The 113195-nt window shown below is 62.2% G+C and carries 115 protein-coding genes and 2 tRNA genes (2 of these 117 cut by a window edge); 54 read left to right on the top strand and 63 right to left on the bottom strand.

Annotated features, from left to right (window positions below; all coding sequences use genetic code 11):
• On the top strand, positions 1 to 642 hold the 3' portion of the coding sequence (locus AB7783_RS23975; RefSeq protein ID WP_441278964.1) for an HpcH/HpaI aldolase/citrate lyase family protein. 237 nt of this gene lie to the left of the window's left edge; 642 of the gene's 879 nt are visible here — the last part of the coding sequence; the start codon falls outside the window, past its left edge; it ends in the stop codon at positions 640 to 642.
• Between the two features lie 174 nt (positions 643 to 816).
• Here the strand turns inward: AB7783_RS23975 and AB7783_RS23970 are convergent, their stop codons facing one another.
• The 3 genes from AB7783_RS23970 to AB7783_RS23960 form a co-directional block, all read right to left on the bottom strand.
• Positions 817 to 1608, bottom strand: a complete 792-nt coding sequence (locus AB7783_RS23970; RefSeq protein WP_441278963.1) for a hypothetical protein — start codon at positions 1606 to 1608, stop codon at positions 817 to 819.
• Positions 1609 to 1629: 21 nt separating this feature from the next.
• The gene (gene leuD / locus AB7783_RS23965; protein WP_089266479.1) at positions 1630 to 2235 is read right to left on the bottom strand and encodes a 3-isopropylmalate dehydratase small subunit; all 606 of its coding nucleotides are present in this window, start codon (positions 2233 to 2235) and stop codon (positions 1630 to 1632) included.
• Between the two features lie 71 nt (positions 2236 to 2306).
• On the bottom strand, positions 2307 to 2708 hold the full coding sequence (locus AB7783_RS23960; RefSeq protein ID WP_089266478.1) for a metallopeptidase family protein: 402 nt from the start codon (positions 2706 to 2708) through the stop codon (positions 2307 to 2309).
• Between the two features lie 205 nt (positions 2709 to 2913).
• Here AB7783_RS23960 and AB7783_RS23955 point away from each other — a divergent pair, with 205 nt between their 5' ends.
• Positions 2914 to 3201 (top strand): hypothetical protein, encoded by a 288-nt coding sequence (locus tag AB7783_RS23955; protein ID WP_439088556.1) that lies wholly within the window; start codon positions 2914 to 2916, stop codon positions 3199 to 3201.
• 1 nt (position 3202) lies between these two features.
• Here the strand turns inward: AB7783_RS23955 and AB7783_RS23950 are convergent, their stop codons facing one another.
• Complete coding sequence (locus AB7783_RS23950) at positions 3203 to 3418, bottom strand: hypothetical protein (protein ID WP_139285806.1); 216 nt, start codon at positions 3416 to 3418, stop codon at positions 3203 to 3205.
• 245 nt (positions 3419 to 3663) lie between these two features.
• On the opposite strand from AB7783_RS23950, the gene AB7783_RS23945 reads away from it, so the two are divergent.
• From AB7783_RS23945 to AB7783_RS23935, 3 genes are all read left to right on the top strand, one after another.
• Entirely contained in the window at positions 3664 to 3954 is a 291-nt protein-coding gene (locus AB7783_RS23945) for a hypothetical protein (RefSeq protein ID WP_441278962.1), read from the top strand.
• A 164-nt stretch (positions 3955 to 4118) separates the two neighbouring features.
• Complete coding sequence (locus tag AB7783_RS23940; protein WP_441278961.1) at positions 4119 to 4565, top strand: hypothetical protein; 447 nt, start codon at positions 4119 to 4121, stop codon at positions 4563 to 4565.
• Positions 4566 to 4876: 311 nt separating this feature from the next.
• Positions 4877 to 5443, top strand: coding sequence for a hypothetical protein (locus AB7783_RS23935; protein WP_441278960.1), 567 nt, complete (start codon positions 4877 to 4879; stop codon positions 5441 to 5443).
• Between the two features lie 85 nt (positions 5444 to 5528).
• On the opposite strand, the gene AB7783_RS23930 is transcribed toward AB7783_RS23935, so the two are convergent.
• The 4 genes from AB7783_RS23930 to trmD all read right to left on the bottom strand — a co-directional run bounded on the left by AB7783_RS23930 (position 5529) and on the right by trmD (position 9836).
• Positions 5529 to 6698 carry a winged helix-turn-helix domain-containing protein gene (locus AB7783_RS23930; RefSeq protein WP_441278959.1) on the bottom strand — a complete coding sequence of 390 codons (1170 nt, stop codon included), beginning with the start codon at positions 6696 to 6698 and terminating at the stop codon, positions 5529 to 5531.
• 88 nt (positions 6699 to 6786) lie between these two features.
• Positions 6787 to 8202: a 3-isopropylmalate dehydratase large subunit gene (gene leuC / locus AB7783_RS23925; RefSeq protein ID WP_093757912.1), complete on the bottom strand. Its 1416-nt coding sequence runs from the start codon at positions 8200 to 8202 to the stop codon at positions 6787 to 6789.
• A gap of 354 nt (positions 8203 to 8556) precedes the next feature.
• Complete coding sequence (gene rplS / locus AB7783_RS23920) at positions 8557 to 8955, bottom strand: 50S ribosomal protein L19 (RefSeq protein WP_441228331.1); 399 nt, start codon at positions 8953 to 8955, stop codon at positions 8557 to 8559.
• Positions 8956 to 9077: 122 nt separating this feature from the next.
• Entirely contained in the window at positions 9078 to 9836 is a 759-nt protein-coding gene (trmD, locus tag AB7783_RS23915; RefSeq protein WP_441278958.1) for a tRNA (guanosine(37)-N1)-methyltransferase TrmD, read from the bottom strand.
• On the opposite strand from trmD, the gene AB7783_RS23910 reads away from it, so the two are divergent.
• On the top strand, positions 9835 to 10266 hold the full coding sequence (locus tag AB7783_RS23910) for a hypothetical protein (protein ID WP_441278957.1): 432 nt from the start codon (positions 9835 to 9837) through the stop codon (positions 10264 to 10266). The two genes, trmD and AB7783_RS23910, sit on opposite strands and share 2 nt — an antisense overlap.
• Before the next feature lie 3 nt (positions 10267 to 10269).
• Here AB7783_RS23910 and rimM read toward each other — a convergent pair whose 3' ends face one another.
• From rimM to AB7783_RS23890, 4 genes are all read right to left on the bottom strand, one after another.
• Positions 10270 to 10794 (bottom strand): ribosome maturation factor RimM, encoded by a 525-nt coding sequence (gene rimM, locus AB7783_RS23905; RefSeq protein WP_441278956.1) that lies wholly within the window; start codon positions 10792 to 10794, stop codon positions 10270 to 10272.
• Positions 10795 to 10800: 6 nt separating this feature from the next.
• Positions 10801 to 11133, bottom strand: a complete 333-nt coding sequence (gene rpsP / locus AB7783_RS23900; RefSeq protein WP_089266465.1) for a 30S ribosomal protein S16 — start codon at positions 11131 to 11133, stop codon at positions 10801 to 10803.
• 49 nt (positions 11134 to 11182) lie between these two features.
• The gene (gene ffh / locus AB7783_RS23895) at positions 11183 to 12700 is read right to left on the bottom strand and encodes a signal recognition particle protein (RefSeq protein WP_439065497.1); all 1518 of its coding nucleotides are present in this window, start codon (positions 12698 to 12700) and stop codon (positions 11183 to 11185) included.
• Between the two features lie 199 nt (positions 12701 to 12899).
• Positions 12900 to 13310 carry a winged helix-turn-helix transcriptional regulator gene (locus AB7783_RS23890; protein WP_089266461.1) on the bottom strand — a complete coding sequence of 137 codons (411 nt, stop codon included), beginning with the start codon at positions 13308 to 13310 and terminating at the stop codon, positions 12900 to 12902.
• A gap of 105 nt (positions 13311 to 13415) precedes the next feature.
• Here AB7783_RS23890 and AB7783_RS23885 point away from each other — a divergent pair, with 105 nt between their 5' ends.
• Positions 13416 to 14024, top strand: coding sequence for an NAD(P)-dependent oxidoreductase (locus tag AB7783_RS23885; RefSeq protein ID WP_441278955.1), 609 nt, complete (start codon positions 13416 to 13418; stop codon positions 14022 to 14024).
• Between the two features lie 109 nt (positions 14025 to 14133).
• Positions 14134 to 15198 carry an MBL fold metallo-hydrolase gene (locus tag AB7783_RS23880; protein ID WP_441278954.1) on the top strand — a complete coding sequence of 355 codons (1065 nt, stop codon included), beginning with the start codon at positions 14134 to 14136 and terminating at the stop codon, positions 15196 to 15198.
• An 83-nt stretch (positions 15199 to 15281) separates the two neighbouring features.
• On the opposite strand, the gene AB7783_RS23875 is transcribed toward AB7783_RS23880, so the two are convergent.
• Together AB7783_RS23875 and AB7783_RS23870 are read right to left on the bottom strand one after the other, a co-directional pair.
• Positions 15282 to 15995, bottom strand: coding sequence for an SIMPL domain-containing protein (locus AB7783_RS23875; RefSeq protein WP_093757907.1), 714 nt, complete (start codon positions 15993 to 15995; stop codon positions 15282 to 15284).
• A 66-nt stretch (positions 15996 to 16061) separates the two neighbouring features.
• Positions 16062 to 16802 (bottom strand): GyrI-like domain-containing protein, encoded by a 741-nt coding sequence (locus AB7783_RS23870; protein ID WP_441278953.1) that lies wholly within the window; start codon positions 16800 to 16802, stop codon positions 16062 to 16064.
• A gap of 194 nt (positions 16803 to 16996) precedes the next feature.
• Here AB7783_RS23870 and dapF point away from each other — a divergent pair, with 194 nt between their 5' ends.
• Entirely contained in the window at positions 16997 to 17869 is an 873-nt protein-coding gene (gene dapF, locus AB7783_RS23865; RefSeq protein ID WP_441278952.1) for a diaminopimelate epimerase, read from the top strand.
• Positions 17870 to 17872: 3 nt separating this feature from the next.
• Here dapF and AB7783_RS23860 read toward each other — a convergent pair whose 3' ends face one another.
• A complete protein-coding gene (locus AB7783_RS23860; protein ID WP_439062696.1) occupies positions 17873 to 18508 on the bottom strand; it encodes an RluA family pseudouridine synthase in 636 nt (211 codons plus the stop codon).
• A 163-nt stretch (positions 18509 to 18671) separates the two neighbouring features.
• Here AB7783_RS23860 and ftsY point away from each other — a divergent pair, with 163 nt between their 5' ends.
• Complete coding sequence (gene ftsY, locus AB7783_RS23855; RefSeq protein WP_120287755.1) at positions 18672 to 19616, top strand: signal recognition particle-docking protein FtsY; 945 nt, start codon at positions 18672 to 18674, stop codon at positions 19614 to 19616.
• A gap of 13 nt (positions 19617 to 19629) precedes the next feature.
• Positions 19630 to 20229: a septation protein A gene (locus tag AB7783_RS23850; protein ID WP_120288098.1), complete on the top strand. Its 600-nt coding sequence runs from the start codon at positions 19630 to 19632 to the stop codon at positions 20227 to 20229.
• Between the two features lie 180 nt (positions 20230 to 20409).
• On the opposite strand, the gene AB7783_RS23845 is transcribed toward AB7783_RS23850, so the two are convergent.
• From AB7783_RS23845 to rimP, 9 genes are all read right to left on the bottom strand, one after another.
• Positions 20410 to 21165 (bottom strand): superoxide dismutase, encoded by a 756-nt coding sequence (locus AB7783_RS23845; RefSeq protein WP_441278951.1) that lies wholly within the window; start codon positions 21163 to 21165, stop codon positions 20410 to 20412.
• Between the two features lie 260 nt (positions 21166 to 21425).
• Complete coding sequence (pnp, locus tag AB7783_RS23840) at positions 21426 to 23573, bottom strand: polyribonucleotide nucleotidyltransferase (protein ID WP_089266441.1); 2148 nt, start codon at positions 23571 to 23573, stop codon at positions 21426 to 21428.
• A 323-nt stretch (positions 23574 to 23896) separates the two neighbouring features.
• The gene (rpsO, locus tag AB7783_RS23835) at positions 23897 to 24166 is read right to left on the bottom strand and encodes a 30S ribosomal protein S15 (RefSeq protein WP_068734145.1); all 270 of its coding nucleotides are present in this window, start codon (positions 24164 to 24166) and stop codon (positions 23897 to 23899) included.
• Positions 24167 to 24168: 2 nt separating this feature from the next.
• Positions 24169 to 25329, bottom strand: a complete 1161-nt coding sequence (truB, locus tag AB7783_RS23830; RefSeq protein ID WP_093757901.1) for a tRNA pseudouridine(55) synthase TruB — start codon at positions 25327 to 25329, stop codon at positions 24169 to 24171.
• The gene (gene rbfA, locus AB7783_RS23825) at positions 25326 to 25742 is read right to left on the bottom strand and encodes a 30S ribosome-binding factor RbfA (protein ID WP_068734171.1); all 417 of its coding nucleotides are present in this window, start codon (positions 25740 to 25742) and stop codon (positions 25326 to 25328) included. Before rbfA ends, truB begins: the two co-directional genes overlap by 4 nt.
• Before the next feature lie 169 nt (positions 25743 to 25911).
• The gene (infB, locus tag AB7783_RS23820) at positions 25912 to 28695 is read right to left on the bottom strand and encodes a translation initiation factor IF-2 (RefSeq protein WP_089266436.1); all 2784 of its coding nucleotides are present in this window, start codon (positions 28693 to 28695) and stop codon (positions 25912 to 25914) included.
• Between the two features lie 9 nt (positions 28696 to 28704).
• Positions 28705 to 29493 (bottom strand): RNA-binding protein, encoded by a 789-nt coding sequence (locus AB7783_RS23815; protein ID WP_441278950.1) that lies wholly within the window; start codon positions 29491 to 29493, stop codon positions 28705 to 28707.
• A 16-nt stretch (positions 29494 to 29509) separates the two neighbouring features.
• Entirely contained in the window at positions 29510 to 31114 is a 1605-nt protein-coding gene (gene nusA / locus AB7783_RS23810) for a transcription termination factor NusA (protein WP_068734140.1), read from the bottom strand.
• A gap of 3 nt (positions 31115 to 31117) precedes the next feature.
• Positions 31118 to 31897 (bottom strand): ribosome maturation factor RimP, encoded by a 780-nt coding sequence (gene rimP / locus AB7783_RS23805; protein WP_120287753.1) that lies wholly within the window; start codon positions 31895 to 31897, stop codon positions 31118 to 31120.
• Between the two features lie 360 nt (positions 31898 to 32257).
• On the opposite strand from rimP, the gene AB7783_RS23800 reads away from it, so the two are divergent.
• Positions 32258 to 33361 (top strand): DUF2336 domain-containing protein, encoded by a 1104-nt coding sequence (locus tag AB7783_RS23800; protein ID WP_441278949.1) that lies wholly within the window; start codon positions 32258 to 32260, stop codon positions 33359 to 33361.
• Here the strand turns inward: AB7783_RS23800 and AB7783_RS23795 are convergent.
• The gene (locus AB7783_RS23795; protein WP_441278948.1) at positions 33338 to 34291 is read right to left on the bottom strand and encodes a LysR family transcriptional regulator; all 954 of its coding nucleotides are present in this window, start codon (positions 34289 to 34291) and stop codon (positions 33338 to 33340) included. The genes AB7783_RS23800 and AB7783_RS23795 overlap by 24 nt on opposite strands.
• A 118-nt stretch (positions 34292 to 34409) precedes the next feature.
• Between AB7783_RS23795 and AB7783_RS23790 the strand changes: the two genes are divergently transcribed.
• Entirely contained in the window at positions 34410 to 35411 is a 1002-nt protein-coding gene (locus AB7783_RS23790) for an aldo/keto reductase (RefSeq protein WP_441278947.1), read from the top strand.
• 59 nt (positions 35412 to 35470) lie between these two features.
• Here AB7783_RS23790 and AB7783_RS23785 read toward each other — a convergent pair whose 3' ends face one another.
• Complete coding sequence (locus tag AB7783_RS23785) at positions 35471 to 36271, bottom strand: HesA/MoeB/ThiF family protein (RefSeq protein WP_441278946.1); 801 nt, start codon at positions 36269 to 36271, stop codon at positions 35471 to 35473.
• 234 nt (positions 36272 to 36505) lie between these two features.
• Here AB7783_RS23785 and AB7783_RS23780 point away from each other — a divergent pair, with 234 nt between their 5' ends.
• The 3 genes from AB7783_RS23780 to AB7783_RS23770 are packed head-to-tail and all read left to right on the top strand — an operon-like array spanning position 36506 to position 38571.
• Positions 36506 to 37867 (top strand): serine protease, encoded by a 1362-nt coding sequence (locus AB7783_RS23780; protein WP_441278945.1) that lies wholly within the window; start codon positions 36506 to 36508, stop codon positions 37865 to 37867.
• A 60-nt stretch (positions 37868 to 37927) separates the two neighbouring features.
• Complete coding sequence (locus AB7783_RS23775; RefSeq protein ID WP_175369421.1) at positions 37928 to 38167, top strand: antitoxin; 240 nt, start codon at positions 37928 to 37930, stop codon at positions 38165 to 38167.
• A gap of 14 nt (positions 38168 to 38181) precedes the next feature.
• Positions 38182 to 38571, top strand: coding sequence for a type II toxin-antitoxin system VapC family toxin (locus tag AB7783_RS23770; RefSeq protein ID WP_441278944.1), 390 nt, complete (start codon positions 38182 to 38184; stop codon positions 38569 to 38571).
• A gap of 20 nt (positions 38572 to 38591) precedes the next feature.
• On the opposite strand, the gene AB7783_RS23765 is transcribed toward AB7783_RS23770, so the two are convergent.
• A complete protein-coding gene (locus AB7783_RS23765) occupies positions 38592 to 39269 on the bottom strand; it encodes a PilZ domain-containing protein (protein ID WP_309941303.1) in 678 nt (225 codons plus the stop codon).
• Between the two features lie 165 nt (positions 39270 to 39434).
• A complete protein-coding gene (locus AB7783_RS23760; RefSeq protein ID WP_089266425.1) occupies positions 39435 to 40232 on the bottom strand; it encodes a class I SAM-dependent methyltransferase in 798 nt (265 codons plus the stop codon).
• A gap of 182 nt (positions 40233 to 40414) precedes the next feature.
• On the opposite strand from AB7783_RS23760, the gene rutA reads away from it, so the two are divergent.
• Positions 40415 to 41515, top strand: coding sequence for a pyrimidine utilization protein A (gene rutA, locus AB7783_RS23755; RefSeq protein WP_441278943.1), 1101 nt, complete (start codon positions 40415 to 40417; stop codon positions 41513 to 41515).
• Positions 41516 to 41563: 48 nt separating this feature from the next.
• Here the strand turns inward: rutA and mutM are convergent, their stop codons facing one another.
• Positions 41564 to 42454 carry a bifunctional DNA-formamidopyrimidine glycosylase/DNA-(apurinic or apyrimidinic site) lyase gene (mutM, locus tag AB7783_RS23750; RefSeq protein ID WP_441278942.1) on the bottom strand — a complete coding sequence of 297 codons (891 nt, stop codon included), beginning with the start codon at positions 42452 to 42454 and terminating at the stop codon, positions 41564 to 41566.
• Between the two features lie 94 nt (positions 42455 to 42548).
• Between mutM and ubiE the strand changes: the two genes are divergently transcribed.
• The 11 genes from ubiE to trxA all read left to right on the top strand — a co-directional run bounded on the left by ubiE (position 42549) and on the right by trxA (position 59735).
• Positions 42549 to 43310 (top strand): bifunctional demethylmenaquinone methyltransferase/2-methoxy-6-polyprenyl-1,4-benzoquinol methylase UbiE, encoded by a 762-nt coding sequence (gene ubiE, locus AB7783_RS23745; protein WP_441279756.1) that lies wholly within the window; start codon positions 42549 to 42551, stop codon positions 43308 to 43310.
• The gene (ubiB, locus tag AB7783_RS23740; protein ID WP_093757889.1) at positions 43307 to 44875 is read left to right on the top strand and encodes a 2-polyprenylphenol 6-hydroxylase; all 1569 of its coding nucleotides are present in this window, start codon (positions 43307 to 43309) and stop codon (positions 44873 to 44875) included. Before ubiE ends, ubiB begins: the two co-directional genes overlap by 4 nt.
• 60 nt (positions 44876 to 44935) lie before the next feature.
• Positions 44936 to 46396 carry a bifunctional phosphopantothenoylcysteine decarboxylase/phosphopantothenate--cysteine ligase CoaBC gene (gene coaBC, locus AB7783_RS23735; protein WP_441278941.1) on the top strand — a complete coding sequence of 487 codons (1461 nt, stop codon included), beginning with the start codon at positions 44936 to 44938 and terminating at the stop codon, positions 46394 to 46396.
• The gene (dut, locus tag AB7783_RS23730) at positions 46393 to 46857 is read left to right on the top strand and encodes a dUTP diphosphatase (RefSeq protein WP_120287740.1); all 465 of its coding nucleotides are present in this window, start codon (positions 46393 to 46395) and stop codon (positions 46855 to 46857) included. Before coaBC ends, dut begins: the two co-directional genes overlap by 4 nt.
• Positions 46858 to 47030: 173 nt before the next feature.
• Positions 47031 to 49553, top strand: coding sequence for an ATP-binding protein (locus tag AB7783_RS23725; protein ID WP_439078881.1), 2523 nt, complete (start codon positions 47031 to 47033; stop codon positions 49551 to 49553).
• Between the two features lie 11 nt (positions 49554 to 49564).
• Complete coding sequence (tsaE, locus tag AB7783_RS23720; RefSeq protein WP_441279755.1) at positions 49565 to 51088, top strand: tRNA (adenosine(37)-N6)-threonylcarbamoyltransferase complex ATPase subunit type 1 TsaE; 1524 nt, start codon at positions 49565 to 49567, stop codon at positions 51086 to 51088.
• 274 nt (positions 51089 to 51362) lie between these two features.
• A complete protein-coding gene (locus AB7783_RS23715) occupies positions 51363 to 51680 on the top strand; it encodes a PilZ domain-containing protein (RefSeq protein WP_068734110.1) in 318 nt (105 codons plus the stop codon).
• Positions 51681 to 51839: 159 nt separating this feature from the next.
• Complete coding sequence (locus AB7783_RS23710) at positions 51840 to 52562, top strand: nucleotidyltransferase family protein (RefSeq protein WP_089266886.1); 723 nt, start codon at positions 51840 to 51842, stop codon at positions 52560 to 52562.
• A gap of 68 nt (positions 52563 to 52630) precedes the next feature.
• Positions 52631 to 55822: a double-strand break repair protein AddB gene (gene addB / locus AB7783_RS23705; RefSeq protein WP_441278940.1), complete on the top strand. Its 3192-nt coding sequence runs from the start codon at positions 52631 to 52633 to the stop codon at positions 55820 to 55822.
• Positions 55819 to 59313: a double-strand break repair helicase AddA gene (gene addA / locus AB7783_RS23700; protein ID WP_441278939.1), complete on the top strand. Its 3495-nt coding sequence runs from the start codon at positions 55819 to 55821 to the stop codon at positions 59311 to 59313. The genes addB and addA overlap by 4 nt, the downstream gene beginning before the upstream one ends.
• A gap of 101 nt (positions 59314 to 59414) precedes the next feature.
• Positions 59415 to 59735 carry a thioredoxin gene (gene trxA / locus AB7783_RS23695; RefSeq protein WP_068734104.1) on the top strand — a complete coding sequence of 107 codons (321 nt, stop codon included), beginning with the start codon at positions 59415 to 59417 and terminating at the stop codon, positions 59733 to 59735.
• Positions 59736 to 59854: 119 nt separating this feature from the next.
• Here trxA and AB7783_RS23690 read toward each other — a convergent pair whose 3' ends face one another.
• From AB7783_RS23690 to aroA, 12 genes are all read right to left on the bottom strand, one after another.
• Positions 59855 to 60595, bottom strand: a complete 741-nt coding sequence (locus AB7783_RS23690) for a metallophosphoesterase family protein (RefSeq protein WP_441278938.1) — start codon at positions 60593 to 60595, stop codon at positions 59855 to 59857.
• Between the two features lie 51 nt (positions 60596 to 60646).
• On the bottom strand, positions 60647 to 61978 hold the full coding sequence (locus AB7783_RS23685) for a bifunctional folylpolyglutamate synthase/dihydrofolate synthase (protein WP_441278937.1): 1332 nt from the start codon (positions 61976 to 61978) through the stop codon (positions 60647 to 60649).
• Complete coding sequence (accD, locus tag AB7783_RS23680) at positions 61975 to 62904, bottom strand: acetyl-CoA carboxylase, carboxyltransferase subunit beta (protein ID WP_315840009.1); 930 nt, start codon at positions 62902 to 62904, stop codon at positions 61975 to 61977. Before accD ends, AB7783_RS23685 begins: the two co-directional genes overlap by 4 nt.
• 105 nt (positions 62905 to 63009) lie before the next feature.
• Entirely contained in the window at positions 63010 to 63846 is an 837-nt protein-coding gene (trpA, locus tag AB7783_RS23675) for a tryptophan synthase subunit alpha (protein ID WP_441278936.1), read from the bottom strand.
• The gene (trpB, locus tag AB7783_RS23670) at positions 63843 to 65060 is read right to left on the bottom strand and encodes a tryptophan synthase subunit beta (protein ID WP_089266405.1); all 1218 of its coding nucleotides are present in this window, start codon (positions 65058 to 65060) and stop codon (positions 63843 to 63845) included. The genes trpA and trpB overlap by 4 nt, the downstream gene beginning before the upstream one ends.
• Positions 65060 to 65716 carry a phosphoribosylanthranilate isomerase gene (locus tag AB7783_RS23665; RefSeq protein ID WP_441278935.1) on the bottom strand — a complete coding sequence of 219 codons (657 nt, stop codon included), beginning with the start codon at positions 65714 to 65716 and terminating at the stop codon, positions 65060 to 65062. Before AB7783_RS23665 ends, trpB begins: the two co-directional genes overlap by 1 nt.
• 57 nt (positions 65717 to 65773) lie before the next feature.
• Entirely contained in the window at positions 65774 to 66163 is a 390-nt protein-coding gene (locus AB7783_RS23660) for a LapA family protein (protein ID WP_176454679.1), read from the bottom strand.
• Positions 66164 to 66250: 87 nt separating this feature from the next.
• On the bottom strand, positions 66251 to 66562 hold the full coding sequence (locus tag AB7783_RS23655) for an integration host factor subunit beta (protein ID WP_089266402.1): 312 nt from the start codon (positions 66560 to 66562) through the stop codon (positions 66251 to 66253).
• 161 nt (positions 66563 to 66723) lie between these two features.
• A complete protein-coding gene (gene sppA, locus AB7783_RS23650) occupies positions 66724 to 67704 on the bottom strand; it encodes a signal peptide peptidase SppA (protein ID WP_089266400.1) in 981 nt (326 codons plus the stop codon).
• A 200-nt stretch (positions 67705 to 67904) separates the two neighbouring features.
• Positions 67905 to 69608 (bottom strand): 30S ribosomal protein S1, encoded by a 1704-nt coding sequence (gene rpsA, locus AB7783_RS23645; RefSeq protein ID WP_068730324.1) that lies wholly within the window; start codon positions 69606 to 69608, stop codon positions 67905 to 67907.
• Positions 69609 to 69870: 262 nt separating this feature from the next.
• Positions 69871 to 70509, bottom strand: a complete 639-nt coding sequence (gene cmk, locus AB7783_RS23640; protein ID WP_093757876.1) for a (d)CMP kinase — start codon at positions 70507 to 70509, stop codon at positions 69871 to 69873.
• A 110-nt stretch (positions 70510 to 70619) separates the two neighbouring features.
• Positions 70620 to 71969, bottom strand: a complete 1350-nt coding sequence (gene aroA, locus AB7783_RS23635; RefSeq protein WP_441278934.1) for a 3-phosphoshikimate 1-carboxyvinyltransferase — start codon at positions 71967 to 71969, stop codon at positions 70620 to 70622.
• Between the two features lie 147 nt (positions 71970 to 72116).
• Here aroA and AB7783_RS23630 point away from each other — a divergent pair, with 147 nt between their 5' ends.
• From AB7783_RS23630 to AB7783_RS23620, 3 genes are all read left to right on the top strand, one after another.
• On the top strand, positions 72117 to 72530 hold the full coding sequence (locus AB7783_RS23630) for a TIGR02300 family protein (RefSeq protein ID WP_068730321.1): 414 nt from the start codon (positions 72117 to 72119) through the stop codon (positions 72528 to 72530).
• An 81-nt stretch (positions 72531 to 72611) separates the two neighbouring features.
• Positions 72612 to 72687 (top strand) — tRNA-Ala (locus AB7783_RS23625).
• Between the two features lie 202 nt (positions 72688 to 72889).
• Positions 72890 to 73126 carry a GIY-YIG nuclease family protein gene (locus AB7783_RS23620; protein WP_089266885.1) on the top strand — a complete coding sequence of 79 codons (237 nt, stop codon included), beginning with the start codon at positions 72890 to 72892 and terminating at the stop codon, positions 73124 to 73126.
• A 23-nt stretch (positions 73127 to 73149) separates the two neighbouring features.
• Here the strand turns inward: AB7783_RS23620 and AB7783_RS23615 are convergent, their stop codons facing one another.
• Positions 73150 to 73608, bottom strand: a complete 459-nt coding sequence (locus tag AB7783_RS23615) for a MarR family winged helix-turn-helix transcriptional regulator (RefSeq protein ID WP_441278933.1) — start codon at positions 73606 to 73608, stop codon at positions 73150 to 73152.
• Positions 73609 to 73769: 161 nt separating this feature from the next.
• On the opposite strand from AB7783_RS23615, the gene AB7783_RS23610 reads away from it, so the two are divergent.
• The 10 genes from AB7783_RS23610 to AB7783_RS23565 all read left to right on the top strand — a co-directional run bounded on the left by AB7783_RS23610 (position 73770) and on the right by AB7783_RS23565 (position 82503).
• A complete protein-coding gene (locus AB7783_RS23610; protein ID WP_089266392.1) occupies positions 73770 to 74195 on the top strand; it encodes an organic hydroperoxide resistance protein in 426 nt (141 codons plus the stop codon).
• Positions 74196 to 74417: 222 nt separating this feature from the next.
• The gene (locus AB7783_RS23605; protein ID WP_441278932.1) at positions 74418 to 75626 is read left to right on the top strand and encodes a CaiB/BaiF CoA transferase family protein; all 1209 of its coding nucleotides are present in this window, start codon (positions 74418 to 74420) and stop codon (positions 75624 to 75626) included.
• Positions 75627 to 75793: 167 nt separating this feature from the next.
• On the top strand, positions 75794 to 77107 hold the full coding sequence (gene ugpB / locus AB7783_RS23600) for a sn-glycerol-3-phosphate ABC transporter substrate-binding protein UgpB (RefSeq protein WP_441278931.1): 1314 nt from the start codon (positions 75794 to 75796) through the stop codon (positions 77105 to 77107).
• Between the two features lie 105 nt (positions 77108 to 77212).
• Positions 77213 to 78094, top strand: a complete 882-nt coding sequence (gene ugpA / locus AB7783_RS23595; protein ID WP_089266387.1) for a sn-glycerol-3-phosphate ABC transporter permease UgpA — start codon at positions 77213 to 77215, stop codon at positions 78092 to 78094.
• A complete protein-coding gene (ugpE, locus tag AB7783_RS23590; RefSeq protein WP_089266386.1) occupies positions 78094 to 78942 on the top strand; it encodes a sn-glycerol-3-phosphate ABC transporter permease UgpE in 849 nt (282 codons plus the stop codon). Before ugpA ends, ugpE begins: the two co-directional genes overlap by 1 nt.
• 6 nt (positions 78943 to 78948) lie before the next feature.
• Entirely contained in the window at positions 78949 to 80046 is a 1098-nt protein-coding gene (locus tag AB7783_RS23585; RefSeq protein ID WP_441278930.1) for a sn-glycerol-3-phosphate import ATP-binding protein UgpC, read from the top strand.
• A gap of 158 nt (positions 80047 to 80204) precedes the next feature.
• Positions 80205 to 80630, top strand: a complete 426-nt coding sequence (locus AB7783_RS23580) for an Hsp20 family protein (RefSeq protein WP_068730313.1) — start codon at positions 80205 to 80207, stop codon at positions 80628 to 80630.
• 106 nt (positions 80631 to 80736) lie between these two features.
• The gene (locus tag AB7783_RS23575; protein WP_089266380.1) at positions 80737 to 81003 is read left to right on the top strand and encodes a DUF1150 family protein; all 267 of its coding nucleotides are present in this window, start codon (positions 80737 to 80739) and stop codon (positions 81001 to 81003) included.
• Between the two features lie 336 nt (positions 81004 to 81339).
• Positions 81340 to 81948, top strand: a complete 609-nt coding sequence (locus AB7783_RS23570; RefSeq protein ID WP_441278929.1) for a hypothetical protein — start codon at positions 81340 to 81342, stop codon at positions 81946 to 81948.
• Positions 81949 to 81975: 27 nt separating this feature from the next.
• Positions 81976 to 82503 carry a hypothetical protein gene (locus tag AB7783_RS23565; RefSeq protein WP_309941369.1) on the top strand — a complete coding sequence of 176 codons (528 nt, stop codon included), beginning with the start codon at positions 81976 to 81978 and terminating at the stop codon, positions 82501 to 82503.
• A gap of 112 nt (positions 82504 to 82615) precedes the next feature.
• Here the strand turns inward: AB7783_RS23565 and ptsN are convergent, their stop codons facing one another.
• The 7 genes from ptsN to AB7783_RS23530 all read right to left on the bottom strand — a co-directional run bounded on the left by ptsN (position 82616) and on the right by AB7783_RS23530 (position 89164).
• The gene (gene ptsN / locus AB7783_RS23560) at positions 82616 to 83077 is read right to left on the bottom strand and encodes a PTS IIA-like nitrogen regulatory protein PtsN (RefSeq protein ID WP_089266376.1); all 462 of its coding nucleotides are present in this window, start codon (positions 83075 to 83077) and stop codon (positions 82616 to 82618) included.
• Positions 83078 to 83301: 224 nt separating this feature from the next.
• Positions 83302 to 83907 (bottom strand): ribosome hibernation-promoting factor, HPF/YfiA family, encoded by a 606-nt coding sequence (hpf, locus tag AB7783_RS23555; RefSeq protein WP_089266375.1) that lies wholly within the window; start codon positions 83905 to 83907, stop codon positions 83302 to 83304.
• A gap of 59 nt (positions 83908 to 83966) precedes the next feature.
• Positions 83967 to 85643 (bottom strand): RNA polymerase factor sigma-54, encoded by a 1677-nt coding sequence (gene rpoN / locus AB7783_RS23550; RefSeq protein ID WP_441231129.1) that lies wholly within the window; start codon positions 85641 to 85643, stop codon positions 83967 to 83969.
• 90 nt (positions 85644 to 85733) lie between these two features.
• Complete coding sequence (gene lptB / locus AB7783_RS23545) at positions 85734 to 86750, bottom strand: LPS export ABC transporter ATP-binding protein (protein WP_439078869.1); 1017 nt, start codon at positions 86748 to 86750, stop codon at positions 85734 to 85736.
• Between the two features lie 197 nt (positions 86751 to 86947).
• Positions 86948 to 87619 carry an LptA/OstA family protein gene (locus AB7783_RS23540; protein ID WP_374725584.1) on the bottom strand — a complete coding sequence of 224 codons (672 nt, stop codon included), beginning with the start codon at positions 87617 to 87619 and terminating at the stop codon, positions 86948 to 86950.
• 5 nt (positions 87620 to 87624) lie between these two features.
• Positions 87625 to 88374 (bottom strand): LPS export ABC transporter periplasmic protein LptC, encoded by a 750-nt coding sequence (gene lptC, locus AB7783_RS23535; protein ID WP_231078596.1) that lies wholly within the window; start codon positions 88372 to 88374, stop codon positions 87625 to 87627.
• A gap of 175 nt (positions 88375 to 88549) precedes the next feature.
• Positions 88550 to 89164: a ribonuclease D gene (locus tag AB7783_RS23530; RefSeq protein WP_441231127.1), complete on the bottom strand. Its 615-nt coding sequence runs from the start codon at positions 89162 to 89164 to the stop codon at positions 88550 to 88552.
• Between the two features lie 162 nt (positions 89165 to 89326).
• Between AB7783_RS23530 and AB7783_RS23525 the strand changes: the two genes are divergently transcribed.
• Complete coding sequence (locus AB7783_RS23525) at positions 89327 to 90163, top strand: NYN domain-containing protein (RefSeq protein ID WP_441278928.1); 837 nt, start codon at positions 89327 to 89329, stop codon at positions 90161 to 90163.
• Here AB7783_RS23525 and AB7783_RS23520 read toward each other — a convergent pair.
• From AB7783_RS23520 to AB7783_RS23510, 3 genes are read right to left on the bottom strand one after another with little or no spacing between them, the layout of a single operon-like run.
• The gene (locus tag AB7783_RS23520) at positions 90145 to 90525 is read right to left on the bottom strand and encodes a cupin (RefSeq protein WP_089266367.1); all 381 of its coding nucleotides are present in this window, start codon (positions 90523 to 90525) and stop codon (positions 90145 to 90147) included. The genes AB7783_RS23525 and AB7783_RS23520 overlap by 19 nt on opposite strands.
• Before the next feature lie 24 nt (positions 90526 to 90549).
• Positions 90550 to 92049, bottom strand: coding sequence for a 4-hydroxyphenylacetate 3-hydroxylase family protein (locus tag AB7783_RS23515; RefSeq protein ID WP_441278927.1), 1500 nt, complete (start codon positions 92047 to 92049; stop codon positions 90550 to 90552).
• Between the two features lie 51 nt (positions 92050 to 92100).
• The gene (locus AB7783_RS23510) at positions 92101 to 92631 is read right to left on the bottom strand and encodes a flavin reductase family protein (RefSeq protein WP_441278926.1); all 531 of its coding nucleotides are present in this window, start codon (positions 92629 to 92631) and stop codon (positions 92101 to 92103) included.
• A gap of 202 nt (positions 92632 to 92833) precedes the next feature.
• Between AB7783_RS23510 and AB7783_RS23505 the strand changes: the two genes are divergently transcribed.
• Positions 92834 to 93373 (top strand): MarR family winged helix-turn-helix transcriptional regulator, encoded by a 540-nt coding sequence (locus AB7783_RS23505; RefSeq protein WP_158596735.1) that lies wholly within the window; start codon positions 92834 to 92836, stop codon positions 93371 to 93373.
• A 27-nt stretch (positions 93374 to 93400) separates the two neighbouring features.
• On the opposite strand, the gene AB7783_RS23500 is transcribed toward AB7783_RS23505, so the two are convergent.
• From AB7783_RS23500 to AB7783_RS23475, 6 genes are read right to left on the bottom strand one after another with little or no spacing between them, the layout of a single operon-like run.
• The gene (locus AB7783_RS23500; protein ID WP_184512556.1) at positions 93401 to 94090 is read right to left on the bottom strand and encodes a response regulator; all 690 of its coding nucleotides are present in this window, start codon (positions 94088 to 94090) and stop codon (positions 93401 to 93403) included.
• Positions 94087 to 96807, bottom strand: coding sequence for a DUF4118 domain-containing protein (locus tag AB7783_RS23495; RefSeq protein ID WP_441278925.1), 2721 nt, complete (start codon positions 96805 to 96807; stop codon positions 94087 to 94089). The genes AB7783_RS23500 and AB7783_RS23495 overlap by 4 nt, the downstream gene beginning before the upstream one ends.
• A 40-nt stretch (positions 96808 to 96847) precedes the next feature.
• Positions 96848 to 97453 carry a K(+)-transporting ATPase subunit C gene (locus AB7783_RS23490; protein ID WP_184512553.1) on the bottom strand — a complete coding sequence of 202 codons (606 nt, stop codon included), beginning with the start codon at positions 97451 to 97453 and terminating at the stop codon, positions 96848 to 96850.
• A gap of 11 nt (positions 97454 to 97464) precedes the next feature.
• Positions 97465 to 99588: a potassium-transporting ATPase subunit KdpB gene (gene kdpB, locus AB7783_RS23485; protein ID WP_441278924.1), complete on the bottom strand. Its 2124-nt coding sequence runs from the start codon at positions 99586 to 99588 to the stop codon at positions 97465 to 97467.
• Between the two features lie 20 nt (positions 99589 to 99608).
• Positions 99609 to 101312 carry a potassium-transporting ATPase subunit KdpA gene (gene kdpA / locus AB7783_RS23480; RefSeq protein WP_441278923.1) on the bottom strand — a complete coding sequence of 568 codons (1704 nt, stop codon included), beginning with the start codon at positions 101310 to 101312 and terminating at the stop codon, positions 99609 to 99611.
• A gap of 28 nt (positions 101313 to 101340) precedes the next feature.
• Positions 101341 to 101430 (bottom strand): K(+)-transporting ATPase subunit F, encoded by a 90-nt coding sequence (locus AB7783_RS23475; protein ID WP_081421711.1) that lies wholly within the window; start codon positions 101428 to 101430, stop codon positions 101341 to 101343.
• Between the two features lie 380 nt (positions 101431 to 101810).
• Here AB7783_RS23475 and AB7783_RS23470 point away from each other — a divergent pair, with 380 nt between their 5' ends.
• From AB7783_RS23470 to AB7783_RS23460, 3 genes are all read left to right on the top strand, one after another.
• Positions 101811 to 102269, top strand: coding sequence for a hypothetical protein (locus AB7783_RS23470; protein ID WP_441278922.1), 459 nt, complete (start codon positions 101811 to 101813; stop codon positions 102267 to 102269).
• A gap of 114 nt (positions 102270 to 102383) precedes the next feature.
• The gene (locus tag AB7783_RS23465) at positions 102384 to 103307 is read left to right on the top strand and encodes a 2-dehydro-3-deoxygalactonokinase (RefSeq protein WP_441278921.1); all 924 of its coding nucleotides are present in this window, start codon (positions 102384 to 102386) and stop codon (positions 103305 to 103307) included.
• On the top strand, positions 103304 to 103939 hold the full coding sequence (locus AB7783_RS23460) for a 2-dehydro-3-deoxy-6-phosphogalactonate aldolase (protein WP_441278920.1): 636 nt from the start codon (positions 103304 to 103306) through the stop codon (positions 103937 to 103939). Before AB7783_RS23465 ends, AB7783_RS23460 begins: the two co-directional genes overlap by 4 nt.
• Positions 103940 to 104090: 151 nt before the next feature.
• On the opposite strand, the gene AB7783_RS23455 is transcribed toward AB7783_RS23460, so the two are convergent.
• Positions 104091 to 104177 (bottom strand) — tRNA-Leu (locus tag AB7783_RS23455).
• Positions 104178 to 104340: 163 nt separating this feature from the next.
• On the opposite strand from AB7783_RS23455, the gene AB7783_RS23450 reads away from it, so the two are divergent.
• The gene (locus AB7783_RS23450) at positions 104341 to 105309 is read left to right on the top strand and encodes a complex I NDUFA9 subunit family protein (RefSeq protein ID WP_439078861.1); all 969 of its coding nucleotides are present in this window, start codon (positions 104341 to 104343) and stop codon (positions 105307 to 105309) included.
• A 74-nt stretch (positions 105310 to 105383) separates the two neighbouring features.
• Here the strand turns inward: AB7783_RS23450 and AB7783_RS23445 are convergent, their stop codons facing one another.
• On the bottom strand, positions 105384 to 106193 hold the full coding sequence (locus tag AB7783_RS23445; protein WP_170849629.1) for an undecaprenyl-diphosphate phosphatase: 810 nt from the start codon (positions 106191 to 106193) through the stop codon (positions 105384 to 105386).
• A 205-nt stretch (positions 106194 to 106398) separates the two neighbouring features.
• Here AB7783_RS23445 and AB7783_RS23440 point away from each other — a divergent pair, with 205 nt between their 5' ends.
• Both AB7783_RS23440 and queG read left to right on the top strand, forming a co-directional pair.
• On the top strand, positions 106399 to 107091 hold the full coding sequence (locus AB7783_RS23440) for a glutathione S-transferase family protein (RefSeq protein WP_068730287.1): 693 nt from the start codon (positions 106399 to 106401) through the stop codon (positions 107089 to 107091).
• Entirely contained in the window at positions 107040 to 108275 is a 1236-nt protein-coding gene (gene queG, locus AB7783_RS23435; protein WP_441278919.1) for a tRNA epoxyqueuosine(34) reductase QueG, read from the top strand. The genes AB7783_RS23440 and queG overlap by 52 nt, the downstream gene beginning before the upstream one ends.
• On the opposite strand, the gene AB7783_RS23430 is transcribed toward queG, so the two are convergent.
• A complete protein-coding gene (locus AB7783_RS23430) occupies positions 108235 to 108705 on the bottom strand; it encodes a nuclear transport factor 2 family protein (protein WP_441278918.1) in 471 nt (156 codons plus the stop codon). The genes queG and AB7783_RS23430 overlap by 41 nt on opposite strands.
• 66 nt (positions 108706 to 108771) lie before the next feature.
• Entirely contained in the window at positions 108772 to 109554 is a 783-nt protein-coding gene (locus AB7783_RS23425; RefSeq protein ID WP_441278917.1) for an alpha/beta hydrolase, read from the bottom strand.
• A 322-nt stretch (positions 109555 to 109876) separates the two neighbouring features.
• Here AB7783_RS23425 and infC point away from each other — a divergent pair, with 322 nt between their 5' ends.
• Positions 109877 to 110416 (top strand): translation initiation factor IF-3, encoded by a 540-nt coding sequence (infC, locus tag AB7783_RS23420; protein WP_086936983.1) that lies wholly within the window; start codon positions 109877 to 109879, stop codon positions 110414 to 110416.
• A 113-nt stretch (positions 110417 to 110529) separates the two neighbouring features.
• On the opposite strand, the gene AB7783_RS23415 is transcribed toward infC, so the two are convergent.
• Entirely contained in the window at positions 110530 to 110676 is a 147-nt protein-coding gene (locus AB7783_RS23415) for a hypothetical protein (protein ID WP_176454502.1), read from the bottom strand.
• Positions 110677 to 110969: 293 nt separating this feature from the next.
• Here AB7783_RS23415 and rpmI point away from each other — a divergent pair, with 293 nt between their 5' ends.
• The 4 genes from rpmI to pheT all read left to right on the top strand — a co-directional run.
• The gene (gene rpmI / locus AB7783_RS23410) at positions 110970 to 111170 is read left to right on the top strand and encodes a 50S ribosomal protein L35 (RefSeq protein ID WP_068730283.1); all 201 of its coding nucleotides are present in this window, start codon (positions 110970 to 110972) and stop codon (positions 111168 to 111170) included.
• 68 nt (positions 111171 to 111238) lie between these two features.
• Entirely contained in the window at positions 111239 to 111598 is a 360-nt protein-coding gene (gene rplT / locus AB7783_RS23405) for a 50S ribosomal protein L20 (protein WP_068730282.1), read from the top strand.
• 206 nt (positions 111599 to 111804) lie between these two features.
• A complete protein-coding gene (pheS, locus tag AB7783_RS23400) occupies positions 111805 to 112887 on the top strand; it encodes a phenylalanine--tRNA ligase subunit alpha (RefSeq protein ID WP_441278916.1) in 1083 nt (360 codons plus the stop codon).
• A protein-coding gene (pheT, locus tag AB7783_RS23395) for a phenylalanine--tRNA ligase subunit beta (RefSeq protein WP_441278915.1) crosses the window boundary here: on the top strand, positions 112884 to 113195 show its 5' end (the start). 2094 nt of this gene lie beyond the right edge of the window; only the first 312 of its 2406 coding nucleotides appear in the window; its start codon is at positions 112884 to 112886; the stop codon falls past the right edge of the window. Before pheS ends, pheT begins: the two co-directional genes overlap by 4 nt.

Here is a 113195-nt window from a genome sequence, read left to right as displayed (position 1 = left end):
GTGACCATGGCCGGCAAGGCCAAGCCCGATGGCATCCTGGTGCCGAAGATTTCCAGCGTCGAGGATCTCTCAGCCGTTGCTGATCGCCTGAGTGACATTGGCGCCGACATGTCGATCAAGGTCTGGGCCATGATCGAGACCTCGCGCGCCATCCTGCATGCGGAAGAACTCGCGGCCGCCTCGCGCGATTCCGAAAATCGCCTGGCCGGCTTCGTGTTCGGCCCCAACGACATCGCCCGCGAGACCCGCATCCGCATGATGCCCGGTCGCGCGGCAATGCTGCCGATGATCACACATTGCGTGCTGGCGACGCGGTTGCATGGTCTCGAAATTCTCGATGGTCCCTACAGCAATTTCAGCGATACCGAGGGTTTCATCGCCGAAGCCGAACAGGGCCGCGACATCGGCTTCGACGGCAAGACGCTGATCCATCCGAGCCAGATCGAGGCCTGCAACAAGGTCTTCACGCCGCCGGACGACGAAGTCGCCCAGGCCCGCCGCATCATCGCCGCCTTCGAACAGCCGGAAAACGCCAAGCGCGGTGCGATCCAGCTCGACGGGAAGATGGTCGAGCGCCTGCATGCGGACATGGCCAAGCGCACGATCGCGATTTCGGACGCGATCGCGGCGATGGGGAACTAGTACCAGTCAGCAACGACGCGCTTTCTTCACCCTCCCCCTTGCGGGGAGGGTGGCACCCCCACCCCGGCCTCCACCTGAACGATGCTTCGCATCGTCAGGTTCGGCCGACCCTCCCCGCAAGGGGGAGGGATACCGCGGGCCGTTGCGCGAAATTTGTAGATTCAAAGGCTGATACTAACGTGCGCCAACCCGCTCCGTCGCCCACGCGTAAAAACTTCCTGGCATCGGCGCGTCTTTGCCGCGCCCCTTCGGCGAGATGTGAAAGCCCAATATCCCGGGATCGCCAATCAGCCCCTTAAAATTCGACGGCTCGAAGAACAGCGTCGGCTCCGCGTGAATCGCATAATACGACTTCCGCGGCAGCGCGTGATGCTGGGAGCCATGGCGCTTCGCAAGCGCCGTCAACGATGCCGGGCCAAAGATCGCGACGCGGACATCACTGGCGCGCTTCGACCTATCGCGCCATTTGCGCCATGCGAAAGCGAGGCGATGGCGCAATGACATCCAGTCTGGCGTCAACTCGTCCTGCTTGATCAGCGCCTCGAACGCCGCGACGATCGGATCGTCGGGCGGCAGATACAGCACCGAATTGCCGAGCTGACGTCGCTTCTCCCAGGCGAAATAGGGTTTTGCGGAATCGATCTCGATGGGCTTCAGCAGCAGCACATCCGCATCGAGCCAGAGGCCGAGACCTTCGGCCATCAGCCGGATGCGAAAGAAATCGCTGAACTGCAGTGGGGTCCAGCCAACCCACGCGCCATTGGGAGCTGACGGGCGCAGCCGTTCGGCGAAAGCCCGCGGCAACACGGCTTCCGCATCGGCATTGCTCACACCATCCGGCAGATCGGTGATCGGTGCAAAACTGTAGAGCGTGACGCGGTGGCCGGCCTCGACCTGCGATCTCAGGCACAGCCTGCGCAGCGCATCGAGCGGGCCCTCCCAAAAGGTGACGACGTCAGGAATCACGCGTCACCTTCCGAAGTGAGATCAGGCCCAGGCGCGTGCGGTCTTGAGCTTCTCTTCGTAGCTGTCGATGGAGGCCTTCTTCTCCATCGTCAGGCCGATATCGTCGAGACCGTTGAGCAGGCAGTGCTTGCGGAACGGATCGATCTCGAATTTCACCGTGCCGCCATCAGGGCCACGGATTTCCTGGTTCGGCAGGTCGATGGTGATCGTCGCATTGGCGCCGCGCTCGGCATCGTCGAACAACGCGTCGAGATCCTTCTGCGAGACGCGGATCGGCAGCACGCCGTTCTTGAAGCAATTGTTGTAGAAGATGTCGCCGAACGAGGTCGAAATCACGCAGCGGATGCCGAAATCCAGCAGCGCCCAGGGCGCGTGTTCGCGCGACGAGCCGCAGCCGAAATTATCGCCGGCCACCATGATCTTGGCGTTGCGATAGGCCGGCTTGTTGAGCACGAAATCCGGGTTCTCGCTGCCGTCATCGAGGTAGCGCGCTTCCGAGAACAGGCCCTTGCCGAGACCGGTACGTTTGATGGTCTTCAGATACTGCTTCGGGATGATCATGTCGGTATCGACATTGATGATCTTCAGCGGTGCCGCGACGCCTTCCAGCGTGGTGAACTTGTCCATGAACGTATCCTCGGATTGAGCGGCCGTTCTAGCCCGATCGGGCGGCCCGTCCAAGGGTGATTTATGCAGGACTAATCGGCGACGCCAGCCTCGATGGCCTCCATATCGGCGTCCGAGAGCCCGAAATGGTGGCCGATCTCGTGGATCAGCACGTGGCGGACGATATGGCCGAGGGTTTCGTCATGTTCGGCCCAGTAATCCAGGATCGGCCGGCGATATAGCCAGATCATGTTGGGCAACTGCCCGGTATTGTCCTGGCTCTGGAACGGCAGGCCGACACCCTGGAACAGGCCGAGCAGATCGAATTCGGTCTCGGCCTGCATCTCCTCCAGCACCTCATCCGTCGGGAAATCGTCGACCCGGATGATCACGCCCGCGCAGAGCTTGCGGAAATCCTCCGGCAGGAGGGCGAGCATGGCATGGGCCATGTCTTCCATTTCCGCGAGATCGGGAGCTTTTGCCTGGTGCCACATGTTTCCCTGTCTAGCCAATTCCCATGACATGGCAATGCGCCGGCACAGGGCCGTCCCGGCGGTTGACGGGCGGGCGTCAATCGGAGACTTTGCGGCATTCTTTTGAAGCATGATCTCTCGACAAACGAACCCGTTTGTCGGTGAAAACCGGCATCCACTTTTCGGGATCATGCTTATGGCAGTTTGGGGCGTGACAATGCGGATCATGATGGCGGCACTGGGATTGGCGGTTGCGCTCGGCGCGTTGCCGATGGTTGGCGTCGCACAGGCACAGACGGCCACGCAGGTCGCCCAATCCGACGACAGCGTTCAACCTCGCCGTGCCCGTCCGCGCGTTCGCATCTATCGCACACCGGACGAACGCGGTGTCTATCCCAGCTACAATCCCGGCCCGAATGCCGTGCGCGATTGCACCGCCAATCTGGTGCAGGAATATCGCCCGAGCGGCACCGTGATCGTGCCGCGCATGAACTGCTACTGGCGCCGCGGCTAATCTAGCGGCGCTGCCGCGCGGCACCGATCAGACCCGCTGCAATCACCATCGCCGAACCGCCATAGACGATAATCGCCATGGCGAGTTGTGTTGCTGCGCCTGCGGTGCCGGGTATCACGCCCGGGCCTTGCGACGCCTGCGCCTGTTCGATCCACAGATCCAGGCCCGTGGAGACGAATGCGAGCGTGACACCAATCGTCGAGATCAAACGCATCATGACGGCCTCCATCATTGCATGATCGAGATACGCGTCGTGCAGCGATTTGGTTTTACAACCGTGCTTCACATTGGCGCGATGACGCGCATTCGTTCCGCGGCTGCGACAGTCCGCCACCGCGTCATATCGCTCACGCACCATTCACATCGCATTCACCTCTCGAACCCTAGCGTCATCAGCATGGGCGATGATCCATTCGTGAGGCTGCATCTCGACCTGAATGCAGCAGACCCAGGAGAGAACACGTGAACGTAAAGCAATTTTTCGGCCTTGCCGCCATCGCAGGATTGCTGTTCGTCGCAGCGCCGACGCAGCAGGCAAATGCAGTCTCGCTGAACAGCCCGGGCATCGCATCGTCCGTACAAGGCGGTGAGAAGCTGACGACTGAGGTGCAGTATCGTCATCACCACAATCGCGGCTATCGCGGGCATCACGGCATGCGGCGTCACCACGGTTGGCATCGTCCGCATCACATCCGCCGCCATCACGGCTGGCACCGGCCGCATCACGTGCGTCGTCACGGCTGGCGCTACTAAGACTCTCTCTAAAAGTCCAAACAGGCGTGCGCAAGCGCGCCTGTTTTCTTTGACGAGATGTTGACCGCGTCGGTCTGTCGCGGGAAATCATTGCAGCTATATGCGTTATGGGGTGAAGGCGACGAAAGACGATCGATGGAAAGCGATCGAGGCAAGGAAAAATCATGAAGAACTGGGTAGGCGCAGCCATGCTGGCTGCAACACTTTCACTTGGTGGCGCATTGACCAGCGCCCCCGCAATGGCTGACGCACAGACGCCTCAAAATGCTGCGGCAGACAATAAGGCAAAGGCCACGGACTTCAGCGCGCAGCGGCGCCATCGTCACTTTCACCACCGCCATCATCACTTCGGCCACCGGCACTACGGATATCGCGGCTATTACGGCCCGCGCTATGGCTACGGATACGGCTATCGCCCGTACCGCTCCTATTACGGCCCCGCCTATTACGGACGCCCCTATGCCTATCGCCCTGCTTACTACGGCGGATACGGCTACCGGCCCTACGGCTATTACGGCGGCTATCGTCCCTACGGCGCCTATGGTTACGGCCCGGGCGTCGGCTTCGGCGGAGGCCCTCTCAGCGTCGGCTTCAGCTTCGGCCGCTGGTAATTTCCGACATTATTAAACGACGTCGACAGGCGCCCTTTGCGGCGCCTGTCTTTTTGTGCGCGCCGCGCGGCTTCCGCCTGCGTCATTCATGACGCGTTCAGATCGACATCCTTAATTTTCGGTCAAGGCGCGACAAGTCACATGACACGACCAAGCGCAAACGCACCGCTGGCGCAAGCGAGAACCTGTGCCGTCAGGTTTGTGCGATCGATGTCCCATGCGCCAATCGAGGGAGGATGTTTCCGATGAGAGATGTTCAGAATCGACAACCTGTCTTGAATGCCGAACGAGGTTTTGCGATCAGACAATTCATGACGCGCTCACTCGGCATGGCTGCCGCCGCAGCGATGATGATATCGCTGACGCCATCGGCACGGGCAGTCTCGCTGATCAATCCCGGCGCGGCACCCGCAGCCAAGCAGGCGAGCGACGCGCTACTCACGCAGGTCCAGCATCGTGGTGGACGCGGCGGCGGTGGCGGTGGCGGTTTCCGCGGTGGTGGTGGCGGCGGTCACGCCTTTCATGGCGGAGGCGGTTTCCGTCCGGGGCCGGCCTTTGTCGGCGGCGGCTTCCGGCGTGGCCCCGCATTTCATGGCGGCGGCTATCGCTACGCCGCGCCATTGATCGCCCGGCGCCCCTATTATGCGCCGGCACGTTACTACGGCGCGCGCCATTACGGCTATCGCCGCCATTTCCGGCCGCATTATTACGGCTATGCGCCGAGCTACTATTACGGCCCGCGCTACTACCAGCCGCGACGCTTCTGCCGCGTCGTCTGGACCTATTACGGCCCACGTAAGATCTGCCGTTATCGCCCCTGGCATCACCGCCACTGGCACCACCGGCGCCATTACCATCGCTTCAACATTTATTGGTGAGATGGGTCGGGTTGACTGAAGCGACTCTCCACACACTCCGTCATGGCCGGGCCTTCCCCGGTCATGACAACTGAGTGTTAGTCGCTCACTCCCCCAACTGAAACGCCTCGAACCGCCCGAGCTCTTCCTCGCTGCGGCGCTTCCATTCCTTGCGCGGTGTTTTCGGCTTGGTGCCCTCACCGACCCAGCTCCATTGCTGCATCAGCAATTTGCGCTTCTGCCGATCGGTCTTGAGATCGACCGCTGCAACGATCTGATCATCCACCAGCACCGGCAGTGCGAAGTAGCCGAGCTGGCGTTTTTCTTTCGGCACATAGGCCTCGAAGCGATGGTCATGCCCGAAGAACAAATTGGTCCGCTTGCGCTGGATCACCAGGGGATCGAATGGCGACAGCACATGCACCAGCCCCGCCTCGCCGGGGCTGGTGTCCTCGATCGCCGCGGGCGTCGTCCAGTGCTCCTGCTTGCCGGCGCCATCGAGCGCGACGGCCATCAGCTCGCCCTTGCGCACACGGGCCTCGATCAGCTTGCGTATGCCGGCCTTGCTCGGTGCATCCAGGTGGCAGATCGAGTCCAGACTGACGATGCCCTGCGACCGCAGCGCGCGGTTCAGCAGATAGGCGTATTTCTCCGTAGCACTCGCGGCTTTCGGCAGCGTCTCCCAGCCGAAATGCCGCAGCAGAAGATCGTAGGTCTTCAGCATGCCCTGCCGTTCGGAGATCGTGAGATGCCCCTCATAAAACGCCAGCTGCAGCGCCCGCTTTGACGGCTTGCGGCTGGCCCATTCGTGATCCTTCTGGCGCAGCACATCGTCATCGATATCGCGGATCGACAGCGGGCCCGCCTTGGCCAGCCGCATCACCTTGCGCTTGTCCGCCGGTGTCACGGACGCGAACCAGCCGTGGCCCTCACGGCGATAATATTTCATGTCCGGCACGAAGAAGCCGATGTCATCGGTCGGCACATAGGCTAGCGCGTGGGTCCAGTATTCGAACACGCTCTTGTCGTGCGTCTGCGCCTGCCTGAGATCGGCGCGTTTGTAGTTGGGGATGCGCGAGAACAGGATGTGATGGTGACTGCGCTCGATCACATTGATGGTGTCGATCTGCACATAGCCGAGATGCTGCACCGCGGCCTTCACGGCCTCCGCGCCATCACCGAACGGCGCCCGCGCATCGAGCCGTTGCGCGCGCAGCCAGATGCGGCGGGCCGTCGTGTTGGTCAGTGCGATCGGTTTGACGGGTGCGCGAGGCATGCGTGACAAATTGCGAAGCTCATAGAAAGACGACCTGCATCAGCAGGCCGTCGATCTTACCGAGGATGCGTCGCCCCGTGCAGCTAAATTAATGCCACTCTCTGATATCGACGAAGTGCCCCGCGATCGCAGCCGCGGCCGCCATCGCCGGCGACACCAGATGGGTGCGGCCCTTGTGGCCCTGACGGCCCTCGAAGTTGCGGTTCGAGGTGGCAGCGCAGCGTTCTTCCGGCGCCAGCTTGTCGGGATTCATCGCCAGGCACATGGAGCAACCCGGCTCACGCCATTCGAAACCGGCCTTCAGGAAGATCTTGTCGAGGCCTTCAGCTTCCGCCTGCTCCTTCACCAGACCCGAGCCCGGCACGATCATCGCCGAGACATGGCCGTTGACGGTCTTGCCGTCGACAACCTTGGCCGCGGCGCGCAGATCCTCGATACGACCATTGGTGCAGGAACCGATGAAGACGCGGTCGAGCTTGATATCAGTGATCTTGGTGCCCGCGGTCAAACCCATATAGGCCAGCGCACGCTCCTTGGAGAGGCGCTTGGCCTCATCGGCGATGTCAGCGGGATTCGGCACCTTGCCGGAGATCGAGATAACGTCTTCGGGCGACGTGCCCCAGGTGACGATCGGCGGCAGCTTCGCCGCATCGAGACGGATCTCGTGATCGAAATGCGCGCCTTCGTCGGAGCGCAGTGTTTCCCAATAGCGCACGGCCTGTTCCCACATCTCGCCTTTCGGCGACATTGGACGACCTTTCAGGAATTCATAGGCCTTCTCGTCGGGCGCGATCAGGCCGGCCCGGGCGCCGCCCTCGATGGACATGTTGCAGACCGTCATGCGGCCTTCCATCGACAGAGCGCGGATCGCCTCGCCGGCATATTCCAGCACATAGCCGGTGCCGCCGGCGGTACCGATTTCGCCGATGATGGCCAGGATGATGTCCTTGCCGGTGACGCCGTCGGGCAATTTGCCGTCGACGGTAGCGCGCATGTTCTTCGCCTTCTTCTGGATCAGCGTCTGCGTCGCCAGCACGTGCTCGACTTCCGACGTGCCAATGCCATGCGCCAGCGCGCCGAATGCGCCGTGCGTCGAGGTGTGGCTGTCGCCGCAAACGATCGTCGTTCCCGGCAGGGTAAAGCCCTGCTCGGGGCCGATGACGTGAACGATGCCCTGACGCTTGTCGAACTCGTTGTAATATTCGATGCCGAATTCGCGCACGTTCTCGGCCAAAGTCGCGATCTGCTCGGTGCTTTCCGGATCGGGATTGGGCTTGGTGCGATCGGTGGTCGGCACGTTGTGATCGACGACGGCGAGCGTCTTCTCTGGCGCATGCACACGGCGGCCGGCGGCACGCAGGCCTTCGAACGCCTGCGGGCTCGTCACTTCGTGCACCAGATGGCGATCGATATAGAGCAGGCAGGTGCCGTCAGCGGCTTCCTCGACCAAATGGTCGTTCCAGATCTTGTCGTACAGGGTGGTCGGCTTTGCAGAGTCAGTCATGAGATCAGGCCTCAAAAGAAAACGTGGGCCAGTTGCGTGCTGCTAAATGATTCGCCGCATCGACGGCGCAAAGCGCGCAACTGAGAAACGGGAAAAGAAACGCGTGAGATTGCTCACGCGCTTCTAAGCGCGCCCACGATCGACGTGGTGAAGCGACCGAAGAAGCGACCGGGCAGCCGACTATGATCGTCGATGACGATGCGCAAAGCGTGCTGGTGCAGGTCTAGAAACATTCCAGTCATATAGCACTCAGCGATCACGACGCCAATGCGACGGAGGTATGCAGTCTTCACGTAACAAAAAAGCGCGGCTTGCGCCGCGCTTTTCGCCTCGCACATTCGATGGTGCGGAAAATTACTTGGCAGCAGCCGCAGCAGCGACCTTGGCCGGACGCTCGGTCTTCTTCTCGACGATGCGGGCCGACTTGCCGCGCAGATCGCGCAGGTAATACAACTTGGCGCGACGCACCTTGCCGCGACGCACAACCTTGATCGAGTCGATCATCGGGGAGAGCAGCGGGAACACGCGCTCGACACCCTCGCCGTAGGAAATCTTGCGAACGGTGAAGCTCTCATTGATGCCACCGCCGTTGCGGCCGATGCAGACGCCTTCATAGGCCTGCACGCGGGAGCGCTCGCCTTCGACAACTTTCACGTTGACGATGAGGGTGTCGCCGGGACCGAATTCCGGGATCGACTTGGTGGCGGAAAGGCGGTCGAACTGCTCTTTTTCAAGCGTCTGAATCAGGTTCATCGAAAATCTCCATCAGCGGCGCGCCCAGACGTTGCGCGGGCTGCGCTCGAAACTCTTACCCTGCCATTGCACGGATTTGGCGCTGCTATACGGGAAAGCGAAGCCGTTGTCACCCGTCTCTGTCACTCGCCCGTCGTGATTTTTGGCGGTTTTCGCTTTCTGCTCGATTCCGGGGCTTTCGGGCGAGCCGCCCATAAATCGGGCCGGCGCTCCTGGGTAAGCGCCTCCGCCTCGGCCAGCCGCCATTTGGCCACCTTCGCATGGTCGCCGGAAATCAGGACATCCGGGATCTGGCGGCCCTCGAAGGTCTGCGGGCGGGTGTATTGCGGGTATTCCAGTAGCCCGTCGGAGAAACTCTCGTCGGTTCCAGACGCTAACTTACCCATGACCCCCGGCAGAAGCCGCACGCAGGCATCAATCAGCGTCATGGCGGCGATTTCACCGCCGGACAGCACATAGTCCCCGATCGAGACTTCCTCGAGCCCGCGCGCGTCGATGACGCGTTGGTCGATGCCCTCGAAGCGGCCGCAGACGATCAATGGCCCCGGCCCGGCGGCCAATTCCGCCACCCGCGCCTGGGTCAATGGCCGACCGCGCGGGCTCATCACCAGCCTGGGACGGTCCTGCGTATCCACCGCATCGATCGCCGCCGCCAGCACGTCAGCCCGCAGCACCATGCCCGGTCCGCCGCCGGCAGGCGTATCATCGACGCTGCGATGCTTGTCGGTGGCCGAGGCGCGGATATCCCGTGCCTCCAGCGCCCACAGGCCGGAGGCCAGCGCTTTGCCGGCAAGGCTGATGCCGAGCGGGCCCGGAAACATCTCGGGAAACAGCGTCAGCACCGTCGCGCGCCATGGCGCGGATGAAGGATCGGAAGTCATGACCTTCCATCGCGCGTCCGGCGCGAGGCGTCAAACCCCGGCGATCGCCGCGTCAGGCCGCCGACATCTGCTCGCTGGTGTCACCGGCATCGAAGGCGGCGCGAGCGGCCTTGATCTCCGCGAAGCTGCGCTCAGCCCAGTCGATCAGGCCGGCAAGCGGCCCGAGGGCCGATTGTCCCAGCGGCGACAGCCGATATTCGACCGAAGGCAGAGCGACAAAACAGTCCCATACGTTCGTCTGCCGGAAGCCAAATTCAAGGCCATCATGCTCAATGCGGGCCTTCCGGAAGAACTCGCGGATCTGATCGCGACGTCAAACACGGCGGCAGCCGACGGCGCGCTGTTCGATGACAGCCATACGCTGAGTAAGCTGATCGGGCGGAAGACGACGCCGTTCGCAACAACGATAGCGGAGGCGTTGAAAGCGTAAACCCTACGCCGCGGTGGGATCGTCGCCGATGATCTCACCCGGCAATTCGATCACGACCTGTCCAGCCACAAGATCGACGGTCGGCACCACCGCATTGGTGAAAGGCAACAGCAGGGTCGCGCCCTCTAGCGGCGCGATCTCGATGATATCGCCGGCACCGAAATTATGGATACCGACGACACGGCCGATCGAGTCGCCCGCAGCATTGACCGCAGCGAGGCCGATCAGATCGGCGTGGTAATATTCATCGTCTTCGGTGTCGGGCAGCGCATCGCGCGCCACAAAGAGCTCGACGCCATTGAGGCGCTCGGCGTCTTCGCGGGTGGCGACGCCTTTCAGCGTCGCGACCAGATGACCCTTGGCCTCGCGCACATCATCGACCTCGAAACTCCGCTTGCCGTCCTTGGTGGCAAGCGGACCGTAGTCGAGCACGGCGAATGGATCTTCGGTGAAGGTCCACAGCCGGACCTGACCGCGCACACCATGCGGCGCGCCGATGCGCGCGACGCAGATTTGCGCGGAGGTCATTCCGCCTTACTTCTTGGCGGCGGCTTCAGCGTTGGCCTTGCGCTCCTTGCGCGGCACGGCCTTCTCGGGATTGTTGCGGGCTTCGCGCTTCTGAACGCCAGCGGCATCGAGGAAACGAGCAACGCGATCCGACGGCTGTGCGCCCTTGGCGATCCAGGCCTTGGTCTTGTCGAGGTCGAGCTTCAGGCGCAGCTCGTTGTCCTTGGCGAGCAGCGGATTGAAGTAACCGAGACGCTCGATGAAGCGACCATCGCGGGGAAAACGCGAGTCGGCGACGACGACGTGATAGACGGGGCGCTTCTTGGTGCCTGCACGAGCGAGGCGGATAACGACGGACATGGGATTCTCCTAAGTGTGTTCGATTTGAATGTGAGTTGAATGGGTCGCGTTATTTCTTTTTCCCGAGACCGGGAAAGCCGCCGAGTCCCGGCAGCGTCGGTTTGCCCAGGCCCGACAGGCCCGGGAAATCTTTCGGCAATGACGGCATGCCCTGCGGCAGCCCGCCCGGCATCTTCTCGGCCATCGCCTTCATCTGTTCGGGCGACGGCATGCCACCGCCGCCGAAGCCCATGGCCTGCGCGATGCCGGCCATCGGGCCGCGCTTGCCTGAGCCCATGGCCTTCATCATGTCGGCCATGTTCCGGTGCATCTTCAGCACCTTGTTGACTTCCTCGACCTTGAGGCCGGCGCCAGCAGCGATACGCTTCTTGCGGCTGGCCTTGAGGATGTCGGGATTCTTGCGCTCCTGACGCGTCATTGAATCAATAACCGCGATCTGGCGCTTCACTACGCGGTCATCGAGACCGGCGGAGGCGATCTGGTTCTTCATCTTGGCGATGCCGGGCATCATGCCCATCAGGCCGGAGAGACCGCCCATATTGGTCATCTGGATCAGTTGCTCACGCATGTCGGTGAGATCGAACTGACCCTTGCGCATGCGCTCGGCGGTGCGCGCAGCTTTCTCGGCGTCGATATTCGCGGCGGCGCGCTCGACCAGCGAGACCACGTCGCCCATGCCGAGAATGCGGCCGGCGATGCGGCTCGGATGGAAGTCTTCCAGTGCATCGGTCTTTTCACCGGTGCCGATCAGTTTGATCGGCTTGCCGGTGACCGCACGCATCGAGAGTGCAGCACCGCCGCGGCCATCGCCGTCGACACGCGTCAGCGCGATGCCGGTGAGGCCGACGCGTTCGTTGAAGGAGCGTGCGAGATTGACGGCGTCTTGACCGGTCAGCGCGTCCGCGACCAGCAGCACTTCGTGCGGATTGGCGATCGCTTTGATCTCGATCGCTTCCGACATCATCTCTTCGTCGAGCGTCGTGCGGCCGGCGGTGTCGAGCAGCACCACGTCGTAGCCGCCGAGCTTCGCAGCGGACAGCGCGCGCTTGGCGATCTCAGCAGGCTTCTGGCCTTCGACGATCGGCAGCGTCTGAATGTCGAGATCGCGGCCGAGCACCGCGAGCTGTTCCATGGCGGCCGGACGATAGACGTCGAGCGAGGCCATCAGCACCTTGCGCTTGTCGCGCTGGGTGAGACGGCGTGCGAGTTTTGCAGTGGTGGTGGTCTTACCGGAGCCCTGCAGACCGACCATCATGATGGCGACGGGTGGCACGGCTTGCAGATCGATGCCGCCTTCACCGTCGGCGCCGAGCGTGGCGACCAGCTCGTCATGGACGATCTTGACGACCATCTGGCCGGGGGTGACCGACTTGACGACGGTGGCGCCGATGGCCTGTTCACGGACACGATCAATGAAGCTGCGGACCACGTCGAGCGAGACGTCGGCCTCGAGCAGCGCCCGGCGGACTTCGCGCATGGCGGCATCGACATCAGCCTCCGACAGCGCACCGCGCCCGGTGAGCCGATCGAGAATTCCGCCAAGCCGTTCCGACAGACTGTCGAACATCGATTGTCGCTTCCGCTCGTGCCATCCCCATGATGGCAAATAACCAAACACTTTTGCGCCCGAGGGCGCATCGCGCTGTCGGGCGTTGACCTCCGGTCTCCAGGACCGGTCGGCGGGTCGAAAAGAGAACTTTTCGAGAAGTGGCGGGATTTACAGTGCTGGAGCCCGATAAGTCAAGGTTTGCAGGGCGATCGCCTGGTCAGGCGGCCGCGCTCCGGGTTCCGCCGGCATCATAGTGCTGCTGTGCCTCAAGCACCTGGCCCATATGGTTTTCAGCCCAGACCCGCAGCGCATCGACGGTATCCGACAGGGTTCGTCCGAGCGGAGTGATCGCATATTCGACCGTGACCGGCACGGTGGGGATCGCCTTGCGGCTCACCAGGCCATCGCGCTCCAGGCTTTTCAGGGTCTGCGACAGCATTTTCTGCGAGATTCCCTCGATCTGCCGCCGCAGCTGGTTGAAGCGAACGGGGCCGTCCGTGAGCAGGCCCAGCACCAGAACTGCCCATTTATCGGCGATCCGGTCCAGAACCAGCCGGGTTGGGCAGCTGCTCGCATAGACGTTGCCGGCTTTCCAGCGCTGGGCGGCGCTTTCGATATCGGTCTGCATGGCGGCGGTCTCCTCGGGGTAACCAGCTAACGCAAAAGTGCCTTCTTCACAGCTACTGCCGAAATGAATAGCAAGTTTCTATTGGTTACTACATGGAGATATCAAATGAAAATCGCCCTGATCGGCGCCACCGGCCGCGCCGGCTCGCAAATTGTCGCTGAACTGTCCCGCCGCGGTCATACCGTCACCGCCATCGCCCGCAAGCCGGAGAAAGCCCCTGTTCTGGCCGGGGTGACGCCACTGAGGGCCGACGCCAACGATGTTGCCGGTCTCACTGCCGCCCTGAAGGGCCACGACGTCGCCGTCAGCGCGATCCATTTCCTCGTCAGCGACCCGCATAAGCTGATCGCGGCCGTGAAGGCGGCGGGCGTTCCGCGCTATCTGGTGGTCGGCGGCGCCGGCAGCCTCGAAGTCGCTCCCGGCCTGAAGCTGATCGAGACCCCGGGATTTCCGGCGGAATACCGGGCCGAGGCCGCGGTGGGCGGCCTGTTCCTCGACATCCTGCGCCACGACAAGGAGCTCAATTGGACGTTCCTGTCGCCCTCGGCCCTGTTCATCCCGGGCGAGCGCACCGGAACATTCCGGCTTGGCGGCGATCAACTGCTCGCCAACGACAAGGGCAGCAGCATTTCCTTTGAGGATTATGCCATCGCCATGGCCGACGAGATCGAGACGCCTGCGCACGCGCGCAAGCGGTTCACCGTCGGCTACTGAGCGAACAAAGGATCGGCGCGGGTTGCGGAATCCACTGACAAATTCCATGTGATGCGGGCTGCGCCTCGTTGGGCGCAGCTCGTCGTCCCACCGGATTTGATCCAGCTCCATGATTCTCACCCGCCGCCGCCTTCTGACGTCGCTGGGCGGTCTCGCCGCAGCCGCTGGGCTGTCGGCCTTCTGGGCTTCCCGCATGACCAATTATGACGGCCCCGTCTCCGATCACTTCGACGGCAAGATCTTCTTCGATCCCGACGGCGTGCCGCCCAAGTCGCTCGGCGAAGTACTGCGGTGGCAGTTCGGTGGCGGCCGTACCCGCGAGGTCTGGCCGGACTGGGTCGAGAACGAATTTGCCGATACTCCGCCGGCCAAGATCGAGGGCACGGGCGTTCGTTTTAGTTACGTGGGTCACGCGAGCTGGCTGATCCAGACTGCCGGCATCAACATCCTGTTCGATCCGGTGTGGTCTGACCGCGTCTCGCCATTCTCGTTCGCCGGCCCGAAGCGCCACACCGCACCCGGCATCGCGTTCGACAAGCTCCCCAAGATCGATGTCGTGCTGGTGTCGCACGGTCACTACGACCATCTCGATCTTCCGACCCTGTCGAAGCTATCAGCGAAATTTGCGCCGCGCGTGATCACGCCGCTTGGCAATGACGTCACGATGAAGAGCGCCGACAGCACGATCAAGGCCGAGGCCTATGACTGGACAGATCGCGTCGAGCTTGGCAACGGCCTCGCCGTGACGCTGGTGTCAACGCGGCACTGGACCGCGCGCGGTCTATTCGATCGCAACAAGTCGCTGTGGGCGAGCTTCGTGCTGGAGACGCCAGCCGGCAAGATCTACATCGTCGGCGACAGCGGCTATGGCAACGGCCTGCACTTCCGCCGCGTGCGCGAGACCCATGGTGCTATCAGGCTCGCGATCCTGCCGATCGGCGCCTATGAGCCGCGCTGGTTCATGAAGGACCAGCACATGAATCCGGAAGACGCCGTGAAGGCCCTGAGCGATTGCGGCGCGCAGCAGGCGCTGGCCAGCCATCACAGCACATTCCAGCTCACCGATGAGGCGATTGACGGACCGGTGAAAGGATTGGCTGCCGCATGCAGCGCGGCGGAATTACCCAGCGAGAAGTTTATGGCGCTTAAGCCGGGACAGGTGGTGGAGATTTAAGGAGAGCACGAACTCTCAGTCGTCATGCCCGACCAGTGCGAAGCCGCGCTTCGCGCTTTGCCCGGCCATGACCGAGTTTGTAGTTACTGCGCCGGCTTGATTTCCCAGCTCACGCTGACATTCACACGCAGCACTTCCTCGCCTTGCGCCACCGGAGCCGATGCCACATCGGCGCCCATCTTGCGCAACATCATTGGCGCTGGCGCGCTGCCGGAGTCCTCGGAGATGCTGATCGGCGCGCCGAGCTTGACGCCGGCAGCCTTGGCGTAAATCTCTGCCTTGCGCCGCGCATCCGCAATCGCGTCGCTGCGCGCATCGTCGAGAAGTTGCGACGCCTTGGTCACCATGAAATTGATGCCGCCAACCTCATTGGCGCCCGACGACACCAGCGCGTCGATGGTGCCGGCGACCTTGGTCACGTCGCGTACGCGGATGGTGACGCGGTTGCTCGCACGATAACCCGAGATGACGTTGGGGCCAGGATTGGGATTGGGACGGGTCTGCTGCGCATATTGCGGAAACAGCGACAGCCGCGACGTCTGCATGTCCTTCTCGGCGATGCCCGCGCTCTTCAGGGCCGCCAACACCTTGGCCATCGCGGTATTGTTGGCCTCGGCGGCCTCGCGTGCCGTCTTGGCATCAGTCGTGACACCGCCATCGACGACAGCAAGATCCGGCGGCACCGAGACGGTGCCTTCGCCGGAGACGGAAATCACCGGCGGTGGATTGACCTGCGCGAGCGCAGGAGTGGCGATGAGCGCAATGGCCAGCGAAGCGAGAGCGAAATGATTTGTCATGCCCATTCTCTCGCGACCGTCCAAGGCTTCTTTATGACCAGAGGCTATGACAGAGCTACGGCTCGGCTACTTGAGCGGCACATAGACATTGATAACCAGCTTGTCTTCCGCCGTCTTCAAGGGATCGGTCATGTATTCCTCGATGAACGTATCTTTCGCCTCTAACTTCTTGTCATCGAGGTGATTGGTGATCGCCTCATAGGTGTTGTCCATATTGTCGTAGGAGCCGCGATGGACGAACTTCAGCGCCTTGCCATCCGGCGACAGGCCCATCTTCATCGCTTTCGGCAGGTTCTTCACCTCCTGATCGACCGGGATTTCCGCGAGGAAGGTGAAGCCAGTGTCATCGGTGGTCGTATAGACGATCATCGGATTGCCGGATGATTTGACACCCTGTTTGTCGAGCACGGTGGTGATCTGCTTGAACGCATCCATCAGCGTATCGAAGGCCGAATCCCAATTGGCCTTGCCGACGAACGTCACCATCTGCTTCGGCGACAGCGTGATTTCCTCGCCGAACGGATCGGCAACCTGGACCTGAGGCGCGGGTGGCGTTGCAGGGGCCTGTGCTGCGGCGGGCGGCGTTGCCGGCGCGGTGGGGGCCGGCGCCTCCGGTGTGGCGGGAGCGGGAGTGGTGGGAGCCGCTGCCGCCGGAGCGGATGTCGCCGGCGCGGGCGGGGTGGCCGGAGTGCTTACCGCTGGCGGCGTGGCAGGCGGAGATTGCGCCCAGGCCGCGGCGTTCAGCGTCAGCGCGGCTGCCGGGATCAGCGCCGCAGTGGCGAGGCGGGACAGGCGAGAACGGGTCATTCGAAGGGTCTCCAGTGACATCCTGCGCGCAGCGTCCGGCAACATGCGCGATACGGCATCATGGTAACACGCAGCCGCGGCTTTCGTCCCCTCCCCAAATTGCGCAGGGCCATTCAAAACAGCCGACACAGAATCGCCGCACTGGCCAATCTGCCCGGGCTCGCCATATAAGGCTGAGATCAACGGGACCGAGCATGAGCGCACTGGCCAACCATTCCTTCGCCAAGATGAACGGCATCGGCAACGAGATCGTCGTGATCGACCTGCGCGATACGGCATCCGGTATCACGCCTGCCGACGCCCGCGCCGTGGCCACCCCCGAAGGCGTGCCCTATGACCAGTTGATGGTGCTGCAGAAGCCCCGACTGGCCGGCACCGACGCCTTCGTCTCGATCTACAACAATGACGGCTCCGAGGCCGGCGCCTGCGGCAACGGCATGCGCTGCGTGGCGCGCCAGACGTTTGCCGGCGGCGACAAGACGGCACTCGCATTCGAGACCAAGGCCGGCCTGATCAATTGCTGGCAAGGCCCTACACCGGATCTCTACACGGTGGACATGGGCCCGCCGAAGTTCGGCTGGCAGGACATTCCGCTGGCCGAGGAATTCCGTGATACCCGCGGCATCGAGTTGCAGATCGGCCCGATCGACGCGCCGATCCTGCACACGCCGTCAGTCGTGAGCATGGGCAACCCGCACGCAATCTTCTGGGTCGACGATATCCAGGCCTATGACCTCGAGAAGTTCGGCCCGCTATTAGAAAACCACCCGATTTTCCCGGACCGCGCCAATATCACGCTGGCCCATATCGTCGATCGCGATCACATCGTGATGCGCACCTGGGAGCGCGGCGCCGGCCTCACCAAGGCTTGTGGCTCCGCGGCTTGCGCAACCGCTGTTGCCGCCGCTCGCCTGCGCCGGACCAATCGCACTGTGCATATGACGCTGCCCGGCGGTGAACTCACCATCGAATGGCGCGAGAGCGACGACCACGTGCTGATGACGGGGCCGGCCGCGTTTGAATATGAAGGCACGTTCGATCCGAAGCTGTTCGCTTCGGTCGCGTAAGCCCTACTCCCCGTTCCAGCCACACGCCCTGAGCCGCTCATGCAGATGCGGCGGGGCCGGCGCGACGACACGAATCGGGTCCTTGTTGCGCGAAATCGGGATCACGATCTCCCGCGCATGCAGATGCAGCGTTGGCTCGCCAAACCTTGGCCCATTGCCGTAGATATTGTCGCCGACGATCGGGAAGCCTGATGATGCAGAGTGCACGCGGAGCTGATGCGTGCGACCCGTCACCGGCTCCAGCGCCAGCCAGCTCATGCCGCCGCCGCGGCCGAGCACGGTGAAATTCGAGACGGCCTTGAGACCCTCGGGATCCGGCTTCATCCACCAGCCCCGATCGGCATTGAGCCGCCCGAGCGGCATGTCGATCACGCCCGACTCCTCGGCGGGCCCGCCCTCGACCACCGCCCAATAGGTCTTGCGGATGCGGCTGTGCTTGAACAGCAGGCCCAGCGACGCTGTCGCCTTGCGGTGCCGGCCGAGCACCAGGCAGCCCGACGTATCCCTGTCCAGCCGATGCGCCAGAACCGGCGCACGCGGCAGGCCATAGCGCAGGAATTCGAACGAAGTTTCCAGATTGGCGCCGCCCTTGGGGCCGCGATGCACCGGCAGGCCGGCGGGTTTGTCGATTACCAGCATCAGGCCGTCACGGTGCAGCACCCGCGCCAGAATCTCGGTCTCGGTCAGCTCCACCGCATCGGTGCGTGGTTCCAGCCGGGGCTCGGCCTCCAAGCTTACGTCTTCGTCACTTTCACTGGTCATACTTTGAATCATGGCGCGAAACGGCTAACACACCCCCGACATGAGCGACACTCCCGAAACGCCAAAACTGAGCTGGTGGCGACGGCTCTCCGGCGGGTTGAAGCGCACCTCGAGCGCCCTTGGCACCGCGGTCGCCGACCTCGTGACCAAGCGCAAGCTCGACCGCGCCATGCTCGAGGACATCGAGGACGTGCTGCTGCGCGCCGATCTGGGTACCGAAGTGGCGGCGCGGATTTCCGCCGCCGTCGGCCATGGCCGCTATGACAAGGCGATCTCCGCCGACGAGGTCAAAACCGTTGTGGCCACCGAAGTCGAAAAAGTGCTCTCGGCGGTCGCCAAGCCATTGGTGATCGATACTTCGCACAAGCCGTTCGTGATCCTCGTGGTCGGCGTCAACGGTTCCGGCAAGACCACCACCATCGGCAAACTGGCGTCCGCCTTCTCCGCCGAAGGCCGCAAGGTGATGCTCGCCGCCGGCGATACGTTTCGCGCGGCAGCCATCGAGCAGCTCAAGGTCTGGGGCGAGCGCAACAAGGTGCCGGTCATCGCCGGTGCGCAGGGTTCGGATTCCGCGAGCCTCGCCTTCACCGCCGTCACCGCGGCCCGCGACGACAATCGCGACGTGCTGCTAATCGACACCGCCGGTCGGCTGCAGAACAAGACCGAACTGATGGTCGAGCTTGAGAAGGTCGTACGCGTGATCAAGAAGGTCGATGCCACAGCGCCGCATGCGGTACTGCTGGTCCTCGACGCCACAGTGGGACAAAACGCGCTGTCGCAAGTCGAGGCGTTTCATCGTACGGCTGGCGTCACCGGCCTTGTGATGACCAAGCTCGACGGCACCGCGCGCGGCGGCATCCTCGTGGCACTGTCGGAAAAGTACAAACTGCCGGTGCATTTCATCGGCGTTGGCGAAGGCATCGACGATCTCGCGCCATTCACCGCCAGGGATTTCGCGCAGGCGATTGCAGGAATTGAAAGCTGATATGACTGACGTGATCGACAAGAAGCAGCCGCACCCGCTATTCAAGCTCGCCACCGAGCTCGGTCCGCTGATCGTGTTCTTCGTCGCCAATGCCAAGTTCAACCTGTTCGTCGCCACCGGCGCCTTCATGGTGGCCATCGTTGCGGCGATGATCGCGTCCTATGTCGTGGTCAGGCATGTGCCGATCATGGCGCTTGTCACCGCCGTCATCGTGCTGGTGTTCGGCACGCTGACGCTGGTGCTGCATGACGAGACCTTCATCAAGGTCAAGCCGACCATCATCTATGGCCTGTTCGCAGCGATCCTCGGCGGCGGCCTGTTGTTCGGCCGATCCTTCATCGCCATCATGTTCGACCAGATGTTCAATCTCACACACGAAGGCTGGCGCGCGCTGACGAAGCGCTGGGCGCTGTTCTTCTTCGCCATGGCGCTTCTGAACGAAGCGATCTGGCGCACCCAGAGCACGGATTTCTGGGTGGCCTTCAAGGCGTTCGGCGTCATCCCGCTGACCATGGTCTTCGCGGTGGCGCAGATGCCGCTGATCAAGCGCTACGGCATCGAGCCGGCTACGCTCGCGGAGAGCGCGGCGGACGAAGGCGATCTGAGGAAGTGACAGCGTAGCTGTCATCCCGGGGCGAACGCGCCTTCGCGCGAGCGAACCTCAGCCACTCCACTTGGAGTGGCGGGGGATCTCGATGTGTTTCAGCTATGTCTAGATTCCGGGCTCGCGTGTGCGAAGTGCGCCCGCGCCCTCAGGCAAACCAATTGGTTTGCCGGGGAATGACGGAATCTCTTACACCGCCAGCGTGCCGGCCTTTGCCGCCGCATAGCGCTCGCCGACCTTGGTCCAGTTGACCGTATTCCACCACGCCTTGAGATAATCAGCGCGACGGTTCTGGTAGGTCAGATAATAAGCGTGCTCCCAGACGTCGTTGCCCATCAGCGCGCGCTTGCCGTCCATGATCGGATTGTCCTGATTCGGACGCGTCTCGATCGACAGCTTGCCGTCCTTGTCGACGATCACGAACACCCAGCCAGAACCGAACTGACGGCCGCCGGCGGCGTTGAAATCGGTCTGGAATTTCTCGAGGCCGCCGAGGTCGCGATCGATCGCCGCGAGCACATCGCCTTCCGGCTTGCCGCCATTCGGGCCCATGATCTGCCAGAACATGGTGTGGTTGGCATGGCCGCCGAGATTGTTGCGCACGCCGGTGCGGATCGCGTCAGGCACGCTGTTGAGATTGCCGAGCACCTCGACCAGCGGCTTCTCGCCGATCACCGGGGTGTCCTTGGCGAAATTGTTCATGTTGGCGACATAGGCGGCGTGATGCCTGTCGTGATGGATCTCCATCGTCTTGGCATCGATATGCGGTTCAAAGGCCGTGACCGGATAGGTCAGCGGCGGCAGGATGAATGGCGCATTGCCGGCAGCAGGGGTGGCCGGCGCAGCCGCCTGGGCGAAAGCCAGACGGGGCGCGACGGCCGCGGCAGCGATGCCGGTCGCAGCGAGCATGAGATGGCGTCGGGACATCGATGCAGAGGTCGTCATGGGGCTTCTCCCTGAGAAATTTGCGGGGTCGTCGGACAGATACGCAACGCATCACTGCCAGTTTCATATGCGGGCATTGTGACGCAGCGGGACATAGCACGTCACGTGTCGGAGAGACGTGTTCCTCTTTTCCCTCCCCCAAGCGTAACAAAGCCATGCGCCGTGGGGAGCATATTTCGGGGTCCTCGCGAAACATCGCCACAAACAAAAAGGGCGGCCCTTCGGCCGCCCTTTCGCAACTCATCTCGCGTGAGCGAAAATTACTCCGCTGCAGTCGCGCCTTCGGCGGCCTTCTGCTTGGCTTCGAGATCTTCGCCGGTCTCCTGATCGACAGCCTTCATCGACAAACGCGTCTTGCCGCGATCGTCGAAGCCGAGCAGCTTGACCTTGACCTTGTCGCCTTCCTTGACGACGTCGGAGGTCTTCTGCACGCGACCGCCGGCGAGCTGGCTGATGTGAACCAGGCCGTCCTTGGCGCCGAAGAAGTTCACGAATGCACCGAACTCCATGACCTTGACCACGGTGCCTTCATAGATCGCGTTGAGCTCCGGATCGGACGCGATCGACTTGATCCACTTGATCGCAGCCTTGATCGACTCACCATCGGATGAGGCCACCTTCACGGTGCCGTCGTCTTCGATATTGACCTTGGCGCCGGTCTTTTCGACGATCTCACGGATCACCTTGCCGCCGGTGCCGATCACTTCACGGATCTTGTCGGTGGCGATCTTGAAGGTCTCGATGCGCGGCGCGTATTCGCCGAGCTCGGCACGGGCGTTGTTGAGCGCCTTCGACATCTCACCGAGAATGTGAATGCGGCCTTCCTTGGCCTGGCCCAGAGCGACCTTCATGATCTCTTCGGTGATACCGGCGATCTTGATGTCCATCTGCAGCGAGGTGATGCCGGTATCGGTACCAGCCACCTTGAAGTCCATGTCGCCGAGGTGATCTTCATCACCCAGGATGTCCGACAGAACCGCGTAGCGTGCGCCTTCGAGAATCAGGCCCATGGCGATACCCGCCGTCGGACGCTTCATCGGAACGCCCGCATCCATCAGCGCCAGCGAAGCACCGCAAACCGATGCCATCGACGACGAACCGTTGGACTCGGTGATCTCCGACACCACGCGCACGGTGTACGGGAATTCGTGGTGACCCGGCAGAACCGGATGGATTGCGCGCCAGGCGAGCTTGCCGTGGCCGATTTCGCGACGCTTGGTGCCGCCCATACGACCGGTCTCGCCGACCGAGTAGGGAGGGAAGTTGTAGTGCAGCAGGAACGTCTCTTTGTACGTTCCCGACAGCGAGTCGATGTACTGCTCGTCTTCACCGGTGCCGAGCGTGGTCACGACCAGCGCCTGGGTTTCACCGCGGGTGAACAGCGCCGAACCGTGGGCGCGCGGCAGCACGCCAACTTCGGCGACGATCGGACGAACCGTGGTCAGGTCGCGGCCGTCGATGCGCTTCTTGGTGTCGAGGATGTTCCAGCGAACGATCTTCGATTCCAGTTCCTTGAACACGCCGGCGATGCGGAGCTTGTCGTATTTCGGCTCCTGACCTTCCGGGAAGTAGTGCGCCATCGCCTTCGCCTTGACGGCACCGACGGCGGCGTAGCGGTCCTGCTTCACAGGGATCGCGTAAGCAGCGCGCAGCTCGGTTTCGACGAGACCGAGCATTTCCTTCTCGATTTCGCTGTCATCGATGGTCTTGACCTCGCGCGGCTCCTTTGCGGCCTTCTCGGCGAGCTCGATGATCGCCTTGATGACCGGCTGGAAGTGGCGGTGACCGAACATCACGGCGCCGAGCATCACGTCTTCGTTGAGCTCCTTGGCTTCCGATTCCACCATCAGCACGGCATCGCCGGTGCCAGCGACGACGAGGTCGAGATTGGTGTCGGCCATTTCGTCGAGGGTCGGGTTGAGCACGTATTCATCATTGATGAAGCCGACGCGGGCTGCACCGATCGGGCCCTGGAACGGGGCGCCGGAAATCGTCAGCGCAGCCGAAGTGGCGACCAGCGCGAGAATGTCCGGATCGTTTTCCATGTCGTGCGACAGCACGGTGACGACGATCTGGGTTTCGTTGCGCCAGCCATCGACAAACAGCGGGCGGATCGGGCGATCGATCAGGCGGGAGACCAGCGTCTCCTTCTCGGTCGGGCGACCTTCGCGCTTGAAGTAGCCGCCGGGAATGCGGCCGGCTGCATAGGTCTTCTCGATGTAGTCGACGGTCAGCGGCAGGAAGTCGATGCCATCCTTGGCAGTCTTCGCGGCGACGACGGTGGCGATAACGACGGTCTCGCCATAGGTCGCGATGACGGCGCCGTCAGCCTGACGGGCAACCTTGCCGGTTTCCAGCTTGAGCGGACGACCGCCCCAATCGATCTCGACGGAGTGAACATTAAACATCTTAGGTTTCTTTCATGGGTTCACGGAGGACGTGACGGCCAAAAACACTGAAGTCCAAAACACAAAAGCCATGCGCAAGACGGCAAGAAGCTGTTCGCGATGTCGCGAAATCAGCGTCCGGCGATCCTGCCATGGCTCTGGTATTCTGAATGGCGTCCATCCTTCCGATGGTCGCGGGGATCTTTGGAGGATCGCGCCGCGCGACGGGCACCTTGCCCGTCATCGTCCAGTTGCCGGATTGCTTCTGAACGTTATCGCGAAAGCCGCACATGGCTTCCGCTACAAAAAACGCGCGCAAAGGGTTTTTGCGCGCGTGATTTCGCTTAGCGGCGAATGTTGTGCTTCTCGAGCAGCGCCTTGTAGCGCGCCTCGTCCTTGCGCTTGATGTAGTCAAGCAGCGAACGACGCGTGGAGACGAGCTTCAAAAGACCACGGCGGGAATGGTTGTCCTTGGTGTGGGTCTTGAAGTGTCCGGTCAGGTTGGCAATGCGCTCGGAGAGGATCGCAACCTGGACTTCCGGCGAACCAGTGTCGCCGGTCTTGTTGGCATTGGTCTTGATGACTTCCGCTTTGCGTTCTGCGGTAATCGACATCGTCAGTTACTTTCTTTGCGGGCCGAACTGGCGGTCAGTCCGGTCAGGTTAAACACGCGCTTGGGGATGAGTTCGCCGTTGCCAACTTCAGCGAGGGCCAATAATCGCCCTGCCACCGTGACATAAACTGTGCCGCTACAATCGGGCGCATCCCGTCCGCGCAACAAAACGGCTTGGCCCCGATGGAGCCTTGCCGCATCCGCCCGTGTGACGGCCAGTGCCGGGATGTCGTCCAGCGCGGTCTCAACGGGCAGTAGCGCGTCGGCGAGGCTACCCTCGCCAGACGCGGCTCTATCGCACAAAGCCTCCAACTGTTCCAGCGGAATCATGTCGGCTTCGGCGAAAGGTCCGACCAGGGTACGCCGGAGCGCACTGATATGGCCGTAGCAGCCGAGTAAACGGCCGATATCGCGGGCCAGCGCACGCACGTAAGTGCCCTTGCCGCACTCGGCCTCGAACACGGCATGATCGCTATCTGGCTGTTCTGTCAGGACTAATTCGTGAATCACAACCGGTCGGGGAACCAGCGGCACCACCTCGCCGTCGCGGGCGAGATCATAGGCGCGCTCGCCCTGGATCTTGATCGCCGAGTATTGCGGCGGGGTCTGTTCAATATTTCCGGTAAATTGCGGCAGCAGCGCCCGGATCTGGTCGGCCGTTGGCCTATTCGGGCTGGTGAAGGTCGCGCGGCCCTCGGTGTCGTCGGTATCGCGCTCCTCGCCCCAAGCGACCGTAAAGCGATAGCGCTTGCGGCCGTCCATCACGAACGGAACCGTCTTGGTGGCTTCGCCGAGCGCGATCGGCAGACCGCCGGACGCCAACGGATCGAGGGTACCGGCATGGCCGGCGCGCTTGGCCTGGAATAGGCGCTTGGCGATCGCGACGGCCTGGGTCGAGGTCATGCCGATCGGCTTGTCGAGGATCACCCAGCCATGAACGTCGCGCTTGTCGCGCCGGACCTGGCCCTGCTGACGCTGCTTGCCGCCCTGATGGCGGGGATCGTTATTGCCGCGATGGCCCTGATGCTGACGCTGGTCATTGCCGCCGCGGTCACCTTGCTGACCGTGGTCGCCGTGCTGCACGGCCGGAGACAGGGTGGGCTCGCCATTGCCCGCTTCATCGAGGCGTGAATCGAGGGCGGCGGCTGGGGTCGTCACAGTCATTCGTTTTCGTCCGAGTCTGGTTTGAGGTCGCGCGCAACGGCAGGCGTGCGCAAAAGTTTGTCGATGCGCTCGGCTTCGTCGAAGCGCTCATCGATGCGGAAGCGAAGATCGGGGGCGTATTTGAGGTTCACGCGATACGCGACCTCGGTTCGCAGGAAGCTCTTGTTCGCCGCGAGCGCCTTCAGCACCGGTTCGGTGTTCTGGCCGCCGAGCGGCATCACATAGACGGTGGCGAGCTTCAGATCGGGCGACATCTTCACCTCGGGCACGGTGATGATGGTGGTCTGCAGAACGGGATCGTGGACCCCACCCTGCGACAGGATATCGGCAATCGCGTGGCGCATCAGCTCGCCAACGCGCAATTGACGCTGCGAGCCGCCCGGCGCGGCAGATTTTTGGTGATGCTTGGGCATCGGTTTCCCTACGAAAACAAAATTCGTCATGGCCGGGTTTGTCCCCGGCCATCCACGACTGCTCTTTTGAAATTCAAAGACGTGGATGCCTGGCCATCTAGCGAAGCTAGCTTCGCGCAGGCCGGGCATGACGTCTCGTTTAAATCCGGTCTCTCTGTAAGATTTGGACTTACAGGGAGCGCTGGATGGTCTCTACGCGGTAACACTCGATCACGTCGCCGGCGCGCATGTCGCCGTAGTTCTCGAACGCCATGCCGCATTCCTGGCCTGACGCCACTTCCTTCACTTCGTCCTTGAAGCGCTTCAGTGTCGACAGCTTGCCTTCGTGCACCACGACGTTGTCGCGGATCAGGCGCACATTCGCGCCGCGTTCCACGGTTCCGTCGGTGACGCGGCAACCCGCAACCTTGCCGACCTTCGAGATGTTGAACACTTCGAGGATCTGCGCATTGCCCAGCATGGTTTCGCGCAGTGTGGGCGCGAGCAGACCGGACATGGCTTTCTTCACGTCATCCACGAGGTCGTAGATGATGTTGTAGTAGCGGATTTCGATGCCGTTGCGCTTGGCAGCAGCAGCGGCTTCCTTGTTGGCACGAACCGAGAAGCCGATGATGGCGGCGTTGAAGCCTTCCGCCAGCGTGACGTCCGATTCTGAAATGCCGCCGACACCCGCATGCAGGATGCGCGCAGCGACTTCATCGGTGCCGAGCTTCTCGAGCGAACCGAGAATGGCTTCAAGCGAACCCTGCACGTCGGCCTTGATGATCAGCGGGAAGTCCTTGCGACCCGAAGTCTTCAGCTGGCTCATCATCTGCTCGAGCGAGCCGCGCATGCCGTTGGTGGAGGCCGCGGACTTCTCGCGCTTCTGATGCGCACGGTAGCCGGTGATTTCACGGGCGCGGGCTTCGTTCTCGACCACGGCCATACGATCGCCAGCTTCCGGCGGACCGTTGAAACCAAGCACTTCGACCGGCACCGACGGACCTGCCGCGGTCAGCGTCTCGCCCTGATCGGAAATCAGCGCGCGGACACGGCCCATTTCTGCACCAGCCACGATGATGTCGCCGACCTTCAGGGTGCCGCGCTGAACCAGCACGGTCGCCACCGGACCACGGCCGCGATCGAGCTTGGCCTCGATCACGGTACCTTCCGCCGGACGTTCCGAATTGGTCTTCAGGTCGAGAATATCGGCCTGCAGTGCGATCATTTCCAAGAGCTTGTCGAGATTGGTCTTGTTCTTCGCCGACACTTCGACGTCGACCACGTCGCCGCCGAAGGATTCGACCTGCACGTCATGCTGCAGCAGTTCGGTGCGCACGCGCTCCGCCTTGGCATCGGGCTTGTCGATCTTGTTGATCGCCACGATCATCGGCACGCCGGCTGCCTTGGCATGGTTGATGGCTTCGATGGTCTGCGGCATGACGCCGTCATCGGCCGCCACCACCAGGATGACGATATCCGTGACCTTGGCGCCGCGGGCACGCATCGCGGTGAACGCAGCGTGGCCTGGCGTATCGATGAAGGTGATCTTCTTGCCGCTCTCGGGCGACGTGACCTGATAAGCGCCGATATGCTGCGTGATGCCGCCGGCTTCGCCGGACACCACATTGGCATGACGCAACGCATCGAGCAGCGAGGTCTTGCCGTGGTCGACGTGGCCCATGACGGTCACGACCGGCGAACGCGGCTCGGTATCGGTGGAATCGTCGACCTTATCGAACAGACCTTCTTCAACGTCCGATTCGGCAACGCGCTTGACGGTGTGGCCCATTTCCTCGGCCACCAGCTGCGCGGTGTCGGCGTCGATGACGTCGTTGATCTTGTGGATCGCGCCCTGCTTCATGAGCAGACGGATAACGTCCACGGCGCGCTCGGCCATACGGTTGGCGAGTTCCTGAATCGTGATCGCTTCCGGGATCGTGACTTCACGAACCAGCTTTTCCTTCGGCTCGTTCGACTGATGACCCTTCAGACGCTGGGTGCGGCGACGGAACGAGGCGATCGAACGCTCGCGGACGTCGCCGGCCGACAGCGCGGTGACCACGGTGAGACGGCCGCGCTCCTTCTGCGGACCGGGCTTGGCAGTGGGCTTCGGCGCAATCACGGGGCGCGCAGCGCCGCCGGGACCACGGCGAATGACGCGTGGACCTTCATCCTCGTCGGTGCCGTCGGCAGCGACGCCGGGCGCACGCGCAGGCGTGGTTGAGGTGGCGCCGGGACGGGCCGTCGTCGTGGCCGGCTTGGCGGCCTTCGCATCGGCTTCAGCCTGACGGCGCTTGGCCTCGACTTCGGCGCGGCGCTTGGTTTCTTCTTCCTGGCGGTGACGCTCTTCCTCGGCCTTGCGACGGGCTTCGGCAGCTTCGCGCTCTTCCTGTTCCTTGAATTCCTTGGTGTTGCGGCGAGCTGCCTCGATCTCGGCGAGGCGACGCTCTTCCTGCTCGCGCACGCGGGCATCGGCCAGCGCGCTGGCGCGGGCATTGCGCTCTTCTTCGGTCAGGGTGCGGAGCACGACGCCCGAACCCGAACGGGCCGGAGGCTGCGGGCGCTGCGGCGCGCGCGACGGCGGCGCTGCGGGAGGCGGAGCAGAGCTGCGTCCTGCCGGAGAAGGGGCAGCGGTGCGGGAAGCCGGTGCGGCCGGTGCAGGCGCAGCAGCGCGCGCAACCGGCGCCGCGGGCGCAGCAGTTGCAGCGGGAGCAGCCGGCGCAGCAGCAACGGGAGCTGGTGCAGCAGTCTCGACAGGTGCGGGAGCAGCAGTTGCTGGCGCGGCGACAGGCGCAGCCGCGGGCGCATCGCCGGGCATACGGCGCTTGCCGCGCTTCTCGACCACCACCTGCTTGGTGCGGCCATGGCTGAAGCTCTGGCGCACAGTGCCCTGCTCGACGCGCGGCTTGAGCGTCAAGGTCTTGCTGGGAACGCTCAGAGTCTTGTCACCAGGCGTTTTCGTATCAACCATTCAGCAGTCCTAATCTTGTTGCGTTGTGCGCGGTCGCACAGTCGTCGAAGTTTCGATCAGCGAGATCGTTGGCGTCAGCGGCTCCGTCTCCGGCGCAGCAGTTGTCAGCGAAGCTTTGGCGCTTGCGTTGATGTCGTCGTCAGCCAGCCGGTATTGGACCAGAGTCTGGCTGCGCGACAGGAACGTTTTGCCCGCCGGGCCCGTAAGCACGGCAGCATGTATCACATTTGACCGCCCCAATGCCAAATCCAATTCATCGGAGCTTAAAACCGTAATGATCGGCAGTTTCGGCGCGTCGTCGCCGGATTCCGCGTCAAATTCCACGCGTTGCCGGGCAACGCTGTCCAGTTTACGGATTCCGTCGGAGGCGCCGTTGGAGGCGTGGAGAAGAACACCGACCGTTCCGCGGCGCAGGGCGTCTTCGACCTTGGTGAAGCCGGAAACCACCTGACCGGCCTTGGCAGTTATGGCCAGCGCCTCGATGACGCCGCGCACCATGAGCTTGTCGGTGTCGTCGGCCAGGGTCGGCGACGCCTTGACCGCTTTCTTGAAGCCCTTGGCAAAAAGATTGCGCTTCGCCGCCTCGGTCACCGCCTTGCGGGAGGCCGTGACCCAGAGGCCGCGGCCGGGAAGCTTGCGCTTCAGATCCGGGATCGCCTCGCCCGTGGGCGCGACGACGAACCGGATCAGTTCATCGATCGGGCGCACGCTCCGCGTAACCACGCACATCCGCATCGTCCCGGGCTTGGTGCTCCGGGGGCCGTTGTCCAGATCTGCTTGGTCAGCAATGGCGAGCATGCGCGTGGCATTGTCCTTATGCTTCTTCGGTGGCGTCGAGCGGCGCACCCTTGTCGAGATCGGCCTGGGTGATCCAGCCGGCCACGACGCGGGCCTGCATGATCAGATGCTCGGCGTCTTCACGCGAAATTTCGCTGGCATCGAGAATGCCCGGGTGCTTGGTCGGCTCGGAGCCTTCCTTGCGTTCGGTCCAGCCCACCAGATCGTCAGTGGCGCAGCCGGCAAGATCCTCGACGGTCTTGATGTCGTTTTCGCCGAACTTGACCATCATCTTGAGGGTCACGCCCGGAACGTCCTTCAAAGCGTCTTCCACACCCAGTTCCTTACGTTTGCCTTCGAGTTCAGCTTCGAGCTGCTCAAGGTATTCACGTGCACGGCTCTGCAATTCGGCCGCTGTTTCGTCGTCGAAGCCCTCGATGCCCGACAGTTCCTTGGCATCGACCATCGAAAGTTCTTCCACCGAGGTGAAACCTTCCGACGCGAGCAGCTGACCGACGACTTCGTCGACGTTCAGCGCTTCCATGAAGACGCGCGTGGAATTTTCGAAATCGGCCTGGCGACGTTCGGATTCTTCCTGCTCGGTCAGGATGTCGATATCCCAGCCGGTCAGCTGCGAAGCCAGGCGCACATTCTGGCCGCGACGACCGATCGCAAGGGATAGCTGGTTATTCGTGTCGGGAACGACAACCTCGATGCGCTCACGATCTTCATCGATCACGACTTTCGAGACTTCCGCCGGCGCCAGCGCGTTCACCACGAAAGTGGCGATATCCGGCGACCACGGAATGATGTCGATCTTTTCGCCCTGCAGCTCGTTGACCACTGCCTGCACGCGGGAACCACGCATACCGACGCAGGCGCCGACCGGATCCACCGAGGAGTCGCGCGAGATCACGCCAATTTTCGCACGCGAACCGGGATCGCGGGCCACGGCCTTGATCTCGACGATACCGTCATAGATTTCAGGCACTTCCTGCGCGAACAGCTTGGCCATGAACTGCGGATGGGTGCGCGACAGGAAGATCTGCGGACCGCGGGTCTCGCGGCGCACGTCGAACACATAGGCGCGAACGCGGTCGCCGTTGCGGAACACTTCGCGCGGCAGCATCTCGTCGCGACGCACGATGGCTTCGCTGCGGCCAAGATCGACGATCACCGAACCGTATTCGACGCGCTTGACGATGCCGTTGACGATCTCGCCGATGCGATCCTTGAATTCCTGGTACTGCCGGTCACGCTCGGCTTCGCGCACCTTCTGCACGATGACCTGCTTGGCGGACTGCGCGGCGATACGGCCGTATTCCAGCGGCGGAAGCGTGTCGGCGATGGTGTCGCCGATCTGCGCTCCCGGATTGGCGCGCTGCGCGTCAAACAGCGAGGTCTGGAAAGACGAATTCTCGACGTCCTCTACCACCAGCATGTGGCGGGTCAGAGAGAGCTGGCCGGTCTTGGGATGAATCTCGGCATGCACATCGGTCTCGGAACCGTAACGCGCGCGGGCCGCTTTCGCGATCGCCTCTTCCATCGCCTGGATGACGATGTTGCGGTCGATCGATTTTTCGCGCGCGACGGCGTCGGCGATCTGCAGCAGTTCGAGTTTATTGGCGCTGACAGCGGCCATAGCTCATTCTCCTTCGATGGGATCGATTTCGCCTCGGCGCGCACGGTCGGCGGCCAGACGATGTTCTTTGGTATTCTTCGGCAAAGGCTTCTTGGCAGCTTTCGCGACCTTGAGTTTTGGCTTCGGCGCAAAGCTCTTCTTGGGATCGCTGCGCTTGGCATGCGGTGCCGGCGGCGGCGCGAGGCCGAGCTCCCGCTTGAGATCAAGCTCGGCGTGCTTGCCGCGGCGCATGGACTCGGCGATCAGCTCGTCGGTCAGCACCAGACTGGCATTGGAGATGTCTTCCAGCGGCAACCGCGTGATGGGGTCCTCGCCGTCGCGGGCGCCTTCGCGGTCGATCAGGACGACGTCGCCTTCGATGGCGCCGAGCAGACCACGGAAGCGTTTGCGGCCGCCGACGGCGACAGCCATCTCGATCTTAACCAGATAGCCATGATAGCGCTCGAAATCGGAGCGTCGGACCAGCGGGCGATCGATGCCCGGCGACGAAATTTCGAGGCGATAGGCGCGCTGGATCGGATCGGCGACATCCATCACCGGCGACAGCGCGTGTGAGATCGCCTCGCAGTCCTCGACCAGCATGGTGCCATCCGGCCGCTCCGCCATGATCTGCACGGTGCAGCCGAGCTCGCCGGAAATTTTGATCCGCACCAGCCGGTAACCGAGGTTTTCGAGCACGGGCGTGGCGACTGCCGATACCCGCGCCGCAGCACCCGGCTCGATCACCAGGCGCGGCTCGGAAAGCAGCTCGGTATCAACGGTTTCTGGGTTTTGGTCGGTCATGTCCAGGATCGAAGTATTCCGGTTGGAGGATGTCTGAATGCGCGTGCAGCCTGCAGAAGTGTATCGCGTCGGGCTTTCGGCCCTTTTGGACCCTGCGAGCCCCGCCGGATTATGGCCAAGGTCCGTTCAGGTAATAAAAAAGAGCGGGTCCCGAGGGGCCCACTCTCAAACGCGATCGTATGAGAACCTAATAAGTTGTGGGCGATATAGCCCTTTTCCGGCGCCCCGGCAAGGCCGCAGTGGCTGCCCCGCAATATTTCTGCAACCCGCGGTAGCCCAATCCTGCGGACTAACCGTTCCTTCATCAACCCCATCTAGGGTGCCCCAGCCTTTCCGTATGGTGGTGTTGAGTATTTTTTGATGGCTGAGGCGAAATCGCTCATTCCCGGGCTGGAGAACATCGTCAGAGATGGCGATCCCAAGCGGCGCGGCGAAGCGGTGCGTAAGATTTCCGAGCTTTTCCTAAGGGGCGCATCCCGTTTTCAGCCGGCCCATGTCGATCTGTTCGACGGCGTTCTGACGAGTCTGGTTCCACAAACCGAGGTCGAAGCACGCACCGAGCTGGCCGAACGGCTGTCTGATCTCGTCAACGCACCGCCGCAACTGGTGGCCTTGCTCGTCCGCGATGACGAAATCCTGATCGCCGGGCCGCTGTTGCGCCGCTCACCTTTGATCGACGAACCGACACTGGTCGACATCGCCAAGGCCCAGGGCCAGTCGCATCTGCTGGCGATCTCCGATCGCTCGACGCTGACCCCGCGCATTACCGACGTGATCGTCCGCCGCGGCGACCGCGACGTGATCCGCCGGGTCGCCGGCAATGCCGGTGCGGCTTTCTCGCAACTTGGCTATACCGGCCTCATTCGCCGCGCCAGCGATGATGGCGCCCTCGCCGTCACGGTCGGGCAGCGCGACGATCTCGCGCCGGAACAACTCAAACACCTGTTGGCACAGTCGGTCGAGGTGGTTCGCCGTCGGCTGTTCGACGCCGCCGCCCCCCAACTGCGCAACGCGATCAACCGCGCGATGCAAGACATCACCGGTACGCCGACGCATCTGGCCGTCACCCGCGACTTCGCCACCGCGCAGCGTGCCATTCGCAAGCTCCACCAGGCCGACGAACTGGACGAAGGCGCTTTGTTGCGCTTTGCCCGCGCCCATCAATATGAGGAAACCGCCGCCGCCCTCGCCGCTCTGTCGGGCGTGCGGATCGGGACCATCGACCAGCTCCTCAAGGGCGATCGCGACGATCCGATGCTGATCCTCGGCAAATCGATCGGGATTTCCTGGGCCACCGTCCGCGCCCTGATGACGCTGCGTCTCGGCCCCGGCCGTTCGCCTGCCGCCGCCGATGTCGAGGAAGCCCGACAGAATTTTGAGCGCCTGGTGCCCGCCACGGCACAGCGCGTGCTGACCTTCTGGCAGACCCGCGAGACCACCTCAGCGATCCCCCTGCCGCTCTGATCCGCTGGGGTTCTCCGGGGCGGCTGCCCGCCGCTCCCGTTTGCGCCACTCCGCCACAAAACTCACGAACGCCGCCAAAGCCGGCGGCGGCTGCCGACGGCTTGGATAATACAGGAACGGCCCCGGGAATGGCGGCAGCCAGTCCTCCAGCACGCTGACCAACCTCCCGGTCGCGAGGTCGTCCCGCACATAGCCCTCAAACACCGCGTAAAAGCCGAGCCCGTCCCGTGCCGCTTCCAGCCCGAGCCGGGAATAACTCGCCAGCAGCGGCCCCCGCGGCGGGATCCTGACCACCTGGCCGTCCTTTTCGAACTCCCATTCCGGGATAGAACCGTTGTCGAAACGCGTTCTGATGCAGCAATGCTGCAGCAATTGCTGCGGTGCAATAGGTCGCCCATGCTGCGCAATATATTGCGAAGAAGCCACCATCACGAAGCGTTGCGGCGGCCCCAGCGAGACTGCGATCATGTCCTGCGCCAGATCCTCGCCATAGCGAATGCCGGCGTCGAAACCCTTGGCGACGATGTCGATCAATGATGTCTCGGCAACAATCTCAAGCTCAACCTGCGGATATTGCTGCAAAAATGGCGTGACCATCGGCGCCACGACGATATCGATGGCTGGTGCCGGACCGTTGATCCTGAGGCGGCCAGACGGCACATCACCGAAATCGCGAACTTGCTGCAGCGCAGCATGGACATCGCCCATAGCCGGAACGATTTTGCGCTGCAGCAATTCTCCGGCTTCGGTAAGCGCAACACTGCGCGTTGTGCGATGCAGCAAACGAACGCCAAGCCGCTCTTCCATATCGCGCAGCCGCTGGCTCAGGCTGGACACCGAGACATGGGTCTCTACCGCAGCCCGCCGGAAATTCCGGGTCCTGGCCACGGCCAGAAAGGCCGCCAGATCGCGCAGATCGAGATCGCTCATTGTTCGACAGAGTGAACAAGCCTTTCGGGATTGTCCAGCTTATCGGATCAATGGAGCGGGCTCATATCGGGGCGGCAGCGGCGGAGGATCGGTCCGGCCGCCTTCTGGGAGAACCACCATGAAACACCTTCAACTCGGAAAGACTGGCCCCACAGTGGCCGCGCTCGGCCTCGGCTGCATGGGCATGTCGGATGTCTACGGCCCGGCCGACCGAGGCGAAAGCATCGCCACCATCCACGCCGCGCTGGAGGCCGGCGTCACCCTGATCGACACCGGCGACTTCTACGCCATGGGCCATAACGAGCTGCTGATTGCCGAGGCCCTGCGTGGCCGCAACCGCGACAACCTGCAGCTTTCGGTCAAATTCGGCGGTATGCGCGATCCCGCCGGTGCCTTCATGGGCTTCGACAACCGCCCGATAGCGATCAAGAATTTCGTGGCCTATTCGCTGGTGCGGCTCGGCGTCGAGGTCATCGACATCTATCGCCCCGCGCGGCTCGACCCCAATGTGCCCATCGAGGACACCGTCGGCGCCATCGCCGATCTGATCAAGGCCGGCTACGTCAAACATATCGGCCTCTCCGAAGTCGGCTCCGAGACCATCCGCCGTGCCCACAAGGTGCATCCGATCACCGACCTGCAGATCGAATATTCGCTGATCTCTCGCGGTATCGAGGATGACATCCTGCCGACCTGCCGCGAGCTCGGCATCGGCATCACGGCTTACGGTGTGCTGTCGCGCGGCCTGATCGGCGGCCACTTCACCAAGAACGGCATGAACGCGAAGGACTATCGCAGCCACAGCCCACGCTTCAGCGCCGCGAATATCGATCAGAATCTGGCTCTGGTTGAAAAAATCCGCACCATCGCCGACGACATCGGTGCCTCGGTCGCACAGGTCGCCATCGCCTGGGTCGCCGCACAGGGCCAGGATATTCTGCCCGTGGTCGGTGCCCGCCGACGGGATCGGCTCACTGAAGCGCTGGGATCGCTGGATGTGAAACTCAAGGCCGCGCATCTCAGGGCGCTGGCGGAGGCGATCCCGGCCGATGCGGCAGCCGGCGGCCGTTATCCGGACGAGCATCTCGCGCATATGGACAGTGAAAAGAAGCGGGCGTGAGACGACACAGGCCAATGGCATCCCTTCCCCCCCTTGCGGGGAGGGATTAAGAAAGCGCCTCACAAATATGCACTCAAATCCCTGATGCTCGGCGCATCCCCGTTCAGCGGATTCGCCGGATCGCGCCCGTAACGCAGCGTCTCGAAGCGCATGTTGCGGGCGTCGATCATCAGCAGACGCCCGACCAGCCCTTCGCCAAAGCCCACGATCTCGCGGATCGCTTCCAGCGCCATCATCGAGCCAACCATGCCGGCCAGCGCACCCATGACGCCGGCTTCCTGGCAGCTCGGCACCGTGCCCGGCGGCGGCGCTTCGGGAAACAGACAGCGATAGGTCGGGTTCAATGCGCCCGAGGCGTTGGCCTCATGGGCACGGATCGTGGTCAGCGAGGCATCGAAAGTGCCGAGCGCCGCGGAGATCAATGGCTTCTTTGCGAGATAGCAGGCATCCGACAGCAGATAGCGCGTGGTGAAGTTGTCGGAACCATCGAGCACGATGTCGTAGCCCGACAACAGCGCCATCGCATTAGCTGCATTGAGCCTGACGGCATGGCCGATAAATCTGACATGCGGATTGAGCGCATAGATCTTTGCGGCAGCGCTGTCGGTCTTCAGCGCGCCGATATCCGGCGTTGCGTGAATGACCTGCCGCTGCAAATTCGACAGTGATACCGTGTCGTCGTCGACCACACCGAGCGTGCCGATGCCCGCGGCCGCCAGATACATCAGCGCCGGTGCGCCAAGCCCGCCGGCGCCGACCACCAGCACTTTCGCGCCCTGCAGCGCGGTTTGGCCGGGACCGCCGACCTCGCGGAGCACAATGTGACGCGCATAGCGCTCGAGTTCATCGGCATTCAGCATCGCAATAGTCGCTCCAAACTCCGACCCTCATGGTGAGGAGCGCGCTTCTTGCGCGCGTCTCGAACCATGAGATGAACAGCTCATCCTTCGAGACGGCGCTGAAGAAGTGCCTCCTCAGGATGAGGCCACAGATCAGGTCCCGCATTGTCGTGAACCCTCCCCGCGCTGTCACCGACCCACGAGATGTGCTTAATTCCACCGAAATCAATCACCAGCTTCAAGACCGGACATGTCATGAGATCGATGCTTTCAGCAACATTGATGATCGTGGCAGCCTCTGCGGCTCACGCACAGGTGCAGGCGACGCCTCCCGCGGTGCAGGGCATCAAGCCGAAGCCGGTCACCACCACACCGATCCGTCCGGCGCTGCAGACCCCCGCCGACACCGCCAATGCCATGGCGCAGGCCGAGCGGCTGGGGATCCAGTCGGATCTGGCATGGACCGGGCAATATAACGGCGCCATTACCGGCGAGGTCTCGGATCGCATGGTCAATGCGATCAAGACGTTCCAGAAGGACAACGGCGCCAAACAAACGGGCGTGCTGAACCCGCAGGAGCGCGATCTGCTGCGCGCCGCGGCGAAAAAGCTTCAGGACAATGTCGGCTGGAAAATGGTCACCGACATGGTGACCGGCGCACGGCTTGGCATTCCCGGCAAGCTGGTGCCGCAGCAGGCCTCCGACGCGAACGGCAGCAAATGGTCGTCCTCCACCGGCACGATCCAGATCACGCTGGCGCGCCGCAAGGAGGACGCGCCCTCCACCGCGAAACTCGCCGAGGCCGAGCGCAAGGAGCCCGGTCGCAAGATCGACTATCAGGTGGTGAAGCCGGATTTCTTCGTGCTGTCCGGCCTGCAGAACCAGAAGAAGTTCTACATCCGCGGCCAGTTCAAGGACTCCGAGGTCCGCATCCTCTCGATCTTCTACGATCAGGCCACCGAAGGCACGATGGAGCCGGTGGTGATCGCGATGTCGTCGGCCTTCAACGCATTCCCGACCGGCGCACAGGCGATTGGCCCGCCGCCGCGCAAGAAGGTCGAATATGCCAGCGGAATCGTGGTGAGTGACGACGGCGCCATCGTCACCGATCGCCAGGCCGTGGATGGCTGCATGTCCATCGTCGTCGCCGGTTATGGCAATGCCGAGAAACTGGCCGAGGACAAGGTGCGCGATCTCGCACTGCTGCGCATCTATGGCGCGCGCGAGCTGAAGCCGCTGTCGCTTGGCACTGGCGCAGCGAAGCCCAATCTCGATCTCGTAGGGATCGCCGATCCGCAAAACCAGGGCGGCGGCGCAGCCGTCACCAGCGTGAAGGCAACCACCACACCAATCGGCACCGGAAGCGAACTGGCGCTGTCACCCGCACCGGGGCTCGGCTTTTCCGGCGCAGCCGCCATCGACAGCGACGGCAAATTTGCGGGCCTCGCGCAATTGAAGCCGCTGCTCGTAGCCGGCCCGCCGAATGCAGCGCCACAGGCGGCTCTGGTGCCCGCGGAACTCGTGCTGAATTTCGTGAAAGCGAATGGCGTGAACGCGAACGGCAGCTCGGCCGAAGCCAAGGCTGCGATGGTGCGCGTGATCTGCGTGCGGAAGTAGTTTTCGCTGGAAATTAGCTCTCTTTTGGCCTATGCTCCAGCATATGCCACGGAGGTGCCGATGACCGACTCCCGTCACGTCAGGCTGTTTCGTAACGGTCGCAATCAGGCGGTCCGCATTCCCGTTGAATTCGAGTTACCGGGCGACGAAGCTGTCATGCACCGCGACGGCGACAGGCTGGTGATCGAACCCGTACGCAAGCGCGGCCTGCTGGCATTGCTCGATACGATGGAGCCATTCACAGAAGAATTTCCGGACGTCGATGCAGGCCTGCGCCCGCTACGGGACATCAAGCTGTGAGCACACCACGCTACATGCTTGATACAAAAGTCGTCTCGGATCTGATCCGAAATCCGGCGGGTCGTGTAGCCAAGAGAATTCGTAAACTCGGCGCCGAGGGATTTTGCGTCAGCATCATTACGTCCGCCGAATTGCGGTTCGGATGCGCCAAACGTAATTCACCGCGGCTCACGCAGCTCGTAGAGCAGGTGCTGAATGAGCTCGATATCCTGCCGCTGGAAAGTCCGGCCGACACCGAATACGCCCGCATTCGCCACGACCTTGAAAAGAAGGGCGTCCCCATCGGCCCGAATGACCTGCTGATCGCGGCTCACGCTTGCGCCGTCGATGCCACGCTGGTGACTGCGAATGCGAAAGAATTCAAACGGGTGAGCGGTCTGAAAGTCGAGAACTGGCTGTCATAGGCAACCGCCTGTCCGATGCTCTAGTCCACTTCCTCGTACATTGAATCCATCTGCGCCGCGAACGGCGTCGCGCGCGGCGGCGGCGCTGCGGGCGCGCGGATGATCCGGCGTTCGAGTTGTTCGCGGTTCTGCTGCTCGACGAATTTCACTGCGAATCCGCCCTGGAGATGGCGCACCACGCGGCCGACGCAGGCGCCGACGGCGAGCGGCGTTCCGACCTCCGGCTGCACATCGGCAGAGACTGCAGCGCCGGACACCGACATGTCGATGACAAAGCAGCTTTTCATGCTGCCGTCAGCGAAGGTCAGCATGGAATGCGGGCTCGCGGGAATGAGGCGGGCCTGCTTACGCTCTTCGCGCACCGTGGGATCCTTCTGGAATTTCTCCAGCCAGGTCAACTTGTCTGACAGCTTCTGCCGCATCGGCGGCGTCATGTTGAGTTCGAGCAGGAAGCTGCCGGAGATGGTGTCGCTGATGCGGCCTTCGAGCTGACCGAAGTCGCCGAAATAGGGCGTGATGCGATCGCCGATCCGACCGACCACCGGCACATCGACAATCATCCGGAACGGCGAGACGCGGCTGGTCCGGCAGGCAAAGCTGCGCGGATTGCCTGCGGAATCCAGCCAGTTCGACAGCGTATATTGCCCGCTGACAACGACGTTGACGGCGCGCTGCTTGAGGAATTTTTCGACGGACACAGGTTCATCCTCTACGGTACATTTCCACCACCATAGAAAACCCAACCACGCCAGCATTTGCGCCCGCCTTGGTTATTGCGTTACTTATATACCCCTTCAAGTTGAGGAAATATTACCGGCAGATCCCGGCGATTGGCGCTATCGAGCGGCGGAGGATGCTCTGCCTCAGCCGGGCACCCGCCCCTTGATGGCATTGGCGCGGGCACTGCAGGTGATACGACCGGTTGCATCCTCCGAAAGTCCCGTCCGGACGCGCGATTTGAGCTGCGCAATCTCCTCCGGCGTCATCACCGTCAGAGCTGCCTTCACCGATGGCCCTGCGGACGAGGCCGACCAGAAGTCGTCGAAATCGGTGAAGGCACGGGTGACATCGATCACGCGGGTTTCGACGTCCACCAGGCCGGCGGAGGTCCACAGCGACTGCATCACGTCGAGGCGCGATGCGTCCACGCTCGGCGGAAGCGACGGCATCTGGCCCATCTTCAGCAATTCACCCAGGATCGGCTGCAGCGGAAAGCCGCCGCCATCCATATCCCAGGCATAGGCGGCGACCGTGCCGCCGGGTGACACGACACGCACCATCTCCGCAACGCCCTTCGACGGCTCCGGCACGAAGAAGATCACCAGCGCCATCACGGCGACATCGAAGGATTTGTCGGAAAACGGCAGCGCCATCGCGTCACCAAGATGAAACGCCGCCATCGCGGCGCCCGGCCGTGTCCGCGCATAGGCAAGCTGCGGCTCCGAGGGATCGATGCCGTCGATCACCGACGGCGCATGACGCTCGGCGATCAGCTGCGTGAAGGCGCCGTTGCCGCAGCCGACATCGACCCAGGCAAGACCCGGCTTTGGCGCCACCCAGTCCAGAAAGACCTCGCCGGCGCTGCGGCTCCAGACGCCCATCATCCGCTCATAGGACGCGCCGTCATTGAAGCGGATGGAGGGAGACGATGCGTCGGTCATAGGGAGTCCTCAATACGGTGTTGGCGGCAGATCATGGCCGGAAATGCCGGGCGCGCAACCACGTTGCCTTCACGGTGGGATCGGCGCGATGCGCACGCATCGGCACGGTTGTTGCTTGGTTTATCGCAAGCAGAACAGTTCGCGACGTCCCGAGGCGTCACCCTGTTACAGAGGAGAGCGAGATGAAGGTCGGCGTATTCATTCCAATCGGGAACAATGGCTGGTTGCTCTCCGAAAATGCCCCGCAATACATGCCGACTTTCGACCTCAACAAGGAGGTGACGCTAAAGGCCGAACATTACGGACTCGATTTTGTGCTCTCGATGATCAAATTGCGTGGCTTCGGCGGGAAAACCGAATTCTGGGATCACAATCTGGAATCCTTCACCTTGATGGCCGGGTTGGCCGCAGTGACCAAGCGAATAAAACTGTTCGCCACGGCAGCGACGCTCGTGATGCCTCCCGCGATTGCCGCACGCATGGCTGTGACCATCGATTCGATTTCACATGGCCGCTTCGGCCTCAATCTCATCACCGGGTGGCAACGTCCCGAATATTCGCAGATGGGGCTTTGGCCGGGCGATGAATATTTCGCACGCCGTTACGAATATCTTTCGGAATATGTCGAGATCCTCCGCGAGCTTTGGCAGACCGGCGCCTCGGATCGCAAAGGCGAATTCTTCCAGATGGAAGACTGCCGCGTCAGCCCGCGGCCGCAAGCCGATATGAAGATCATTTGCGCCGGCCAGAGCGGCGCCGGAATGGCCTTCTCCGCAAAATACGCCGACTACAATTTCTGCTTCGGCAAGGGCGTCAACACCCCGACCGATTTCGCGCCCGCCGCCGAACGGCTGATCGAGGCCACGCGGGAGAGCGGCCGGCACGTAACGACCTATGTGCTGTTCATGGTGATCGCGGCGGAGACCGATGAAGCCGCGTTCGCAAAGTGGGAGCACTACAAAGCCGGCGTGGATCACGAAGCGGTCGCCTGGCTGGGCGTACAGGGTGCCGTCGACACCAAGTCAGGCAAGGACACCAACATCCGCCAGATGGCGGACCCTACATCAGCGGTCAATATCAATATGGGGACCTTCGTCGGCTCTTTCGCAAATGTCGCCCGCATGCTCGACGACGTCGCCACCGTGCCGGGGACCGAGGGCGTATTGCTCACCTTCGACGATTTCGTCCAGGGCGTCGAAGACTTCGGGCAACACATTCAACCCTTGATGACATCGCGTAAGGGAGTTGCAGAAGCTGCAGCCGCCGCATTGAAAGACATGTGAGGATCGATACTCAACAACGACGTGCCGGCAAGGCCGCCCGACGCGGTGTCACCTCTGACACTTTGGACACCAGAAGGTCGACCGCCCGTTCTGCACGAAACGTTTCACGATCCCCGAACACCCATCGGTCTGGCACGGCTCGCCTTCGCGATCATAGACCTGAAACGAGTGCTGGAAGTAACCGAGCTCGCCATCGGTCTGCCGGTGATCGCGCAGCGACGAGCCGCCGGCCTTGATGGCCTGGTTCAGCACCTCATGGATCGCCGAGACCAGTCGTTTCGAATGATCGGTCGGCTCGCCTTTTTTGGTCGCCAGCGTCGCCGCCAGCCGCCGCGGCGACAGATGCGAGCGAAACAGCGCCTCGCAGACATAGATGTTGCCGAGGCCTGCGACGACGCGCTGATCGAGCAGCGCGGCCTTGAGGCTGGTCTTCTTGCCTGCGGTGGCGCCGGCCAGCATCGCCGCATCGAAGGCATTGCCCAGCGGCTCGGGGCCGATGTCCTTCAGGAACGGCTCGTTCTCGATCTCGCTGCGCGCAAAGATCTTCATGAAGCCGAAACGGCGGGGATCGTTGTAGATCACTGACGGGCCCGACGACATATGGAAGACGACGTGATCGTGCGCCCGCTCGTCGCTGCGCGGATGATGGAAGGCACCTGGCATCACATTTTCTTCATCGGGCGCATCGGACACCACCCGGAACGAACCGGACATGCCCAGATGCATCAGCAGCACATCGCCGGAATCGAGGTCCGCCAGCAGATATTTGGCGCGGCGGCCGAGGCTGGTGATCACCCGGCCCTGCAATCGCGCCGAAAAATCCGGCTGAAACGGAAACCGCAGGTCTTTCCGACGCAATTCCAGACGGGTGATCCTGGACCCCTCCATGGCCGGCTGCAGGCCACGGCGGACGGTCTCGACTTCGGGTAATTCAGGCATGATTCACGTCATTCACCTTGAGAGGCTGACGTGATAGCCCCATTGCCGCAGGCGCGCTATGGTCCGCCGCGATGAGGCTTTTGAGATGAAAACGATGGATCAGCCGGGCGAAACCACCCATTTCGGCTTCAGGGACGTCCCCGTGGGCGACAAGCAGACGCTGGTGAACGATGTGTTCCACAGCGTGGCACGGCGCTACGACCTGATGAACGATCTGATGTCCGGCGGCATGCATCGCGTCTGGAAGGACGTGATGATCAACACGCTCAACCCGCCGCGCTCGGACGCGCCTTTCGCCCTGCTGGACGTTGCCGGCGGCACCGGCGACATTTCCTTCCGCGCTGCCAAGGCGTCGGGCCTCGGCTTCTCGGCGACGGTCTGCGACATCAACACCGGTATGCTCGATGTCGGCCGTGAGCGCGCCATTACCCACCATCTCGAACATCAGGTCTCCTTCGTCGAGGGCAACGCAGAAGAGTTGCCATTCGCCGACAAGAGCTATGACGCTTATACGATCGCCTTCGGCATCCGCAACGTGCCGCGCATCGACCGCGCGCTCGCTGAAGCCTATCGCGTGCTGAAGCCGGGCAGCCGTTTTCTCTGTCTCGAATTCTCGACCGTCGACGTCCCCGGTCTCGACAAGATCTATGACCTGTTCTCGTTCAAGGTCATCCCGCCGCTCGGCAAGGCGGTCACCGGCGACTCTGAGTCGTATCAGTATCTCGTCGAATCGATCCGCAAGTTTCCGAAGCCGCCAATTTTCGCCGACATGATCCGCGAGGCCGGCTTCTCCCGCGTGAAATACGAACTCCTCTCGGGCGGCATCGTCGCGCTGCATTCGGGCTGGCGTTTGTGATCTCGGCACTCAATCATATGGCGCGGCTGGCCCGCGCCGGCTTCGTGTTTGCGCGCGAAGGCGTGTTCGGCGTCGTCGATCCCTCGCTGGTGCCGCCGCCGGGACAGCTCGCGCTACGCATGGCGCGGCTCATTGAGCGGCCCGGCGCGAAATCGGGCGCGCGGCTGTCGCGCGCGCTGACCCGGCTGGGACCTGCCTATCTCAAGCTCGGCCAGTTTCTCGCGACACGGCCCGACGTGGTCGGCGTCGCCATGGCGCGCGATCTCGAAAGCCTGCAGGACCGGCTTCCGCCGTTCTCCCTGACCGAAGCCGAAGGCGTCGTCGCCGCTTCGCTGGAACGCCCTGTGGCGCAGCTCTATGCGAGCTTCAGTCCGCCGGTCGCCGCGGCCTCGATCGCACAGGTGCATCGCGCCGAGATCGACAAGGATGGTGTCCGCAAGGTCTACGCCGTGAAAGTGCTGCGCCCGAATGTCGCCGCGCAATTCCGCCGCGACCTCGGCGATTTCGCTTACGTCGCCCACAAGGCCGAAGAGCATTTTTCCGAAGCGCGGCGCCTGCGCTTGATCGAGATCATCACCACCATGTCGCGCTCGGTGGCGATGGAGATGGATCTTCGGCTCGAAGCCGCAGCACTCTCCGAGATGGCGGAGAACACCCGCAACGATTCGGATTTCCGCGTGCCGGAAGTGGACTGGGATCGCACCTCGCACAATGTGCTGACGATGGAGTGGATCGACGGCATCGCACTGAACGATCACAAGGGCCTGGAAGAATCCAACGTCGATCTGCCGGACCTTGGCCGCAAGGTGATCCAGAGCTTCCTGCGCCATGCGCTGCGTGACGGCTTCTTCCATGCCGATATGCATCCGGGCAATCTGTTCCTCGATCCTGACGGCCGCCTCGTCGCCGTCGACTTCGGCATCATGGGCCGGCTCGGTCTGAAGGAGCGCCGCTTCCTCGCGGAGATTCTGCTGGGCTTCATCACCCGCAACTATCGCCGCGTCGCCGAAGTCCACTTCGAGGCTGGCTATGTGCCCGGCCACCATTCGGTCGAAAATTTTGCGCAGGCGATCCGTGCCATCGGCGAGCCGATTCACAATCGCACGGCCGAAGAAATCTCGATGGCCAAGCTGCTGACGCTGCTGCTTGAGGTCACCGGCCTGTTCGACATGCGCACGCGGCCGGAATTGATTTTGCTGCAGAAGACCATGGTCGTGGTCGAAGGTGTCGCACGAAGCTTCGATCCCAAGCTCGACATCTGGAAGGTCGCCGATCCCGTTGTCCGCGAATGGATCGAGCGCAATCTCGGCCCATTGGGCAAGATTCAGGGCGCGCTCGCCGGCGCCGGCGAACTCGGCAAGGTCGCCGGCAGTCTGCCGGCCCTGGCAACACGGGCGCTGACGGTGCTGGAACAGTTGGAGACCATGACCCGCGACGGCGTCAGGCTCGACGACGCAACCATCGCCGCCATCGCGCGGGCGCGGGCCAAACAGCTCCGCTGGCGCACCGTGGGCGTCTGGGTGATCGCGCTATCGTTCCTCGGGCTGCTGCTGTCGATCCGCTAGAATGATTGCAATGCTGGCACTTTGTGCTAGCGTTGCTGTCAAAATAGCGCGAGACGCCTCATGGCCAGCCTGACGATCCGCAAGCTCGACGACGCCATTCGCGACGAATTGCGACTGCGTGCTGCCCGCAACGGACGGTCGGTCGAGGACGAGGTGCGAGTCATTTTGCGTGAGGCGTCGCAAGACGGCCTCAAGGCTGACGCAAGATTTCCGCAAGACGCGCCAAACCCGGAAAACCCATCCAAGCCATTGAAATACATCGGCGATCAGCTTCGCGTCACGCTGATCATCGGCGGCGGAATCGCGGCCTATAAAGCGCTCGATCTGATCCGCCGGCTGAAGGAGCGCGGCATCCACGTCCGCGTGGTACTGACCCGCGCCGCGCAGCAATTCGTCACGCCGCTGGCCGCTAGCGCGCTGTCCAACGAGCGCGCCTATACCGACCTGTTCGATCCGCAGAGCGAATTCGATGCCGGGCATATTCGCCTTGCGCGTGAATGCGATCTCATTGTTGTGGCACCTGCGACGGCGGACTTGATGGCGAAGATGGCCAATGGCCTTGCCGATGATCTGGCCTCTGCGATTCTCCTGGCCGCCGACAAACCGATCCTGATCGCGCCGGCGATGAATCCGCTGATGTGGAATAACGCCGCGACGCGCCGCAATGTCGCGCAATTGCAGCGTGACGGCGTGAGGATGATCGGGCCGAATGCCGGCGAGATGGCCGAACGCAATGAAGCCGGTGTCGGTCGCATGGCCGAGCCGACCGAGATTGCGATTGCGGCTCACACCTTCCTGCGGCCGCCGCGCGCGCAACCGCTGGCGGGCAAGCGCGTGCTGATCACTGCGGGCCCGACGCATGAGCCGATCGATCCGGTGCGCTACATCGCCAATCGCTCGTCCGGCAAGCAGGGCTATGCGATCGCCGCGGCGGCACGGGACGCGGGCGCCGAGGTCATTCTCGTCTCGGGCCCGGTCGATCTCGACGAGGTGCCGGGCGTGACGATGACGCAAGTCGAAGCCGCGCGCGACATGCTCGCTGCAGTTCAGGCCGCGCTGCCGGTCGACATCGCGATCTTCGCGGCGGCCGTGGCCGACTGGCGCGTCGTCAACGAGGGCGCCCAGAAGCTCAAGAAGACCGCCGGCGCTGCGATAGCACCGCTGCAGCTCACCGAAAATCCCGATATTCTCGCGACGATCTCGAAACTCCCCGAGCATCGTCCTCCCCTGGTGATCGGATTTGCCGCCGAGACCGAGCACCTGATCGACAACGCCAAAGCCAAGATCGCACGCAAGGGCTGCGACTGGATCGTCGCCAATGACGTATCGCCCGCCACCGGCATCATGGGTGGCGACAACAATACCGTGCATCTGCTGACGCGCAGCACGGACAGCGCGGATATCGCCGTTGATTCGTGGGCGCCGATGAGCAAGGAACAGGTCGCGACGACCCTGGTCGCGCGAATCGCCGACGCGGCGACATCAAATAAATGGACGCAATCCACGAAAGACCAATCATGAGCGCTGCCATCCCCGTTCAGGTCGACGTCCAGCAGCTCCCGCATGGCGCTGGCCTCGCGCTACCGGCCTATCAGACCGCGCATGCTGCCGGCCTCGATCTGCTCGCCGCGGTTCCCGAAGACCAACCGATGATTCTCGCCCGCGGCAAATATGCGCTGGTGCCGACCGCGCTGACCATCGCGCTGCCGCCGGGCTATGAGGCGCAGGTGCGCCCACGCTCCGGCCTTGCCGCCAAGCACGGCATCACCGTGCTGAACTCACCAGGCACCATCGACGCCGATTACCGGGGCGAGATTGGCGTGCTGCTGATCAATCACGGCCCCGCGGATTTCACGATCAAGCGCGGTGAGCGAATCGCCCAGATGGTGATCGCGCCGGTCACGCATGCGGAACTTGTGGTAGTCGCGGCGCTCAGCGAGACCGAACGCGGCAGCGGTGGCTTCGGATCCACCGGCCGCTAGCGCGTATTTCGTCACATCGCGCAGCATTTGAATCAAAAGCGCCTGCATTTTTTAACCGGGGACTCTGCGTTCACGGTCTGGACTCTTACCCGGCGACTCCCGAAGCGGATATTGTCGAACGATTCGCGATCGGTGAGGGGCTGGTCGGGAAGACGTGCGGTTTGGGGCGAATGATGTCAGGCGTGATCGCGGCGATGCGTCGGACCTTGCTGTCGTGCACTTCTATGGTGCGCGACGGGCTTGTCGGCATCAGTGCGTCTGCACTTCTGGCCACCTCCTCGGCGTCGGCCGCTGACGAACCCTTCATTACCCAGACGCTCGCCAATCTGCTCGATCTCGATCGCCAGGAAATCGCCGCGCTGACGACCGCCACAGCGGTGCTCGGCTTCTCCGTCGTTTCCGCCATCCTGTTGATGCACAATCGTATTCGCTCGGCCAAGACCGAAGCGAAGCTGCGCGCCGAACTGCATACGCTGCAGGTTGAATCCGACCGCTTTCGCGCCTTGCTGTTTACCGAGCCGCAGGTGCTGATCGCCTGGGCTGCGGGCGAAACCCGTCCCGATATCTCCGGCGACACCGCATTGATGATGTCGCAGGATCCGCAGCAGCATCAGCCGCAGCGCATTCTTGCGTTCGGAACATGGCTGCCGCCGGAACCCGCGCTGCGGATGGATCACGCCGTCGACGCACTGCTCGATGCCGGCGAAGGCTTTGTGCTGAATCTGACGACCTCGAGCGGCCGCGCCATCGAGGCGATGGGTCGCGCCATCGGCGGTCAGGCCATTGTCCGGATTCGCGAATTGAGCGGTTTGCGCCGCGAGCTCGCCGAAGTCTCGCTGCGTCACAAGGAACTGGCTGAGGAAGCCGAGATTCTCCGCGGCTTCGCCAATGCCGCGCCATGGCCGATCTGGGCCAAGCAGGCCGATGGCCGATTGAGCTTCGTCAATGCCGCCTATGCGCGTGCGACTGAAGCGACTGATACGGGCGATGCGGTCGGTCGCAATCTGGAACTGCTGGACAGCGACGACCGCAGCAGTCTGGCGCGTGCGCTGAACGACAACCAGCCCTTTGCCGCGCGCGTGCCGATCGTGATTTCCGGCGAACGCCGCATCTTCGACGTCCACGCCGCCAAGGTCGCCAGCGGCAGCGCCGGCATGGCCATCGACGCTAGCGAAGCTGCCGCGCTATCAGCCGCTTTGGTGCGGATGGCCGAGGCGCATCGCCGGACACTCGACCAGCTGTCGTCGGGCGTCGCCGTATTCGACGGCCAGCGCCGCCTTGCCTTCTACAACGACTCCTATCGCCGGCTGTGGGATCTCGACCGCACCTTCCTCGACGGCAATCCCGACGACTCCAGTGTGCTCGACCGTCTCCGTGCTGCACGCAAACTGCCGGAGCAGCCCGACTTCCGCGCTTGGAAGGCCAAGCTGCACGAAGCCTATCGTGCCGTCGAAGCCCATAAGGATGTCTGGTATCTGCCGGATGGCCGCGCGCTCTCGATCGTCACCACGCCGAATCCCGAAGGCGGCGTCACCTATCTGTTCGACGATGTCACCGAGAGCCTCGAACTGGCACGGCGCTTCGATGGCCTGATCCGCGTGCAGCGCGAAACGCTCGACAATCTGGCCGAAGCTGTCGCGGTGTTTGGCAGCAACGGCCGCGCGCAACTGTTCAATCCAGCTTTCGCCAAGATGTGGAAGCTGTCGGACGAAGCGCTGGAACAGCGTCCGCATATCGAAATGGTCGAAACCTGGTGCCGGCCATTGTTCGACGACACTCCTACATGGCAGGCGATCCGCAGCGCCATTACCGGGATTGACAATCGCAAGTCTGTTCCGCTCAAGCTCGAGCGCAAGGACGGCAGCGTGCTGGCCTGCATGACCATGCCGCTGCCCGACGGTGCGACCATGCTCACCTTCCAGGACATCTCGGACGCCGAGAATGTCGAGCGCGCGCTGCGCGAGCGCAACGAGGCGCTGGAGACCGCCGACCAGATGAAGGTCGACTTCGTCCATCACGTCTCCTACGAGCTGCGCTCGCCGCTGACCACGATCATCGGCTTCGCGCATCTGCTCAGCGATCCCGTGACCGGCCCGTTGATGCCGAAGCAGGCCGAATATCTCGATTACATCACCACCTCGACAGGCGCGCTGCTGGCGATCATCAATAATATTCTGGATCTCGCCACCATCGATGCCGGCGCGATGACGCTGAATCTCGGCCCGATCGATATCCGCAAGACCATCTCGGCGGCGGCCGAAGGCATTCAGGATCGCCTGGTGCGCGACCGCATCGCACTGCAGATCGACGTCGACCCCGCCATCGGCAGCTTTACCGGCGACGAAAGCCGCGTTGTGCAGGTGCTGTACAATTTGCTCGCCAATGCCGTCGGCTTCTCGCCGCATGATGCTGCAATCACGCTGACCGCGCGACGATCCGAACACACCATCACCTTCACCGTCACCGATCGCGGCCCCGGTATTCCGCCCGAGGTGAAGGACAAGGTGTTCGACTGGTTCGAAAGCCACGCCAATGGCTCGCGTCATCGCGGCGCAGGACTCGGCCTGTCGCTGGTGCGCTCCTTCGTCGAGCTGCATGGCGGCAAGGTTCGCGTCGATTCCGCGGTCGGCAAGGGCACCACCGTCAGCTGCGACTTCCCCATCGACCAGACCGCGCATCGCAACGCCGCCGAATGAGCGAACCCATCATAAACGAGCCCTGCACATTTTCGCTGGCGCTCGCAAATGAGACCGCCACTGCGCAATTGATGGCCGACCTCGCTCTGCTGATCGGCCCCGGCGATGTCATCACCCTCTCGGGCGATCTCGGCGCCGGCAAGACGGCCGCGGCACGCGCGATGATCCGCTATCTCGCCAGCGATTCTGCACTCGAAGTGCCGAGCCCGACCTTCACGCTGGCGCAGAACTATGACCTGCCGTCGTTTCCTCTCATCCATGCCGATCTCTATCGTATCAACGACGCGAGCGAACTCGAGGAGATCGGCCTATCGCCGTTGCCGGACGACGTGGTCGCGCTGATCGAATGGCCGGAGCGCGCCGATGGTACGCTGCCGCCGGATCGTATCGATATTGCGCTCAGCCATCGTCCGGCACTGGGCTCCGTGGCGCGTGCCGCGGAGATCACCGGTCACGGCAAGGCCGCATCGACCGTTCTGCGCCTGAAAGCACTGCGTGAATTTCTCGAAGAGGCGCGCTATCTCGACGCCACGCGCCAGCGCATGGCCGGCGATGCGTCGACGCGCTCCTATGCGCGGCTGATCCGCGGTGATGACGTCTTCATCCTGATGAATGCGCCGAAGCGGCCGGATGGTGCGCCGGTCTATGACGGCAAGTCCTACAGCGCGGCGGTGCATCTGGCGGAGGACGTCAGACCGTTCGTCGCCATTGCGAACGGACTACGCGCACAGGGGATCTCCGCGCCGGCGATTCATCACGCCGATCTCGATGCGGGCTTTCTCATTACCGAGGATTTCGGCACAGCGCCGGTGACCGAAGGCGAGCCGCCGGCACCGATCGCCGAGCGCTATCAGGTCGCGACCGACATGCTGGCCCTGCTGCACAGCAAGTCGCTGCCGGAAACGCTGCCGCTGTCGCCGCATGTCGATTACGCCATTCCCGTCTTCGACACGAATGCATTGCTGGTCGAGATCGGCCTGATGCCGGAATGGTATCTGCCGGACCGCGACGCGCCGCTCGCAGATGACGCGCGCACTGAATTTGTCACGATGTGGCGCGAGCTGCTGGCGAAACCCGCTGCGGCGCCAAAGACCTGGGTACTGCGCGACTTCCATTCGCCGAATATCATCTGGCTCGGTGATCGCGAGGGCATCAATAAGGTCGGCGTAATCGATTTCCAGGACACGGTGCTCGGCCCCGCCGCCTATGATCTCGTCTCGCTGCTGCAGGACGCACGTATCGACGTGCCCGAGCATCTGGAGCTGACCATGCTGACGCGCTATATCAAGGCGCGGCGCGCAGCCGATCCCGCTTTCGATGCCGCGGCCTTTGCCGAGCTCTATGCAATCATGTCGGCACAGCGAAACACGCGACTGCTTGGTACATTTGCGCGGCTCAACCGCCGCGACGGCAAGCCGCATTATCTCAAGCACCAGCCGCGGATCTGGACCTATCTCAACCGCTCGCTGGCGCATCCGACGCTGGCGCCGTTCCAGCAGTGGTATGCAGCGCATGTACCACCGCCCCGCGGTTAGAGGCCCCTCCTTCCGAGACGAATCACGACCTCTGCGTCGTCATTGCGAGGAGCCCTTGCGACGAAGCAATCCAGCCCTCGCTTGTTGCCTTCTGGATTGCTTCGCTCGGCAAAATCGCAAGAGCAATTTTGCCGGCTCGCAATGACGGAGCCGTTGGTCCCGCTGATCGACTCACGCTCTAACACTTCCTTAACTACTTATTAGTCGCACGCGCTCTATCCTGCGCTTGAGTCCTGCACGTGCGGGGCTTGGCGTACTGGACAAGGGACGTGCCATGACGGAGCGGCGTGCCGGAGATCGGGTCGTTTTCGAGCGCGGCTTTCCTGCGCACATGATGGGCATCGACGGCACCTGGCGTCGCTCCTGCATCATGGAAGATATTTCCGAGACCGGCGCCAAACTCACCGTCGATGGTTCTGTTGAAGGATTGAACCTGAAAGAATTCTTCCTTCTGCTCTCATCAACCGGACTTGCCTATCGCCGCTGCGAACTCGGCTGGGTCAATGGCGACCAGATTGGTGTGAATTTTCTCAAACCCAACGACAAAAAGAAAAAGACGAAACGTTCCGAGACGCAGGAGGCAGAAACGTGACTGTACAGACGGGTGTAATTGTCGCATCCGCGTCATCTCGGCCCATTATGGCTCGATAGGTTCATGCATGCGACACGCCGCCGTGCTACCATCATTTCAGCTCAAAAATTCAAGAACGATTCCATCAAGGCCCATCATTCTACCAAGGCCAATGTCGCTATGTCCGTAAAACCCACCAAAGCAATGGTTCTCGCCGCCGGTCTCGGCCTGCGCATGCGACCGCTCACCGATAATCTGCCGAAGCCGCTGGTCCCTGTCGCAGGACAGCCGCTGCTGGATCACGTGCTCGACAAGCTCGCCGCTGCAGGCGTGACCGAAGCCGTCGTCAATGTGCATTACCTGCCCGACCAGATCATCGATCATGTCGCGACGCGCACCAAACCGAAGATCACCATTTCCGATGAGCGCGATCAGGTGCTCGGCACTGGCGGTGCCGTGGTGAAGGCACTGCCGCTGCTCGGCTCCGAGCCGTTCTATCATCTCAATGCCGACACGATGTGGATTGACGGCGTGCAGCCGAATCTCGCGCGTCTTGCGGAGGCCTTCGATCCCGCACGTATGGACATCCTGCTGCTGATGGCGCCGACCGCCAACAGCATCGGCTACGCCGGATGCGGTGACTACGCGATGCTTACCGATGGTGCGCTGCGTCGCCGCAAGGAGAATCAGGTCGTGCCGTTCGTCTATGCCGGTGTCGCGATCCTGTCACCGGCGCTCTTCAAGGATGCGCCATCCGGTGAATTTTCGCTGACCAAACTGTTCGACAAGGCCAACGAGCAGGAACGCCTGTTCGGGCTGCGCATGGAAGGCGTCTGGATGCATGTCGGCACGCCCGACGCCGTGCGCGCCGCGGAAGACGCGTTCCTCGCCAGCGTCGCCTGAGTTTCCTGCGACTCCCGTCGCCTTTCCAGCCATGCCATGATGCACCCTGATCACGAATCAGGGTGTTCATGCGCGTCTTCAACATTCCATCCTCTGCGCCGTTCCTGCGCACGCTGATCACCGCGCTTGTCGACGGTGATCTCGTCGAGGGATTTTCCGCGCGCGGCGCGCCGGAGAAACTGGCTGAAGTCACCCTGTATCTGCCGACACGCCGCGCCGGCCGCATGGCGCAGGAGATATTCCTCGACGTGCTCGGGACCGACGCCGTGCTGCTGCCGCGTATCGTTCCGCTCGGCGATGTCGACGAGGAAGAACTGGCCTTCGCGCAGGCAGCATCGCCTGAGGCGCTCGAAAGGCTCGATGCACCTCCCGCGCTCGACGGATTGCAGCGCCGGCTTCTGCTGGCGCAACTGATTGCCGCATGGGCGAAGCAACTTGCACCGGGCGATCCCACGCAGACACCGCTCGTGGTCGGTGGCCCCGCCTCCACGCTCGCTCTGGCCGACGATCTGGCGCGGCTGATGGACGACATGGCGACGCGCAAGGTCGACTGGAGCGCGCTGGACGGGCTGGTGCCCGACGCGCTCGATCAGTATTGGCAACTCACGCTGCAGTTTCTGAGCATCGCCAGGAACGTATGGCCAGACATCCTCGCCGCACACAATGCGATTGAGCCTGCGGTGCGCCGCGATCTGCTGATCGATGCTGAAGCTTCGCGCCTGAAGGCCCACAAAGGCGGCCCCATCATCGCCGCCGGCTCGACCGGCTCGATGCCGACCACCGCGAAGTTCCTGCGCGAGGTCGCACAGCTGCCGCAGGGTGCTGTCGTCCTCCCCGGCCTCGATACTGATCTCGACGACACCGCGTGGAATATGATCGGCGGCACGAAGGATGCGTTCGGTCGCACAGAGTCGTCCGCATCGAACCATCCGCAATTCGCGCTGCATGCGCTGCTGGAGCGCTTCGGCATCACGCGCCGCGATGTGACGACGCTCGGCACGCCGTCACCGCAGGGCCGCGAATTGCTGGCCTCGGAGGCGATGCGGCCATCCAATGCCACGGCGCAGTGGCATACACGACTGGCGCAGCCCGCCGTCGACCAGAAAATCGCGACCGGCATGCAGAAGCTCTCTGTGATCGCCGCCGCCAATCCGGAAATGGAAGCACTGGCCATCGCGATTGCCATGCGCGAAGCCCACGAACTGATGAAGTCCGCAGCCCTGGTGACGCCCGACCGCGCGCTGGCGCGCCGGGTGATGGCCGCACTCGGGCGCTGGAATCTGATCTACGACGATTCCGGCGGCGACGCGCTGACAGAAACATCGGCCGGCATTTTCGCGCGCCTCATTGCCGAAGTTACGGCAAAGCAGCTTGAGCCGGCGACATTGCTAGCGCTGTTGAAACATCCACTGTTTCGTCTCGGCGCCGCGGCGAACGCATGGACAGATGACATCGAGACGCTCGAACTGGCACTATTGCGCGGCACGCGGCCGACGCCCGGCACCGCGGGACTCGCACAGGACTTCGCGCGCTTCCGCGACGAACTCGGCAAGCTGCGCCGCCGCGAAGCGTCGATGCTGCACGGTGCCGAGCCACGCGCAAAACTCAACGACGATCGCCTCGACCGCGCCGAAGACCTGATCGCGGCATTGCGCGCAGCGCTCGCGCCGTTGGAGAGCATCCACCCCATCAAGCCCATCGATTTCGCCGAGGTCGCGCTGCGGCATCGCGAGGCGATCAAACTGTTGTCGCGCGACGACAGGGGCAACGACGTCGCGCTTGTGGGGCGCGAGGGCACAGCGCTGACCAAGGCATTCGACGATCTCGTCGTCATGGAGACCGTCGAGACCGAGAGTGGCGACGAAGAGCGACTACGCCCCAGCGGGCTGATGATGCAGCTCCGCGATTATCCCGATGTATTTCACACCGCCTTCGCCGACCGCATCGTGCGCCGGCCGGAGGTCGCCAATGCGACTTTGCGCATCTACGGCCAGCTCGAAGCACGGCTGACGCAATCGGATCGTGTGATCCTTGGCGGTCTCGTCGAAGGCATCTGGCCGCCATCGCCGCGAATCGATCCCTGGCTGAGCCGCCCGATGCGGCATCAGCTCGGCCTCGATCTGCCGGAGCGCCGTATCGGCCTCACCGCGCATGACTTCGTGCAACTGCTCGGTACCGAAGACGTCATCCTGAGCTACGCCGCGAAAGTCGGCGGCGCGCCGGCGGTCGCATCGCGTTTCCTGCATCGGCTCGAAGCCGTCGCTGGGGAAACCCGCTGGGACGCGGCGCTGGCCGCGGGCGAGCACTATGTTCGCTATGCCGAAGAGCTCGATAAACCCGAGACCGTCACGCCGATTGCCCAGCCGGAGCCGCGCCCGCCACGCGCCGCACGTCCGCTCAGGCTGTCGGTCACCGCCATCGAGGACTGGCTGCGCGATCCCTATACGATCTATGCCAAATATATTCTGGGTCTGGCGCCGCTCGATCCCGTCGACATGCCGCTGTCTGCGGCCGACCGGGGATCGGCGATCCATGCGTCGCTCGGCGACTTCACCATGGAATACAGCAAGGCGCTGCCTGACGATCCCGCGCGTGAGCTGCGCAGGATCGGCGATCGACATTTTGCGCCCCTGATGGCGCGGCCTGAGGCGCGCGCATTGTGGTGGCCGCGCTTCCTGCGCATCGCGTCGTGGTTTGGCGCCTGGGAAATCGACCGCCGCATCAATGTCGCCAGCATCGACGCGGAAGTGCGCGGCGAGATCAAGATCCCGCTCGATCACGGCCGCGTCTTTCATCTCTCGGCCCGCGCCGACCGTATCGAACATCGCAGCGATCGCACCTTCGCGCTGCTTGACTACAAGACCGGCCAGCCGCCAACCGGCAAGCAGGTGCGCATGGGCCTGTCGCCACAGCTCACATTGGAAGCCGCGATCCTGCGCGAAGGCGGCTTTGCCGGCATTGCTGCGGAATCCTCCGTCAGCGAGCTGGTCTATGTCCGGCTCAGCGGCAACAACCCGCCCGGCGAAGAGCGGCTGCTCGAACTGAAAATCGAGCGCAAGGATGAGCCGCAGTTGCCCGACGATGCCGCGATCGAAGCGCGCGCCAAGCTGGAAGCGCTGATCCGCAGCTTCGAGGACGAAGCCACCGCCTATACGTCGCTCAGCCTGTCCATGTGGTCGAACCGCTATGGCAGTTATGACGATCTGGCGCGGATCAAGGAGTGGTCGGCCAATGGTGGCGGCGGGGGAGGCGAGTCATGAGCGGCCCGCGCAATATCCCGCCCGCAGCGAGTGCAAAGCAGCAGCTCGCATCGGATCCGGCTTCCTCGGTGTTCGTTTCAGCGAATGCCGGTTCCGGGAAGACCTATGTGCTGGTCAACCGCGTGATCCGACTGCTGCTCGATGGCGTGCCGCCCGAGAAGATTCTCTGCGTCACCTTCACCAAAGCCGCGGCGGCCAATATGGCAGAGCGCGTGTTCACGCGGCTCGGTCACTGGGTCACGCTGGATGACGCTGCACTCGACGCGGAAATCAAAAATGCCGGCGTTCCCGCGTCGAACAGCAGATTGCGGTCGCGGGCGCGCGAATTGTTCGCCAGTGCACTGGAGACGCCGGGTGGTCTGAAAGTCCAGACCATCCACGCGCTGTGTACGCGACTGCTGCAGCAGTTTCCGTTCGAGGCCAATGTGCCGGCGCGGTTCAGCGTGCTCGACGACCGCGACCAGAACGAGATGATGGAGCGCGCCAGCCTGCAGGTGCTGCTGCACGCCGCTGCGGCGCCCAACAGTGCCGAGGGCCGCGCGCTGACGACCGCCATGACCTCGGCGGCAGACGTCACGTTCCGCGATGTCGTGCGCGAGGCGAGTCTGTCACGGGACCAGTTCCTGGCCTGGATCGAGCGTGCCGGCTCGACCGACGCCGCGATGGCGCAACTCTCAGCCACGCTGGGCGTGACGCCCGGCGATACCAAAGAGAGCGTCGAACTGGAGATTATCGACGGACCGCATCTGCCGCGCGAGCGCTGGATACCGGCCGCCGAAATCTTCGAGACCGGTAGCAAGACCGACAACGATCAAGCAGCGCGGCTGCGCGAGGCATTGACGCTGTCGGGCGCCGAACAGGTCGAGAAATATCTCGAACTGTTCCTGACCAAAGACCAGTCGCTCCGCAAATCGCTTGCGACCAAGAAGATCGCCGACAGCCGGCCGGATCTGCTGGCGGCCCTGCAGCGCGAAGGCGACCGTGTCATCCCGCTGCTGGAACGCCGCCGCGCTGTCGCCATGCGCGAGCGCACCCAGTCGCTGCTGGTGATCGCCAGCCAGGTCGCGGAGAATTATCGCCGCGAGAAAAACGAACGCGGCCTTTTGGATTACGACGACCTGATCGCGCGCACGCTGGAGATGCTCGATCGGGTGTCGTCGAGCTGGGTGCATTTCAAGCTCGATCGCGGCGTCGATCACGTGCTGATCGACGAGGCGCAGGATACCTCGCCGCGGCAATGGGACATCATCACCCATCTGATCTCGGAATTCACCTCCGGCGAAGGTGCGCGCGACGGGCTCAAGCGCACGATCTTCGCCGTCGGCGACGAGAAGCAATCGATCTTCTCGTTCCAGGGCGCAGCACCGCGCGAATTCGATCTGCGGCGCAAGGCGCTCCAAAGCCGCTTCAAGGACGCCGGGATGAAATTCGATCCCATCGCGTTCAGCCATTCTTTCCGGTCGGGCTCAGCCATTCTGCGATCGGTCGACCACGTGTTTCGCGAGGAAGCGATCTTCCGCAGTATCCACGCCGTGGAGAACGGCTATCCCATTCATGAAACGCTGGAGGATGCCGGTCCCAGCCTGATCGACCTCTGGGAGCTGGAGCAGCCCGACGACCGGCCCAGCATCGAAGGCTGGCAGGCGCCGTTCGACAAGCGCTCCGAAACAAGTCCCGAAGTGAAGCTCGCACGCCGTGTCCAGACCGAAATCAAGGACCTGATCACGGCGAAGACGGAGACCGGGCCTATCGGCAAGCGCCGCGCGCTGCGCTATGGCGACATGCTGGTGCTGGTGCGCCGCCGCGGCAAGGCCTTCGACGCCATCATCCAGGCGCTGAAACATGCCGGCATTCCCGTCGCCGGTGCCGACCGGCTGAAGCTCACCGAACATATCGCCATCATCGACCTGATGAACCTGGCCGACGCGCTGCTGCTACCGCAGGACGATCTCGCATTGGCGACCGGATTGAAGAGCCCACTATTCGGCCTCGATGACGATGACCTGTTCAAGCTGGCCTATGAGCGCACCGGATCGCTGCGCGACGCACTCGGCGAAAAGGCGGCGAGCGATCCCAAGCTCGGCAGCGCTTTCAAGCGGCTCATCGCTTGCGAGAAGCGCTTTGCCAGCGAGACGCCTTTTGCGTTCTATGCCTGGCTGCTCGGCGGTGATCACGGCCGCGCGCGCATTCTGCGTCGGCTCGGCCATGAGGCCAATGACGCGCTCGACGAATTTCTCGAACTCGCGCTGGGCTATGAGCGCAAGGCGCCGGCCTCGCTGCAGGGCTTCGTCGCATGGCTGCGGGCAGCCGATACCGAAGTGAAGCGCGACATGGAGATCACGCGCAACGAAGTTCGCGTGATGACCGTGCACGGCGCCAAGGGCCTTGAAGCGCCTGTCGTGTTCATGGTCGACACCACGTCATCACCGGCGGATTCACAGCGGCTCAATTTGATCCATCTCCCGCAGGGCAACGCCGCACCGAACAGCCCGGGCGTCGTGGTCTGGGCCGGCAAGAAGGCGGACGATCCGCCAGCAGTCGCGGCGGCGCGCGCCGACATGATCCGCGATACCGAGGACGAATATCGCCGGCTGCTTTATGTGGCGATGACGCGCGCGGCCGATCGCCTGATCGTTGGCGGCTGCATGCCCGGCAACCGCAACGAGGTGCGGCCGCTGTCCTGGTACGACCTGATCCAGAAGGGCCTGGAGAATTCCGGGCTGCAGATGCAGAGCGTGCCGCCGCCGGACGGCGTGGTGAAACGCTATACGCGCGTGGAAGACGTGACACCGGCGCCTGGCGCGATGGCGCCTGTCGCAGCAGGTGCGCCCATCGTGCTGCCGTCCTGGATGCGCGACAAGGTCGGCGACCAGCCGCACCGCGAAAGCCTGTTGCGCCCATCAGATGCCGACGACGATGACGACGGCCGCGGACAGCGCTCGGGCGAATCCGAACGGCTGCGCCAACTGGCCTTGCAGCGCGGCAACCTCGTGCATCGCCTGTTGCAATCGCTGCCCGACATCACCGCCGAGAAGCGTCGCGAGACCGCCCTGAATTTCCTCGCCCGCAACGCCCATGACTGGACCGATCTCGACCGGGTGGCGCTGGCCACGCAGGTGCTGTCGCTGATCGGCGATCCGCGCCTCGCGGAACTGTTTGCCCCCGGCAGTCGCGCCGAGGTGGCGGTGGCCGGACGACTGACGCGAAAGGACGGATCGCCTGTGCTCGTCTCGGGCCAGATCGACCGGCTGGTCCTGACCAAAACCGAGATCCGGATCGTCGACTACAAGACCAACCACAACCCGCCGCGCAAGCTGATCGAGGCGCCCAAGGCCTATATCCGGCAGCTGGCGCTGTATCGCGGCGTGCTCGCCAAGTTATACCCAGATCGGCCGATCCGGGCCGCCCTGCTCTGGACGGAAACGCTTGAAATGATGGAGATTTCCGGTGCTGCGCTGGACGCGGAGCTGGCCGCCATCATCTCACTGTGACCAACCTTGACCCGGCAAGGGGGCGTTCATAGGTTGGATGCATCATTCCAGCGCGCGAATCTTCCAGCGCGCCTTTCATTGAACAGGACGAGGATACGATCATGGCCGTTGGCAAGGTGACAGACGCCGATTTCGAAGCGGAAGTGCTCAAGGCGACCGGCCCGGTCGTGATCGATTTCTGGGCCGAGTGGTGCGGTCCCTGCCGCATGATCGCGCCGGCGCTCGACGAAATCTCCGCTGCCATGGGCGAAAAGGTCACCATCCTGAAGCTCAACGTCGACGAGAACCCGAAGACCGCATCGAAGTATGGCGTGATGTCGATCCCGACGCTGATGATCTTCAAGGGCGGCGAAATGGCCTCGCGCCAGGTCGGCGCCGCGCCGAAGGCGAAGCTGCAGCAGTGGATCAGCGCCGCGGTCTGATCGCGCGCTTTATTCGAGAATTTACGGCCGGTGATTTTCACCGGCCGTTTTTGTTTTGTGTACCTAACCTCGCCCCGCTTGCGGGGAGAGGGAAGCGACGCCGACCGTTTTTCTTTGCATCAGCGAATCCACCCGGTCGCCAGCGCGCTCGCCCATTCCGCTCGCTGGTTCTGCAACGCCAGTTCGGCCATCGCGGCGTGATCATACGGCACCTGACGGAACGTCACCTGCCATCGCTCGCCCGCCTTCTCGATAATTGCGTAGCAGGCGTCGGGCGTGCCGACTTCCAGCGTGTGCGGATAGGGCGTGACGTCGCGATAGCCGGGGCCACCGACGCTACCGGGATTGACGATCATGCGGCCGTCGCGAAGCCTGACGGCACGCGCGATGTGGGTGTGTGCGCAGAGAATCAGCGATTGCGTGATACCCCCCGCCTTCTCCTCGATGGCTTCGATCGGGGCCATATGCACGATGCCTTCGGGCGTCACCGCTTCCATCCAGTAGGTGTTGTCGTCATCGGGCGTCGCGTGAACGAGATAGACCTCACCCTGATAAATCGTGCTGAAGGGCAGCGCGCGCAGCCAGTCCATCTGCTCTGGTTCTAGCTGGCTGTGTGCCAGCCGATCGGACGGCCACATGTCGTCAAGCTTGTAGTCGGTGATGTAGCGATCATGATTGCCGCGGACATTGGTGGCATTGAGGCCCATCATGATGTCCACCGCACGGCGCGCATCGAGCGCACCGCTGGCCATATCACCAAGATTGACGATATCGGTGATACCCTGGGTACGGATATCGGCGACAACCGCCTCAAGGGCAAAGTGATTGCCGTGAACGTCGGCAATGGCAGCGAAGCGCATCGAACCTCCCTAAAATCAAGCAAAGATCAATCAGAGATCACTTGTATCGATCTATGCAGGGAGCGTGCCGTTCTCCGCAAGTACATGACCGGCCAGATAGAGCGAGCCTGCAATCAGGATCCGCGGAGGCACTTCATAGGCGAGCCGGGTGAGGGATTGCAGCGCATCGGCGACGCTCGGCGCTGTCTCGACGCGCATGCCGAGACTCCGCGCGGCATCGGCCAGCGCTTCCGGCGCCATGGCGCCGTCGCGGCCAGGGATTTTCACCGCAATGATATGGCGGGTCTGGCCGGCGAAATTCGCCAGGAAGCCCGTCGCATCCTTGTTGGCCATCATGCCGGCGATCACCACCAGAGGCCGCGGCACGCGCTCTTCGAGATCGCCAAGCGCGGCTGCGATGACGCGCCCGCCATCGGCATTGTGGCCGCCGTCAAGCCAGACTTCGGAATCGGCGGGCGCCACCGCGACGAGCTTGCCCGATGTCAGCCGCTGCATCCGCGCCGGCCATTCGGCGCGCGCGACACCTGTCTCATAGGCGGCAGGATCGATCTTGAAGATATCTAGCGCGCGCAATGTCGCAATGGCCAGACCCGCATTGCCGAACTGATGGCGCCCGAACAGGCGTGGTGCGGCGATATCCATCAGCCCGCGATCGTCCTGATACACGAGACGCCCGCGCTCGATATTGACGTGCCATTCCTGCCCGGCGCTGATGAGCCGCGCATGCATCTTGCGCGCCTGCTGCTCGATCACGTCAGTGGCCTCCGGCGATTGCTCGACCGTGATGACCGGCACGCGGCGCTTGATGATGCCGGCTTTCTCGGCGGCGATCTTCGCGAGCGTGTCGCCCAGAAAATCCGTGTGGTCGATGGCGATCGGGGTCAGCACGCAGGCGATGGGCGCTTCGATCACATTGGTCGCGTCGAGCCGCCCGCCGAGACCGACTTCGAGCAGCACGACGTCGGCGGGATGCTTCGCGAACAGATCGAACGCGACCGCGGTCTCGGCCTCGAACAACGTGATCGGTGCGCCGGCATTGACCGTCTCGACATGGGCGAAAGCCGCGCGCAATGCGTCGTCGCTCACCAACGTGCCGGCAAGCCGGATGCTCTCATTCATGCGGACGAGATGCGGCGAGGTATACACGTGGACGCGCAGGCGGGCGGCCTCACAGACCGCGCGTAGATAAGCGATGGTCGAGCCCTTGCCGTTGGTGCCGGCAACATGGATCACGGGGGGCAGCTTGCGCTCGGGATTGCCGAGCTGCGCCATCAGCCGCTGCATGCGGTCCAGTGACAGATCGATGGCGTTCGGATGCAGCTTGGAGAGCCGCGCCAGAATCTCGCCGAGGTCGGGCGACGATGGCGGCGCGGAGGTGCTCACGCGTGCGCGGCCGGCACCGCGTCCGGAGCCACGAGGATCTCGGCCGGAATGCTCTCCGCGCGCGGCGGGCTCGCAATGGCCGGAGACTTCGTCAGCAGACGGCAGAGACGCGCCAGCGTCGGCTTCAGATCGTGGCGATGCACCACCATATCGATCATGCCGTGGTCACGCAGATATTCGGCACGCTGGAAACCTTCCGGCAGCTTCTCGCGGATGGTCTGTTCGATCACGCGCGCACCGGCAAAGCCGATCAGCGCGCCCGGCTCAGCGATCTGCACATCGCCCAGCATGGCATAAGATGCGGTGACGCCGCCGGTGGTCGGATTGGTCAGCACCACGATGTAAGGCAGCTTGGCCTCGCGCAGCATCTGCACGCCGACGGTCGTGCGCGGCAGTTGCATCAGCGACAGAATGCCTTCCTGCATCCGAGCGCCGCCGGAAGCCGCGAACACGATGAAGGGCGACTTCTTCTCGACCGCGAGTTCGAGCCCGCGCACCAGCGCTTCACCGGCAGCCATGCCGAGCGAACCGCCCATGAAATCGAAATCCTGTACGGCGACGACGACGCCGGAGCCTTCCATCTTGCCGTAACCGACCTTCACCGAATCGTTCATGCCGGTCTTGGTGCGCGCATCCTTGATGCGGTCGACATATTTGCGCTCGTCGCGAAACTTCAGCGGATCGGCAATCACTTCGGGCAGCGCGACGTCGTACCAGGTCTCGTTGTCGAAGATCGACTTCATGCGGGCGGTGGCGCCCATGCGCATGTGATAGTTCGAGCCGGGAATGACGAACTGGTTGCTCTCGACGTCCTTATAGAACACGAGCTGTCCGGTATCCGGGCACTTGATCCAGAGGTTCTCGGGCGTATCGCGCTTGAGGATGCTGCGGATCTTCGGCCGGACGACGTTGGTGAGCCAATTCATATGTGTCTCCGCGTCGCTGAGATGGTGCGTCGCTCTGATATCTATATGGCGGCCAGGACGGAGCCCGGCAACCGTTGTTCCCGGTTGATGGAGGCCAATTGTGGCTTATTCCGCAGCCTGTTTGGCCCCATGAACGCCCTGGGCGAGGGCTGCGGCCAGATCGGCGACCGCACTGACGGTCCTGGCCGTGGCCTTGCCATCGGAATCCAGCGAGCCTTTCAGCGCATCGATCAGCGCCGTTCCGACCACCGCGCCGTTGGCATGCCGCGCGATGTCATGCGCCGCTTCCGGCGTCCGGATGCCGAAACCGACACAGACCGGCAGCTTGGTGTGACGCTTGATCCGCGCCACGGCCGTGCTCACGACGGATGAATCCGCGCTGGCCGAGCCGGTGATGCCGGTGACCGAGACGTAATAGACGAAGCCCGACGTGTTCGCGAGCACCGCCGGGAGGCGCTTATCATCGGTGGTCGGCGTGGCCAGACGGATGAAGTTCAATCCGGCTTTGATTGCCGGCAGGCAGAGCTCTGCGTCTTCTTCCGGCGGTAGGTCGACGATGATCAGACCATCCACGCCGGCAGCCTTTGCGTCGGGCAGGAATTTATCGACGCCGTAGATATAGATCGGATTGTAGTAGCCCATCAGCACGATCGGCGTCTTGTTGTCGGAGCTGCGGAAGTCGCGCACGAGCTGCAGCGTCTTCTTCAGCGTCATGCCGGCCTGCAGCGCGCGCAGGCCCGCGGCCTGGATCGACGGGCCGTCAGCCATCGGATCGGTAAAGGGCATGCCGATCTCGATGATATCGGCGCCGGCCTTCGGCAGCGCCTTGACGATTTCCAGCGCAGTGGCGGGATCGGGATCGCCGGCCATCACGAAAGTCACGAAAGCCGCGCGGCCTTCGGCCTTGAGTTCGGCGAAACGGGTATCGATGCGGGTGGTCACGACTGCCTGCCCTTCAGGATATCGCCGACCTGCGGGACGTCCTTGTCGCCGCGGCCGGAGAGGTTGACGACCATCAGGTGATCCTTCGGCAGCGTTGGCGCGAGTTCGCTCACCTTGGCGAGGGCATGCGCCGGCTCCAGTGCCGGGATGATGCCTTCGAGTTTCGACAGCAGCTGAAATGCGGTGAGCGCTTCTTCATCCGTCGCCGACAGATACTTCACGCGGCCGATCGTATGCAGCCACGAATGTTCGGGGCCGATGCCAGGATAATCGAGGCCCGCGGAGATCGAATGGCCTTCCTGGATCTGGCCGTCTTCATCCATCAAGAGATAGGTACGGTTGCCATGCAGCACGCCGGGACGGCCGCCAGCAATCGATGCGGCGTGCAGGTTGGTGAGCCCGTGGCCCGCCGCTTCGACGCCGTAGATGTCAACCGATGGATCGTCGAGAAACGGATGGAAGAGCCCCATCGCATTGGAGCCGCCGCCGATGCAGGCGATCAACGAATCCGGCAAACGACCTTCGATCTCCTGCATCTGCACACGAGTTTCCTCGCCGATGATCGACTGGAAGTCGCGCACCATCATCGGATACGGATGCGGGCCGGCGACGGTGCCGATGCAATAGAACGTGTCGTGCACATTGGTGACCCAATCGCGCAGCGCCTCGTTCATCGCATCCTTCAGCGTGCGCGCACCGACCTGCACCGGTACCACCTTGGCGCCGAGCATTTCCATGCGGATCACATTGGGCTGCTGACGCGCGACGTCCACCGCACCCATATAGACGATGCATTCGAGGCCGAAGCGCGCGCAGAGCGTCGCCGTCGCCACGCCATGCTGGCCAGCGCCGGTCTCGGCAATGATGCGCTTCTTGCCCATACGGCGCGCAACCATGATCTGGCCGAGCACATTGTTCACCTTGTGCGAGCCGGTATGGTTCAGCTCCTCGCGCTTCAGATAGATTTTTGCGCCACCGAGATGTTCGGTGAGACGTTCCGCGAAATAGAGCGGCGACGGGCGACCGACATAGGCCTTGAGATAACCGTCCATCTCCTTGCGGAAGGCGGGATCGGCCTTGGCGTCCTCATAGGCCTTCTGCAGGTCAAGGATCAGCGGCATCAGCGTCTCGGCGACGAAGCGGCCGCCGAAAATGCCGAAGTGACCGGTGTCGTCGGGACCGGACCGATAGGAATTGGGAATGGCTTGAGTCATCAGGTCGTCAACTCTTCCGTTGCGCGCGCGGCGCGGATGAAAGCGCGGATCATGTCGGGATCCTTGATGCCCGGCGCGCTTTCCACGCCGGACGAAATATCGACACCGCCGGCCCGCGTGATGCGCAGGGCCTCGGCGACATTGGCGGCAGTGAGGCCGCCCGATACCATGAAGGGCAGCTTCAGATCGAGGTCTTCGAGCAGATGCCAGTCGAAGACCTCACCGAGACCACCGGGACGCGTTGCATCCTTCGGCGGTTTGGCATCGAACAGGATGCGATCGCAGACCGCGGCATAGCCGGGCAATGCGGCGAGATCGGCCCTGGTCTCGACGGCGAGCGCCTTCATCACCGGAAGGCCGAACCTCTGTTTGATATCACGCACCCGCGCCACGCTTTCGTTGCCGTGGAGCTGCAGGATATCGGGCCTCAAGGCATCGATACTGTTTTCGAGATCCGCGTCGTCGGCATCCACCGACAGCGCGACCTTCACGGCGCGCCCCTTCGACTGCTTGCCCAAAGCCCGCGCAACATCGAGCGTGACGTGACGCGGCGACGGCGGGAAGAACACGAAGCCGACCATATCCGCGCCGCCGACCAGAGCCGCGTCGAGCGTCTCCGGAGTGGATAGGCCGCAGATTTTGACGATCAGAGACATGCTTCAAATGGCCGCTGGTAATACCGGGAATGGCGGGAAAAGCCTATGCGCGGGGTTCTACAACGTCGCGCCGGACTTGTCTCGCTCACCGGCCATATAGGAGGAACCCGGCGCCGGAAGCCGCTGCACACCGTTCCGTGACGTGGTCGCGGTATGGGCGCGCAGATCGGCCAGTTCTGCACGGGCCCGCCTGATATCGACCTCATGCTGACGTGCTGCGCGGCGCCAGTGCCCTTGCCTGAACCAGGTCGCCATTCCCCCTGCGATGACGCCCAGGATGGCCGACAGGATGATCACAACGAATAGCGGCAACGTGGCACCGACCGCGGGATCGCTGCTGTTGAACGGATCGAAGGAGACCGTGACCATATGACGGTTGGCGACGGCGAACACGACGAAGACGATCGCGAGGGGGATGATCAGCAGGGCTGAGAAGAATTTGCGCATCAACGTCTCTCGCGAAGGCGATGCGGGCGCGCATGCCGCTAATTGGCTCAGACCTGTCGGCCCGAATGCGCGCTACCTCAAAGTTCTTTATGACGCCGCGCTGGCTTCCGGCGCACCATTCTCACGGTTGAGCCGCTCGCGCATTTCCTTGCCGGTCTTGAAGAACGGAACGCTCTTCTGGTCTACCGGAACATGCTCGCCAGTCCGCGGATTGCGGCCTGCGCGGGCCGGGCGATGCTTCACCGAGAATGCACCGAAGCCGCGGAGTTCGACACGGTCACCGCGTGCCAGCGCAGCCACGATCTCATCGAGAATCGCATTCACAATGTTCTCAACATCCCGCTGGTAGAGGTGCGGGTTATGCTCAGCGATGCGTTGAACGAGTTCGGATTTGATCATCGAGACGTTGGACTCTGAACGGGAGGATGCATTTCCGTGAAAATGCCTTGAACTGTCAAGACGCTAAATGAATTCGGGCACCTTCGAAAATGCGTGACAAATGCCCGAAACCGTTGTTGCAGCCTTCCTTGCAGTGCGGAAAGAACAAGACGAGCAGTTCCCTAGTTGGTGGTGGCCGGCCGCCACAGCGCCAGCATGCCATCGAGGCCGAAGCCGTCCATGGCCTGCGCGAGACCGGCCTGCTCAACCTGCCGCGCGATCGCGTTGAGACCCACTGCATCGAGTGTGATCGTCGCAGCAGCGCGCAGGAAGGTGAAATCGCTGAATTTAGGCGTCAGCTTGAAGTCGCGAACCGGCAGGTCGCTCTTGATCTTCTTCTCGGATACCAGCCACGCCACGGCAGCTTTCTCGTCGCCAAGCTGATCAATCAGCTTGAGGTCCACGGCCTGGCGCCCCGTGAAAACACGGCCATCGGCGACTTTCTGTAGTTGCGCGTCATCCATGGCGCGGCGGCTCTGCACAAGCCCACGGAACCAGCCATAGGAGTCCTTCACGAGCGATTCCAGCGCTGCCCGCGCCTCCGGGCTGGTCGGCTCGAAACCATTGGGCGCCGCCTTCAGGGGCGAGGATTTGACCTGCTCGACCTCGACACCGACGGTCTTCATCAACCCCGTGAAATTGGGAAACTGGAACAGAACACCGATGGAGCCGACCAGCGAGCTCTGCTGCGCAACGATATGGTCGGATGCGAGTGCCGCGATGTAGCCGCCCGATGCGGCCAGGCCCTCGACGACAACGACCATCGGTTTCTTGGCCTTGAGGCGCATCAGCGCGTCATAGAGCTGCTCGGAGCCAGCCGTGGTGCCGCCCGGCGAATTGATATGTACCACCACCGCCGCCGCCGATGACTTCTCCAGCCGCTCCAGCGCCTCGACGCGATCATTGTTGCTCTGGATCAGGCCCTCGATCTTGATGCGCGCAATCGCCCCCGACGACGACAGCGCCTCGGAGCCCGACCGTGTCACGACGACGCCGACGACGACCACAGCAGCGACCGCGGCCAGCACCGCTGCCACGCGCCAGAACGTCAGCTTGCGACGTATCCTGCGGCGATCGACGATCACATCGGAATCAAGCGACATCGGAAATCTCCTAAGCCCTCGGCGAGAGCTGCGTCTGGCGGATGCTGCATCTGTCGTCCGGGCAGCGTTTACTTGAGGTATCTCAAATACATCAATTGCGAGGCAATATGAAGAAAACATGGTCGAAACAGCAAAAAGGGCCCCGGTGAAACCGGGGCCCCAATTGGTAGCAACAAGTGAGTCGAAACTTACTTGCGCGCTTACTTGTCGGTGCTCTGCTTGAGCGCCTTGCCGAGAATGTCGCCAAGGGTCGCGCCCGAATCCGACGATCCGTACTGCGCGATGGCTTCCTTCTCTTCCGCCACTTCGAGAGCCTTGATCGACACCTGGACCTTGCGGGCCTTCTTGTCGAACTGGATCACGCGGGCATCGACCTTCTCGCCGACAGCGAAACGTTCAGCGCGCTGATCCGAACGCTCGCGCGCCAGTTCCGAACGCTTGATGAAGGTCGTGAAGTCGGTGCCGGCGATCTGAACGTCGATGCCGGATTCCTTCACTTCGATCACTTCGCAAGTCACGACAGCGCCCTTCTTGACGTCGCCCGGCTCTGCGAAGGGGTCGCCTTCGAGCTGCTTGACGCCGAGCGAGATGCGCTCCTTCTCGACATCCACGTCGAGGACGATGGCCTTGACCATGTCGCCCTTCTTGAAGTTGTCGATGACCTGCTCACCCGGCTGCTTCCAGTCGAGGTCGGAGAGATGGACCATGCCGTCCACGTCGCCTTCGAGACCCAGGAACAGACCGAACTCGGTCTTGTTCTTGACTTCGCCTTCGACGGTCGAACCGACCGGGAACTTCTCGACGAACACTTCCCACGGATTGCGCATGGTCTGCTTGAGACCGAGCGAAATGCGGCGCTTGACGCTGTCGACTTCGAGAACCTGCACTTCGACTTCCTGCGAGGTCGAAACGATCTTGCCGGGGTGCATGTTCTTCTTGGTCCACGACATCTCCGACACGTGGATCAGGCCTTCGATGCCCGGCTCCAGTTCGACGAATGCGCCGTAGTCGGTGATGTTGGTGACGCGACCCGAGAAGCGTGCGTTCAGCGGGTACTTCGCCTCGATGCCCTGCCACGGATCGTCGAGCAGCTGCTTCATGCCGAGCGAGATACGGTGGGTCTCGTGGTTGATCTTGATGATCTTGACCTTGACCGTCTGACCGATGGTGAGCACTTCGGTCGGATGGTTGACGCGGCGCCACGCGATATCGGTGACGTGCAGCAGGCCGTCGATACCGCCGAGGTCAACGAACGCACCGTAATCGGTGATGTTCTTGACGACGCCGTCGATGACCTGACCCTCTTCGAGGTTCTGGACCAGTTCCTGACGCTGTTCGGCGCGGGTCTCTTCGAGAACCGTGCGACGCGACACGACGATGTTGCCGCGGCGGCGATCCATCTTGAGGATCTGGAACGGCTGCGAGTTGTTCATCAGCGGGGCGACGTCGCGGATCGGACGAATGTCCACCTGCGAACGCGGCAGGAAGGCCACTGCGCCGTCGAGATCGACGGTGAAGCCACCCTTGACCTGGTTGAAGATGACGCCGTGAACCTTCTCGTTGTTGTTGAAGGCCTTCTCGAGCTTGCCCCAGCTCTCTTCGCGGCGGGCCTTGTCGCGCGACAGAACGGCTTCGCCCAGTGCGTTTTCGATCCGGTCGAGGAACACTTCGACTTCGTCGCCGACCTTGAGTTCGCTGTCACGGCCGGGACCGGCGAATTCGCGCAGTGCCACACGGCCTTCAGTCTTCAGGCCGACGTCGATGACGGCCATGTCCTTTTCAATCGCAACCACGATGCCCTTGATGACAGAGCTTTCCTGAAGGTTGCCGCCCGCGAAGGACTCATCGAGCATTGCCGCGAAATCATCGCGGGAAGGATTATACGAAGAAGCAGTCGAAGCCATTTGTTCTCCAGATGCGGGTATCGCCGGCCGTTCGGGTTAATGGGCGTCTCAAATGTGAAGTGTCAGGGGTCCGCAACCTCTAACGACCGCCTTGCAGGAGGATGCAAGAACGGGCCGGCAGCATGCCTTCACGATCGAAACGTGGGTAGGGTCTTGATGGTGTCCGGAGCCTGAAGCGCGTATCGCAGCTCGAGATCGGGAGCGGGCTTTCCTCCAATGACGGCAACGGTTTTGTCTGAGGTCTTTCAGAAAGAAAGAAAAATCAGACCCGTTGCCGGCCCGCTCGGACGGCCTCGACAATGTCGATGGCGGCCCGGACGCCGCCTTCTATATCCAAATTGGAGTTATCCAGCAAGTATGCATCCGTGGCCGGCTTCAGAGGCGCAATCGGGCGGTTCTGGTCGCGTTCGTCGCGCCTGATGATATCCGCCAGCACGGCGGCCTCATCGGCCACCTCGCCCCGTCCGAGAGCCTCCAGGGTGCGCCGGCGGGCGCGGACCCTGGCATCGGCGACGACGAAGATCTTCACGTCGGCATGGGGGCAGATCACGGTTCCAATGTCCCGGCCGTCGAGCACCGCACCCGGCGGATCCTCGGCAAAACGCCGCTGGAAGTTCAAAAGGACCTCCCGCACCCGGGGGATGGCCGAGACCACAGAGGCCGCATCACCAACTTCCTGGGTCTTCAGCGCCGGATTGCCGAATTTCTCGGGATCGAGCTCACTGGCGACAGCCACGGCCTGCGCCTCATCGGTCAGGTCCGCGCCAAGATCGAGCATCGCCTTGGCGACCGCGCGATAGATCACGCCGGTATCGAGGTGCCGGTAACCGTAATGGTGCGCAAGCCGTTTGCCCAGCGTGCCTTTTCCGGATGCGGCGGGACCGTCGATAGCAATAATCATGCGTTGCGCGTGCTCGTCTTGTCACAATGAATGGCGGTGGATCGGGAGTCAGGCTCGCGCGACCTGCGCGGGCTTAGCACCCGTCTCCGGAAATATCCACGCCGGCAACCTCAGGAGAAATCAGCACCCAGCCGACGCATCATCGGGATGAAATCGGGGAAGCTGGTGGCGATGAATGTCGTGTCATCGATGGTCACCGGTCTGTCGGAAGCGAGGCCCATGGCCAGCGCCGACATGGCGATGCGGTGATCCATATGGGTGGCAACGAGGCCGCCACCGGCAACACGGCCATTGCCGTGCACGATGAGGTCGTCGCCAACGATCTCGACATTGACGCCGTTGACCCGCAGCATCGCCGCGGTGGCTTCCAGACGGTCGGATTCCTTCACACGCAGCTCCTGCAGCCCGCGCATGATGGTCGTGCCCTCTGCGAAAGCCGCAGCCACCGCCAGCACCAGATATTCATCGATCATCGACGGCGCGCGCTCCGGCGGCACTTCGACGCCGTGCAGCTTCGACGCTGTGATCCGGAACTGCGCCATCGGTTCGCCGGCATCGCCGCGGATATCGCTTTCCTCGATGGATGCGCCCATCTCGCGCAACGTCGTGAACAGCCCGGTGCGCAGCGGATTGGTCATCACATCGGTGAGCACGATCTCGGAGCCCGGCACGATCAATGCCGCAACCATCGGGAATGCTGCGGAGGACGGATCTGCCGGCACCACGACATCGGCACCCTTCAATTCGGGCTGGCCGGTGAGCGTGATCTTGCGGCCGTGCGCGCCTTCTTTTTCGGAAGTAATCTCGGCGCCGAAATGCTTGAGCATCAGCTCGGTGTGGTCCCGGCTGGCCTCGGTCTCGATGACCGTGGTGGTGCCCGGGGCCGACAGGCCGGCCAGCAGCACGGCTGACTTGATCTGGGCGGAGGCGACCGGGGTGCGATAGACGATCGGCAGCGGATCGCGCGCGCCTTTGAGCGTCAGCGGCAGACGCCCGCCGTCCTGGCTCGCGGTGACCTTGGCGCCCATCAGCTCTAACGGATCAACGATCCTGCGCATCGGCCGGCTGCGCAGCGACGCGTCGCCATCGAATGTCGCCTCGATCGGACAGCCCGCGACGGCGCCCATCACCAATCGGCACCCGGTACCCGAATTGCCGAAATCCAGCGGCGCCTTGGGCGCGGCGAAGCCGGCAACGCCGACGCCGTTGACCTTCCACGCAAAATCGCCTGTCCGTTCGACCTTGGCGCCCAGCGCCTGCATTGATTTGGCGGTATTCAGGACGTCCTCGCCCTCCAGCAGCCCCGTGATCCGGGTCTCGCCGACCGCCAAGGCACCCAGAATAAGAGCCCGATGCGAGATCGACTTGTCACCGGGCACGCGGGCAGAGCCGCGCAGGGCGCCGGATTTTCGCGCTGTCAGCGGTGTCGGCTGGGCGGCGGCTGTGTCTGATTGGGTCAAGATTGTGTTCCTTCGCGCAGGCGGCTCGTAGCATATGAGCCACGCTGCGTCACGCAGCGGTCATTCTCACGCAAACCGCTATTGACAGCGGCGCGTCAACTAGCCAAGTGAAGCACCGTTTTTCAAAAAATCCCCAGGACCCTTCACGTGGCCAAATCCGATCTCGGAACCAAACGCATTTGCCCCACGACGGGCAAGAAGTTCTACGACCTCAACAAGAGCCCGGTGATTTCGCCTTATACGGGCGAGGTTGTGCCAATTGCGCCGATTGCGCCGCCGCGGACCCGCGCGGATGCAGCCGCACGCGCAGCTGCAGCATCTGCCGCCGCGGAAACTCCGGAAGCGGCCGAGAGCGAAGAATTGGTCTCGCTGGAGGAAGCTGACGCCGAGGAGAATACCGGCAAGAAGGCTGCCGTGCTGGAATCCGAGGACGATATCGAAGTCGATGACACCATCGATGACGATGAAGACGACGATTCGACCTTTATTGCCGACGAAGAAGAAGGCGATGAGGACGTGACCGACATCATCGGCGACGTCTCGGGCGACGAAGAAAGTTAAGCTCAGAAGAGACTTGAGATCACCCCTGATATGTGATCTTGGTTTGCCGCGCGACGCCCCACCCAGTGCGTCGCAGGTATTGGGGCCATAGCTCAGCTGGGAGAGCGCTTGCATGGCATGCAAGAGGTCGGCGGTTCGATCCCGCCTGGCTCCACCATCCTTCGCTCGCTTCGCGAGCTTCGGCTCGGCAAGCCCTACTCCAAACCATCGGACGCGAAGCGAGCGAAGGATGTCCCGCCGTAGCCCGCAGGGCGTAGGCGGACCTCGGCAGCTGTTCTCCAAAAATTCTCAATGCTTAAACTTCGCAATTAAACTGCCTTCATCATTCGATGCTCTTCTCGCGCCTGTGGGACACGCCGATGAAGTATGTCTACATCCTCGAAAGCCTCGACTCGGAGCACTTCTACATCGGCATCGCAGACGATTTACGAGCCCGGCTCACGAAGCATAATGCGGGCGAAGTAACGCACACCTCCAAATACCGGCCCTGGCGAATCAAAACCTACGTCGCCTTCAGTGATGAAAAGCAGGCATTCGCGTTCGAGAAGTACCTCAAGTCCGGATCAGGCCGCGCCTTCGCGAAAAAACGCCTCTAACTCCGCAGGCAGGCGCCACACCGCTAATCCCCGAGCGCTGCGTTCAGCCGATCACGTAGCGCCACGAGTTCATTTTTCATCGCGGCCATTTCACCGACCGTGCAAGCTGACGCCGCGAGGATTCCCTGCGGTACGGCCTTGGCTTTTTCACGCAGCGCCTGACCTTGCGCCGTCAATGCGATCAGCATCTGCCGCTCGTCTTCGATGCTGCGGGTGCGTTTGATCAGGCCAGCGGCTTCCAGCCGCTTCAGCAGCGGCGTCAGCGTGCCGGAATCGAGAAACAGCCGCTCGCCGATATCCTTTACCGGGACATTGTCATGCTCCCACAGCACCAGCATCGCCAGATATTGCGGATAGGTCAGCTTCAATCGGTCCAGCAGCGGCTTGTAGACGCGGTTGAACGCGTGGCCGGTCGAATAGACGGCAAAGCAGAGCTGGTTATCGAGCTGCAGCAGCGGAACAGGTGCGGGTTTCTTGGCCATGATGATCTCCGGAGCTTATTTGGCCACAGCTGACGCCAGACCCCAACCCCTTCACGATCAGTTGAGCACAATTCGATTGCGTTGCGCATTTTATGTATTGCGCACAATCTAATTGTGCGCAATTATAATGGGGCAAGACACAAACAACGAGGAGACCCACCATGTCTGTCAACGTGCTCTACAAGACCAGCGCCAAGGCAACCGGCGGCCGCGATGGCCACGCCGCTACGCTTGATGGCGCGCTCGACGTCAAACTCACCACGCCGAAGGAACTCGGAGGCGCAGGCGGCGCCGGCAACAATCCCGAGCAACTGTTCGCGGCCGGCTACGCTGCCTGTTTCATCGGCGCAATGAAGTTTGTGGGCTCGCAGGGCGGCCCCAAGGTACCCGCCGATGTGTCGGTCACCTCCACCGTGGGCATCGGCCCCCGTTCGGCCGGTGGTTTCGGCCTCGATGTCGAACTCGCGGTCTCCCTGCCGGGTCTGGCGCGCGCAGAAGCTGAAGCGCTGGTCGAGAAAGCGCATCAGGTCTGCCCGTATTCCAACGCCACACGCGGCAATATCGACGTCCGCACTGTGATCGTCTGAGTCACAGCGTCGCAAACGAATTAACTCTCGATACGAACGGGCTCGGCCATCGGCCGAGCCCGTTCGCGTTCGTCTGGCGGTTGCGCCATACCCTCGCTCTGGCCATAGCCGCTGCCCGGACAAGGCCATTGCTGACCAGCCGGAAGCCCGCTAGCTCTGACAGCCCTTAGATGCTCTCTGGCATAAAAATATCCCAACGACACTTGAGAGAAGGCTGATTGAATGAGCTTGCCCATAGCTCCCGGCGCGATTGCCGGCCTGCGCGTGATAGATCTGTCGCGCGTTCTTGGCGGACCCTATTGCACCCAGATACTGGCCGACCACGGCGCTGACGTCGTCAAGGTCGAGCCGCCCGCCGGCGACGAGACTCGCGACTGGGGGCCCCCCTTCCACGACGACGATGCGGCTTATTTCATCGGCACCAACCGCAACAAGCGCTCGATCGGTCTCGACCTCGCCTCCGAGGGCGGTCGTGCTGTGCTAATGCGGATGCTCGAAAATGCCGACGTGATGATCGAGAACTTCAAGCCCGGCACGCTCGACAAATGGGGCATCGGCAACGATTTCCTGCGCGAAAAATTCCCGCAGCTGATCCATTGCCGCATCTCCGGCTTCGGCGGCGACGGCCCACATGGCGGGCACCCCGGCTATGACGCGATCATCCAGTCGATGGTCGGCCTGATGGCATCGACCGGCTCACAGGACAGCGGCCCGACCCGCATCGGCGTCGCGCTTGTCGACATGGCGACCGGTCTCTATGCCTGCGTCGGCATCCTGATGGCGCTCGCCGAGCGCGCCAAATCGGGTCTCGGTCAATTCGTCGAGGCGACATTGTACGAAACCGGTCTCGCGATCATGCACCCGCATACCGCGAACTATTTCTACAACGGTGGCAAGCCGCCGGCACTGACCGGCAACGAGCATCCGAACCTGGTGCCCTATGCCGTGTTCGCTGCTCGCGACGGCAACATCTTCATGGGCGTCGGCAATGACGGCACCTTCCGGAAGCTGTGCCGCGAACTTGGCAAGCCGGAACTCGGCACGGACGTGCGCTTCGCACGCAACCGCGACCGCGTACAGAATCGCGATGCGCTGCGGGCCGAACTGGAAGCGATCCTGAAGGATCACGACAGCGCGCCGCTGTGCGAGCGTCTGCTTGGCGCCGGCCTCCCCGCCGGTCCAGTGCAGTCGATCGACAAGGCGCTCGCCAATGCGCACACGAAGCATCGCGGCGATATCATCGAGAAGGACTGGTACAAGGGCGTCGCCTCGCCGGTCCGCTTCGACCGCACCAAAGCGAGCCTGCGCCACGTGCCGCCGAAGTTCAACGAGCACTTCAACGAGATCCTCACCGAGTTCGGCTACTCCGGTGATGAGATCAAGGAGCTGGTCGCCAAAGGAACCGTGAGCGGCTCCGAGCGCAAGCGATAAGAACAACACGGGGCTGCGCGATCCGCAGCCCCGTTCGTCTTCGACTTTTTGCGGCTTCCCAACGCCGCCATTTCCCGCCTAGCATCCGCGCTGTCAAAATGTCGCATGCACGTCATCCGGCGCAGCTTTGTTGCAACGAGACGATGACGGCTAACGGGAGAAACTGGATGATCCGCCCCCAATTCGCACTCGCCACTCTGTTCGCATGCACGCTGGCGCTCGCTTCGCCCGCGCAAGCGGTGACCGAGATCCAGTGGTGGCACGCGATGACCGGCGGCAACAACGACATCGTCAACAAGCTCGCGGCTGACTTCAATGCCAGCCAACCGGACTACAAGGTGGTCCCGACCTTCAAGGGCAGCTATCCCGACACCATGAATGCCGGCATCGCAGCATTTCGCGCCGGCACCGCACCGCACATCCTGCAGGTCTTCGAGGTCGGTACCGCGACCATGATGAGCGCCAAGGGCGCCGTCAAACCTGTCTACCAGCTGATGAAGGATGCGGGCGAGCCGTTCGATCCAAACAACTACCTGCCCGCGATCACCGGCTACTACTCGACATCGAAGGGCGAAATGCTGTCGTTTCCCTTCAACTCATCGTCGATGGTGATGTGGGTCAATCTGGATGCGCTGAAGAAGGCCAATATTGCCGAAATTCCCAAGACCTGGCCCGAAGTGTTCGAGGGCGCCAAGAAGCTCAAGGCGGCCGGCTATGCGACCTGCGGCTTCTCCAATGCCTGGGCGACCTGGGCCAATATCGAGCAGTTCTCGGCATGGCACAACGTGCCGATCGGCACGAAGGCGAACGGACTCGACGGCTTCGACACCGAGCTGAAATTCAACTCGCCACTGCATGTCAAACATCTGCAGACGCTGATCGAATTGCAGAAGGACAAGACCTACGATTATTCGGGTCGCGCCAATGCCAGCGAGAGTCGCTTCGGCTCCGGCGAATGCCCGCTCTTCATGACCTCGTCCGGCTATTACGCGACGGCGAAGGGCACCGCCAAATTCGCCTTCACCTCGGTGCCGATGCCTTACTACCCCGAAGCTGCCGGCGCGCCCCAGAATTCGATCATCGGCGGCGCTTCGCTATGGGTGATGGGCGGCAAGAAGCCTGAGGAATACAAAGGCATCGCCAAGTTCTTCAGCTTCCTGTCCGACACAGATCGTCAGGCAAAGCTGCATCAGGACTCCGGTTATCTCCCGATCACCAAGGCCGCCTATGAAAAGACCAAGACCGACGGTTTCTATGACAAGAACCCGATCCTGCAGACCCCACTGAAGGAGCTGACCAACAAGGAGCCGACCGAAAATTCGCGCGGCCTGCGGTTCGGCAACATGGTGCAGTTGCGAGACATCTGGTCCGAAGAGATCGAGGCTGCGCTGGGTGGCCAGAAGACGGCACAACAGGCACTCGACACCGCCGTGAGCCGTGGCAACGCCATGTTGCGGACCTTCGAAAAGACTGCGAAGTAGTACTCAAGCGGACGCTGTCGTTGCCCGACCTTGCGCGCAATTGCGCGCCTGGACGGGCGATGACATGAGCAGAATGAGGCTGCTTTCTGGGGCACGACGAACTGCATGGAAAAGTCCGCGGTCTTCAAGGGTAAGCTGCTGCCATATCTGTTGCTCGTGCCGCAGCTGGTCATCACCCTGGTGTTTTTCTACTGGCCGGCCAGCCAGGCTGTCTGGCAATCGTTTTTGCGCGAGGACGCGTTCGGCCTGAACTCGGAATTCATCGGGCTGGAGAACTATCAGGCGCTGCTTGCCCAGCCGGAATACTACAAGGCAATGGCGACGACCGTGGTGTTCTCGTCGCTGGTCGCGGCGCTCTCGCTGTCGATCGCATTGTTGTTCGCCACCCAGGCCGACAAGAATCTGAAAGCGGCACCGACCTTCAAGGTCATGATGATCTGGCCCTATGCGGTGGCGCCGGCTGTCGCCGGCGTGCTGTGGCTGTTCATCTTCCATCCCTCCCTAGGCACCATGGCACGGCCGCTGCGCATGATGGGCTTCAACTGGAACCCAATGTTGAACGGCAACCACGCCATGGCGCTTGTCGTCATGGCCGCGGTGTGGAAGCAGATCGCCTATAATTTCCTGTTCTTCCTGGCCGGCCTGCAGGCGATCCCGCGCAGCGTACTCGAGGCCGGGGCGATCGACGGCGCTGGGCCGTATCGACGATTCTGGACGATCACGTTCCCGTTGCTGTCGCCGACCACGTTCTTCCTGCTGGTCGTCAACGTCGTCTACGTCTTCTTCGACACTTTCGGCATCATCGACGCCGTTACCGGCGGCGGGCCGGCCGGAGCAACGACCACCATGGTCTACAAGGTCTATGCCGACGGCAGGCTCGGCGGCGACCTCGGCGGATCAGCTGCACAGTCGGTGATCCTGATGGTTATCGTGATCGCGCTCACGGCCATCCAGTTTCGCTACGTCGAGCGCAAGGTGCAGTACTGATGGTCGAGCATCGCCGCTGGAACGACATCCTCGCTTACGCGATCCTGACTTTCGGCGTGTTCATCGTCGTGTTCCCGGTCTATGTCGCGCTGATCGCCTCGACCCATGACGCAGCAACGGTGGTCAACGGCAACATGCCAATGCTGCCGGGCAGCCATACGCTGGAGAACTACTACCGGGCCATCTTCGTCGGCGGATCGCGCGCCAGCCGCGAGCCGGTCGGCCATATGCTGATGAACTCGTTCGTCATGGCAATGGGCATCGCGCTCGGCAAGATCGTGATCTCGATCCTCTCCGCCTATGCGGTGGTGTATTTCCGTTTTCCGTTCCGCCAGACGGCGTTCTGGATCATCTTCGTGACGCTGATGCTGCCGGTCGAGGTTCGCATCTATCCGACCTACAAGGTGATCGCCGATCTGAAGATGCTCGACACCTATGCCGGGCTGATCCTGCCGCTGATTGCGTCGGCCACCGGCACGCTGCTGTTTCGCCAGTTCTTCATGACCATCCCCGATGAACTGCTCGAAGCCTCGCGCATCGACGGCGCCGGTCCCTTTCGCTTTTTCAAGGATACGCTGCTGCCACTGTCGGTGACGACGATGGCAGCGTTGTTCGTGATCCAGTTCATCTATGGCTGGAACCAGTATCTGTGGCCGCTGCTGATCACGACGCAGGAATCCATGCAGACCATCGTCACCGGCATCAAGAAGATGCTGACGACGACAGATGAACTCGCCGAATGGCAGCTCGCGATGGCGACGGCGATCCTTGCGATGGTGCCTCCTGTCGCCGTGGTGGTGTTCATGCAGCGGCTGTTCGTGCGTGGCCTTGTCGAGACGGAGAAGTAAATTCAGATGGCCAATGTTTCGCTGCGCAACGTCCGCAAGACCTATCCCGGCGGCTTCGAGGCCATCAAGGGCATCGATTTCGAGATCGGCGACGGCCAGTTCTGCGTGCTCGTCGGGCCAAGCGGCTGCGGCAAGTCAACCTTGCTGCGCATGGTTGCCGGCCTCGAAACCGTCACCTCCGGCGAGGTCGATATTGGCGGCCGTATCGTCAACGAGATCGAGCCGGCGGATCGCGACATCGCCATGGTGTTTCAGAATTACGCGCTCTATCCGCATATGAGCGTCTACAACAACATGGCCTACGGCCTGCGCAACAGAGGCATGCCGAAGCCGGAGATCGATACGCGCGTGCGCGAAGCCGCGCAGACGCTCGAACTCGCCGGCATGCTCGATCGCAAGCCCAGACAATTATCCGGCGGCCAGCGCCAGCGCGTTGCCATGGGGCGCGCCATCGTCCGCCAGCCGAAAGTGTTCCTGTTCGACGAGCCACTGTCCAATCTCGACGCCAAGCTGCGCGTTGCCATGCGGGTCGAAATCCGCAAGCTGCAACGTCGCCTCAAGACGACGTCGATCTACGTCACCCACGATCAGTTGGAGGCGATGACGCTGGCGGATATTCTGGTGGTGATGAACGGCGGCCAGGTCGAGCAGATCGGCAGTCCGCTCGATATCTACCGCAAGCCGGCGACCACTTTCGTCGCCTCCTTCATCGGCGCGCCACCGATGAACCTGATCAAGCTGGGCGGCAATGAGATCCGTGCGCAGTTCGCCGGCGACAGCCGCAGCGCCGCCGACGCCGGTATCCTGGGCGTCCGGCCGGAAGACCTTGCGATTTCCGGCGCGGCCGCAACTGACGGCGGCATCACGCTGAACCTGACGGTCGAGGCCATCGAACGGGTCGGCGCGGAAACCTTCGTCTATGGCACCCGTGCGCGGGCCGAGAAGGCCGTCAGCGCCACTCCGGGCGAGCTGCCCGAGGGCGAGGTCATCGTGCGTATCCCCGGCCAGGATGCCCCGGCCATCGGTGCTTCGATCCGCGCCACGGCTCCCCGCGACAAACTGCACCTGTTCAGCGTCGATGGCCGCAATCGGATCGATATCTGATCGGTTTCAAGGCCTTAGTAACGGTTTCCCGGCAATTTAGAGGTGCTTGAACCGGGCTTTGGCATGCCCATATTGTTGATTGACCGGTTGGCAGAGTGCCGATTGGCCAGGGGTGCCGTAAGGGCCCCTCAAAGTCGCTTCGAGAGGGCTTTGTAGGTATGTCTCGTGTTCCTTCGTTATCTAGTCCGTTCCTTTTGGGATTCGACGAGATTGAGCGTGCGCTCGATCGCGTCGTCAAAGGTGCCGACGGTTATCCTCCTTACAACATCGAGCGGTGCGACCGTAATAACGGTCAACCCGAACGCCTGCGGATCACGCTGGCGGTCGCAGGTTTCACCCGCGATCAGCTCGATGTGACCACCGAGGAAAACCAGCTCGTGATCCGGGGCCGCCAGCAGGACGACAAGACCCGGCAATACATCCATCGCGGCATCGCCGCGCGCCACTTCCAGCGCACTTTCGTGCTGGCAGAGGGGATGCTGGTGCTGGGTGCGGATCTGAAGAACGGGCTGTTGTCGATTGATCTGGCCAGGCCTGAGCCTGAAAGGGTCATTAAGACAATCGCTATCAATGAACACGAATAATGCATGACGCGACAAACTGGTTTCCGGTTTTCGATCAGGTCATGCATCCTGAGTATGGAACGAGTAGCGGACTCGACCGCTTGATCTCATAGAAGGAGTCGAGACGATGACTGAAGTTGTTACGATCAATGAAAATGCCGCCGTCACCACCGAAGCATTGGCGCATCTGGGCGAAGGTATGATCGCCTATGTGAAGCCGGTTCGCTCGGAAGATGTGCCGGGACTGTTCCCGCAGGCGCCGGAGATTGCGCCGGGATTGCAGCTGTTCGCGCTGCACGCCGCCGACGGCACGCCGATCATGCTCACCGACAGCCGTGAAGCGGCGATCGCGAATGCATGGAGCCAGGAATTGCAGACCGTCAGCGTTCACTAACGCGAACTGGCCAGCATGCAGACGTCAGGATACGCGGTGACAGCCGCGTATCCCAATGTCGGGTATCCCAGCGTCCAAACGACGATCATCACGCGCAGGTGCTCGGCTTGCATGACGCGGTATCTATTTAACCCGTCGTCAATATCGTGAGCACATCATCGGACGCAATCGATCCGCACGCGACCTCTCATCCGCTGCGCCATCTGAAAAACTGATCCCCCCATCAATAGCAATCTGGATATCCGACGCGATGGCATCATTGCGCCTGATCTTTGCTGCCGTTTCACAGAAGAAAATGGTGACCACGCATTCACCATGACTTGAGAAAATCTGGTCATGTTGAGATTCGAGGTCGCCATGAATGGATCGACACAAGCCCAGATAGTTCAAGTCGAAGACTTGCTGCGGAGCTTCGGTGCAACGATCACCGCTCCGAAATCAGAGGCAGTTCCCCGGACCGGCTCCTGGGGTTTTGATAGTCGGCCGGTGATCGCAGCCTGTTTCGCGATCCTCGTCTTTGCACCGGGCTGCGCAGCTGCCACCGTATTCTTGATGCGCGCCGACGGCACCGTCCCTCCCATCATCGCACCCGACAGCAGCCCGCCTTTCGTGACCAAGTCAGACCGCTTGCCGCTCGGGCAATGGAGTATCGAGGCCGTTCAGAGCCTCGGCACTCTAAATAACGCGCGCCTTGCGACGGCTGCTGCACTCGCAGATCCCATATTTCTCTCACCAATCCTGATCCGCGGCAGCCTTGAGGACGGCACGCTCACGACCTTCGCCGAGCCCGCGGCCATGCCTGGGCCGACCATGCTGCTGTCAAAGCTGCGGGTGAAGCGTGACGTCCGGCGCCCCAAGCCACCCAAACTCGTCGCCGAAATCACTCACCCTGAGCCGCCACAACCAACCTTCTTCGAAAAGCTGTTCGGACGACGTTTCAACTAGCTCAGTCACTCACAAGCGAGGAACACAATGCAAAACACTGCCGCGATGAACTCGGACGTCAAAGCTCTCCTCACTTTGCTGTTGCTGAAGACCGGCACCGGTTCGCCGGAGATTCACAATGCTCTGCAGCTTGCTGCCGCATCGCGGGTAATGATGGCGGAAGAATATGCCAATCCGATGCGCACGCAGGGCATAGAAACTTCAGGCAGCAACGTCGCCAAGCTTCGTCCCGTAACCGCCGTCAACGTTCCTGAAACGTCAGCGGCCGTGCGACGCATGAAGCAGAGCGCAGACGCGATGAATTCCGACGTCAAGGCGCTGCTGACGTTGCTGCTGCTCAAGAGCGGCGCGGATTCCAACGAGATCCAGACAGCACTGCGGATGGCAGCATCATCGCGCGCAGTCGCTGCAGCGGAAGAAGCAGAATCGATCCGTGCCGAAACGCAGGCCGAAGCTGCCTCTGCAGCCATGAACGAGCTCGCATCGATCACCGCGCGGCAGGCGGTGCGCAACGAGTCGCTCGCTCCAATCTCGGCCAAGGAGTTCGCGGCGTAAACTGGCAAGGCCAACCAGCCTTCCATCTCCGCGCAAGCAGGGATCTGGTTCGGAATAGGAGAATCGCCCAGTCCAACCGGGCGATTCCGGCGTAAGCTGCGGGATGAGCCGGTTAGGCGGCTGTCGCCGGCGGCAAAGCGAGCACGGAATAAATCGCCTGCGCGTCACGGGAGGCACGCAGCTTTTTGGCGACGTCCTGATCGCGTAGCAGACGCGCGATCCGCGCCAGCGCCTTCAGATGATCGGCGCCCGCACCTTCCGGCGCCAGCAGCAGAAACACCAGATCGACCGGCTGGCCGTCCATGGCCTCGAAATCGATCGGACGATCGAGGCGCGCAAACAGGCCGAACAACTTGTCGAGCTTCGGCAACTTGCCATGCGGAATGGCAACGCCATAGCCCACGGCCGTCGTACCGAGCTTCTCACGCTGCAACAGCACCTCGAAAATGGCGCGGTCGTTCTGACCGGTGAGCGCGGAAGCGCGCGCAGCGAGCTCCTGCAGCGCCTGCTTCTTGCTGTTGACCTTCAACGCCGGGATTATCGCCTCGGGCGCGACCAGATCGGTAATCGTCATTGACCGTTCCGAGGATGTTTGACCGTCAGCGGGTAGTTAGAACCAAAACCGGCAGCGTCAAGAAAGACTGGAAAGGGACATCGTTCCCTGTGATGGAAAACGCGCCGGGCGCGAACGCCCGGACGTACTCTAGCACCGGAACCCCCCATGCGAAATCCATTGACCGGTATAACCCTGTCAAAGGCGGCGGACCATAGGGAGGGGCCGTTTGGGCGTCAATGCCGTCAGGACGGTTTAACCACCGGTGGATCGACCCAACCCACGTTACCGTCGCCTCGGCGGTACACGATATTCACCCGACCGGTACTGCCATGCAGGAATAGCACGACGGCCGCGCCGGTGAAATCAAGTTCCATGACAGCTTCGCTCACCGAGAACCGCTTCAGCGACCTGGTCGATTCGGCAATGATGACCGGATCGTAGCCACTGTCGGCATCGCCCTCATGATCGGGCGCCTCAAGAATGTAGCTCGGCGCGTCCAAAGTCGGGGCCGTGAGTTCGGCCATCGCCTGATTTTCAGCATGCGTCTTGCGCGCGGAACGATCCTTCAGTCGGCTCTTGTAGCGACGCAAACGTTTCTCGATTTGAAGCAACGCCTGATCGGCACTGGCATAAGCATCCGCTGCATTGGAGTCCGCTTCGAGCGTAATTCCGGAATCGAGATGCAATGCACAATCGGTGCGGAAGCCGAAGCCGTCTTTGCTGAGCGTGATGTGACCGGAATAGTTGCCATCGAAATATTTGCGAAGGACCTCATCGGTCCGCTCGCTCACGCGGCCTCGCAAAGCGTCTCCGACATTGATGCTTTTTCCCGAGATACGAAGGGTCATGCTGATGCCTCGATTCTTCTGCCTTGAACCGACAGTATCCCGTTTCCACGGGAGTGCAATCAAGCTGGTGCAGTGTCGCGGGATCGGTCGGGTGCCCTATCGGACGGAGTGGCGGGTGCCGTGAGTGCATTGCCGAGCATACTCTGCTTGTCGCGGCGGCGCTGAACTGAAGACGGGATACGCATGGCTTCACGGTATTTGGCAACGGTACGGCGCGCGATATCAATTCCGGCTTCGCGCAAGCGTTCCACGATCGTGTCGTCCGAAAGAATAAGAGAAGGACTTTCTCCATCAATCAATTGCTTGATGTGATGTCGCACCGCTTCAGCCGAATGCGCTTCGCCACCATCAGCCGACGCTATCGATGCCGTAAAGAAGTATTTCAATTCAAAGCTGCCGCGATTTGTCGCCATGTATTTATTGGCGGTAACGCGCGACACCGTCGATTCATGCATTTGAATGGCATCAGCAACCGCCTTGAGATTCAGCGGCCGAAGATGCGCAACACCCTGCGTAAAGAAGCCATCCTGTTGCCGGACGATCTCGGTCGCAACCTTCAGGATAGTACGCGCGCGCTGATCGAGCGCACGCACCAGCCAGGTGGCATTCTGTAGACAATCTGTGAAGTACGACTTGTCGCCATCCTTACGGATCGTTTTCGACAATTCGGAATAATAAACCTGGTTCACGAGAACGCGCGGCAGTGTGTCGCTGTTCAACTCAACATGCCAGCCGCCATCAGGACCCGGCCGCACATAGACATCAGGCACTACGGTCTGTGTTCGCGCCGAGCCAAACTTCAGACCGGGCTTCGGATCGAGTCTGCGAATCTCACCGATCATGTCGGTCAGATCTTCGTCGTCGACGCCGCAGATTTTTCTGAGATTGCCGATGTCGCGCTTGGCCAGGAGATCGAGATGCTCGACCAATGCCTGCATCGCGGGGTCGTAACGGTTCTGTTCACGCAACTGGATTGCGAGACATTCGCTGAGACTGCGCGCGCAGACACCCGGCGGATCGAATTTCTGCAACGCACCGAGAACGTTTTGGACATCGTCAACAGAGGCACCCAGCCGCTCATGCACGTCGCCAAGATCTTGCGGCAGGTAGCCGGCCTCATCAACGAGATCGATCAGATACTGACCGATCATCCGCTGCGCGGGCGACGAGAACGCCACCGAGAGCTGTTCGGCGAGATGGCTGCCGAGCGTCACTTCCGCGGCAACGAAGGCCTCAAGATTGTAGCTGTCGTCGTTGGAGGCGCCGCCGCCCCATTCGGTATAGGCGGTCGGAGCAGCGTCTTGTGCGTTGCGTGCGGCGGTTTCGGCCGGCTCTTCGGAAAAGACGTTATCCAGCCCGGTGTCCAGGGTCTGTTCGATCTCGGCGCGGGTGCCGAGTTCGCGGTTCATCCACTCGTCGGGCGCCGGCGCATCGAAGCTGTCGCCGCCTGAACGATCGGAAAAATCGGAATGGTCACCGCCATCGTCGTGGCCGGAGGCATAGCCCGCCTCGTCTTGGCTGGAAAACTCGCTGCGCTCGGGGCTGGCCTCGCCGGCCACTGGCGGCTCAGGACCGTCGCTGGCGCGTTCCAGCAGCGGATTGCGCTCCAGTTCATCTTCGACAAAGGTTGCGAGATCGAGATTCGACAGCTGCAGCAGCTTGATGGCCTGCATCAGCTGCGGCGTCATCACCAGCGACTGGGATTGCCGGAACTCTAGTCTCTGCGTCAGCGCCATGGAGGCAAAAACCGATCCAAAAGTTGGTCCGTTTCTTGCTTATCTCTTTCCCGGCCTGATGTACACGGCTTGACGAATTGTAAATTTGGTCTAGAGGCGGAATTCCTCGCCAAGGTAAAGGCGACGCACGTCCGGGTCAGCCACGATCTCCTCAGGAGATCCCTCCGTCAGGATTTCACCAGCATAGACGATGTAGGCGCGGTCTGTCAGCCCCAGCGTTTCGCGCACGTTGTGGTCGGTGATGAGCACGCCGATGCCGCGATTGGTCAGGTGACGAACCAGGTCCTGAATATCCCCCACCGCAATCGGGTCGATGCCGGCAAAGGGCTCGTCGAGCAGCATGTAATTCGGCCGCGTCGCCAGCGCGCGCGCAATTTCAACGCGGCGGCGCTCACCGCCGGACAGCGCGATCGACGGCGACTTGCGCAGTCTCTGGATGTTGAACTCTTCGAGCAGCCCGTCGAGCTCGCGCTCGCGCTTCTTGCGGCTGGGCTCGACGACCTCCAGCACCGCACGGATGTTCTGCTCGACCGTGAGGCCGCGAAAAATCGAGGCTTCCTGCGGCAGATAGCCGATGCCGAGGCGCGCACGTTGATACATCGGCAGCTGGGTGACGTCGTGGCCGTCAAGCTCAATGGCGCCGCTGTCGGGCTTGATCAGGCCGGTGATCATGTAGAACACCGTGGTCTTGCCGGCACCGTTCGGTCCGAGCAGGCCGACGGCCTCACCACGACGAACATAAATGCTGACGCCGCGGGTGACCTGGCGTGAGCCGAAGCTCTTTTTCACATTATGGACGGCCAGATAGCCCGCACGCGGGGCAGCTTTTGGTGCGGCGGCGCCGTTGGTCCGGGGCCGCTGCGGCGCCTTGTCCGGACGGCGGCCCGGCGCAGGCTGTGTGGCACGCGGCGCCTCCGCCCGAGCCTGCGGAACCTGGGGCGTATCGGCCGGAGCGGTGCGCGCCAAGGGCGGCGCCTCGCGGCTGGGGCTGCCCAGCATGTCGCCCATGCTGTCGCCGAGCGCCGTGATGTCGACCGGCGAGCGTGCAAAGCCTTGCGGACCGCGTTTTGGAGCGCGCCGACGGAACATGCCGAGGAAATCAACCATTCGCGCTTCGATCAGCCTCTAAACGTCATCCGCGCCAGGTCGCGGCATGTTCGATCACTGGGAACAGCATGGCGGACTAGATGTCCCTTGCCCAGCCGAACGCCAAGCCTTCGATGTCGATTAAAACAATGGCGATAACGGGTTACGCAGCCAGATTCAACCGGATCCGGCTCGCCCCTATCGATAAACCCTTCGAGTTACTTGGGTTTTCCGCCTCCAGGCCCGGGTATGATCGAAGTCGGGCCACCGCCACCCTTCTGGCCGGACGACTCGAACATGCCCTGGACCCTGCCGCTGTTGGATTCGACGCGTGAGGTGCCCGTGGTCATATCCACGGTCAGACGATCGCCGCGCAGTACATTCTTGCCCTGGGTAAGCACAACATTGCCCTGCATGGTGACGAGATTGGTCCGGGTGTCGAACACCGCCGTCTCGCCGGTGACGACCTGGTCCTTCTGGGTGACGATGACGCCGCCGCGCGCTTCAAGCCGCTTGATCGCCGACGAACCGCCCGGGCCCGGCTGCGCCGCCTTGATCGGCGCCTTGGGCGCAGCCTTGGCCGCCGGCTCGTTCGCGGAGCCGCCGCCGTCATAGAAGACCACGAGAGTCTTCGACTTCATCGTGGTGTCGCCCTGGACGACCTTCACATCGCCTGCGAAGGTCGCTTCCTTTTTCTTGTCGCGCATTTCCAGCGATGCGGCCTCGATCTGGATGGGCTGATCGCGATTCTGCGAGAAGCCCTGCATCGCGTTCGGCACACCCTGCACCGCGCTCTGCGCATTTGCGTCACCTACCAGAATGAGCAAGAGCACAGCGATCGCAGCGCCGGTCACCCCGCGGAATCGGACATTGCTTACGGGAAAAATCATCACATTCATTTCGCGTTGGCGCGCTTGCCGTTGGCGGCCCGCGGTTTCACGGGCTCCGGCGCGACTTCAGGCTCTGCCACGGTCTCAGGCTGTGCCGTAGCATCCGGCGAAGGCGGGTCCATCTTCAGGTTCATCGACACACCGCCCTCGAACCGAACCAGCTCACCGTGTTCCGTGATGCGCATCCGTTGCCCGAGCAGAGTGCCGTTGAGAAGTTTGACATCGACCGGTTCGTCCGACGTGACCGTGCCATTGGCAATATCAATGTTCGCCTGTGTCAGCTTGGCTTCGTAGCCGGTCGTGGTTTGCAGGAAAATGTCCTGATACAGATAGAGCATCTGCGATTTCGAATTGAACTTCCCGGTGCGGGCATCCATCGTCATTGTCGACTTGTCTTCCATCATCACCTTGGCGCGCAAGGTTGTTAGTTCGACATTGTCGGGATCTGTCAGATCCTGCGTCGCAGCCTTGGCCCATAACTCATAGGGCCGTCCGTCCGGCGAGAAACCGGCCAGATGCGGCGTCTCCATGGTGATCTTGGTCCCCGAAACGACCAGATTGCCCATGTCGAGCGGCAATTTGGCGAGGATCCGGAACGGATTGAAGATCGACACGCCGACAATTGCCGCCATCGACAGGATCACGACGGCAGGGACAGCAATCCGCAGCAGACGCACCAGACGGCTATGGCGTGCCGCGGCCCTGAACCGCGCATCCATGCCCGCCTGATAGCTGGGAATCTGAACTGAACTCACCGTCGCTCCAACGGGCCATGACAAAAAGGGCCACACCGAAAGGCCTGCCAAACCGGCGCCAGTCTACGCTGAAATGCACCGGTTTGCAGCCCCGCCCACCAGAACGAGGAGTATGACCGAAACGCGGCGGGAGGGACCCTGAACTGTTTCAGAAAGTCACTTCGCCGCAGGCCGGTCACGAATGAGCGAAAATGTCCTCATTTTCCCAGCCTGAGAGGTCCAGTTTGGCCCGGGTCGGGAGGAAGTCAAAACAGGCCTGCGCCAGTTCGGTGCGGCCCTCGCGCGCCAGCATGACGTTCAACCGCTCGCGCAGCCCATGCAGATGCAGCACGTCCGACGCCGCATAGGATAGCTGGGCCTCGCTGAGGGTCTGACTGCCCCAGTCGCTCGACTGCTGCTGCTTCGACAGATCCACGCCGAGGACTTCGCGGACCAGATCCTTGAGACCATGCCTGTCGGTATAGGTGCGACACAGGCGGGAGGCGATCTTGGTGCAATAGACCGGCTCGGGCATGACGCCGAACGCATTGTAGAGAGCGGCGAGATCGAACCGCGCAAAGTGAAAGATCTTCGTCACCTTGGGATCGCCGAGCAGCTTCTTCAGGTTCGGCGCGTCCGTGTGGCCCATCGGGATCTGCACGACATCGGCACTTCCATCGCCGGGCGAGAGCTGCACCACGCATAGCCGGTCCCGATGCGGATTGAGACCCATGGTCTCGGTGTCGATCGCAACCGAATCGGTGTAGCGGCTCAAATCCGGCAAATCGCCGCGATGCAGGCGGATGGTCATGGTTTCAATTGCCTCTTTCAGCGCCCGCGATTCGCGGGATTTGGGTGACTTTACCGCGCAATGGCCGGGCTGACGAGAGATACGCTCCCTCAGGTATGTTTCGCCTGCAGCAAAAAACTGACAGACTGAGAGAGCCATTCATCCAGCGGGCAGAGGTTGCAGATGAACGTCGCACAGCAGCGTTTGCCCCGTTTCGCGGTCCTGATCGATGCCGACAACACGTCCCCGCAGATTGCTGGCGGCTTGTTCGAGGAAATCTCCAAATTCGGCGAAGCCAGCGTTCGCCGGATCTACGGCGACTTCTCAAGTCCGCAGCTCAGATCCTGGGCCGACATCCTGCAAAAGCACGCCATCGATCCTTATCAGCAGTTCGCCTACACTAAGGGCAAGAACTCGTCCGACATCGCGCTGGTGATCGACGCGATGGACCTGCTGCATAGCGGGCGGTTCGACGGCTTTTGCCTGGTGTCCTCCGATAGCGACTTCACACGTCTCGCCTCACGGCTGCGCGAGCAGGGCGCTGACGTCTACGGCTTCGGCACGCGGAAAACACCCGAGAGTTTTCGGCAGGCGTGCCGGCGCTTCATCTATACGGAGAACCTGAGACCCGAACGCGCAACGGCAAGCACAGAGCAACCGTCAAAACCAGCAGCCTTGCAAAGCCCCGCTGCCGCAGTTCCCATTCTGGAAAAGGTGGTATCCCAACTGAGCAACGAAGACGGTTGGGTCAATCTGGACCGGGTCGGAGAACAACTTCCGAACACCGTGTCCGACTTTGACGTCCGCACCTACGGCTTCAAGAAGCTGAGCGACCTGGTGCGCAAAATGGAGACATTCGAGGTCGGAGACGGCTCAACCGGACGTTTGCGACTTCGGATCAAACCGAAGACGGCCACGCCGGCCGAGGAGAAACCTTCCGAAGAAGCAGCGGTCGCGCCACAAAGAAAGCGCGCCGCCATCAGGAGGAGACGCGAAACGGCTCAAGCCGGGTCGAAATAGTGGATTTCCATCAACACGCAGCCGCCGACCGACTTGAACGGGCCGTGATAGGCACCGGGCGGACGGCAGGCATAGGTGTTCGGTTTGAAGGACTCGCCGCCGTTGCCCTGCTTGTCATTGCCGACGATCAGGTCGCCGGTGAACAGGAATACTTCTTCCCAATATTCGTGCACGAACGGCTCTGTGGTGTAGACGCCTGGCTCGAAGCGCAGCAAGCGGGTGCGGCTGCCACGCTTGTTCACTTCGTCGAGCGCCCCCGACAGGATTTTCTGCTGGATGCCTGCCGGATAGCCCGCGGGCGTCTCCCATCCCGAAGACATATCGACGGTACGGAATTCATCGTGAAGTTTATTGATGGCCATGGTCAGTGTTCCTGAGGGGACAGATCAAGCGACAGCGCGCGGCGAGGCAGCCGGCGCCGTTGAGGTGGAGACTTCATCGGCAAGGTCATAGCTGGACAGCATCTTGTCGAGCAACGCCGCCGATTTCATCCAATCATAAGTCCGGAATGCATGGCCCTTGGTAACGAAGGTCGCGCCGGCGAAAAACATCTCGTATTGCGAGTGACGCGAGGCGAATTCGGAGCCGACCGCGTCCCAGGCCAGCTTGTAAAACTTGACCTTCTCGGTCGCGCTGGCGGCAGGGGACTGCTGGGTCTTGCCGATCAGACGCGCCAATTCCGGATTGGCAAAATCCTTCACCGAGGACGGCAGCATGATCATGCCGCCGCCGGCGAGTTCGCGCAGCGTGTTGATGACCTTGGAATAGAGCTGCTGGGTGAGGACCTGTGCCGAATACAGCATCGCCCGGTCCGGCACGTAATAGGCGCCGTGCTGCGTGCCCTTGGTCTCCATCGCGACGACGAAGGCTTCGACCATCGACACTTCGGCTGCGAGCTGACCTAGCATTTCCCTGACCTGCGGGAAGCCGGCGATGCCGTTGGTCTCGGCGGTCCGATGCGCGATCCCGATCAGGAAGCGCAGCTTCACCGAGAGCCGGATCATGGCCTGATAGTTCTGATACACATGCGCCGGGGTCGCGTGGAACTGCTTCTGGCACATCGCGATGTCATCGACGATGAACACCCGATCCCAAGGCACCTTCACGTCGTCGAAATACAGCACGGCATCATTTTCATCGAAGCGGCTGGACAGCGGATTGTCGAACACGGATGGCGACGCGGCTTCATAAGACTTGCGCGACAGGACCTTCAGACCCTTGGTATTCATCGGAATCGCGAAAGACACCGCGTACTTCTCGTCGCCGGGCTGCAGCGGCTGGATACAGGTGACGAACACCTCATTGGCCATGATGCCACCGGTGGCCAACATCTTGGCGCCACGGATCGTCAGGCCCTCGGCATCGCGCGACACCACGCCTGCTGACAGGAACGGATCAGCCTGCTCGGCCGCGCTCTTGGAGCGGTCGGCCTGCGGGTTGATGATCACATAAGTGAGGTAGAGGTCGTTGTCGCGGGCGTGGCGATAGTAATCCGCCAGCGCCTTGGCGCGATCCTTGTTATAGGCTTCGAATACCTCGACGCCCATATACATACCTGCAATGCAGGAGGCGACGTGATCCGGCGCGCGGCCCATGAAGCCGGCATGCAGCTCGGTCCAGGCTTCCAGCCCGCGGCGACGATTGACCAGCGCATCATAGCTGCCGGGCAATTCCCAGATCCGGTTGGCTCGGGTGCCAGTCTCGGTCTCGAAAGTCATCAGCTCGCGATTTTCCGGCGCGCTCTGGAAATCGAACATCCGTCCGATCGAAGCCACCGCCCCCCGGAAGGCCGGATGGGTGGTCACGTCATCCACCAGCTCGCCATCGAGATAGATTTCACGGCCGTCGCGCAGGCTCGCGATATGCTGTTCGCCGGTCTTGATCATGGGTTGCCTCGATCACTTTCAGTCATGGGTAGCATTTTCGGGTACGTTATTTCAGTAGTGCATCGGCAGCGGCCATTCCGGGCTGCGCTCGGTACTTGCAAGGCTGCGATAGGCCCCACGGAAGAAGACCAACGGCTCGTTGGCCGGATAGGCGCTGAACTTCACCACCTGGCCGACGAAAATCACATGGTCCCCGCCGTCATATTGCGCGTATGGCGCGCATTCGAAGTGTGCGAGCGCGCCGGCGATCAGGGGCGCCGCCTCGTGGCCCAGCGTATGTTCGACCGCCGCCCACTTGTCGCCGAGCGCCCTGGCGAACTTGTTCGACAGATGCTCCTGATCGCGGCCGAGGATATTCACGGCATAGCCCTTGGCCTCGGTCATCGCCTTGAGGCTGAAGGCCTTGCGGTCGATCGAGAACAGGATCAGCGGTGGGTTCACCGAGACCGAGTTGAACGAACTCATGGTCAAACCGATTGCCTGGCCATCGGCCGCTTCGGCCGTGATCACGGCGACGCCGGTGGCAAACTGTCCGAGCGCCTGTCGGAAGGCGCGAGGATCCACGTCCGCAGTGGCGCCCATGGTCATCTCCTGATCGCGAAACCTGAACGACGCGCATTAGCTTTATAACAAAGCTATATTATCGAACGAAAGTGCGCGCTGTCAAGCATGGCTGGCCTGCTATCAAAACGCACTGGTTCCAACTTGTTTGTGCGTAACGCCGCCGCTATACGACTCATAGGTGTGCGGGGACCTGATGGCGATTAAGAGCAAATCACGTAAAATGAAGGTAGAACCGACGATTTCGCGGCCACAATTGATGGTCGACGGATCGGATCGGGCTTTCCGCCAATTTGTCCATGACACATTGGCGTTTTCGGCGCGGCTTCAGGCTGTGCGCGGGCAACTCGGCGCAGTGATCGGCCTGTCCGGCACGCAATACACAGTGCTGATCGCCATTGCTCATTTGAGCGGCACGGATGAGAAGATCGGCGTCAATCAGGTCGCCGAGCACCTGCACTTCAGCGGCGCGTTCATTACGATCGAGATCAACAAGCTGGTATCAAACGGCCTTGTTGAAAAAGAGACCGATGAGGAAGATCGCCGCCGTGTCATTCTGACCATCACCCCGAAAGCGCGCGCGCTGCTCAATGAATTGGCACCCGTTCAGCGTCCGGTGAACGATATGCTGTTTCGCAGCATGTCGGCTGCGGATTTCGAGCGAACGCGCAAGCTGATGTCGGAGATGGTGGACGCCGCCGACGAGGCGATCCGGCTGCTGGACTACAACGCACCGGCATCGGTCGCCCGACAGACCAAATAACCTGCTGTTTGACGGGTTTGTCGTTAGCTATTCTCCGGCGCGCAGCCGGTAGCCGATACCCGTTTCGGTCAGGACGAATTGCGGGCGCTCCGGATCGAGCTCGATCTTTTGACGCAGCTGGCGGACATAAACGCGCAGATATTGTGCGTCGGTGAGCTCGTCCCACAATTCCTTCAGCAGAAACCGATGGGTCAGCACCTTGCCGGCATGCTGCACCAGGACCCGCAGCAACTCATATTCCTTTGGTGACAGTTTCACCTCACGGTCACCCACCTTGACGATGCGGCGCACCAGATCGACCGACAATTCTCCGGAGCGGAATACCGGCCGCTCGCCATGAACCTGTAGCTGATGCCTGAGCGCAGCCCGCATGCGCGCCAGCAACTCATCCATGCCGAACGGCTTGGTGAGATAGTCGTCGGCACCGAGATCGAGCGCCTGCACCTTGCCAGCTTCATCGCCGCGGCTGGACAGCACCACGATCGGCACGCTGTCATCGCGCGCGCGAATCATCTGCAGCAGATCGTGGCCCTGGATGTCCGGCAGGCCCAGATCGAGAATGATCAAAGCGGGCTTCTCCGCCAATTTCTCCAGCGCGATCTTGCCGTTGCTGGCCTCAAGGATGTCATAGCCCTGGGTGCTGAGGCCCATGCGCAGCAATTTGCGGATCGGCGGCTCATCATCGATGATCAGGACCTTGATAGCGGCGGTGTTCATGCGGCGGTGTCCAGAGCTTCGAAGGCCGGCGGGATGGGAAGGCGGATGGTCAGCACGGCGCCTGATCGGTCGGCGCGATTGGTGGCCGAAATGGTGCCATGCATTGCCTCAACAAACCCCCGGGAGATCGCGAGGCCGAGGCCGGTGCCCGCCCGAACGTGATCGCCCTTGTTGGCGCGATAGAATTTATCGAACACCTGCTCGAGATCGGCGGGTGGAATGCCTGCCCCCTCGTCCGTCACCTGCAGCGAGACTGAGTCCGCATCGCGTATGGCCCTGATCGTGATGGTGGTGTCATCCGGGGCATATTTCGCGGCATTATCAAGCAAATTGAACAGCACCTGCTCGAACAGGACCGCATCGAGCTCCAGCATGGGCAGGTTTGGCGCCAGATCGAGCGCGACGCGATGCCTGCTGAGGATCTTGCCGGCCCGGCGCAGCGCGCTGCCGACGATCTCCGCGAGATCCTGCAGCGTTGCATTCGGCACCACGGCACCGGACTCCAGTTTGGTCATATCCAGCAGATTAGCGATGAAACGGTTCAGCCGCTCGGATTCGTCGATCACCGTGCCGAGCAGATCGGCCTTCTCGGCCTCGCTGAGCTTCGGCGATAGATCGCGCAGCGTGGAAGCCGCACCGAGCACGGAGGCCAGCGGCGTCTTCAGATCATGCGAGATCGAGGTCAGCAGAGCCTGACGCAGCCGGTCAGATTCGACGTTGCGCTCGGCGCGGTCCATGTCTTCGACGAGCTGTACGCGCTCGATGGCGAGTGCGCTCTGATCCACAAGCGCATCCAGCAACCGGCGCTGGTCGGGTGTCAGCAATGGCCCCGTGCGATCATCGTCAATGCCGATCACACCGATCGGTCCACGACCGGTCCGCATCGGCAGAAACAGCCGCTTCGCACCGGGCAATGTTTCAGAGCCACGACCGGCGGGGCGATCATTGCTCCAGGCCCAGTTGGCAGCGGCCAGATCCGCCTTGTCCAATTCGTCCTCAGGCGGATATCCGGCCTTGACGGTGATCACACCCTGCTCCGGCAACAGCAACACAACCCGCACCTTCAGCATCAATGCGATCTGATACGCGCTCGCCCACAGCACGTCGTCAAGCGCCGCCGTACCCGCGAGTTTGCGGCTGAACGCATAGAGCGACTCGGTTGTGCGCACACGGCCAAAGGCCGAGACGGCCTGGGTGCGCACCCGCGCCGCGACATTGGACACGAGAATGGCGATCAGCATGAAGAAGAAGAAGGCCGCCACATTGGTTGGATCGGTGATGGTGAGCGTATAGACCGGTGGCAGGAAGAAAAAATTATAGCTCAGCGATGCCACGACGCTCGCCAGCAGCGATGGCCAGAGACCAAAGCGCACGGCGACGCCGACCACGGCGGTGAGAAACATCAGATCGACATTCTCGATCCCGAAGATCGGACGCAGCAGCGTTGCGGCTCCAAGAGCCACCGCCACGACCGCCAGCGCCGCAATATAGGGCTTTGCATCGAACGGCTCGACGCGATCGGTCATCTGTGCACGTTTCGCGGCCGGCTCCGTCGGCAACGCATCGCCCGCGATGACATGCACGCTGATATTGCCGGCGCGCCGCACGAGATCATGGACCACCGAACCGCGCACCAGCTCGAACCACCATGACCGCGATGCCTTGCCAATCACGATCTGGGTGACGTTGTTGGCATGGGCATAACCGAGCAGATCGTCGGCGATGCGCCGGCCTGCGCCCGGAATCGTCAGCGCTTCGGCGCCAAGTGCCTCGGCAAGCCGCAGCGTATCGGCCAGCCGGTCGCGCTGTTCTTCGGTGAGTTGAAGGCTGCGTCGCGTCTCGATGCTGACCGCCGTCCACGGCGCGTGAAGCCGATCCGCGAGACGCTTGGTGTAGCGCACCAGCCCGGCTGAGCGCGGGTCCTCACTGATACAGACCAGAATGCGTTCGCCGGCAGCCCACGGGCCGGCAATGGCATTGGCCTGCATATGCGTGAGCAATTGCTCATCGACCCGGTCGGCCGTCCGTCGCAACGCCAGCTCGCGCAACGCCGTGAGATTGCCAGGCGAGAAATAATGCTCCAGCGCGCGCTCGGCCTGTTTGGGAACGTAGACCTTGCCTTCCTTCAGGCGCTGGATCAGATCGTCCGGGGTGAGGTCGATCAGCTCGATGGCGTCTGCACGATCGAACACCGAATCCGGCACGGTCTCGCGCACCCGCACATGAGTGATTTGGGCGACCACATCATTCAGGCTTTCGATGTGCTGGATATTAACTGCCGTGTAGACGTCGATCCCTGCGGCCAATAATTCCGCGACGTCGAGATAACGTTTCGGATGCCGGCTGCCGGACGCGTTGGTATGGGCGAGTTCGTCCACCAATGCGATCTGCGGGCGCCGCGCGATCAGCGCATCGAGGTCCATTTCCTCGAGGACCTGACCCTTGTGATCGATACGGCGCCGGGGAATGACTTCAAGGCCCGTGAGCAGCGCCTCGGTCTCCGCGCGGCCGTGGGTCTCGACGACACCGACCACCACATCGACACCCGCCTTACGCCTGGCATGGGCGCTTTGCAGCATCTCGTAAGTCTTGCCGACGCCGGGAGCGGCGCCGACAAAAATCTTCAACCGCCCGGCCGCATCTTCCTCGCGCCTTGCTGTCTCCAGCAAGGCCTCAGGCGAAGGTCGTTGGTCGGGATCGCGGCGCTGATTTGCCATAAGGCAATATAGTCTCCGCTACGGCTGCGGCCTAGACGGCCTACTTCAGTGCGGCGGCGTCCAGCGCGAGATTCAAGGCAAGAACGTTAACGCGCGGTTCGCCTAGCAGACCGCCGAGGCGGCCTTCGACCTTATCTGTCACCAGCTGGCGGACGCGGTCCTCCGGCAGCTTGCGCGCCTTGGCGATACGGGGCACCTGAAACAGCGCACCCTCCGGCGAAATGTTCGGGTCGAGACCGCTGCCTGAGGTGGTCACGAGATCGATCGGCACCGGCATCGACGGGTTCTCTGCCTTCAGTTTCTCGACGTCCTCCTTCACGCGGTCGATCAGCGCCTTGCTGGTCGGGCCGAGATTGGAGCCCATCGAGTTGATGGCATTGTAAGGCTGCGGCACCGTCTTTGTGGAATCCTGCGGGTCGGGACCCAGGGTCGCCGACGGGCGGCCGTGGAAGTATTCCTCACCCTTGAATTCCTGACCGATCAGGGACGAGCCGACAACCTTGCCGTCCCGTTCGATGAGGCTGCCTTGCGCCTGGTTCGGCATGATCGCTTCAGCGACGCCCGTCATCGCGAGCGGGTAGCCGAGACCGGTGATGGCCGTGAGGCCGAGCAGCAGAACGATGGCTGGGCGAATTTCTCTCAACATAATGTAACTCCTCAAACCAGGTGCAGGGCGGTGACGACGAGGTCAATCGCCTTGATGCCGATGAACGGAACGATGATGCCGCCGAGGCCGTAGATCAGCAGGTTGCGGCCGAGCAGCGCGCCGGCGCCGATCGGGCGATAGGCGACGCCTTTCAGGGCGAGCGGGATCAGCGCAATGATGATGATCGCGTTGAAGATGATGGCCGACAGGATGGCGCTCTGCGGGCTCGCCAGCTTCATGATGTTAAGCGCTTCAAGCTGCGGATAGAAGGCGAGGAAGATCGCCGGGATAATGGCGAAGTATTTCGCCACGTCATTGGCGATCGAGAACGTGGTCAGCGCCCCCCGCGTCATCAGAAGCTGCTTGCCGATTTCGACGACCTCGATGAGTTTGGTCGGATTGGAGTCCAGATCGACCATGTTGCCCGCCTCGCGCGCCGCCTGCGTGCCGGTGTTCATGGCGACGCCTACATCGGCCTGCGCCAGTGCCGGCGCGTCGTTGGTGCCGTCGCCGCACATCGCCACCAACTTGCCCTTGGCCTGCTCGTCGCGGATGAGCTGCAGCTTGTCCTCGGGTGTCGCCTGCGCCAGGAAATCATCGACGCCGGCTTCGGCTGCGATGGCTGCGGCGGTCATCGGATTGTCGCCGGTGATCATGATGGTACGGATGCCCATGCGGCGCAGCTCGGCGAAACGCTCACGGATGCCGCCCTTGACGATGTCCTTCAAATGGATGACGCCGAGCAGCTTGCCATCGCGCGCGACCGCCAACGGGGTGCCGCCGCCCTTTGCAATCTCGTCGGAGATCGCCTGGATTTCACGTGCCGTGTCCGACATCGTGGCCGGCTGCATCGCACGCACGGTGTTACCGGACGCCACGGCGAACGACGCGCCCCCGTTGACGTAAGCGAGTATCGAATCCACCGCGCCCTTGCGAACCGACGAGCCGCCGGCATCGACACCGCTCATCCGGGTCTGCGCGGTGAACGGCACGAAAGTCGCTGACAGTTCGGCCATGTCGCGACCGCGAATGCCGTATTTCTCCTTGGCCAGCACGACGATGGAGCGGCCTTCCGGGGTTTCGTCCGCGAGCGATGCAAGCTGCGCCGCATCGGCCAGTTCCTGTTCGGTCACGCCGCGCACCGGACGGAAGGCTGTCGCCTGACGATTGCCCAGCGTGATAGTGCCGGTCTTGTCGAGCAGCAGCGTATCGACGTCGCCGGCAGCTTCCACCGCACGACCGGACATCGCCAGCACGTTGAAGCGCACCAGACGATCCATGCCGGCAATGCCGATCGCCGACAACAACGCGCCGATGGTGGTCGGGATCAGGGTCACGAACAAAGCCACCAGCACCACCACCGAGATCGAACCACCGGCATAGGCCGCATAGCTCGGGATCGTCACCGTCGCGAACACGAAGATGATGGTGAGGCCGACCAGCAGGATGTTCAGTGCGATCTCGTTCGGTGTCTTCTGCCGCTCGGCGCCTTCGACCAGCTTGATCATGCGATCGATAAAGGTCGAGCCTTGCGCCGCAGTGATGCGGACGCGAATCCAGTCGGACAGCACCTGCGTGCCGCCGGTCACCGCCGAGCGATCGCCGCCGGATTCACGAATGACAGGTGCGGACTCGCCGGTGATCGCCGCCTCATTAACTGAAGCCACGCCTTCAATCACTTCTCCGTCGGATGGGATGTTGTCGCCAGCTTCCACCAGAACGACATCGCCGACCTTCAGGCTGGTGCCCGAGACCATACGGTAGCTCTTGTCGCCGCTGTCGCTGCCGGTGAGTAGCTTGGCCTGGCTTTCGGTGCGGGTCTTCTTCAGCGATTCCGCCTGCGCCTTGCCGCGGCCTTCGGCGACGGCTTCGGCAAAGTTGGCGAACAGCACCGTGAACCAAAGCCAGAGGATGATCTGGAACGCAAATCCCAGATCGCTTCCGCCGGTGAAGACGTTCTTGATGAAGATCACCGTGGTGAGTGCGGCGACGACCTCGACCACGAACATCACGGGATTCTTGATCATCAGCCGCGGATCAAGCTTTTTGAAAGCCGAGCCGATGGCTGGGATGACAATTTTCGAATCGAGCATGGCCGAGACCGGCACTCGCTTCTGCAGTTTCAACGTTTCCATGGACATAACTCCAAATCCGATCAGAACAGGGTGCTGGCGGTCATCGCGAGGTGCTCGACGATCGGCCCGAGCGCGAGTGCCGGGAAGAAGGTGAGACCACCGATGATCAGAATCACGCCGATGACGAGGCCGACGAACAATCCACCGGTGGTCGGCAAGGTGCCGGCCGAAGCCGGGATCGACTTCTTCGCGGCCAATGATCCGGCCAGCGCCATGGCTGGCACGATCATGAAGAAGCGGCCGACGAACATCGAACTCGCCAGTGTGAGGTTGTAAAAGAATGTGTTACCTGTGAGCCCACCGAAAGCCGAGCCGTTATTTCCGGTGGCCGAGGTGAAAGCGTAAAGCACCTCGGTGAAGCCATGCGGCCCGGCATTGGCCATGGAGGCCACGGCCGAGGGCAACACCACCGCCACCGCGGTCCAACCAAGATACATCAGCGGCAGGACGAGAATGGCGAGCATCGCCATCTTCACTTCACGCGCCTCGATCTTCTTGCCGACATATTCCGGTGTGCGGCCGACCATCAGACCGGCGACGAAGATTGCCAGCACGACGAACAGCAGCATGCCGTAGAGACCGGCACCAACACCGCCGACGATAATCTCGCCGAGCTGCATATTGATCAGCGGGATCATGCCGCCAATCGCTGTAAACGAGTCATGCATCGCATTGACCGCACCGCAGGATGCCGCCGTGGTGATGACCGCGAACAGGCTGGAGGCGACAATGCCAAAGCGCAGTTCCTTGCCTTCCATATTACCGCCGGTGAGGCCGAGTGCATTCAGGCCTGTGGTGCCCGAGGCTTCGGCGCCATAGGTGATGGCAACGCCGACAATGAACAGCACGCCCATCACGGCCAGAATCGCCCAGCCTTGCCTTGGGTTGCCGACCATGCGGCCGAACACATTGGTCATCGCCGCACCTAGCGCGAAGATCGAGATCATCTGGATGAAGTTCGACAGCGCCGTCGGGTTCTCGAACGGATGCGCCGCATTGGCGTTGAAGAAGCCGCCGCCGTTGGTGCCGAGCATCTTGATGGCAACCTGCGACGCAACGGGGCCAACCGCGATGGTCTGCTTCGCACCTTCAAGCGTGGTCGCATCGACATAAGCGCCGAGCGTCTGCGGCATGCCCTGCCAGACCAGGAACAGCGTGTAGACGATGCAGATCGGCAGCAGCACATAGAGCGTGCAACGGGTAATATCGACCCAGAAATTACCGATGGTGCGCATCGACGACCGTGCGAAGCCGCGGATCAGTGCCACGGCCAATGCGATGCCGCCCGCCGCCGACAGGAAGTTATGTACCGTCAGACCCAGCATCTGGGTCAGATACGACATGGTGCTTTCGCCGCCGTAGTTCTGCCAGTTGGTGTTGGTGATGAAGGAGATCGCGGTGTTGAAGGAGAGATCTTCGGCGACCGCGGACTGCCCGGCAGGATTGAACGGCAGCACGGCCTGCAGCCGCATGATCGCGTAGAGACCGAGGAAGCCGACCACATGAAACAGCAGCATGGCAACCGTATAGGTCAGCCAGTGCTGCTCACGTTTCTCGTCGACGCCACCGATCCAGTACAGACCGGCTTCGACCGGCCGCAGAATCGGAGAGAGGAACGTACGCTCGCCGTTGAAGACTGATGTCATGTAGCCGCCGAGCGGCTTCACCAGCGCGAGAACCACCGCGCAGTACAGAGCAATTTGAATCCAGCCAATCATTGTCATGTCAGTTGACCTTTTGAGGTGCGCGCGCTCAGAACCGCTCGGGTCGCAGCAGCGCGTAAGTGAGGTAGATCAGCAATGCCGCGGACACGAAGCCGGCGAGCGTGTAATCGAAAATCATGATGCGCTCCTCACAGCCGCTCGCAGGCATAGGCGTAGCCCAGGGTGAGAATGAAAAAGCCGAGCCCGAGGGCCAGCATGACGACGTCCAGCATGGAATGCTCCTGATGCAATGACTGCGGCGACACGGAGCAAACGGCTCTCGCGCCCGATGCACGATCAGGTGCCATTCAGGACGTAGGTTTTCGAGATGAGGCCAGCAGCGAACTTATAGGAATCTCATAAAGACGCGGCGGAGCGCATGCGCGTGCGCCGCTAGTCCTCGGGCGCTTATGCAGCCTTTATATCTTCGTGCCCGAAGCTGCCTCGTATTCAAATGACGGACTACGGATATTGCATGATGCGGTCTTCCGAAGATCGCGCTGTTCATGGAGACCCGTCATGTCGTTCATCTCGATTCAGCGAACGCCCCTTTCCGAAGCGCCATCCGAAACAGCTCCGCTTGACGCTACGAGCTTCACCGCGATCTGCCTCACCACCTGCAAGCGCCTGCCGGCAATGCGTCGCACAGCGGAGGCCCAGCGCCTCGATCGCCTGGTCGCTGCCGGCGCCTGGACCGATGCCGCGCTTGCCCTGATCGCGATCGAACTGCCGCGGTGGCAACTGCGTCGGCTCGCTTATGACGAAGGTGAATGGCATTGCGCTCTCTCGAACCAGCGTGACCTTCCTGACTGGCTGGACAGCGCCGTCGAGACGCATCACCCAGACATGGCGATGGCGATCCTGGATGCATTTCGCGCTGTCGTTAGCCGCGGAGGCACGCCGCATCTGACGCAAGCGCCGGTGCGCGCGATCCAACCCACCGATTCCGAGCCGATGCTGTGTGAGAATTACTCTTGAGCGAAGAGGGGCGGTGCTAAATGCTGTAGCCCGACCGCCGCGAACAGCCTTCCAAGAGTGAAGCTTTCGGCTATGCTCGGCACAAATTCGTGCCATGACAAGCCAGAGCAAAACGTGACAGCAGACAAACCGGCTTTCGTCGCGGTCGATTGGGGCACCAGCAGCTTTCGAGGCTGGTTGATGACCGCCGATGGCAGCGTGCTTGCGGAGACGCGCGGGCCTGAAGGCATGCTGCATTGCGCGGCTGCAGGCTTCGCTCCGGTGCTCGCTGATCATCTTGCCACACTTGGCGGAATGCAGAACGTGCCTGTGTTGATCTGTGGTATGGCCGGCGCACGACAGGGCTGGATCGAGGCGCCCTATCTGCACACACCGACACGCCTCGACGCCTTGCACGACGGTGCGCAGCGTGTCGACACGCAAGGCGACGTGCGTATCCTACCCGGCATCGCGCAAGCCAACGCCGCGGCACCCGACGTCATGCGCGGCGAAGAGACGCAACTGCTCGGCGTGACCGAACCCGACTTCACCGGTCTGGTCTGCATTCCCGGCACCCATAGCAAATGGGTCTGGATCGACGCCGGCAGCGTGGTGTCATTCACGACCTATATGACCGGCGAGCTCTTTTCGGTCATCACTCAACACAGCATCCTGAAACACGCGGTGGATCACGACGCACCGTCGCCCGCCGCGAATGACGCGTTCCGCGATGGCCTGCAACGCGCGCTCGATGCGCCGACGGGCCTCACCGCCTCGCTCTTCAGCCTGCGCGCGGCGCAACTGCTCGGCTTCCAGCAACAGGCCGACGGCGCGGCGCGGCTGTCGGGCCTCCTGATCGGCACGGAAATCGCCGATGCCGGATCGCGCTATGGTGCGCGGCAGCCGGTACGCCTGATCGGCGCCGGCGCGCTCAAGGATCTCTATGCGTCGGCGCTTGCAGCTGCCGGCTTCGAGGTCGCCATCGTTGATGCCGAACGCGCGTCGCAACACGGCCTGACCAAGGCCGCAATTCATCTGTGGGGAGCTCAGTTCACATGAACCAGCCAATCCGTTGGCCCACCGTGAAGCGTCCGCTCGTCGCCATCCTGCGCGGCGTGCAGCCCGACGAGGTGGAGAGCATCGTCGAGACGTTGATCGACACCGGCTTCGAGATGATTGAAGTACCGCTGAACTCGCCCGATCCGTTCGAATCCATCGCACGGATCTGCAAACGATTTGGCAACGACACCCTGATCGGCGCCGGCACTGTCCTCACCGCGAATGACTGCGCCCGCGTCGCCGATGTCGGCGGGCGTCTGATGGTGAGCCCGAATGTCGATGTCGATGTGCTGGCGATGGCGGTGAGCCGCGGCATGGTCACGATGCCCGGCGTGTTCTCGCCGACCGAAGCTTTCCTCGCGCTCCGCGCCGGCGCGTCCGCCCTGAAATTCTTTCCGGCATTGATCCTCGGCCCGTCCGGCATCGCCGCCATTCGCGCGGTTTTGCCCAGGGATGTCGTGATCGGGGCTGTTGGTGGTGTTTCCGATCGGAATTTCGCGGACTATGTCGCCGCCGGCATACAGGCCTTCGGCCTTGGCAGCAGCCTGTATCGGCCTGGAATGAGCGCTATCGAGGTGAAGGCGACCGCGCAGGCGTCTGTCGTGGCTTATGATCAGGCGATGGCCCGCTAGAAGCAGAGTGCAGTGTCTGTTTGCGGTTGTTGCGCGCGCTTCGCGAGGGACGGCAGAGCAAGAACGTCTCCGCGCCGCACGCATCGACCGCGCAGCACCAAACTGTCAAATTCAATGAATTGCTCTGAATATCAGAGACTTAGGAGCACTGTGGTGCCCAGGAAAGGACTCGAACCTTCACGGCCGTTAAGCCACTGGCACCTGAAGCCAGCGCGTCTACCAATTCCGCCACCTGGGCACGTGCGAGGCACGTGGCGCGGTTAGTAGGGGGCCGTTACGCGCTTGTCAAATTGCTTCGTTCAATTCCAAATCCGCTGTACAGGCCTCGCGCGTTGGCGTATCGCGAATTGGTCTAAATTCCCCCGTTTTGCCCTTGCATGACTGACTCAAGGAACTGATCCATGGCTGCCCCCATCGACACCCTCGTTACGGTTTTCGGCGGATCCGGCTTCGTGGGACGCCATGTGGTCCGCGCGCTGGCCAAGCGTGAATACCGGATCAGGGTCGCCGTGCGTCGGCCGGAACTGGCCGGCCATCTGCAACCGCTTGGCCGTGTCGGACAGATCAATATCGTTCAGGCCAATTTGCGTCACCCCGCCTCGATCAAGGCCGCGATGCGCGACGCCAGCATCGTCGTCAATCTGGTGGGTATCCTGACCGAAAGCGGCGCGCAGACCTTTGATGCCGTGCAGGCGCGAGGCGCCGGCGCGGTCGCGCAGGCTGCCGCCGAGATCGGCGCGCGGATGGTGCAGTTTTCAGCCATCGGCGCCGATGCCGATTCCGAATCGGCCTATGCCCGTGCCAAGGCGGCCGGCGAGCAGGCCGTGCTGGCGGCTGTGCCTTCCGCGACCATCCTGCGCCCGTCGATCGTGTTCGGCCCCGAGGATCAGTTCACCAATCGATTTGCCAATCTCGCCCGGATGGCCCCGGTGATGCCGGTGTTCGGCGCCACGACCAAGATGCAGCCGGTCTATGTGGGCGATGTCGCCCAGGCTGCGGCCGATGCCGTCGACGGCAAGACCAGGCCGGGCGCCACCTATGAACTTGGCGGCCCGGAAGTGCTGACGATGAATGAGATCATCGAGATCATTCTGACGACTATCGAGCGCAAGCGCATGACGCTGCCGGTGCCGACGGCCATCGCCAAGCTTCAGTCCTATTTCCTGCAATTTGCCCCTGGCGACTTCAAGCTGACGCCGGATCAGGTCACCATGCTTGGTGTCGACAATGTGGTGTCGGAAGCCGCCAAGGCGGCCGGTCTAACGCTGGATGGCCTGGGTATTGCCGCTGATTCACTGGAAGCTATTGCACCACAATATCTCTGGCGCTTCCGCGCCACCGGTCAGTTCGCACATAACGGCATAAACTGACGATATTGTCGTCCCCGCCAGGCACGCCGAAGGCGTGCGTGGAGCGGGGATGACAGCAGAGTGTTTGGCAAAATTCAGTAGCCCAGCGCCAGCGCGATCAGGCCGAGCGTACCGACGATCACGCGCCACCATGCGAACAACGCGAAGCCGTGGCGGGTCACGTAGCCGAGAAAGCTTTTCACCACGATGATCGCGGTGATGAACGATACCACGAAACCGATGGCGATGATCACACCGTGATCGACCGAGAGATCGGCCCGGCTCTTGTAGAGATCGTAGACGAAGGCACCGACCATGGTCGGGATCGCCAGGAAGAACGAGAACTCCGCCGCTGCGCGCTTTTCAGCACCGAGCAGCATAGCGCCGACGATGGTCGCGCCGGAGCGCGACACGCCGGGAATCATCGCCACGCACTGCGCCAGACCGATCTTGAGATACATCGGCAACGGGAACGTCGTGGCATCGTGATGCACGGGCTCAAGATCGAGCTGATCGACCCAGAGCAGGATCGCGCCGCCAACGATCAGCGAGAAACACACGACCCACGGATTGAACAAATAGCTTTTGACATAGCCGCCGGCAGCGGCGCCGATGATGGCAGCAGGCAGGAACGCGATCAGTACGCCGATCACGAAACGGCGCGCCGCAGCGTCGCCTTTGAACAGGTTCAGCGCGATATGCCACAACTTGCCGAAGTAAAGTGCAAGGATCGCCAGAATGGCGCCCAGCTGGATCAGCACGGCGAAGCTTTTCCAGAAATTGTCCTCGCCCAGATCGAAGAAGCGTTCCGCGAGCAGCAGATGCCCCGTTGAGGAAACCGGCAGGAACTCGGTGACACCCTCGACAATGCCGAGAATCACCGCCCTTATCGCATCAGACATCATCCGCTTATCTGTCCTTCGTCAGTGTGGGCCTGAAAAAGCCGGGTTCTTCTCGCCTATTCCCTTCATTGCTGCAATCGCAAATACCATCACATTCGCGGGTTGCCTCAGAGCCAAGCTTCGCTAGTTTGGCGCGCGCCGCGTGACACTTTTACCACCGACGCAACCGAGACGCTTTCTTAACGACCGCATAACTATCAAGGCCGGCATGTACACGCTTTACCATCACTCGTTCTGTCCGCATTCCCGCTTCATTCGTCTCGTACTCGGCGAATACGGACTCGATCTCACACTGGTGGACGAGCGGCCGTGGGATCGGCGCGAGGCATTTCTGGCGCTCAATCCTGCGGGAACTACGCCGGTGCTGCTCACCGACGGTTTCCCGCCGATTCCAGGCGCCGGAATCATCGCCGAATATATCGACGAGACCCATGGACCGGAGATGGGCGATCGCCGCCTGCTGCCTGTTGCGATGGCGGAACGCATCGAAGTGCGCCGGCTGATGGCGTGGTTCAACGAGAAATTCTTCGAGGAAGCATCCGGCCCACTGGTCACCGAGCGCATCTACAAGCGCTTCATGAGCGAAGAGGTCGGCGGCGGCGCCCCGGCGATGGATGTGATTCGCGCAGCCACCGCAAATGTGCGCTATCATCTGGCCTATATCGGCTGGCTGGCGCGGACGCGCAATTTTCTGGCCGGTGACCGACTGACTTACGCGGATCTGGTCGCGGCAGCTCATCTGTCGGCGATCGACTATCTGGGCGATGTGCCATGGAGCGAGGACGACGCAGCGAAGGCGTGGTACGCGCGGGTGAAATCCCGTCCGTCGTTCCGACCGCTGCTGAGCGAATGGCTGGCGGGCGTGCCGGCATCGCGGACCTATGTGGATCTCGATTTCTGAGCTCATCCGCTGACGACGACCGCGCCACGCTTCCCGCCGATCTCAAGGACACGCTGACGCGCGAGGCGAAGGCGCTGGGCTTCGATTCAATCGGGATCACCGATCCGGACGCCATCGCCGGCGTGCGCGAACGGCTGCAGGAATTTCTCAACGCCGGCGCCCATGGCGACATGGAGTGGCTTGCCGACAATCCCGACCGCCGCGCCGATCCCAAGGTGATGTGGCAGGACGTTCGGTCCGTCATCATGCTCGGCGTCAATTACGGACCCGACGAGAATCCGCTCGAGATCCTCAGGCAACGCTCGCATGCTGCGATCTCGGTCTATGCCCGCGGCGACGATTATCATGACCTCATCAAGAAGCGCCTGAAGCTGCTGGCGCGCTGGCTGATCGCGCAAGCCGGCGGCGATGTGAAAGTGTTTGTCGATACGGCTGCCGTGATGGAAAAGCCGCTCGCCGGTGCCGCAGGATTGGGCTGGCAGGGCAAGCATACCAATCTCGTCTCGCGCGAATTCGGCTCGTGGCTGTTTCTCGGCGCGATCTTCACCACGCTCGAACTGCCGCGCGATGCGCGCACCATCGATCACTGCGGCTCGTGCCAGGCCTGTCTCGACAGCTGCCCGACATCGGCCTTTCCGGCGCCTTACAAACTCGATGCTCGGCGCTGCATTTCCTATCTCACCATCGAGAACAAGGGCCCGATCCCCCACGAGTTTCGTAAGCCCATGGGCAACCGCATCTATGGCTGCGACGATTGCCTCGCCGCCTGCCCATGGAACAAATTCGCCCAGGAAGGCCGCGAGATCAAACTCGCCGCACGCGACGCGTTGCGCGCGCCGTCGCTGACCGAACTTGCGAAGCTCGACGATGCGGCTTTCCGCGCGTTCTTCACGAAGTCACCCGTGAAGCGCATTGGCCGCAACCGTTTCATCCGCAATGTGTTGATCGCCATCGGCAATTCGAACGACCTGTCGCTGATAGACGACGCGCAGCGACTGCTCAGCGATGAAAGTCCTGTGGTGCGCGGGGCAGCGATATGGGCGCTGTCGCAACTAATGCCCGCAGACGAATTTGCTGCGCTGGCCACGCAACTCGGCGACGCTGAAAAGGATGGGAGCGTGAACGACGAATGGCAGCTCGCGCTCAGTTCGTCAGATGTCGCGCCATCTCCGGCCGAGCTTTGAGCGCTTCACCCTGCTTGGCGACGATCTTGGCGATGCGCTCCGGCGCGAAATGCAAATCGACGAAGGCCGGCGCCGTATTGGCCACTTCATGATAGCTCACGATCTTGCCGTCACGCAGCGTCATGATCGCAACGCCTTCGAACATCGCGCGGCCGCCATTGGCTTCCGGGAGTTTCGAGCGATAACTGAACGTGTAGCGCGCATAGAGCGTGGTGCCGTCGCTGACGGGCGTGTGCATGTCCCAACGAAAATCTTCCGCGGTCCGATAGAACCAGTCGTCGACCATGTCGGCGATTTTGGCACGGCCTTCAAACGCACCATAGAAGACGTCGTGATAGACGCCGTCTTCAGTGAACAGCGCAGCGAAGCTATGGCCGTCACGCTGTTCAACGGCATCGCAAAATGCGCGCAAGAGTGCCGTAGCATCCATCCGAATCCCTCCCGCTGATTGATCGCTCTTTTCAGGCGAGCCTATTCAACGGTGCGGGTGATGCAATCAAAACTCCGCCACAGCCGACAATAGTCGCGCAATGTCCTGCGGGCGCGACAGCCGATGGTCGCCGTCCTGGATCATGGTCAACACGACATCTTCGCTCGGCAGCCGTTCGGCCAGGCGGAAAGCGTGCTGCCAGGGCACGTCGGGGTCCTGCCTGCCCTGAAGAATTCGCACGGGGCAACCGACATCGATCGCGCTGCCGAGCAGCAGGTGATTGCGCCCCTCTTCGATCAACTGCCGTGTGATCGGATAGGGCTCGCCATATTCCGACGGGCGCAGCCATTGACCGGTGGTCTCGATCTCCGCGCGAATATCCGGCGAAAAGCCTTTCCACATCAGCTCTTCGGTGAAATCCGGCGCCGGCGCGATCAGCACCAGACCCTTCAGCGTCGCGCGCCCCACTTTGCCGCGTCGGGCCAGCGCGCGCGCCAGCAGGAGTGCCATCCAGCCGCCCATCGACGAGCCGATCACTACCTGCGGACCCTGGCAGGCTGCATCGAACGCCGCGAGGCTATCCTCCAGCCATTGGCCGATGGTGCCATCGACGAAATCGCCGCCGGATTCACCATGGCCGGAATAATCGAAACGTACACAGGCCCGGCCATGGTCGGCGGCCCAGGCATCGAGCGCCACCGCCTTGCCGCCCTGCATGTCGGATTTGAAGCCGCTCATCCAGAACAGGCCCGGAGCAGCGCCATCGCGGACCCGCATGGCGATCTGGCGGCGGCTACTGCCTGTACCTGCCGTGATGAAAGTGGGGTCGGTCGATACCGTTGTGCTCATCAAACCATCCTTGTTCGACCCTGAAATGCCGCTTGCTGTTTGATTGAGCAGGTCGGGATCGTCAACGTCGATCCTCAAGGTCCATACCATCCCAGGGAACGTCCGCCTCGATGCCGCGTTGCGCTCCTGTCAACCACGGCTTGCAGAACGGGTCTGGGAACTCTATTTGACCCAAGTCAGCGGTGTATTGCGCCTATGGCCTTTCGCGTGACGAAATTGCCTCGTATTTGAGTGATTGACGCTGCGTTGCGTGAGTTTGCTTGCTCCAAACGCCTTATTCCTTCACACTGCGGCCTTCCTAAACAACATTGGAGAGTTACCCATTCGCCGTCCCAACAGAGCCCCGCCCGCCGCAACCAAAGACGGGCCGCGCACCAACGATGAAATTCGCAATCTGCAGATCCAGCTGATTGATCAGACCGGCCTCAACCACGGCACCGTGGAAACCATTGCTGCGATCAAGATGGCGATGGAAGCCGGTATGGATCTGGTCGAGATTTCGCCGAATGTGAGCCCCCCCGTCTGCAAGATCATGGACTACGGGAAGTTCAAATATTCGGCGCAGAAGAAGGCCGCCGAGGCCCGCAAGAAGCAGAAGATCGTCGAAATCAAGGAGATCAAGCTCCGCCCGATGATCGATGATCATGACTACGACGTGAAAATGCGCGCAATGCAGCGCTTCTTCGAAGAAGGCGACAAGGTTAAAATCACCTTGCGCTATCGTGGCCGCGAAATGGCGCACCAGGAAATCGGTACCAAGCTGCTCGACAAGGTCAAAGCAGACGTCGCCGAATACGCCAAGGTGGAGCAGGACGCGCGCTTCGAAGGTCGTCAGGTGGTGATGGTGCTCGCACCGCGCTGATCGTAGCGGCGACTGACCTTAACGAGGTTGGCAATCAGAATTTCGGCCCGTCAGATTTCTGGCGGGCCTTTTTCTTTGGGAGAGTATTCGGAGATCGTTCGGAGCTGGGCGGCTCAGCCCGAAATGAGGGCGAGTGCACCGGCCAGCGCGAGAGCCGCGGCGAGGCCAGCGGCTGCGAACATCCAGCGGGTGGCGGTCTGAGCAGCAGCATCTTGCTGGATGGCAACCGCCCTTGCGGCGGCACGTGCATTCCGGGCCATTGTCGTCGTCCCTCTGTTTCTCTGGTCCGGATCACATAGGCATCCGGGGCGCGTCGGACCAGTCTGAAGCCATGCGCTAAACAGAGTGTTGAGCCGCGTTAATCGTTGCCATCGGAGCATTCCTCTGCCATAAGCGCAACCTTCGTCGCCCGGCTGATTAAGGGCTGCCGTGTCGACGACTGTGCTGACTTCCCGCAAACGGCGGTTAGTTGAGCATTTTCAACGCTCTAACGAGCATTTTAGCCGACGCAACGCCTTTCGGGGCGCTTTCTGCGTGGCCATAGGAGAGCCAAATGCCCAAGCTGAAGACCAAGTCGGGCGCTAAAAAGCGCTTTAAAGTCACCGGAACGGGTAAGGTCATGGCCGCCCATGCCGGTAAGCGCCACGGTATGATCAAGCGGACGAAGAAGCAGATTCGTCAGCTCCGCGGCACCCGCGTGCTGTTCAAGACCGACGGCGACAACATCAAGCAGTACTTTCTGCCAAACGCCTGATCGCCCTTACGCCGCTTCATTGCGGCGGATATCACCCCTTTTGTTATTTCAGATGAAGGAGATCAGTCATGGCTCGCGTAAAACGCGGTGTGACGGCTCACGCCAAGCATAAGAAAGTCTACAAGGCCGCCAAGGGTTTCCGCGGTCGCCGCAAGAACACCATTCGCGCCGCAAAGGCCGCCGTCGACAAGGCCGGCCAATATGCGTTCCGCGATCGCAAGCGCAAGAAGCGTACGTTCCGCGCGCTCTGGATCCAGCGTCTCAACGCTGCCGTCCGTCCGCTCGGCATGACCTACAGCGTGTTTATCAACGGTCTCGCCAAGTCCGGCGTGACGGTCGACCGCAAGGTGCTCTCGGATCTCGCGATCAACGAGCCGGCGGCGTTCAACGCGATTGCTGAGAAGGCCAAAGCTGCACTCGCAGCCTAAGCCAGCAAAGGCCGCACTGGCGGCCTGAGCTCTCCACTCCGCGTATTCATCGACATTGTCATGGCCGGGCAGAAGCGTTCACGCGCTCCTGTCCCGGCCATTGACGTCTTAATCCCTGTGATACCCGTGCTGTAGAAGCTGGTGCCCGGCCTTCCGTCGGACGCGCAGACAGCAAGAGGCGCCCGCCTCTCTCATCGAGGTTGCTGATGTCCGATCTGACGACGCTCCAACAGACTATTCTGGCCGATATTGCCAATGCCTCCGACGAAGCCGCCCTGGAAGCCGTGCGCGTCGGCGCGCTCGGCAAGAAGGGTTCGATCTCCGCGCTGTTGTCGACTCTCGGCAAGATGACGGCAGAAGAACGCAAGACCGAAGGCGCGGCCATCAACCTGGCCAAGGACACCGTCACGCAGGCGCTGACCGCGCGCCGCGACGTGCTGAAATCCGCCGCACTCGATGCACGCCTCGCGTCCGAGACCATCGACGTGACGCTGCCGCTGCGCGATGGCCCCGCTGAGCTCGGCCGCATTCATCCACTCAGCCAGACATGGGACGAGTTGACGACGATCTTCGCCGATATGGGCTTCGCCGTCGCCGAAGGTCCGGACATCGAGACGGACGACTACAATTTCACCAAGCTGAATTTCCCTGAGGGCCATCCAGCCCGCGAGATGCACGACACCTTCTACTTCAATCCGAAGGAAGATGGCTCGCGCCTGTTGCTGCGCACGCATACGTCACCGGTGCAGGTGCGCACCATGCTGAGCCAGCAGCCGCCGATCCGCGTGATCTGTCCGGGCCGCACCTATCGCAGCGACTCTGACCAGACTCACACGCCGATGTTCCATCAGGTCGAGGGCCTGGTCATCGACAAGGGTTCGCATCTCGGTCACCTCAAATGGATCCTGCACGAATTCTGCAAGGCTTTCTTCGAGGTCGACAACGTCAATATGCGCTTCCGTCCGTCGTTCTTCCCATTCACGGAGCCGTCGCTGGAAGTCGATATCCAGTGTCGCCGCGACAAGAACGAGATCCGCTTCGGCGAAGGCGAAGACTGGCTCGAGATTCTCGGCTGCGGCATGGTGCATCCGAATGTGCTACGCGCCTGCGGCATCGATCCCGATGTGTATCAGGGCTTCGCCTGGGGCATGGGCATCGATCGTATCGCGATGCTGAAATACGGCATGGCCGACCTGCGTCAGCTGTTCGAAGGCGACGTGCGCTGGCTCAATCACTACGGCTTCAAGCCGCTTGAAGTACCGACGCTGGCCGGAGGACTGAGCACGTGAAATTCTCCCTCTCCTGGCTGAAGGATCATCTCGAGACCGACGAGTCGCTCGAGACGCTGACCGACAAGCTCACCATGATCGGGCTCGAGGTCGAACATATCGACGGTAAGGCGAAGCTGCTGAAGCCGTTCACGATCGCCGAGATCGTCACAGCCGTGCAACATCCCAATGCAGATCGGTTGCGCGTCTGCACCGTGAATGCCGGCGATGACAAGCTGCTGCAGATCGTCTGCGGGGCGCCGAATGCGCGCGCGGGATTGAAGACCGTCCTCGCCAGGCCTGGTACTTTTATCCCGGGTAAGGATTTC

Origin of the sequence: Tardiphaga sp. 172_B4_N1_3, assembly GCF_052076035.1 — a bacterium.
In the GTDB taxonomy this organism is placed as follows: domain Bacteria; phylum Pseudomonadota; class Alphaproteobacteria; order Rhizobiales; family Xanthobacteraceae; genus Tardiphaga; species Tardiphaga robiniae.
This window is presented reverse-complemented; position numbering and strand designations above follow the sequence as displayed.

Coding starts and splice junctions, on each gene's coding strand:
- leuD (WP_089266479.1), bottom strand. CDS start 2,235: ATGGACAAGTTCACCACGCTGGAAGGCGTCGCGGCACCGCTGAAGATC.
- AB7783_RS23960 (WP_089266478.1), bottom strand. CDS start 2,708: ATGTGGCACCAGGCAAAAGCTCCCGATCTCGCGGAAATGGAAGACATG.
- AB7783_RS23955 (WP_439088556.1), top strand. CDS start 2,914: ATGATGGCGGCACTGGGATTGGCGGTTGCGCTCGGCGCGTTGCCGATG.
- AB7783_RS23950 (WP_139285806.1), bottom strand. CDS start 3,418: ATGATGCGTTTGATCTCGACGATTGGTGTCACGCTCGCATTCGTCTCC.
- AB7783_RS23940 (WP_441278961.1), top strand. CDS start 4,119: ATGAAGAACTGGGTAGGCGCAGCCATGCTGGCTGCAACACTTTCACTT.
- AB7783_RS23935 (WP_441278960.1), top strand. CDS start 4,877: ATGACGCGCTCACTCGGCATGGCTGCCGCCGCAGCGATGATGATATCG.
- AB7783_RS23930 (WP_441278959.1), bottom strand. CDS start 6,698: ATGCCTCGCGCACCCGTCAAACCGATCGCACTGACCAACACGACGGCC.
- leuC (WP_093757912.1), bottom strand. CDS start 8,202: ATGACTGACTCTGCAAAGCCGACCACCCTGTACGACAAGATCTGGAAC.
- rplS (WP_441228331.1), bottom strand. CDS start 8,955: ATGAACCTGATTCAGACGCTTGAAAAAGAGCAGTTCGACCGCCTTTCC.
- AB7783_RS23910 (WP_441278957.1), top strand. CDS start 9,835: ATGACCTTCCATCGCGCGTCCGGCGCGAGGCGTCAAACCCCGGCGATC.
- trmD (WP_441278958.1), bottom strand. CDS start 9,836: ATGACTTCCGATCCTTCATCCGCGCCATGGCGCGCGACGGTGCTGACG.
- rimM (WP_441278956.1), bottom strand. CDS start 10,794: ATGACCTCCGCGCAAATCTGCGTCGCGCGCATCGGCGCGCCGCATGGT.
- rpsP (WP_089266465.1), bottom strand. CDS start 11,133: ATGTCCGTCGTTATCCGCCTCGCTCGTGCAGGCACCAAGAAGCGCCCC.
- ffh (WP_439065497.1), bottom strand. CDS start 12,700: ATGTTCGACAGTCTGTCGGAACGGCTTGGCGGAATTCTCGATCGGCTC.
- AB7783_RS23890 (WP_089266461.1), bottom strand. CDS start 13,310: ATGCAGACCGATATCGAAAGCGCCGCCCAGCGCTGGAAAGCCGGCAAC.
- AB7783_RS23885 (WP_441278955.1), top strand. CDS start 13,416: ATGAAAATCGCCCTGATCGGCGCCACCGGCCGCGCCGGCTCGCAAATT.
- AB7783_RS23880 (WP_441278954.1), top strand. CDS start 14,134: ATGATTCTCACCCGCCGCCGCCTTCTGACGTCGCTGGGCGGTCTCGCC.
- AB7783_RS23875 (WP_093757907.1), bottom strand. CDS start 15,995: ATGACAAATCATTTCGCTCTCGCTTCGCTGGCCATTGCGCTCATCGCC.
- AB7783_RS23870 (WP_441278953.1), bottom strand. CDS start 16,802: ATGACCCGTTCTCGCCTGTCCCGCCTCGCCACTGCGGCGCTGATCCCG.
- dapF (WP_441278952.1), top strand. CDS start 16,997: ATGAGCGCACTGGCCAACCATTCCTTCGCCAAGATGAACGGCATCGGC.
- AB7783_RS23860 (WP_439062696.1), bottom strand. CDS start 18,508: ATGCTGGTAATCGACAAACCCGCCGGCCTGCCGGTGCATCGCGGCCCC.
- ftsY (WP_120287755.1), top strand. CDS start 18,672: ATGAGCGACACTCCCGAAACGCCAAAACTGAGCTGGTGGCGACGGCTC.
- AB7783_RS23845 (WP_441278951.1), bottom strand. CDS start 21,165: ATGACGACCTCTGCATCGATGTCCCGACGCCATCTCATGCTCGCTGCG.
- pnp (WP_089266441.1), bottom strand. CDS start 23,573: ATGTTTAATGTTCACTCCGTCGAGATCGATTGGGGCGGTCGTCCGCTC.
- rpsO (WP_068734145.1), bottom strand. CDS start 24,166: ATGTCGATTACCGCAGAACGCAAAGCGGAAGTCATCAAGACCAATGCC.
- truB (WP_093757901.1), bottom strand. CDS start 25,329: ATGACTGTGACGACCCCAGCCGCCGCCCTCGATTCACGCCTCGATGAA.
- rbfA (WP_068734171.1), bottom strand. CDS start 25,742: ATGCCCAAGCATCACCAAAAATCTGCCGCGCCGGGCGGCTCGCAGCGT.
- infB (WP_089266436.1), bottom strand. CDS start 28,695: ATGGTTGATACGAAAACGCCTGGTGACAAGACTCTGAGCGTTCCCAGC.
- AB7783_RS23815 (WP_441278950.1), bottom strand. CDS start 29,493: ATGCTCGCCATTGCTGACCAAGCAGATCTGGACAACGGCCCCCGGAGC.
- nusA (WP_068734140.1), bottom strand. CDS start 31,114: ATGGCCGCTGTCAGCGCCAATAAACTCGAACTGCTGCAGATCGCCGAC.
- rimP (WP_120287753.1), bottom strand. CDS start 31,897: ATGACCGACCAAAACCCAGAAACCGTTGATACCGAGCTGCTTTCCGAG.
- AB7783_RS23800 (WP_441278949.1), top strand. CDS start 32,258: ATGGCTGAGGCGAAATCGCTCATTCCCGGGCTGGAGAACATCGTCAGA.
- AB7783_RS23795 (WP_441278948.1), bottom strand. CDS start 34,291: ATGAGCGATCTCGATCTGCGCGATCTGGCGGCCTTTCTGGCCGTGGCC.
- AB7783_RS23790 (WP_441278947.1), top strand. CDS start 34,410: ATGAAACACCTTCAACTCGGAAAGACTGGCCCCACAGTGGCCGCGCTC.
- AB7783_RS23785 (WP_441278946.1), bottom strand. CDS start 36,271: ATGCTGAATGCCGATGAACTCGAGCGCTATGCGCGTCACATTGTGCTC.
- AB7783_RS23780 (WP_441278945.1), top strand. CDS start 36,506: ATGAGATCGATGCTTTCAGCAACATTGATGATCGTGGCAGCCTCTGCG.
- AB7783_RS23775 (WP_175369421.1), top strand. CDS start 37,928: ATGACCGACTCCCGTCACGTCAGGCTGTTTCGTAACGGTCGCAATCAG.
- AB7783_RS23770 (WP_441278944.1), top strand. CDS start 38,182: ATGCTTGATACAAAAGTCGTCTCGGATCTGATCCGAAATCCGGCGGGT.
- AB7783_RS23760 (WP_089266425.1), bottom strand. CDS start 40,232: ATGACCGACGCATCGTCTCCCTCCATCCGCTTCAATGACGGCGCGTCC.
- rutA (WP_441278943.1), top strand. CDS start 40,415: ATGAAGGTCGGCGTATTCATTCCAATCGGGAACAATGGCTGGTTGCTC.
- mutM (WP_441278942.1), bottom strand. CDS start 42,454: ATGCCTGAATTACCCGAAGTCGAGACCGTCCGCCGTGGCCTGCAGCCG.
- ubiE (WP_441279756.1), top strand. CDS start 42,549: ATGGATCAGCCGGGCGAAACCACCCATTTCGGCTTCAGGGACGTCCCC.
- coaBC (WP_441278941.1), top strand. CDS start 44,936: ATGGCCAGCCTGACGATCCGCAAGCTCGACGACGCCATTCGCGACGAA.
- dut (WP_120287740.1), top strand. CDS start 46,393: ATGAGCGCTGCCATCCCCGTTCAGGTCGACGTCCAGCAGCTCCCGCAT.
- AB7783_RS23725 (WP_439078881.1), top strand. CDS start 47,031: ATGTCAGGCGTGATCGCGGCGATGCGTCGGACCTTGCTGTCGTGCACT.
- AB7783_RS23715 (WP_068734110.1), top strand. CDS start 51,363: ATGACGGAGCGGCGTGCCGGAGATCGGGTCGTTTTCGAGCGCGGCTTT.
- AB7783_RS23710 (WP_089266886.1), top strand. CDS start 51,840: ATGTCCGTAAAACCCACCAAAGCAATGGTTCTCGCCGCCGGTCTCGGC.
- addB (WP_441278940.1), top strand. CDS start 52,631: ATGCGCGTCTTCAACATTCCATCCTCTGCGCCGTTCCTGCGCACGCTG.
- addA (WP_441278939.1), top strand. CDS start 55,819: ATGAGCGGCCCGCGCAATATCCCGCCCGCAGCGAGTGCAAAGCAGCAG.
- trxA (WP_068734104.1), top strand. CDS start 59,415: ATGGCCGTTGGCAAGGTGACAGACGCCGATTTCGAAGCGGAAGTGCTC.
- AB7783_RS23690 (WP_441278938.1), bottom strand. CDS start 60,595: ATGCGCTTCGCTGCCATTGCCGACGTTCACGGCAATCACTTTGCCCTT.
- accD (WP_315840009.1), bottom strand. CDS start 62,904: ATGAATTGGCTCACCAACGTCGTCCGGCCGAAGATCCGCAGCATCCTC.
- trpB (WP_089266405.1), bottom strand. CDS start 65,060: ATGACTCAAGCCATTCCCAATTCCTATCGGTCCGGTCCCGACGACACC.
- AB7783_RS23665 (WP_441278935.1), bottom strand. CDS start 65,716: ATGTCTCTGATCGTCAAAATCTGCGGCCTATCCACTCCGGAGACGCTC.
- AB7783_RS23660 (WP_176454679.1), bottom strand. CDS start 66,163: ATGCGCAAATTCTTCTCAGCCCTGCTGATCATCCCCCTCGCGATCGTC.
- AB7783_RS23655 (WP_089266402.1), bottom strand. CDS start 66,562: ATGATCAAATCCGAACTCGTTCAACGCATCGCTGAGCATAACCCGCAC.
- sppA (WP_089266400.1), bottom strand. CDS start 67,704: ATGTCGCTTGATTCCGATGTGATCGTCGATCGCCGCAGGATACGTCGC.
- rpsA (WP_068730324.1), bottom strand. CDS start 69,608: ATGGCTTCGACTGCTTCTTCGTATAATCCTTCCCGCGATGATTTCGCG.
- cmk (WP_093757876.1), bottom strand. CDS start 70,509: ATGATTATTGCTATCGACGGTCCCGCCGCATCCGGAAAAGGCACGCTG.
- AB7783_RS23620 (WP_089266885.1), top strand. CDS start 72,890: ATGAAGTATGTCTACATCCTCGAAAGCCTCGACTCGGAGCACTTCTAC.
- AB7783_RS23615 (WP_441278933.1), bottom strand. CDS start 73,608: ATGGCCAAGAAACCCGCACCTGTTCCGCTGCTGCAGCTCGATAACCAG.
- AB7783_RS23610 (WP_089266392.1), top strand. CDS start 73,770: ATGTCTGTCAACGTGCTCTACAAGACCAGCGCCAAGGCAACCGGCGGC.
- AB7783_RS23605 (WP_441278932.1), top strand. CDS start 74,418: ATGAGCTTGCCCATAGCTCCCGGCGCGATTGCCGGCCTGCGCGTGATA.
- ugpB (WP_441278931.1), top strand. CDS start 75,794: ATGATCCGCCCCCAATTCGCACTCGCCACTCTGTTCGCATGCACGCTG.
- ugpA (WP_089266387.1), top strand. CDS start 77,213: ATGGAAAAGTCCGCGGTCTTCAAGGGTAAGCTGCTGCCATATCTGTTG.
- ugpE (WP_089266386.1), top strand. CDS start 78,094: ATGGTCGAGCATCGCCGCTGGAACGACATCCTCGCTTACGCGATCCTG.
- AB7783_RS23585 (WP_441278930.1), top strand. CDS start 78,949: ATGGCCAATGTTTCGCTGCGCAACGTCCGCAAGACCTATCCCGGCGGC.
- AB7783_RS23580 (WP_068730313.1), top strand. CDS start 80,205: ATGTCTCGTGTTCCTTCGTTATCTAGTCCGTTCCTTTTGGGATTCGAC.
- AB7783_RS23575 (WP_089266380.1), top strand. CDS start 80,737: ATGACTGAAGTTGTTACGATCAATGAAAATGCCGCCGTCACCACCGAA.
- AB7783_RS23570 (WP_441278929.1), top strand. CDS start 81,340: ATGTTGAGATTCGAGGTCGCCATGAATGGATCGACACAAGCCCAGATA.
- AB7783_RS23565 (WP_309941369.1), top strand. CDS start 81,976: ATGCAAAACACTGCCGCGATGAACTCGGACGTCAAAGCTCTCCTCACT.
- ptsN (WP_089266376.1), bottom strand. CDS start 83,077: ATGACGATTACCGATCTGGTCGCGCCCGAGGCGATAATCCCGGCGTTG.
- hpf (WP_089266375.1), bottom strand. CDS start 83,907: ATGACCCTTCGTATCTCGGGAAAAAGCATCAATGTCGGAGACGCTTTG.
- rpoN (WP_441231129.1), bottom strand. CDS start 85,643: ATGGCGCTGACGCAGAGACTAGAGTTCCGGCAATCCCAGTCGCTGGTG.
- lptB (WP_439078869.1), bottom strand. CDS start 86,750: ATGGTTGATTTCCTCGGCATGTTCCGTCGGCGCGCTCCAAAACGCGGT.
- AB7783_RS23540 (WP_374725584.1), bottom strand. CDS start 87,619: ATGATTTTTCCCGTAAGCAATGTCCGATTCCGCGGGGTGACCGGCGCT.
- AB7783_RS23530 (WP_441231127.1), bottom strand. CDS start 89,164: ATGACCATCCGCCTGCATCGCGGCGATTTGCCGGATTTGAGCCGCTAC.
- AB7783_RS23525 (WP_441278928.1), top strand. CDS start 89,327: ATGAACGTCGCACAGCAGCGTTTGCCCCGTTTCGCGGTCCTGATCGAT.
- AB7783_RS23520 (WP_089266367.1), bottom strand. CDS start 90,525: ATGGCCATCAATAAACTTCACGATGAATTCCGTACCGTCGATATGTCT.
- AB7783_RS23515 (WP_441278927.1), bottom strand. CDS start 92,049: ATGATCAAGACCGGCGAACAGCATATCGCGAGCCTGCGCGACGGCCGT.
- AB7783_RS23510 (WP_441278926.1), bottom strand. CDS start 92,631: ATGGGCGCCACTGCGGACGTGGATCCTCGCGCCTTCCGACAGGCGCTC.
- AB7783_RS23505 (WP_158596735.1), top strand. CDS start 92,834: ATGAAGGTAGAACCGACGATTTCGCGGCCACAATTGATGGTCGACGGA.
- AB7783_RS23500 (WP_184512556.1), bottom strand. CDS start 94,090: ATGAACACCGCCGCTATCAAGGTCCTGATCATCGATGATGAGCCGCCG.
- AB7783_RS23495 (WP_441278925.1), bottom strand. CDS start 96,807: ATGGCAAATCAGCGCCGCGATCCCGACCAACGACCTTCGCCTGAGGCC.
- AB7783_RS23490 (WP_184512553.1), bottom strand. CDS start 97,453: ATGTTGAGAGAAATTCGCCCAGCCATCGTTCTGCTGCTCGGCCTCACG.
- kdpB (WP_441278924.1), bottom strand. CDS start 99,588: ATGGAAACGTTGAAACTGCAGAAGCGAGTGCCGGTCTCGGCCATGCTC.
- kdpA (WP_441278923.1), bottom strand. CDS start 101,312: ATGACAATGATTGGCTGGATTCAAATTGCTCTGTACTGCGCGGTGGTT.
- AB7783_RS23475 (WP_081421711.1), bottom strand. CDS start 101,430: ATGATTTTCGATTACACGCTCGCCGGCTTCGTGTCCGCGGCATTGCTG.
- AB7783_RS23470 (WP_441278922.1), top strand. CDS start 101,811: ATGTCGTTCATCTCGATTCAGCGAACGCCCCTTTCCGAAGCGCCATCC.
- AB7783_RS23460 (WP_441278920.1), top strand. CDS start 103,304: ATGAACCAGCCAATCCGTTGGCCCACCGTGAAGCGTCCGCTCGTCGCC.
- AB7783_RS23450 (WP_439078861.1), top strand. CDS start 104,341: ATGGCTGCCCCCATCGACACCCTCGTTACGGTTTTCGGCGGATCCGGC.
- AB7783_RS23445 (WP_170849629.1), bottom strand. CDS start 106,193: ATGATGTCTGATGCGATAAGGGCGGTGATTCTCGGCATTGTCGAGGGT.
- AB7783_RS23440 (WP_068730287.1), top strand. CDS start 106,399: ATGTACACGCTTTACCATCACTCGTTCTGTCCGCATTCCCGCTTCATT.
- queG (WP_441278919.1), top strand. CDS start 107,040: ATGGCTGGCGGGCGTGCCGGCATCGCGGACCTATGTGGATCTCGATTT.
- AB7783_RS23430 (WP_441278918.1), bottom strand. CDS start 108,705: ATGGATGCTACGGCACTCTTGCGCGCATTTTGCGATGCCGTTGAACAG.
- AB7783_RS23425 (WP_441278917.1), bottom strand. CDS start 109,554: ATGAGCACAACGGTATCGACCGACCCCACTTTCATCACGGCAGGTACA.
- AB7783_RS23415 (WP_176454502.1), bottom strand. CDS start 110,676: ATGGCCCGGAATGCACGTGCCGCCGCAAGGGCGGTTGCCATCCAGCAA.
- rpmI (WP_068730283.1), top strand. CDS start 110,970: ATGCCCAAGCTGAAGACCAAGTCGGGCGCTAAAAAGCGCTTTAAAGTC.
- rplT (WP_068730282.1), top strand. CDS start 111,239: ATGGCTCGCGTAAAACGCGGTGTGACGGCTCACGCCAAGCATAAGAAA.
- pheS (WP_441278916.1), top strand. CDS start 111,805: ATGTCCGATCTGACGACGCTCCAACAGACTATTCTGGCCGATATTGCC.